The following is a 113,460-nucleotide window of genomic DNA, read 5'->3' on the forward strand; positions in this document are numbered from 1 at the left end:
AATTTGCCTGGCGGCAACAGCGCGGTGGTCCCACCTGACCCCATGCCGAACTCAGAAGTGAAACGCCGTAGCGCCGATGGTAGTGTGGGGCCTCCCCATGCGAGAGTAGGGAACTGCCAGGCATCAAACCAGTAAAAAAGCCCCGGACGAGAGTCCGGGGCTTCTTTACGTCTGGCGATCGCCAAATCCACTTCACCCCTTGCAAAATCTCTCCCTAAAACTCCAGCTCTGTCACATTTTGTCATCCTGAACGGGCACGAATCCCCCCGTGCCGCCCTCAGATGCTTTACTCATTGCTTTAGCGATGTTCTTCGCAAGGAAATGAGGTAAAAGATGACCGACTTACAACAAAAATCGGCCCAGCCGGAAGCGGCAGCCGTCAGTAAAAAACGCATCTGGGCCATTGTCGGCGCGTCGTCCGGCAATCTGGTCGAATGGTTTGATTTCTACGTCTACTCGTTCTTTTCGCTCTATTTTGCCCATGTATTTTTCCCGGCCGGCGACACCACTACCCAACTGCTGCAAACGGCCGGCGTGTTTGCGGCGGGCTTCTTAATGCGTCCCATCGGTGGCTGGCTATTCGGCTACATCGCGGACCGTCACGGCCGAAAAAGTTCGATGCTGATCTCGGTATGCATGATGTGTTTTGGTTCGCTGGTTATCGCCTGTTTACCCGGCTATGGCGAAATCGGCATTGCGGCGCCGGTGATTTTGCTACTGGCACGCATGTTTCAGGGCTTATCGGTGGGCGGTGAATATGGTACCAGCGCTACCTACATGAGTGAGGTGGCACTGGAAGGGCGCAAAGGCTTCTACGCGTCGTTCCAGTACGTCACCCTGATTGGCGGTCAGCTGTTAGCCGTGCTGACGGTCGTGATACTGCAACAAATCCTCAGTGATGAAGCGCTGCGCAGCTGGGGCTGGCGTATCCCGTTCTTTCTTGGCGCGGTTCTGGCGGTGGTCGCTCTGTGGTTGCGTCGCTCACTGAATGAAACCTCCGAGAAAAAGCACCGGGAACATCGCGATGCCGGCAGCATCCTTGGCCTGCTGCGTAACCATTCGCGCGCCTTCCTGATGGTGCTTGGCTTTACCGCCGGCGGATCGCTGAGCTTCTATACCTTCACAACCTACATGCAGAAATATCTGGTGAACACGGCGGGTATGGATGCGCGTAGCGCCAGTGCGTTGATGACCGGCGCGCTGCTGGTATTCATGCTGATTCAGCCGATTGTGGGTGCGCTGTCAGATAAGATTGGCCGGCGGGCATCAATGATGATCTTCGGCGCTGGCGCGGCTATCTGTACCGTGCCGATTTTGATGTTACTGCAGAATGTGCAAAGTAGCGGGCTGGCGTTCGTGCTGGTGATGCTGGCGCTGATTATTACCAGTTTCTACACCGCGATCAGCGGCATCCTTAAAGCGGAAATGTTCCCGCCGGAAGTGCGGGCACTGGGCGTGGGACTTTCCTATGCGGTAGCTAACGCTATCTTTGGTGGTTCGGCCGAGTACGTGGCGCTGTTGCTGAAGAAGCACGGCATCGAAACCACCTTCTTCTGGTATGTCTCGGCAATGGGCGCGCTGGCATTTCTGGTATCGCTGATGCTGCACCGCAAAGGCAAGGGGATTGCGCTGTGATTACTGACTCAGGTTCCACAGGGCAATGCCGCTGGCCGCGCCGGCGACATCCCAGCTAAGATCCTTCCAGCTCCAGCCGCTCCCGGCAGGGCGGCTGTCCCAGGCTTCTTTGGCTACGCCGAAGCTTAGCGAAAAGAGCAGGCCGAAGCGCAGATTTTGCCCGCGGCTCTGATGTTGATGCTGAGAGATCTCACTGCCGGCGGCAGCCAGAGCGGCAGAGGAGAAAAAGTGTTGTGCCTTATCCTGGCCGGTCCAGCTGTCCTGCGCCACATGCGCACATCCGCTACACAGTAATACCGCACAGAGGATGAGTGCACGCATCGGCTACAGCAGACGGCTAATAAGGCGATCGATACGGATGCGACGCAGACGGCGAATCAGCTTACGCACCTTAGCCGGATAATCAGATATGCTCTCCAGCTCGCGGAAATGTTTCACCACCGTGGTGTGCTGACGGATCAACGCCAGTTCCTTATCGCGCTGCTCTGCCAGCTGGTTGAGCGGATCGTGAATCAGCACCGCATTTTCCAGGTCGAGTCGCCAGGCGCGCGGATTGAGGTTATTACCGGTGATCATCATCCACTCGTCATCAACCCAGATGCCTTTCAGGTGATAGCTGTTGTCGCCATCTTTCCACAAACGCACCGTCAGCTGGCCGTTGTTGACGTAATACTGCAACCGGCTGAGGAAGCGACGCAGGTTGATTTCATACAGATAGGGCAGCGCACCGATAATCTTGAACGGCTCGTGTGGCGGAATGTAGAAATCGTTGGCGGTTTTATCGCCGACGATGATCTCGACCTCTTTGCCCTGACGCAGCAGCTGGATCAGATTTCGCACCAGAATGGCCGGCAGGTTAAAGTAAGGCGTGCACAGCGTGAGCTTACGCTCGGCGCAGGGCATTAAATGGAAGATGGTTTTGTTCAGCAGGCTACGTTTACCCAGCCCGACCAGCGGCGTGACGGCCAGTGATTCGTTGCCGGCATCACCGGTAAACTGATAATTGAAGCTGCGCAGCTCCTGGCGAAACTGGCGGGTTTCATTCTTGATTTCCGGGCTGGAGGGACGTTCGGCCTGGTCGAGACGGTTAACGGCCTCAGAATGTTTGAGATTCTCACCAATCCACTGAAACATGGTGTCCGCCAGCTGCGGATTTCGGATCAGCTGATAACGGTCATAACGGTATTTGTCATGCTGATGCAGATAAACATCGTTCAGGCTGGCACCGCTGTAGAGCAGGGTATCGTCAATGATAAAGCCTTTCAGATGCAGCACACCCAGCGCTTCCCGGGTGTTCACCGGAATGCCGTACACCGGAATCGCGATATCGGGATGCTGCGCCGCCATTTCGCAATACCAGTCGGCGTTCGTCAGGCCGCGCGCGGCACCAATACGGCCGCGCTGCGCACGATGCCAGTCCACCAGAATGCTGACATCCAGTTCCGGGCGCGCCTGACGCGCTGCATACAGCGCCTGCATGATGCTGCGCCCGCCGTCATCATTTTCCAGATACAGCGCGGCGATGCAGATGCGTTTTTCTGCCGTAGCAATTTTCGTCAGCAGGGTTTCACGAAACTCGGCGGGCGAGTAAAGCGTGGTCACATCCGACACGGACTGTGACAGTTTAGGCAGCTGTGCGAGGTGTTGTTGGTGTTTATTGCGTTTGAATTTAGACAACATCACAGTGCACTTCTTCTCTGTTCATTGTATGGCCTTTTGCCATCAAATCATGATCCTAACGATAAATAATAACATCAACCGGCCGGTTAAGGAGGATTTTTACCTTTCTCTACAGCCAGGTCACCGGTGTCAGCCAGCGGTAAAATCAGGCTGACAATGCCATCATCCAGTTGAATATTCACACGAAAATTGAGTTTTCGCGCCAGGGTAATCATGCCGGTATTGTGCGGCATGGTGATACCGTTCAGTTGTTGCAGGCCGTGATCGCGCGTATAGCGGATCATCTTTTCCAGCAGCCGTCTGCCCATGCCCAGACCCTTGAGGTCGGAACGCACCAATACCGAAAATTCTGCATCAATATTGTCAGCATCGGAGATGGCGCGCGTCACGCCGATGATCTCATCAGCACCGTTATGCTGGCGTACTGCGACAATCGCCATCTCCCGGTCATAATCGATCTGCGTCATGTTCGCCAAATCGTCGTGGGTAAACTCATTGATCTCACTGAAGTAGCGATAGTAAAGGTCTTCTTTGGTGACCTGGGCGATGAAGGCACGTAGCTGCGGTTCATCCTCCGGCAGAATCGGGCGAAACAGGCAGCGCTGGCCATCTTTAAGCTGCACCTGCTCTTCCAGATGGTGCGGATAGGGACGAATCGCCAGCCGCGCCTCACTGTCGCCATGAAACGGAGCCAGCTGCAGCGTCACGTCCAGCAAGGTAAAGGTATTGGCGGATGCCAGCAGCGGATGAATATCCAGCCGCTGAATCTCCGGACAGTCGACCACCAGGTTTGATACCTGCACCAGCAGCTGACTCAGACCGGTGATGTCCAGCGGTCGCAGTGCGCTGCGGCTGCGCACTTTGCCGCTCTTCAGTGCCTGAATCACCAGATAGCGCGCCAGCGTCATATTCAGCGGCGGCAACGCCACGGCGGCCTGCTTGTCCGGTTGCCACTCCACACCGCCTTCGCCCAGCATGATGATCGGGCCAAACAGCGGGTCATGCTCAACCACCACCCGCAACTCCTGTGCACCGGCGCGGTTCGCCATACTTTGCACCAGCAGGCCGTCAATGCGCGCCTGCGGATGCGTTTCACGCACGCGATCGAAGATGGCGTCTGCTGCCTGTTCAACTTCTGCCGCGCTGCGCAGATAGAGCATCACGCCCTGTACATCCGACTTATGCGCAATATCCGGCGAGCGCAGCTTGAGCGCCACCGGATAACCAATCTGGTCGGCAATCTTAGCGGCAGACTGGCTGTCGCTGGCGATCCAGGTTGGCAGCGTCGCCAGCCCGTAAGCCTGCAGTATGGGCTGCACCTCGTGCGTATCCAGCGTGGTAATGCCGCTATCCAGTGCCTGTTGCAGCAGCTGATGTGCCTCGGCGCTGTTTTGCGTCAGGCCCAGCGGCAGCGCTGGCGTTTCGCGTAACTGTTTCTGGTTACGCCGGTACTCAACCTGATGCATGAATGCCGTCACCGTGCCTTCTGGCGTGCGCCAGGTCGGAATGCCGGCCTGGGTGAATGCGCGGCGGGCTTCCTGCGAAGAGTGTTCGCCGCACCAGTTGGTCAGCAGCGTCACCTGCTTACCCCGCGGATGCGCGGCCACCGCCGCAATAATCTGCGTGGCGGTTTCACTGGCCGGAGAGACGGCGCTGGGTGAATGAATAATCATCAGCGCATCCAGTTCATGGCTGTCGAGCAGCTGTGTTACGCAGGCCACGTACAGCGCGGGGGTTGCATGATCTTTCAAATCCAGCGGATTACCGCGCCCGATGCCCTCCGGCAGCAGGGCCGCCAGCGCCTGCAGCGTGGGCTCATCCAGCGTCGCCAGCTTGCCGTTACGCGCATAGAGTTCATCCAGCGCCAGGGCTGCCGGAGCGGCGCCGTTGCTGATAATCATCAGGCGCTCACCGCGCAGCGGGCGCATGTGGCTGAGCGACTCCACGGCGGAAAACAGCTCATGCGTGTCCTGCACGCGCAGCAGACCGGCGCGCTGAATGGCGGCATCCCAGGCAGCATCCAGTCCGCTGGCGGTGCCGATCATCGCCTGAGCCTGGTGGCTGCGACCGCTTTTGATCACCAGAATCGGTTTATTACGCGCTGCGCTACGCGAGGCAGAAACGAAGCGCCGGGCATCGCTCAGGTGTTCCAGGTAGAGCAAAATGGCGCTGGTTTTGCCATCGCGTGCAAGAAAATCCAGCAGGTCGTCGACGTCAATATCCAGGCTGTCGCCTAAGGCGATAAACCACGAAAAGCCCAGGTTGCGCTGTTGCGCCCAGTCGAGAATGGTGTTGGACACCGCCGCCGATTGCGAAATAAAGGCGATGCGTCCTTTCGCAATCGGTACCGGTGAGAAGCTGGCATTCAGCCCCTGCCAGGGGGCTAACAGGCCCAGACTGTTGGGGCCCAGCAGGCGCATCTGCCACTGGCTGGCACAGGCTTTCAGCGCCTCCAGCTGGCTGGCCGGCGCGGAGAGAATGATGCAGGCTTTACAGCCTTTTTCTCCCAGCTGCTGTAACAGTTCCAGATTGCGTCTGGCGTGGGTGCAGATAATCGCCAGATCGGGGGCGAAGGGCAGGCTGGCCACATCCGGCCAGGCCAGCACGCCGCTGACCGCCTTGTATTTGGGCGTGACCGGCAACACCGGACCGCCAAAGCCGCCCGCCAGCAGGTTGCGCATCATCAGATAGCCAGCGCGGCCCGGTTTTATCGACGCACCCAGCACCGCAATTGATTTCGGTCGTAACAGCGCTTCCAGTCCACGTTGGCTCATCATTCGCTCCTGCTCTCGGGATTGGCATGATTGTAAACGCTTTTACGCCGGTTGCCGATTTGTCGATGTCAGGCTGCGAGCCAGCTTCAGAAATTATCTGCTTGCGCGTGTATTGGATGGTGGGGTTTACCGGCCAGATAGGCCTGACGAAAGCGTTCAAAGTGCTGCTGCAACGCCTGCGCCGCCGAGGCGTCACCTGCCTGTTCCAGCAGCGCGGCGGCCACTTCGGCGGTACAGTGCTGGCCAGGCGCGTGGGCTTCGCGCAGCGTGTAGCGCGACGGCGTCGCCACATTCAGTGACATCACCGGAAAGCTATCCAGCCACGGACTTTTGCGGAACATTTTGCGCGCTTCGGTCCAGGTACCGTCGAGCATAATAAACAGCGGGGGCTTGCCGCCGGTGGGTGGCGTGGTCAGCACCTGGCGATCGGCATCGGCGTAGGCACCGGGAAACACCACCATCGGCTGATAATCCGCCGTCTGCACTGCCGCCAGCAGCGCGGCGTCGGGCTCGGTGCGCGACCAGCCAAAGGCCTGGGTTTCCGGCAGAATGTCGGCAATCAGCCGGCCGGTATTACTGGGTTTCATTGGTTCAGTATCAAACATCACCAGGCAAAACCGGCTGCGCGCCTGTTGCGGCTGCAGGGTCGCGCACAGACAGTTTTTATGCGGCAGCAGGCAGCGCTGACAGCGCAGCACGCGGTTGCCTCGGGCAAGAAACGGGCGCGTGGCACGCGCTAAACGCTGCGCACGCAGGCGCAGGACGGCATTATCAGACATAGCATCGCGGACAGGGAAAAACGCCAGTGTAATAGAAGGGCAAAAACAAGGCCAGCGCGTGGCTGGCCCTGGGGGATTAGAGTGATTCGTCGAGCCATTCGTTGAATGGCGCTTTCGGCATCGCACCGTTCAGCATGTCCACCATCTCACCGTTTTTGAACAGCATAATGGTTGGGATGCTGCGGATGCGAAAACGCGTGCTGAGCGCAGGTTCCGCCTCAGTGTTCACTTTCACGAAGCGCACTTTGCCGCGCCGCTCGTCAGCGACGTCTTTAAACACCGGCGCGAAGTTCACGCACGGGCCGCACCATGGCGCCCAGAAGTCGACCACGACCGGCAGATCGTCCTGCAGGTATTTATCCAGCGTGGCCGCCGTGGCATTCACCACTTCACCGCTAAACAGCGCATCGCCGCAGCGACCGCATTTGGCTCCGTCGGCCAGACGTTCCTCGGGAACGCGGTTAGTTGCCTGACAGGAGGCACATACAGTATTCATCGTCACCTCAAACCGGACCTGTAAATCTTAGGATTGGTGAACATTATGAAAAGGTTGAATGCTATGCTCAATCTGGATTAAGCAATAGGTTCAATAGTTGATAGCTAAGCGCCGACACATCAGGTAATCTTCGCGCTCTCAATGCTGGAGGAACAGATGAACGACGAATTTAAAGGCAAAAGCGGCAAGGTAAAAGTGATGTACGTACGTGATGAGGAGGGCGGTCAGAAGCCAAATCCCCGTACCGGCAAAGGCGGCCGTCCTGCTGCGCGCCAGGAAGAGAATCGTCGCTCTGGTCCTCGCAGCACCCGTAATAATGAAGAGAGCGGTCGTCCGCGCACCGCCCGTGGCGATGATGCCGGGCGTTCGCGTGGTCCACGTGATGATGCTGGCCGTTCGCGCGGTCCGCGTGACGATAGCGCGCGCGGTCGTCGCAGCGATCGGGACGATCGCGGCTTCAGTGATTCACCGTGGCGCACCGTGTCACGTCCGCCTGTCGCCGCTGAAGCGGATGCGGGTGACGAAGCGGCCAGCAGCAAGCCGGTTATCGACCCGGAACTGATTCGCCGTCAGCGTCAGGAAGAGACGCGCGTATACGGCGAAAACGCCTGCCAGGCGCTGTTCCAGAGCCGTCCCGAAAGCATCGTCCGTGCCTGGTTCGTGCAAAGCGTCACGCCGCGCTTCCGCGAAACCCTGCGCTGGCTGGCAGCAAACCGCAAAGCCTATCACGTCGTGGACGACGCCGAGCTGGCGAAAGCGTCCGGGACTGAACACCACGGCGGCGTGTGCTTCATTATTAAGAAGCGCATGGGCATGCCGGTGGCGGAATGGCTGCAGCAGGCGCAGAGCAAAGACTGCGTACTGGCGCTGGAAGATGTCAGCAATCCGCACAACCTTGGCGGTATCATGCGCAGCTGCGCGCACTTTGGCGTCAAAGGTTTGCTGGTCAATGATGCCTCGCTGCTGGAGTCGGGTGCCGCAGTCCGCACGGCTGAAGGCGGTGCAGAGCACGTTCAGGCGATCAGCGGCGAAAGCTTTGCTGCGGGTCTGGAAGCATTCCGCAAAGCCGGTTACACCATCGTGACCACATCCAGCCACGCCGGTAAGCCACTGGCGCAGGCGGCGCTGCCAGCCAAAATGGTACTGGTGCTGGGTCAGGAGCGTGAAGGTCTGTCAGACAGCGCATTCCAGCAGGGCGATATCAGCCTGTCGATTGGCGGTACCGGCAACGTTGAAAGCCTCAACGTCTCGGTCGCGACCGGTATCCTGCTCGCCGAATGGTGGCGTCAGAACGCATAAATAAAAAAACGGGCCGCTGTGGCCCGTTTTTGTTTCTGTCACTCAGTGCGCGCCACCGCCGCCACCGCCTGCGCCAAACGGCGGACGGGCAAACCACACCAGAACCAGCAGGACCAAAAACACCCCCGCCGATGCCCAGAAGATCTCGTTAGCCGAGATAATCAGGCCCTGATTAGTAATTTGCTGTGCGATATAAGCCGACGCCTGCTGCTGCGTCATGCCCATGCTTTGCAGCTGGTCATACATTTGCTGCGAATTCGGATTGAATGGATTAACCGATTCCGACAGGTAGCTGTGGTGCATCGATTCGCGGTCTGTCCACATGGTGGTGGTGATTGACGTTCCGATTGAACCCGCCAGCGTACGCACAAAGTTCGACAGGCTGGAGGCCGCCGCCATACGCTCTGGCGGCAAGCCGGACAGCGTAATGGTGGTCAGCGGCATAAAGAAGCAGGCCACCGCGAACCCCTGGATAAACTGCGGCCACGCGGAGGCACCGAAATCCATCCCCGGCTCAAACGTATACGCACGCCAGTAGAAGCACACCGCGTACATGATAAAACTAAAGGTTACCAGCCGCCGCATATCGAGCTTATGGGCGAAGCGGCCAATGATCGGCGACAGAATCACCGGAATGATCCCCACCGGCGCCGATGCCAGCCCTGCCCAGGTGGCGGTATAGCCGTATACCTCCTGGAGCAACTGCGGCAGCAGGACGATCGAGCCGAAGTACAGCATGTAAGCCAGACTGATCGACAGACAGCCGATGGTGAAATTTCGCTTCTTAAACAGCGACAAATCGACAATCGGGTGATCGTCGGTCAGCTCCCACACCAGCAGCACGGCCAGCGACACCACCGCGACCACCGTCAGCACGATGATTTCGGTTGAGCCAAACCAGTCGAGTTCTTTACCGCGGTCAAGCATCACCTGCAGAGAACCAATCCCCACCACCAGCAGCACCAGACCGACCATATCGATCGGACGGATCTCAGTTTTGGTTTCGCGCCCGCGCAGGGTTTGCAGCGTGAGCATCACTACCACCACGCCAATCGGCACGTTGATGAAGAAGATCCAGCCCCAGTGATAGTTATCGCTGATCCAGCCGCCGAGAATCGGACCGCAGATCGGCGCAACAATCACCGTCATCGCCCACAGCGACAGCGCCACGCTGCGCTTGGCCGGCGGGTAGTTGTTCAGCAGCAAACTTTGCGACAGCGGAATCAGCGGACCGGCCACCACGCCCTGAATCACGCGGAAGAAGATCAGCATTTCCAGGCTTTCGGACATGCCGCACGCCCATGAGGCCAGCGCGAACAGGATGGTCGACCAGGTGAACAGCTTCACTTCACCAACGCGCTTTGCCAGCCAGCCGGTGATCGGGATCGAGATGGCATTCGCCACCCCGAACGAGGTGATCACCCAGGTGCCCTGCGAGTTGGACGCCCCGAGGTTACCGGCGATGGTCGGGATCGCCACGTTAGCGATGGTGGAGTCGAGTACCTGCATGAACGTCGCCAGCGACAGGGCGATGGTCATCAGAACTAACGGCGCACCTTCAAGCGGCTTTTGTGCCATAACAGCCTCCCGCGAGGTTATTGCGCGTTGGCACGGACAATGTCAGCGATCAGCTGGTTAACCGGCGCAAGGTCGATTGCCAGCGCGTTACTTTCATACGCGGCCTGGGTGCGGGCATTGCTGGCCAGCGCGGCGCCATCTTTGTTCTGGGTATCTACTTTCACCAGCGTGGACAGGCCGATACGCAGCGGATGTTGCGCCACTTGCTGCGGATCGAGTTCGATACGCACCGGCAGGCGCTGTACCACTTTGATCCAGTTACCGGTGGCGTTCTGCGCAGGCAGCAGCGAGAAGGCGCTACCGGTGCCCATATCCAGACCAACCACTTTGCCGTGATACTCCACATCATCGCCGTAGATATCACTGATGACTGTGGCGGGCTGACCGATGCGCACGCCTGCCAGCTGCGTCTCTTTAAAGTTGGCGTCAACCCACAGGTTGGTGGCCGGCACCACCGCCAGCAGCGGTGTGCTGGTGGAGATCTGTGAACCGACCTGCACGCTGCGACGCGAGACATAGCCGTCCATCGGACTGCGGATGTCGGTGCGCTGCAGCGCCAGCCAGGCATCGCGCAGCTCAGCGGCGCTCTGTTTTACCGCCGGCTGGTTTTCGAGGTCGGTATTCAGGATCATCGCCTGGTTCGCGTTGTACTGCTGAATTGCCACGTCCAGCTGGGCTTTCGCCGTGGCCACGGCATCACGCGCGTGCTGCAGCTCTTCGCGACCAATCAGATTGGCGGCACCGAGCGGCTCGCGACGTTTCAGGTCGGATTCGGCCTGATCCAGCGCGGTCTGTTGCAGCTTGATGGTAGCCTGATACTGTTTGCCGTTGATCATCAGCTGGTGCGTCTGGCGCACGCTGGTGGCCAGCGCGGTCTGCGCTTTCTCGAATGCCTGCTGCGCATCGGTTTTATCCAGCGACACCAGAATGTCGCCTTTTTTCACCCGATCCGTATCCTCGAACCACACTTTATTCACGCTGCCGGAAACCTGGGCCATCACCTGCACCTGGTTGCCTGCCACGTAGGCGTCATCGGTTTCCTGGAAGTGGCGCAGCACCAGATACCAGTAAGCCAGATAACCCACACCAATCACGATAAACACGATAGCCAGCAGGATCAGCGCACCTTTGCGCTTCTTCTTTTTGTTCGCGGGCTGTTGCGGGCTTTGAGCTTCCGCTGTCGCACTCATGTCGTTCTCCACGTTTGCCATTTAGTCGGGATGTGTTGATCCATCAACACGGTCGCCCGAGTCGAAAAAGCCAGCGTTTGCAACGCTGGCCGGATAAAAGGGGATTAAAATAGCGATTTCGGTGGGTGATTGTGTCGCAGTTCTTGCTATTAACGCGACAGGGAAGCGATAACCTGATCTTCGTCCATTTTATCGAGACGGTTAAGCAACTTACGCGTGATGGCTTCCAGCTGCTCCTGCTCGGTATCAGTCAGCGAGGACCACAGATACTGCAGGCTCTGATGCTGTGGTGGCAGCAGCTGACGTAAGAATTCGTTACCTTTTTCCGTCAGGTGCAGGTGCAGGCAACGGCGATCGTTGTCGCTCTCACGACGCTCGATCCAGCCGCGCTTTTCCAGTTCATCAGCGATGCGCGTCGCGTTGGTGCGGGAAGAACCCAGCGCCGAGCTCAGCTCAGAAGGCTGAATGCTCTGGTTTTCCTGCGCGTCCAGCGTAATCAGCGCCATGAATAAAGTTTCGTTAATTCCCTGCGCCTTCAACATTTTGTTGCGATTATCCAGCAGCTTACCCTGCATGTGCATGCACAGACGGGTCAGGATGATCTCCTGCAGCGGAAAATCTTTGTGGCGATTAGCACGGATGTTTAGCATCTGCTCAATGGGAGTAAACGAGCTTTCCATTAAAAACCTCTTAGTTGCAACAAATATAATAATGAGGGTGACAGATTAAGCGTAGTCATATTTTCCGCCTGTGATTGTTTGCACCGTCACACTGTCAGCACCTGGCGTTCCAGGTCGGTCCATAACCCTGGGCTCTGCGCCCTGACCAGCCGCTTTGCAGACAAAGCCGCCATCGTCATCAATTCGCTAAGCGAAACCTTCAGTGGATTGAATAATTTCGCGAGTAAAAATAACTTAGGTGAATAACTGTGTGGCTAACCATAACAAAGCCAATCATTAATGAACAGTATCGCTCACCACTTTGCATTGATCTTTACGTTTTCTAAACACTTTTCCCGGCCGGCTTTGCTGGAGTAAATCAATGGGTTAATCGACAAGGCACCGGTTAGTCCGGGTAACGCGCCAGCACCAGCGGCGTGATGAATTCCGTTCGTTGTCTGACGTATAACCGGCATGTGGCAGGGTGAATGCCACCGATAACGCAGACTCATCCTGGCGCGACGGACCCGATGCGGGCGGCGGAAAGGAGACATAGCTGGTGGGAAAAGCGGGTAAATAATCATATGTGGGTAATAATAACCCAAAAAATTATTTCAATGTTGTGTTAATTAACAGGACGTACCAGTGCGCTATAGCGCACGCTTCGCTTACTGACGGGGCGGAAGGGCGGAAAATGGCGGCACCACGTGGCTGATACGGGGTGCCGCACGGGCTTATTTCGCCGCCGCCATGGCGTCGCTGACCCATTTATCAAATTCCGCCTGATGAGCTTTGATCCAGCCGTCAACGTGGCTGTTGATGTCCGCTTCTGAGGCGTGACCGGCATGCATCGCGGCGTTCTCGGCATTGATGTCGCCAATCGGCAGCTTCATTTCAGCAAACAGTTTTGCCGCCGCCGGATTCTTCTCCGTCCATGCTTTGTTGGCCACGATATGCATGGTGTTCACCGGGAAGCCATAGTTAGCGCCGTTGGCCAGTCTGGTATCCACTTTGCTCTGCGCGCCTGGCAGTGAGGAGAACGGCACCTGCAGCCACACCACATCTTTACCCGGCTTCAGCACGTCGCTGACCCAATATGGCGTCCAGGTGTAATAGAGAATCGGTTTACCCTGTTTGAAGCGCGTAATGGTGTCGGCAATCATCGCCGAGTAGTTACCCTGGTTGTGTACCACGGTATCGCTCAGTTTGTAGGCTTCAATCTGATGGTTAATCACCGCCTCACAGCCCCAGCCAGGCGTACAGCCTGTCAGGTCTGCTTTGCCATCGCCATTGGTATCAAACAGTCTGGCCAGCTTCGGATCTTTCAGCTGCTCGATGTTGGTGATGTGATACTGATCGGCGGTTTTCTTGTCGATCAGATAACCCTGGGCGGCACCGCTGACGTAGGTGCCCTGGCGATAAAATTTATTATCACCGCCGGCGGCTTTATACATGTCGTCATGCAGCGGTTGCCAGTTGGTAGCGATAAACGTGGCATCACCGCCGGCAATGGTGGTGTAAGCCACGTTGTAATCCACTTCACTCGGCTTCTCAACGGTGTAGCCCAGCTTCTCCAGCGCGCGGCTCACCAGCAGCGTCTGGAAGGTCTCTTCGGAAATGGTACTCTGAGCCGGTTTAACGGTAATGCCTTTGCCCGGAAGGTCGGCGGCGGACACGTGCGTCGCGGCAACCGTGGTCAGGACGGCGGCGAATAGAGCTGTCTTGCGCATAGTCATTCCTTATTTTACGTGTGACGTCGGAGACGGGCGACCGCAGCGGGCCGCCCAAAGAAATCAGGCTTTTTTACTGAATGGACGCAGCAACAAACCCAGCGGCCCGCTGCTGTACCAGTGGCGGCTGCCACGGCTGCGGCTGTCGCGACCTACCGACTGCGTCAGGCGGTCGAGAATGATGGCGAGGATCACGATACCGACGCCGCCCACGCTGGCAAGGCCCATATCGAGGCGACCAATACCGCGCAGCACCATCTGGCCCAGACCGCCAACGGCAATCATCGAGGCGATGACCACCATCGATAGCGCCAGCATCAGCGTCTGATTGACACCGGCCATAATGGTCGGCATCGCCAGCGGCAACTGGACCTTGAACAGCATCTGGCGCGGGCTGGCACCGAAAGATTCACTGGCTTCGATCAGGTCAGCCGGCACCTGCTTGATGCCGAGTATGGTGAGACGCACCACCGGCGGCAGGGCAAAGATAATCGTCACCACCACGCCCGGCACGTTGCCGATACCAAACAGCATGACGATGGGCACCAGATAGACGAACGCTGGCGTGGTTTGCATCGCATCCAGCAGGGGCCGCACGATGCGCGCCGCGCGCTCACTGCGCGCCAGCCAGATGCCAAGCGGCAGGCCAATCAGTACGCAGAACAGCAGGGCGGTGAGCACCAGCGCCAGCGTCACCATCGCCTGGGACCAGGCGCCGATCATGCCAATCAGCACCAGCGATATCAGCGTGGCGAGGCCCATCGCCGGGCTGGCAATCTGCCAGGCAATCAGCGCAAACACCACGATCGCCACTGGCGCAGGCAGACCCATCAGCAGTTGCTGGAAGGCGCTGAGGATATAATCCACCGGCACGCGAATGCCCTGAAACAGCGGGCGAAAGTGGGTAACTACCCAGTCGATGCCTTCGGTGACCCAGCGATCCAGCGGAATCAGCGTGGTGTGGAACGGATCCAGCAGGCTGAAGTGCTCCGGCGCCGCGGCCGGTGCGCTGCTCAGCCAGTCGCTGCTGCTGGCGGCGCTGCTGACGGCATCGTGTCCACCACTGCTGGCGGCATCCGATGTACTGCCGGCGGCGTTGCCCCAGGCATCGGCGGCGCTGGTGCTACTGTCAGCCGGTGTGCTGCTACCTGTCGCGGACCACGGATCGCTGCTGGCTGCGGCGGCGTTGCTGGTGGCGGGTGGTGCGCTGGTCTGGCTGGCGCTTTCCCATGGATTGGCGTTTTGTGCACTCATGGCTGGGCTCCTTCACGATCTAAAGCGCGTAACAGCGTGCTTTTGGAAATGATACCGACGTACTGCTGATCTTCGCCGATCACCGGCACCGCACAGGGTGCCTGCGCGACGTGAGAGAGCAAATCGTTGAGCGAGGTATCGGCAGGAACCGCCAGCGGTGCGTCGAGCAGGGCGTTATCCAGCCCTTCACCGGCGGCGAGTGCCGCTTTCAGCGAGTCAGTGGAGACGACGCCGATGAATTTCTGTTTCTCCAGCACATAGCCATATTCGCGGTCTTCATCCTGCAGCAGTTTGATTGCCGAACGCGGACCGAAACCGGCGGCCTTACGAATCAGCGCGCCGGCGCTGCGGCGGGCGATATCTTTGGCGCTAAAGACGTGACTGATATCCACGCCGCGGAAGAAGGTGCGCACATAATCGTTGGCCGGATTATTGAGGATTTCATCCGGCGTGCCGACCTGCACCACTTCGCCGCCCTGCATGATGGCGATGCGGTCGCCAATACGCATGGCTTCATCCAGATCGTGGGAAATAAACACGATGGTGCGCTGATGTTTCGCCTGCAGTTTTACCAGTTCATCCTGCATTTCCGTGCGAATTAATGGATCAAGTGCGGAAAAGGCTTCGTCCATTAGCAATATATCCGGATTAATCGCCAGTGCGCGGGCTAATCCAACACGCTGACGCATTCCGCCGGAGAGTTCATCGGGCCAGGCGTGAGCATAATTTTCCAGTCCGACCTGACGCAGCGCGTCGAGCGCTTTTTCCTGCCGCTCCTGCAGCGCCACGCCAGCTAATTCCATGCCGAACGCGGTATTATTTAGCACCGTCATGTGTGGCATCAGTGCGAATGACTGGAATACCATGCTGATTTTATTTCTGCGCACATCACGCAATTCTGCGTCGGATATTTTGGCAATATCGACGCCATCAATAATCACCTGGCCGCGTGTCGGCTCGATCAGACGATTGAGAAGGCGAACCATAGTGGACTTGCCGGAGCCGGACAGCCCCATAATGACAAAGATCTCGCCTTCTTCAATGGCCAGACTGGCATTTTTGACGCCGAGTGAGAGGCCGGTTTTCGCCAGAATACTCTCTTTACTCTCGCCTTTTTCAATCAGCTTAAATGCTTTTTCGGGATGATCGCCAAATACCTTATATAAATTCTTTACTTCGAGTTTAATTGCCATGCAGTAATGAAATTCCTGGTTAAATGTCTGACTATTTCTTGTTGTACCCTGCGTAAATTTAAGCGCCTATACCGTAGCATAGTGAGATTATCTGACAACCCTTAACGGAAATATCTGGTGTGACACGTATGGCGCGACAGTGGCTAATTCCAGTGCCTGCAAGGGATGAGACGGGATAAATTTTTTCTGAATTTTTTGTGAAATTAAACCGGTTTCGGCCAGAATTATTGCCGGAAGGCGGATAAATCACGCTTAGTCAGGCGAAATATTCCGGCGATGAATGGCGCTAAATAGGTAAAATAATCACGCGCGGAATTAACCTTATTTCAGGGGAACGGTGGGAATGCAGGAGAGGAAAATGAATGAGCTGAACGTGGTGGAATCGGCATGAAATTAACCTGGTCGGCATGAATGCCGACCCTGTGGATGTATCATCAACCTAACCGCTGGGGCGGGTTCCGGTCGGCATAAATGCCGACCCTACTGATGCATCAACATAACTGCCGTAGGGCATGATTAACCCAACCGTAGGGTGCGCATTGATGCGCACCGCTTACAGTGCAAATGCGCACCCTTTACCGCGCACCGCACGCGACTAAAAATTCCAGTCCTCGTCTTCGGTTTCAACCGCTTTGCCCATCACATAGGATGAACCGGAACCCGAAAAGAAATCGTGGTTTTCATCGGCGTTGGGCGACAGCGCCGACAGAATCGCCGGATTCACCGCCGTCAGCTCAGCCGGGAACAGCGCTTCGTAACCCAGGTTCATCAGCGCCTTGTTGGCATTGTAATGCAGGAAGGTTTTCACCTCTTCGGCCCAGCCCACGTCGGCATACAGCGCTTCGGTGTACACCACCTCGTTTTCATACAGCGCCAGCAGTAAATCGATGGCGAACTGTTGCAGCTCAGCGCGGCGCGCGTCGTCAACGGTTTCCAGCGCTTTCTGGTACTTATAGCCGATGTAATAACCGTGTACCGCTTCATCACGGATAATCAGCCGAATCAGATCGGCGGTATTGGTCAGCTTGCCGCGGCTTGACCAGTACATCGGCAGCCAGAAGCCGGAGTAAAACAGGAACGACTCCAGAAAGACGCTGGCGATTTTCTTCTTCAGCGGATCGCTGGCGCGGTAGTGATCCAGCACGATTTTCGCCTTGTTCTGCAGGGCGGCATTCTCCTCACTCCAGCGGTAGGCGGCATCCACGTCGGCGGTGTTACACAGCGTGGAGAAGATCGAACTGTAAGAGCGCGCGTGAACCGCTTCCATAAAGCTGATGTTCGACAGCACCGCCTCTTCGTGCGGCGTCAGCGCATCTTCCATCAGTCCCGGTGCGCCAATGACGTTCTGAATGGTGTCGAGCAGCGTCAGACCGGTAAACACCCGAATCGTCAGCTGCTGCTGCTGCGGGTCGAGCGACTGCCATGCCGGCAGATCGTTGGACAGCGGCACCTTCTCCGGCAGCCAGAAGTTGCTGGTAAGACGGTTCCACACTTCGAGATCTTTCTCGTCCTGAATGCGGTTCCAGTTAATCGCCTGAATCTGTTTAAGTTGCATAGTCATCATCACAGTGCACAGGAAACGCAGCCCTGTACCTCCGTGCCTTGTAGCGCCATCTGACGCAGTCGAATGTAATAGAGGGTTTTGATGCCTTTCTTCCAGGCGTAGATCTGCGCTTTGTTGATATCGCGCGTCGTGACGTCATCGCGGAAAAACAGCGTCAGCGACAGGCCCTGGTCGACGTGCCGGGTGGCTTCGGCGTAAGTATCAATAATCGCTTCGGGACCAATCTGGTAGGCATCCTGATACAGCTCAAGGTTGTCATTGGTCATAAACGGAGCCGGGTAATACACGCGGCCGGTTTTGCCCTCTTTACGGATCTCAATGCGCGACACAATCGGGTGGATGCTCGACGTGGCGTGGTTGATGTAAGAGATGGAACCGGTCGGCGGAATCGCCTGCAGGTTCTGGTTATACAAACCGTGCTGCATTACCGACGCACGCAGCGCCTGCCAGTCCGCCTGGTCGGGCAGGGCGATGCCGGCATCGGCAAAAATCTGCGCCACCCGGGCAGTGCGCGGCTGCCAGCTGTGTTGGGTATATTTGTCGAAATAGGCACCGCTGGCGTACTGCGACTGCGCAAAGCCGTCAAAACTCGTGCCGCGCTCCTGCGCCAGCAGGTTGGAGGTGCGCAGGGCGTGATACGTCACGCAGTAGAAATAGAGGTTGGTGAAATCCAGCGCCTCTGGCGAACCGTAAGCCATGCCTTCACGCGCCAGGTAGCCGTGCAGGTTCATCTGCCCGAGACCGATAGCGTGCGAACGGCGATTGCCTTCCGCCACCGACGGCACGGAGGTGATGTCACTCATCTCGGAAACCGCCGTCAGCGCGCGCACCGCCACTTCCACGGTTTGCGCCAGATTACGCGAATCCATGGCGTGGGCGATATTCAGGGAGCCGAGGTTACAGGAGATATCTTTGCCGACGCGGCGATAGCTCAGGTCGTCGTGATACTCGCTGGCGCTGTTAACCTGCAGGATCTCCGAACACAGGTTACTCATGTTGATCCGACCGGCAATCGGGTTGCTGCGGTTCACGCTGTCCTCATACATGATGTAGGGATAGCCGGACTCAAACTGAATTTCCGCCAGCGTCTGGAAGAAGTCGCGCGGCTTGATGAAGGTTTTACGGATACGATCGTCGGCCAGCATCGCCTCGTAGTGCTCGCTGATGCTGATATCAGCAAACGCCTTGCCATAAATACGCTCAACGTCGTAAGGCGAAAACAGCGCCATATCGCGGTTCTCTTTGGCCAGCTGGAAGGTGATATCCGGAATCACCACGCCGAGCGACAGCGTTTTGATGCGGATCTTCTCGTCAGCGTTTTCACGTTTGGTATCGAGGAAGCGCAGGATATCCGGATGGTGCGCATTCAGCCACACCGCGCCCGCGCCCTGACGCGCACCAAGCTGATTGGCGTAGGAGAATGCATCTTCCAGCATCTTCATCACCGGAATTACGCCGGACGACTGATTTTCAATGCGCTTGATCGGCGCGCCGGATTCACGCAGGTTGGAGAGCAGAAACGCCACGCCGCCACCGCGCTTCGATAACTGCAGCGCCGAATTCACCGCGCGGCCAATCGACTCCATATTGTCTTCAATGCGCAGCAGGAAGCAGGAGACCAGCTCGCCGCGCTGCTGTTTACCGCAGTTGAGGAAGGTCGGCGTAGCCGGCTGGAAGCGACCGCTCAGCATCTCGGCCAGCAGTTCCCGCGCCAGCGTTTCATTGCCGCGCGCCAGCGTCAGCGCCACCATGCAGGCGCGCTGCTCAAAGGTTTCCAGATAGCGTTTGCCGTCGAAGGTTTTTAGCGTGTAGCTGGTATAAAACTTCCACGCACCGAGGAAGGTGTGAAAACGGAAGCCCCAGGCGTCAGCCTCTTCGTGCAGCTGGCACAGGAAGGCGAAATCGTACTGGTTCAGCACCCCGGCTTCATAATAGCCTTCGGCCACCAGATAGCGCAGACGCTCGCCGTGCGAGTCGAATGGCACGCTGTTGGGCTGGACGTGCTGCAGGAAGAACTGGCGTGTGGCTTCATGATCTTTGCTGAACTGGATGCGGCCATCGGCGTCATACAGGTTCAGCATCGCGTTGAGCGCGTGGTAGTCCAGCTGTGTGCTGTTCAGGGTGTCTGTCGTTGCCAAAATTGGGTCACTCCCGCTTTAACATGGGCAATATCGTCGGCGGTTCCCATCAGCTCAAAGCGGTAGAGATAGGGAACCTGACATTTCTGCGCAATGATGTCGCCGGCCAGGCAGAAGCCCGCGCCAAAGTTGCGATTGCCCGCAGCGATCACACCGCGAATACCGCGCCGGTTGGCGTCATCATTAAGGAACTGAATCACCTGTTTCGGCACTGCGCCACGCGCGCTGCCGCCGCCGTAGCTCGGCACCACTAAAATATAGGGCTGGTCGATGTGCAGGCGCTGCGTGGCGTCGAGCGGAATACGCCGCGCAGGCAGGCCGAGACGGGTGATAAACCGGTGCGTGTTTTCCGACTGGCTGGAAAAATAGACCAGTGGAAACATCGCTTTATCCCCCGACGGCAGCGAGCTGGCGCAGGCCGGCGATTTTGTCGGGACGGAAGCCGCTCCAGTGGTCGTTGTGCGTCATCACCACGGGCACCTGGCGATAGCCAAGCGATTTGAGCTGATCGATGGCTTCCGGCTGGCTATCGAGGTTAATCAGCTGATAGTCGATGCCACTGCGATCCATGGCATTTTTGGTGGCGTCACACTGGACACACTGGCTCTTAGTGTAAATAATAATGCGCATGATTCGTATTTCCCTCTGGTTGTGGTCAGGTTGCGAGATACGAAGCAAAAACCCTTTTGCTGCGAACGTCGTCCCTGCTGACATCTGGTAGTGAGTTGATGTGTTGAATACTAGATGTAGTGGTATTGGTGGTCAAGCCCACCAGATATAGGGTTTTGTGATTTAAGCAGTCGGATTAGGGCGAATGCCAGCGATGGTGCGCCCTGGCGCAGGGAAAAAATTTTTGTAAAGGGTTTTGCGGCAATTTTAACCAGCCTGACAGCAACCGCATCGGCACGCTAATGCGGAGTGACGCGCAAAAAAAAGCCCCGCATGCGCGAGGCTCCTGATGATTTTTAGCGATTTAGCGGCGTGACATCAGCAGTGCGCCCAGCACCAGACCGACGGCGGCACCGACGCCCACGCCGTACCACGGTTTGTCATGCACGTAAGCATCCACCTGATAACCCGCATCGCGCGCGGCCTGAGTCACGCGGTTGCCACTGCCGTTGAGTTTAGCGCGCGTCTGTTTCAGCAGGGCCTGCGCCTGGCTGCGTGCGCTATCCACTTCATCTTTGGCTTCGCTGCCATAAGATTTCAGTAAGGCTTCCAGCGAATCGGCCAGTTCGTTTACATCCTGATTGATATCAATGTCATCGTTTTTGCTGGTTCGATTAAACATTTTTCGCTCCCTTTGACTTAAAACGTAATACTAAGTGTAGACGAAACGTGACTAAACGCAGCCGTGTGCCAGGCTTTAGGGAAATTCCGAATGTCCTGTGCTGTCGTGCTGATGTAAGGTTGCGGGGCTGTGAGAAGAGAGGAGCAAGCATGTATTTACGTCCGGATGAGGTAGCGCGCGTACTGGAAAAAGCAGGATTCGAAATGGACGTCCTGACACCCAAAACTTATGGTTATCGCCGTGGCGAAAACTATGTCTATGTGAATCGCGAAGCCCGCATGGGGCGCACAGCGTTGATCATTCATCCCACCCTGAAAGAAAAAAGTCAGCACTTCGCTGAACCCGCATCAGAGATGAAAACCTGCGACCACTACACGCAGTTCCCTCTCTACCTGATGGGGGATTCGCAGGAGCACTACGGTATTCCCCACGGTTTTAGCTCGCGCATGGCGCTGGAGCGTTATCTGCAGGGCGTCTTCGGCGCCTGACTGGTGTGCCCCGTCGCGGCGGGGCCGCACACGCTTTCCCAATCCTTACCCTTTCCCACGTTGCAAATTGCCGCGCGGATGCGTATAACTCTGTGTCCATATAGAAGTTTAGACGTCCATATGGATATAAACAATGCAAACTGAACCGACGCCTTCGCAGGCAAACTTCAAGCGCAGCATGAAGGTGCGGCATCTGGTGATGCTGTCGCTCGGCGGCGTGATTGGCACCGGGCTGTTTTTCAACACCGGCTACATCATCTCCACCACCGGCGCAGCGGGCACGCTGCTGGCCTATCTGATTGGTGCGCTGGTGGTATGGCTGGTGATGGTGTGTCTTGGCGAGCTGGCGGTAGCGATGCCGGAAACCGGCGCGTTTCACGTCTACGCCGCGCGCTACCTCAGTCCGGCGACCGGTTACACCGTGGCCTGGCTCTACTGGCTCACCTGGACGGTGGCGCTCGGCTCCAGCCTGACCGCCGCCGGTTTCTGCATGCAGTACTGGTTCCCGACGGTGCCGGTGTGGCTGTGGTGCCTGGTGTTCTGTGTCGCCATTTATCTGCTGAATAGTGTCTCGACGCGCTTCTTTGCCGAAGGAGAGTTCTGGTTCTCCATCATTAAAGTGATCACCATCATTGCCTTTATCGTGCTGGGCGCGGCGGCGATGCTGGGGTTCATCCCGATGAAAGACGGCAGCGCGGCGCCGGGATTACATAACCTGACCGCTTCCGGCTGGCTGCCGCACGGTACGCTGCCGATTCTGATGACCATGGTGGCGGTGAATTTTGCCTTCTCCGGGACCGAGCTGATCGGCATTGCGGCGGGTGAAACCGAGCAGCCGCAGAAAGCGCTGCCGCTGGCGATTCGCACCACCGTGGCGCGCCTGATCATCTTCTTTATCGGCACGGTGTTTGTGCTGGCCGCGCTGATCCCGATGGATCAGGCGGGCATCGTTAAAAGTCCGTTTGTACTGGTGTTCGAAAAGATCGGCATCCCGTACGCGGCGGATATTTTCAACTTCGTGATCCTCACCGCGATCCTGTCAGCGGCGAATTCCGGACTGTACGCCTCGGGACGGATGCTGTGGTCGCTGGCCAATGAAAACACGCTGCCGCGCTGCTTTGCCCGGGTCAACCGGCGCGGCATTCCGCAGCTGGCCATCACCGTCAGTATGCTCGGCGGCCTGCTGGCGCTGTTTTCCAGCGTGATCGCCCCGGATACGGTGTTTGTGGCACTGTCAGCGATTTCCGGCTTTGCCGTGGTGGCGGTGTGGCTGAGCATTTGCGCCTCACACTACATGTTCCGTCGGCGCTATCTGCAGGCGGGCAATGCGCCGCAGCAGCTGGCGTACCGCGCGCCGTTCTATCCGCTGGTGCCGATCCTCGGATTTACCCTGTGTCTGCTGGCGTGCATCGGGCTGGCCTTTGACCCGTCACAGCGCATCGCGCTATGGTGCGGCATTCCTTTTGTACTGTTCTGCTACGCTGCTTATTATCTGACGCAAAAACGCCAACACGCTTTCAACGCTAAGGAGACCGATGATGTCGCGTAACCCCATCGCTGCGGCCCTGACTCACACTGATACCCTGATTCTGGATGGCGCGCTGGCGACAGAGCTGGAAGCGCGCGGCTGCAATCTGGCCGATACGCTGTGGTCGGCCAAAGTGCTGATGGAAAATCCCGAGCTGATTTATCAGGTGCACTATGACTACTTCGCCGCCGGCGCTAACGTGGCGATCACCGCCAGCTATCAGGCAACGCCGCTGGGCTTTGCCGCCCGCGGACTGGATAGCGGCCAGGCCAGCGCGCTGATCCGCCAGAGCGTGGCGCTGGCCCAGCGGGCGCGCGACGATTATCGTGCCGCCACAGGCAGCCAGGCACCGCTGCTGGTGGCCGGATCGGTCGGTCCTTACGGCGCTTATCTGGCCAACGGCGCGGAATATCGTGGCGACTACGCCTTGCCGGCTGCTGAAATGAAAGATTTCCACCGTCCGCGCGTGGCGGCGCTGCTGGAGGCGGGCGTGGATTTGCTGGCGTGTGAAACGCTGCCGTCGTTTGGTGAAATTCAGGCGCTGATTAGCCTGCTGGCGGAGTTTCCGCACAGCAGCGCGTGGTTCTCCTTCACGCTGCGCGATGCGCAACACCTGAGTGACGGTACGCCGCTGAGTAAGGTGGCGGAAGTCATCAATGCCGCGCCGCAGGTTGTCGCTGTCGGCCTCAACTGCGTGGCGCTGGAGAGCGTGACGCCGGCGCTGCAAACGCTACAGGCGCTGACGGACAAGCCGCTGCTGGTCTATCCTAACTCCGGCGAGCAGTATGATGCGGTCAGCAAAAGCTGGCACTCGGCGCCGTCTGGCTGCACGCTGCACGATAAGTTCCCCGAGTGGCAACAGGCGGGCGCACGGCTGATTGGCGGCTGCTGCCGCACCACGCCGCAGGATATCGCGGCGATTGCCGCCTGTTGTCAACCGTAATAAAGCGCAGAAAAGCGCCACTGATAGCGCGATTGAGGCGGGTGAAAAGGCAGAGATGGCAGTTTAGACTGTCCTTTCTGATTCTGAAGCGGACCTGCTATGAACCTGCGACATCTTCTTCCCGCCTGTGCGCTGCTGCTGAGCGGCTGTGCCACCATTGTTGGCACCGAAACGCAACCGGTAAAAATTGACTCTGTGCCGCAGGGCGCGCGTTTCACCGTGCAGGATGAAACCGGCCGCGCGGTGGCGCAGGGCTATACGCCGCAGACGGTGGATCTGGCGAAATCCAATGGCACCTATTTCGGTAAGAAACATTATCAGGTGATGCTGGAGAGTCCGGGCTATGTGCCGCTGACGCTGCCCATCGAGGCCAGTGCCAACCTGTGGTACGTGCTGGGCAATATTCCGCTGCTCGGTTTCCCCGGCTGGCTGGTGGTCGATCCGTTTTATGGCGGCATGTATGACCTGAAGCCAGCGCACCCGCAGCCGCATCTCAACGTGGTCGGCGCGCGCGGCGGTTAATTTGCACGGATGCGTAGCGGCGCGATTTATCGCGCTTAGTTAAATACGCGCAATAAATTGCGCCGCTACGGTTCGTGCCGATGGTTATTATTGCGCGGTAGGTTTCACCATCGCATTACCGGATTTATGCTGTGCCAGGTACTGCTGCTGGAAAATGCACATGCGGATGGTGTTGCGGTACTCGCCGTTGATGAAAAACTCGTGCTTCAGCACGCCTTCCACCTCGAAACCGAGCTTGGTGTAGATATGAATCGCCTTCTCGTTCTCCTGATCGACAATCAGATACAGCTTGTAGAGATTGAGCACCGAAAAGCCGTAATCCATCGCCAGCTTTGCCGCTCTGCTGGCTAAGCCCTTGCCCTGATGCGCCGGGTCGATGATGATCTGAAACTCCGCCCGGCGATGCACGTGGTTGATCTCCACCAGCTCGACCAGCCCGGCTTTTTGCCCGTCGTGTTCCACCACAAAGCGCCGCTCGGTCTGATCGTGGATGTGCTTATCATACAGGTCAGAAAGCTCCACAAACGCTTCGTACGGCTCTTCAAACCAGTAGCGCATTACGCTGGCATTGTTATCCAGCTGATGGACAAAGTGCAGATCTTCCCGCTCCAGCGGACGTAATTTTACCGTCATACGGTGTTCCTTTAGATGACTGAATGGCTGTTGGGCAGCGGCGCAATCTACCTTCGGGATAAACCGCGCCGCGTTGCGCTCATGCCATGCTAACCAACAATCCGGCCCTGCGCCATGCGCGCGGCGCGATCGCACATATGATCGATCACGTCAGGATCGTGGCTGACCAGCACCATCGTCAGGCCATCATTCTGTTTCAGATCGTTAAGCAGATTCAGGATCTCGGCCTGCACCGACATATCCAGCGCCGACGTCGGCTCATCCAGCAGCAGGATCTTAGGCTCCAGCAGCAGGGCGCGCACGATGGCCACGCGCTGACGCTGTCCGCCGGACAGCTGATGCGGATAGCGATCCGCCAGCGCCGGATCCAGCCCGACATGGCGGAAGCCCGCGTTGATGCGATCGTCGATGTTATCGCGTCGCAGCAGCTTAAGCGGTTCCGCCAGCGTGCGGCGCAGCCGGTGGCGCGGATGCAGCGAAGCGTAGGGATCCTGAAACACCATCTGCACATCGCGCCGCAGCTGGCCGGTAAAGGGTTTGCCCGGCTGCACGGCGGTATTCGCCAGCGTCATCTGGCCGCGCCAGTGCGGATTCAGTCCGGCCATCACCCACAGCAGCGACGATTTACCGCAGCCGGAAGGCCCCACCAGACCGAAACACTCGCCGGCCGCCACCTGCAGGTTCACATCGTGCACCACGGTGCGCAGTTCATAACCCTGTTTGTGCGAGACGCTCAGGTTGGCTAATTCAATCATGCATCTTCTCCAGCGCCGCGCGATCCAGCACCGGCAGGCGTTCGCCATGCGTCGCTTTACCCGGACGGCAGGCCCACAGCGTGCGGGTATAAGGATGGCTGGCGTCCGACAGCTGCGCCGCCGGCAGGGTGTCCAGCAGGCGGCCTTTATACATCACCATCACCCGCTGACAGTGCTCGGAGACCTGTTGCAGATCGTGACTGATCAGTAGCAGGCCCATGTTGCGCTGCTCCACCAGGCGACGAATCAGCGCCAGCACCTGATCGCGCATGGCGTGATCGAGCGCCGAGGTTGGCTCATCGGCAATCAGCAGATCGGGATCGGTAATCAGCGCGATCGCCAGCATCACGCGCTGGCCCATGCCGCCGGAGAGCTGATGCGGATAGCGCTTCATCAGCTGGCGCGGCTCGGGCAGGCCCACCGCGTCCAGCATCTCGCACACTTTCTCTTTGCGCTCGGCACGGCTCAGCTTGCGGTGCAGCACCAGCGGCTCTTCAACCTGCCAGCCAATGGTGCGCGTCGGGTTGAGCGCGTATTTCGGATCCTGCATGACCATCGCCACTTTGCCGCCGCGCAGGCCAATCCAGTCGCGCTCGCGCAGGTGCAGGGCGTCTGCGCCCGCCACCTGCAGCCGGTCAGCCTGCAGCTGCAGCGCGGGCGACAGCAGGCCCATCAGCGCACGCGCGGTCAGGGATTTGCCCGAGCCGGATTCACCGACCAGCGCCACGCGTTCGCGGCCAAGGGTAAAGCTGATGTTATCCACCAGCAGCGCGTCGTGGCTGCGAATCGTCAGCCCCTGCGCATCAATTAACAGATCATTTGGCATGGCGGGTATCCAGTCGGTCACGCAGGCCGTCGCCTGTCAGGTTAAACGCCAGGCTGGCGAACAGAATGGCTGCGCCGGGCGCTGCCGCCACCCACCATTGGTCGAAAATCACTTTACTGCCTTCTGCCACCATTGAGCCCCATTCGGCGGTTGGCGGCTGTACGCCCATGCCAAGGAAGCCCAGCCCGGCGGCAGAAAGAATAATCCCGCCGAGGCTCAGCGCGGCACGCACCACGGCGGTCGGCAGGCAGAGCGGCAGAATGTGGCCAAACATCAGGCGCAGGCCGGTAATACCCTGCATGCGCGCGGCGGCGAGGTAATCGCTGCGGCGCAATGCCAGGGTTTCCGCGCGTGCCTGCCGGGCAAACGGCGGCCAGCTGGTGAGCGCCAGCGCCAGCGCGCCGTTCATCAGGCCCGGACCCAGCATCGCCACCAGCGCCAGCGCAATCACCAGGTTGGGCAGCGACAGGAAAATATCGGTGATGCGCATCAGCACGCGTTCGGTCCAGCCGCCGACGTAGCCGGCGGTGATGCCGACTAACAGGCCAACCGGGATAGTCAGCACCAGAATCAGCGACACCAGCAGCAGCGTCGGACGTGCGCCGTAAATCACGCGCGACAATAAATCGCGGCCGAAGCCGTCGGTGCCGAACCAGTGCAGCGCCGACGGCGCCAGCAGACGCTGTTCAATCACCTGCGCGTTAGGATCAAACGGCGCCAGCAGCGGTGCCAGCAGCGCCATGGCCACCAGCACGATCACCAGCGTCAGGCCGATGGTCAGCGAAGTGATACGCGCCCGGCGCCGGCGCGGACGCACGGTTTCCAGTTCATGAAGTTGTTGAGTCATCGGGTTCTCGGATCGGTTAACCAGGTGAGGGCGTCGGCCACGGCATTGAGCAGGATAAAGCAGCTGCCAATCAGCAACGTAGCGCCGAGAATCGCCGGAACATCCGCGGAAAACAGCGCGTTGGTCATATAGCGACCGACGCCCGGCCAGGCGAATACGGTTTCCGTCAGCACGGACCCTTCCAGCAGCGTGGCGTAGGAGAGGGCGATAACGGTGATTAGCGTGCCCAGCACGTTGGGGAAAATATGACGCAGCAGAATGCGCGCCCGGCCAGCGCCTTTCGCGCGCGCCAGCACCACATACTCTTTGCTGCTCTCTTCCAGCAGCGCCGCGCGCAGCAGGCGCGTAATGCCTGCCATCGCCAGCAGGCCGAGAATCACCACCGGCAGCCACAGATGCGCAATTGCGTTGCGAAACATTTCCGCATCGCCGGAGAGCCAGCTATCAATCAGTACAAAGCCGGTCTTCGGTTCAAGGGTATAAATCCAGATATCATCCAGCTGGCCCGGACCGGCGGACCAGTGCAGCACGGCGTAGAACAGCAGCAGGCCCAGCAGGCCGAGCCAGAACACCGGCACCGAGTAGCCCAGCAGCGAGATAAAGCGCGCCACGTTATCAATGACGCTGCCCGGTTTCCACGCTGCCAGCAGCGCGAGCGTCACGCCGAACACCGCAGCGAAAATCATCGAACAGGTCGCCAGCTCAAGCGTGGCGGGGAAGGTGCGCATCAGGTCGGCGCTGACCGGCTGATTGGTGAGATGCGACAGGCCGAGATTGCCCTGCGCCAGCTGGCTGATATAGCGCCAGAACTGCACCAGCACCGGCTGATCCAGCCCAAGATCGTGACGCACCTGAGCATAGGTGGCTTCGCTGGCGTGATCGCCGGCGATTTGCTGCACCGGGTCGACTGGCGACAGGTGCGACAGCATGAAAGTAAACGCTAACAAACCCACCAGCGTCACCAGCAGCGACAGCAGGCTGGTGACGAGGCGGCTGAAGCGCTGCCAGAGTGGCCGGGCGAACCCGGCCGATGACGCTGACGCTGCCATTACTTCGAAACCTGCGCGTAATACACCATGTCCGGGTTGATCCCCTGCACATAGCCCTGCAGATTGTCGCGCAGCGCAATCAGGTTACGCGCCTGCAGGCCAATCACGTACGGCGAGTTCTTCAGCACTTCGCGCTGCATCGCCTGATAAAGCGCAACGCGCTTATTGCTGTCGGCTTCGGCCGTCGCCGCCAGCGTCTGTTTGCTCAGCTCCGGGATGTGCCAGTCTGAACGGTAAGCAATGGTTTTGCTGCCATCTTCCGGGTTGTATGCGAAGGAGGCGGCGTTGGTGTTCGGGTCGAAGTAATCCGCGCCCCAGGCGTTGAGCGTAGCTTCATACTGATGCGCCTTCACGCGGGTGGAGACTTCAGAGCTTAAGCCCGGCTGCACTTCCACCTTCACGCCGCCTTTGGCGAAGCTGCCCTGCAGCGCCTGCGCGATATCAAGGTACGGAGGCTGATTGCTGGTAGAGAGCTTAAAGCTGACGTTGGTCAGGCCGGCCTTTTGCAGAATCGCTTTGGCTTTCTCCGGATCGTAGCTGTAAGGCGTGTCGTTCAGCGCACCGAGGAAACCCTTCGGCAGGAAGGTCTGGTGCACTTCAAACTGGCCTTTCAGCAGGTCATTGGCGATACCTTTGTAGTCGAAGAGGTAACGTGCCGCTTCCCACAGCGCCGGGTTCTTCAGTACCGGATTGGCACCGACGTTGAACTGAATGTAGTAGAGCGACGCCATCGGAATCGCTTCGGTCTTCACGCCGGCTTTGCCCTTCAGCGCAGCGATCTGGTCAGCACCGAGGTTACGCGCGATATCGACATCGCCCTGTTCCAGCAGCAGACGGCGCGCTGCCGGCTCCGGCACGTTTTTGATCAGAATGTTTTTCAGCTTCGGTGCACCGGCCGGTGAGGTCGGGTTGGCGCTGAGCAGTATCGCTTCATGCAGCACCACTTTACGAATCTGGAACGGGCCGCTGCCGGCCGAGTGGGTGCCGAGCCACGCATGGCCGAAATCACCGTTTTTGGCGTTGGCCTGCGCGGTTTTTTCATCAACGATCGAGGAGACCGGCGCGGACAGCAGGCTCAGCACATAGGCCGGGCTGACGTTGGCGCTCCAGCTAATCTGCACGTGGTCTTCATCGACCTTTTTCAGGAAGCTGTCAACGTTGTCTTTGTTCCAGCCGAGCTGGGTCAGAATAAAGGACGGATCGAGGTTGAGTTTCACCACGCGGCCCAGCGAGAAGATGACATCTTCCGGGCGCAGCGGGTTACCGCTGGCGAATTTCGCGTCTTTGCGCAGCGCAAACGTCAGGCTGCGGTTATCGCTGCCCGGCTGCCATGACGTGGCCAGCGTTGGCTTAAGATCGGTCGGATTGGCCGGATCGGACTGCACCAGGCGCTGATAAATGTTAGTGAACGCTTGCACCGTGGTCAGTTCAAAGCCCTGGGCCGGATCAAAGCTGTCCGCATCATCCGTAGACTGCGCAATCACCAGCGTATCTTTCGGCGTGGCGGCCTGCGCGGAGAAGGCGGCTACCAGCGACAGCGCCAGCAGTGAGGGAATAATTTTTTTCATGTTGTTTCCTTGCCTTAAAAAAGTAACGCGAGTTTACGAGAGCGCTACAGTGAAGAATAGTCAATTTATGGCTATGCATATGCCGTAAGGTTCTAAGCGGTGCGCTTCAGTTATAAGCAAGAGGGCGTAACGCGATCGGATTAACCTGATGCACCTTATATCCGCACGCATTATCAACCAAATCGCAACGAAAATTAAATCAACCTGAACCCCAGAATAATTAACTTTACTTCGCTTTTCGCCCTCCTATAATAGCCGCAACTTCACACAGGAGAATTCAGTTGGACAGTCACCCTTATCGATGGCAATACAAGGCAAGCTGACGCGCGAATTCTTTTGTCGCTGCTTGCCAACATGGCGGGCAGCAATCCTCACCTGTTTCTGATGATTGTTCCCTGATAATGACACCATAGCGGGCTGATGCCCGTGGGAATAGCATCATGCACATGATTTTAAACGCACTTTTTCCTCCGCCTCGATGCGCGCGCTGATCTTCAGCGTGCTGAGCTTCCCTGCGCGTTAAGCCGCTTCAGGCTGCTGCTGCGCGCAGTGTTATCCAGGATTATGTTATTTCACTCGTTATTCAGCGAGCGACTTTCTTCGCCCATTATTTCCGGGAGGTAATATGGAAATTCCCGACAGGTTAATTTTAATTTAATCCGGTCACGCCGTGACAATTAATCTTTTCGACTTGTGCGCCTGGCGCGCAGGGATCGTTATTGCCGTAAAAAAATAAACGAGGAGTGTCATCATGACTGACATGAAACTCAACCAGGAAAAAAAAGCCTGGAACACCGTGCGTCCGGCACGTCAGAAAACCGCACGCTATCTGATTGAAGACGAAGCCGCTTTTACCGCCGACGAAACGCTGCTGCGCCTGCGCAGCGATGCGCTGGGGCTGGTCGAGCGCGAAGCGGAAGCGCGGCTGCAGATTTATGGTCGCAATCAGGTGGAGCATGATAAAGCGCCACCGGCGCTGGTGCAGCTGATTCAGGCTTTCAATAATCCGTTCATCTATGTGCTGCTGGCGCTGGCGCTGGTGAGCTTTTTCACCGACTACTGGATGCCGCTGCGCCATGGCGAGGAGACCGATCTGACCGGTGTCATCATCATTGTGACGATGGTAACGCTCAGCGGTTTGCTGCGCTTCTGGCAGGAGTTCCGCACCAACAAAGCGGCACAGGCGCTGAAATCGATGGTGCGCACCACCGCCACCGTGCTGCGCCGGGAATCGGTACAGCAGGCGCCGCAGAAACAGGAAGTGGACATCACCAGCCTGGTGCCCGGCGACATCATCTATCTCTCGGCGGGCGATCTGGTGCCAGCCGATGTGCGGCTGCTCGACTCACGCGATCTGTTTATCAGCCAGGCGATTCTGACCGGCGAATCGCTGCCGGTGGAGAAATATGATGTCACCGGCCACGTGGCCAGCAAGCAGGCCAGCGCCAGCGACAAAGATGCGTCGCTGCTGGAACTGGGCAGCGTATGTCTGATGGGCACTAACGTCTCCAGCGGCAGCGCCAAAGCGGTGGTGGTGGCGACCGGCGGGGAAACTTACTTCGGCAGCCTGGCGAAATCGATTGTTGGTAACCGCACACAAACCGCTTTCGATCGCGGCGTGAACAGCGTCAGCTGGCTGCTGATTCGCTTCATGCTGGTGATGGTGCCGGTGGTGCTGCTGATTAACGGCCTGACCAAAGGCGACTGGCTGGATGCTTCGCTGTTCGCGCTGGCGGTGGCGGTGGGACTGACGCCGGAAATGCTGCCGATGATTGTCAGCTCGAATCTGGCCAAAGGGGCGATTGCCATGTCGCGCCGAAAAGTGATCGTCAAACGCCTGAACGCGATCCAGAACCTCGGCGCCATGGACATTTTGTGTACCGACAAAACCGGCACGCTGACGCAGGACAACATTATCCTCGAGCACCATCTCGATTGTGCCGGGGTAGAGAACTCGCGCGTCCTGATGCTGAGCTGGCTCAACAGCCATTACCAGAGCGGCACGCCTAACCTGATGGACCGCGCCATCCTGCGTTACGGCAAAGGACGCATCAGCGCGGACATGAGCGACTACTACAGCAAAGTGGATGAGCTGCCGTTTGATTTTGTGCGTCGTCGCGTTTCAGTGGTGGTGCGTGACCGCCGCCTCAACCAGCAGATGCTGATCTGTAAGGGCGCGGTCGAGGAGATGCTGAGCATTGCCAGCGCCGAACGCGAAGGCAAACTGATTCAGCCGCTCAATGAAACCCGTCGTGCGGAGCTGCTGGCGCTGGCGCATCAGTACAATCAACAGGGCTTCCGCGTGCTGCTGGTGGCCAGCCGCGCGCTGGCGGAGCCGGGTCTGCAACAGGCGCTGAGCGTCGCGGATGAGCAGGGGCTGACCATCGAAGGGCTGCTGACCTTCCTCGATCCGCCGAAGGAGAGTGCGGCGAAGGCGATTACCGCGCTGAACGAGAACGGCGTAACGGTCAAAGTGCTGACCGGCGATAATCCGGTAGTGACGGCGCGCATCTGTCAGCAGGTGGGCATCGAATGTGGCGAGATCCTCACCGGCGAGGCGATTGCGGCGATGAGCGATGAGCAGCTGGCGCAGGCCGCGGCGCGCAGCTCGGTGTTTGCCAAACTGACGCCGCTGCAGAAGTCACGCATTCTGCGTGCGCTGCAGCAGCAGGGCCACACGGTGGGTTTTCTCGGTGACGGCATCAATGATGCGCCGGCGCTGCGTGACGCCGATGTGGGGATCTCGGTCGACAGCGCGGCGGACATCGCCAAAGAGTCTTCTGACATCATCCTGCTGGAAAAGGATTTAATGGTGCTGGAAGAGGGCGTGATGAAGGGGCGCGAGACGTTTGGCAACATCATCAAGTACCTGAACATGACCGCCAGTTCCAACTTCGGCAATGTGTTCTCGGTGCTGGTGGCGAGCGCGTTCATTCCGTTCCTGCCGATGCTGGCGATTCACCTGCTGATTCAGAACCTGATGTACGATCTGTCACAGCTGGCGCTGCCGTGGGACAAAATGGATCGCGAGTTCCTGCGCAAACCACGCAAATGGGACGCGCGCAACATCAAGCGCTTTATGCTGTGGATTGGGCCAACGTCGTCAATTTTTGACATCACCACTTTTGCGCTGATGTGGTACGTGTTCGCGGCGAATACCCCAGCGATGCAGTCACTGTTCCAGTCCGGCTGGTTTGTGGAAGGGCTGCTGTCGCAGACGCTGGTGGTGCACATGCTGCGCACGCGCAAGATTCCGTTTATCCAGAGCCGCGCGGCGCTGCCGGTGCTGCTGACCACCGCCTGCGTAATGATTGCCGGCATTCTGCTGCCGTTCTCGCCGCTCGGCGCGATGGTCGGCCTGGTGCCGCTGCCATGGAGCTATTTCCCCTGGCTGCTGGCCACGCTGCTCGGTTACTGCCTGGTAGCGCAGGGCATGAAAACGCTGTACATCAAGCGCTTTGGCCAGTGGTTCTGAGTGCAGGAGGCGCGATGAAGCAACGCAACCTGGATAAAACGGTGTGCCACCTGCTGATAATTATGGTGGTCATCGTCGTGCTAACGTTAGTGTTCCGGTAAGGACAACAGGGCAGGGTATCCTGCCCTTTTTCGTGGCACACCAACCAGCGAGAGACAGATGAGCCAACAACAGCGAGCATTGATTATTGGGGCGTCAAAAGGCATTGGCCTGGCCGTGGTGCAGCAACTACTGCAGGCGGGCTGGCAGGTGACCGCCACCTACCGTTCCACGGCGGTTTCGTTTCAGCATCCGCAGCTGCAGTGGCTGGCGCTGGATATCACCGATGGCGCGCAGCGTGACGCGCTGGTCCGGCAGCTCGGCGACGCACCCTTTGATTGCATCCTGATTAACGCCGGGATTCTCGGTCCGCACGCATCGCAGCTGCGCGACGTGGACGATGCGCAGCTCAGCGAGCTGTTCTTTACCAATGCGGTGGCGCCGGTGCGCCTGGCGGAGAGCCTGCTGCCGCTGCTGCGCGACAAACAGAGCGTGCTGGGCCTGACCACGTCGCGTCTCGCCAGCCTCAACGAGAACCGTGACGCGGCGATGCCGTTCTACTCAGCCAGCAAAGCGGCGCTGAATATGCTGAGCCGCGCGCTGGCGACGCAGATGCACCAGCAGGGCTGCACCTTGCTGTCACTGCATCCGGGCTGGGTAAAAACGGATATGGGCGGTGAGGGCGCGGATATCACCGTCACCGAGAGTGCGCAGGGCATGGTCACGCAACTGCAGCAGTTTAGCGGGCGTGGCGGCCATCATTACGTGGATTACCGCGGCCAGCTGCTGAACTGGTAATGCTTAGCCTGCTGGTTAGCACCAGCAGGTTTTTTTCTTACTCATCCGGCGAATAGTACTGCACGCCGATTTCGATACGTTCGCGACCGCTTGCTACGCGGTGGCGGTTGGTATCGCGCAGCGAATAGATGCAGCCGCAATACTCCTGCTGATAGAAGCGCTCGCGCTTGCTGATCTCAATCATGCGCGACGAACCGCCACCTTTACGCCAGTTAAACTCCCAGTACAGCATATCCGGATAGCGTGCCGCCGCGCGTACGCCGCAGTCGTTGATTTGCTGCATATTCTTCCAGCGCGAAATGCCAAGTGAACTGGTGATCACCGGAAAGCCGTGTTCATGCGCGTACAGCGCGGTGCGCTCGAAGCGCATGTCGAAACACATAGTGCAGCGCACGCCGCGCTCCGGCTCCCACTCCATGCCACGCGCGCGCTCGAACCAGTTGTCTTTGTCGTAATCGGCATCAACAAAAGGCACGCCAAACTGCTCGGCAAAGCGGATGTTCTCCTCTTTGCGCAGCTCGTACTCTTTCAGCGGATGGATGTTAGGGTTGTAGAAGAAGATGGTGTAATCGATGCCGGAAGCCAGCATCGCTTCCATCACTTCTCCCGAGCAGGGAGCGCAGCAGGAGTGCAGCAGCACTTTATTATGGCCATTCGGCAAGGGCAGCGGCTGGCGTTGAAATGTATCGGACATAAAGTTAATTAATGGTTAAGGGCGATGCGGCAAGTGTAGGGGCAAAGGCCGGCCGATGCAAAGCGTCGGTGGCGATTGAGGGTGGGGGCCTGTGGTACTGCGTGGTACCCGCTCGCCGGGGATGCTTAGCGGCGCGATTGATCGTGTAATACATTGCGCCGCTTGCAGGGTCAATGACCCACCTTCGCGCATCACTGCGCAGTCATGCGCGAGGTCAGGTCTCGTCGTGAATGGTGGTCGACGTACCGTTTTGCTGCACCGAGCGGATGCCGTTTTCCGCCGCCTGTTTAGAGCTGTACATCTCGCTGGTGGCGATGGTTTCGCCGTTGCTGGCTTTAAGCACAAACCAGTATTTCTGCGACAATGCCGTATCACTTTTTCTCAGTACGTAATATCCCATGTGCTTTCTCCTTGTGCCGACACCCGATGGCCGGTTCGCTTACTATTCGCGCAGCCTGCTTATTAATCAATCACTGATTAGGAATTTGCCCGAATCCAGGAGCGGGATCGCAGCGTTTTGTATCAATCCGGTTGCTGGCAGGCACAAAAAAGGCCGCATGGCGGCCTTTTGGGGTAATGAGCTCGTGTTTATTACGCGGGTAAAGCCGTGATGTTCATGAATCGGGTAAATGCTTTACTGCGGGAGACACCTTTCGGATCGCTGAAAAATGGCAGCTGGAATTTCGGTGAATCTTCCAGTGTCAGGCCCCAGATATAATCACCGATAAAACGAAACTGAAGTGAATGGTCACTGATATGCAATTGCTCAAATGTGCCGGAGTTACACTCATTGCCAATAGTGACAATTTCCTGAATGCCCAGAGAGGAATCAATCAGCACAATAGTCAGTGATTCCTCGTAGAGCACGTCATCCGTGACAAACAGCACATAGCGGTTATCAGTAACTCTGACTGCTGCCTCAAGGATTTTTCCGGGGATGATTATGCCGGTAGAACTACCACTGAGTAATACCTCTGATTTCGCCTGTTCGCGGTCCGTTGCGTGTTGCACCTCAACCAAGGATACATCATTAACTATTTGCATCAGCGCCAAATCCATCCCATTTGCCATGCCGCGAGAGCAGCTCCTGCGAATGAAATTTAACTAAGTTCGCTGCGGATTAATATGCTTATGATGTAAAAACGCCTGATGCAGTGCACCAGGCGTTTTCGACTCAAATGAATGCAGAGCAATCGCTGTCTACATCAGAAGAAATTACTCAGAGACTTTCTTCTTCAGATCGCTGGCACCTTCTTTGGTTTTGTTCCAGCCTTTCTGCGCGCCTTCTTTGGTGGCGTCCCAACCTTTTTCAGTACCTTCTTTGGTGCTGTTCCAGGCTTTCTGTGAGTTTTCACTCGCTTTGCTGGTCAGGCTATCGCTTTTGCCTTCGGCAGCATGTTTGGCTTTGAGCTGCTGCTCTTCACCCTGATGCTGCGCCTGATGCAGTTTCTCTTTCGCCGTATTGGCGCCCGCTTTGGCGTCAGCTACGGTTTCATCGGTTGCGTGTGTGGCGGCAAACGCCGTAGAAGTCAGAAGAATGGCGGATAACGCAATAATCGTCTTTTTCATAATATATTCCCTCATTAAGCATCATAAGTGTTATGAGCGTAGTTAAGAGTGGCACAGAGCGCAACGCAGGGCATTAGGAATAAACTGTAAGTGAATCGTACCGTTTCTGTGGGCGTTTCTGGCATAAGTGCGCAGCCGTGTGCCGTAGGGGCCAGCCATGCGCAATGCTGGCGCAGCGCAGAGGATAAAGAAACGATGTGTGCTAAATGCAATAGTCGGCTAGAGAAAAGGCGGGGCAGCAGCGCAAGCCTAAAAGTCGTGCGATTTTTTGTGCAGGTACTGGAAGTAAGACGTAAAAGACAGCTCGAATCTCGCCATAGCCGATCAGGCATGACTTTGATTGAGATTACCGAAGCCCTGAGCAGTAGGTTGATTGACTCAAAAGCTTCAAATAATGCAGACAAGATCATTATAATGTCTATCTGAGTCAGGCCAGGGAGGTAAGAATTATGGATGAAAAAACCAACAAGAAGTTGAAGAAGATTCAATCAAAAATTCGGGGTAATGATTTTAACAGGGCTGAGTTACTTAGTTTCAGAGCCGGTTATAAAGAGATAAATTCGGTTTTTACAAAGAAAATTACCTCGGATATTAACCTGCGTTCAGTCATCGCGATCTTGTCAAATGATGTGTCTTCAGTTGTCGTTATTTATCTTTATATTCTGATTCTTTTTACGGCGGCTTTTTGTTTTGTCGGTGAAACAGAAGGTGCAGGATTATTTTTTGGCATGATAGGTATTTCTGCTGTAGTGCATTTCATTTACACGGCCAGGAAAAATAAATTAGGACTCTTCACCCAAGTGAAGCTGGTTAATCTCTATATTAGAAGTATTTTTTAAAAATCCTTCTTGTAACCCCCTCTTCGGAAACGACAGACTCGAACAATTTATTGCCTGTTTGAGACGTCGTTAACCGTGAATGTTGACACAGCATTGTGCGAAAAATCAACTGCGCCACGCAGGCTCACCGGACAGAACTGAACGCTCGAGTGCGCGGGTTTCCCGAATATTCCGGGCTGGCGGTGAACCAAACAGCCGTGAGTATTCACGAGTAAACTGCGTCACACTCTCATATCCCACCGCATTAGCGGCAATACCGATCGCTGTCCCCTCCGTCAGCATCAGTCTCCGCGCTTCAAGCAGGCGCAGCTGTTTCTGGAATTGCAGCGGGGTGAGCGTGGTGACATGGCGGAAATGCGTATGAAATACCGAGAGGCTCATACCGGCGGCGTCAGCGAGGGTTTTCATGCGCAGCGGTTGCGCATAATTGGCCCGAATGATCGCGACTGCCCGTGCAATCCGCCGGGCATGGCTGTCAGTGCTGCCGAGGGCGCGCAGCGCGCTGCCGTGTCGTCCTGACAATAGCCAGTAATGTAACTCCCGCACCAACTGGCTGCCCAGCACGGCGAGCGCGCGCGGTCTGCTGAGCATGTTCAGCAGGCGCAAAGCGGCTTCTGCCACATCTTCTTCGATCTGATCAATGCTGACGGGCAAATCCGTGGCAGCCTCCAGCCCGACCATGTTTGCCATCAGTTCACTAATCACCGCCGCATCCAGTTCCACGACCAGAGAATAATAAGGGGTGTCGGCACTGGCGCTGATAACCTGACTCACGGTTGGCACGTCCATGGTGATCAGCAAGGATTCCCCCGCGCCGAAATCAAAACGATCGCTGCCCATGGTCACGCGTTTACTGCCTTGCAGCACCATTGCGATCAACGGTTTAGTGATCGCGAATTGCAACGCGGTAGGCGCGGTCTCGCGCAGAATGAACACCCCATCAACTGGCGTTGCGGCAACCCCCGCTCCGTTGTGGTGTTCATCAGCGTAATGTCGTGCCGCCTGCAGCAAAGCCGCCATCCTCCCGGCAGAGTTGAATTCATCGTCCCGTGCAGTGCGTTCCTCATACGAGTGATCACGCTTTTTCATATTATCAGGCAATAAAATAAAAATTTACGGTGCAGTTATTCTAGTAAATACGGCATCAAATAAAAATATAAAAATAATCAGGCAATAATTAAAAATTATTGGGCAACCTCGTAAGTCTGTCGATTGTTAGAATCACTCTCCCACTATTGAGGAGATATTTCATGACAACCCTTTCTCTTGTTACTGGCGCCAGCCGGGGTCTTGGCCGTAATACCGCACTGAGCATTGCCCGCCATGGTGGTGATGTCATCGTGACTTATCGTACGGGTAAAGAAGCGGCGGATGCCGTGGTGAATGAAATCCAGGCGCTTGGCCGTAAGGCAGTTGCGCTGCAACTGGACACTAGCAACGTATCGTCTTTCCCTGGTTTCGTCGCCGCCGTGCGCAATATCCTGAAAGATGACTGGGGACGCGAAACGTTCGACCATCTGATCAACAACGCCGGGCAAGGGGAAATGGCCGACTTTAGCGCAACCACGGAAGAGCAGTTCGACGCGTTATTTAACGTACACGTCAAAGGAGTGTTTTTTCTGACGCAGTCGCTGCTGCCGCTGCTGGTCGATGGCGGACGCATCGTCAACTTCTCTTCGGGGCTGACCCGCGTGTCGTTCCCGGGTTTCTCGGCCTACTCGGCTGCCAAGGGCGCCGTTGAAATACTCTCCGTGTATATGGCGAAAGAACTGGGCAGCCGCGGCATCACCGTGAATACCGTGGCCCCGGGAGCGATTGAGACCGACTTCCTGGGTGGCGCGGTGCGTGACATCCCCGATTACAACCAGGCGTTTGCTGGCATGACCGCGCTGGGTCGCGTGGGGCTGCCTGATGACATCGGTCCGATGATTGCCAGCCTGCTGGGACCGGACAACCGCTGGGTCACCGGTCAGCGTATTGAAGTCTCCGGTGGGCAGTCAATTTAGTTGCCCGATGATGGATTCCGCCCGGTGCGGAATCCATCCTGTTCCCCTGATGCAATGAGATATATTTGATGCCTAAAATGATCATTCATGCGCCAGCAGGTACCTTTAATGCGGCTGAGCGTCAACAGGTTGCCAGAGATCTGACGCAGTTAGGACTTGATTGCGAGGCGCTGCCAGACTCCCCGCTGGTTCGTAGTACGGTCTGGACCTACTTTGCCGAATACTCTTCTGACGCCGTCTTTATGGGAGATGAACCCGCATGGTTGCCGGTTGTGTCCCTTCAGATATATGTCATCAAAGGTGGTCTGGATGAGGAGGCAAAGAAAAAGCTGATCGAGGGAGCAACCGCAATTCTGGATCGGCGTCCGTCAGGGACTTCAGTCGCGCCTGTCTATGTGGTGATACAGGAAATCGAAGAAACAAACTGGGGGATTTTTGGTCAGCAGGCCGATCTGGCAGCGCTTCGCGCCAGCGATGAAAACGCTCCGTCGATTTGAAGGAAATGTTTTTGATAGGGGGGCGAGAAAACTATCAGGGAATGGTGTGAAGATTACAGTGTTGCGGCTATTGAGTATGTCTGATGTTACTTACGCATGCTGAAGGAAAGATGTACTTCAATATCAGATGTGATTACCTCAGCTAAGCTGGCTGAGTTGACATTCGGCAGAGCATAAGAAGGTAAGGAATAGAATGAACAGGAATGGTAATTGCCCGGCCCTGGGTTTAAGATTTGACTCGTATAAAGCGAAAGGAGAAGGTAATGGATACCACCGAACAGCTAAATGGAACGTACTTTTATGGTGGACTAACAAATCTCAGTGCGGGGGAATTATTCTTCTGGATTATGGTAGACGTAACCGCAGAACATTTCACTGGCGCGAAGGATGTTCTGGCGGCAGCAGCAATTTATAGCGGTCAGAACACTATCACCGTCAGAGGCAAGCTGGGTAGTGCTACGCCTGGCACAAGTTGTGCCTCAAAGTATTCAAGGAAACTGCTTAGGGATATTCGGCTCCCTTTCCGCTTACCTACCTGGATTCAAAATCCCGCAAATCCTTTTGAAGTTAAAAGAATAATGACATCAAAGCTTTCGACGTTTGTAGGGCGTGCTATTCCTGTGGTTGGCTGGGTGATCCTGGCGGGCGATGTGGCGCAAATAGGTTATCATTCTATGGTACGTTACAATCGCATTGTTACAGAGGAAGATAAGATATGGTAAGGCAGGATATTGAGCAGGCAGTTTATTCACTTCTGGCCGAGTACAATGGTAGAAGCCTTCTTACCTTTCGACGTTATCCTTTAAAGCATTCTACTGATTTGAATAAAGATTTTCGTATGGATCCTCTTGATGCCTATGAGCTACTTGAAAGGTATTCTGAAAGGTTTGGCATTGATCCCAAATCAATTAATTTTCAGCGATACTTTCCAGATGATTTCAGCGAAGCGCATAAGCCACTTACTGTTCAGCTCCTGATCGATTCTGCTGAAGCCGGAAGCTGGCTGGATGATTGAGGCATCTTTAGGAGATTCGTTGATATGAGCCTTGGATTGAAAATGTAGAATTGCCAACTGACTTAGCGGTGGGTTGAGGATTCGATCGAAAAGAGCTGAGCAGGCCAAGCTGAACTGATTGCGGTGAGTCGATGCGCAACTTGCGAATCGCTTCCATATGTGAAGCGCTGGCGGAGTCTGAACAAAACTCGCAAGTTCATGTATTGAGATGTTTTTATCTAATTCAAGTTTGTTCCTTGTACCTAAACGTGTACCAATTATTAGATCTCACATCCCGGAGCGGCACGGCAAGGATAACGAATTCCCCGCGCTAGATCCAAAATAAAATAATTTTAGAGAAAAGTGTTAACACTGTTCACTTCAGAATTTTATCTATTAAATTCATAGTGTTAGGTTGTGAATGGTTTGAGGCGGGATCTACACTAGTATGCAATAAAAGTGATCTCTCAAGTGAGGATACTAAATATGGCCTTAACCGGCTCAAAGCATGAATTTATATACTAAAAATGTTGGCAGCTATTTTTCAGGCCATTATCATATAGCGTGGTCTTTATGGTGTTATTCATTCGGTTTTTAAGTAGCATGCTCATGCTCATGCTCATGCTCATGCTCATGCTCATGCTCATGCTTGTTTGGTTTGGCAATTTATCATGAATTAATATCGTACATTTATATTTTCTCCTAAATATTCCTGTATATTAACCTCAAACGATTACTAATGATGCGAGACTGACCAATGCTAAACATACATATGGCCCCCAAATTAGCCATCTTTTAAGAGTGAGGATTTTTTTTAAATCTACTATGCTGGTCTCAGTGATATTGATTTTAATTCCTTCATCTGGTAGGTGTAAGTCAGAACCTACTAATAATGTATTTAAACTGTTTTCTATTTCATGAGAAAAATAGATCATTTTGTATTCAATTACTCTTATGCCGCATTCAAAAATAAAAATTGGAAATAAGATAAGAAAGCTAATTACAATGACGCTGTGGCTGTTGTTTGTGTATGCATAGCTCAATAATGCACCCCAGATAGTAATTCCCCACATTCTAACTTTCCATGCAGTTTCAGCATTGTTCTTAGCAATTGATTGGGTTAACTCCCAAGCCTTTAAAAGAATATCCTTCTCTATATTCATTATATAGCCCATCTTTTTGTAATGGTTGAAAGTAAATTTAGTAGTGCTGTTTTTTTGTCTATGTTCGTATGATCTAATGCCATTAATTCAATAATGAATGGGATCATATGGTAGACGACGAAGTTGATGATGTCATCATTGTCATCCGTGTATGTTTTGTTACTTAAAGGGTATGGGGCAGAGAGGCTTAACTGAAGTGTTTCAATAAGAGATGTGTAATCTGCTGGGACAGGGTTTTTAGATGTGTTTATAATTCTTAGAGTTGTCTTTAAATTTCTGAATTGCGTTTTAAAAATGTGACTATGTGTTTGCTCAACTAAAGTTTCAAAAATGAATTTAATTTTTTTTCTTAATTTGCTTATGTCGCTTGATGGTGAGTTATCGAATTCGTAAAAAGTTTCTGATAAGTTTGTGTACATCGAATCGTTAATTATCATATTAGTTCCTTATAAATTTAAAAGACTCTTTAATTAAGTTTTTTGCTGCCGCTGAGTTGGGTGATAATTTTAATTTAATATTGATTTCTCTAACGCTGTAATCATAGAAATCTTGAAGGAGGATAAGATTGTTGGATACGCCAATGTTATTTGCTTTTAATTTTATACATTCTCTCTTGTTGAACTCATAAATTCCTTCTTCGGCCAAGCTGAATATGCAGAAATTTTTCAACAGAGGATATAGGTTTACTAAAGCAGATAAATAATATCCATTCAAAAATTCGAGATCTCTATAAATAAGTGCTTCATTTTTAATTTTATTAATCTCATCTGCGAATGATTTTTTTACTTTGAAGGAAGAAGTAAGTTCGTCCCATTTTGATTCGCAACCATCAATAAGTTTTCCTTGCTCAAAAATATGATAAAGGAATAGGCTGCCTTGGCTGTAAAAATTATTAAATGTTGCTGTATCATACGATATAAAATTAATTGGCAGTTCAGGAATATCAAGGTCTTTTATTTTGTAAATGGCCTTGCCTTCCGGGTAGTTGTAAAGCAGAACGTCAATATCACTATTTTTATTGAAGTCACCCCTCGAAACTGAACCGAATAAAATAGCGAATGACTCTTTTTCAGTACTAAACATAGCAACTCTCAATAGTCAAAACTTGCTATAAGATTATTGTCGTTAACGATTTTTCGACGCATCGAAAACAACGGTGTCAGAACCAAAAAATACAATGTGTTGCGTCTTCCAGCTCATTGCATTTTCATACTCTATTTTTTTCAACTAGAAATCAATAGTTGCTTAATGATTAAAGAACCGGCTCATGCCGGTTCATATATTGCGGGAGTTAATGGCTACATGTGGGGAGCCAGTCGGCCTCGCTGTCCTCATGCAGAGTGAGATTGGTCTGGACACCATTATTTGTCCTGCGCTTCAGCAGTATGCGCTCATACTCCTTTAGCGTCTGCGGCACTGCCTGGCCGAAAGCGGTCAGGCTCAGCGGATGTTGATGGCCACGTGACTCCATAAACGACAGGTAGGCGTGGTAGAGATAGCGCTTCGGATTCAGCGGGCGGATATTGGCGTTACCGGAGCCGGACGTGCCGGACGAGTTCTGGACGGCGTGCCATGGCTGAGCTGCATGAGGTTGACGCCTGGCTGGATTCGCTACTGGCGCAGCTTGAACCGTCGGCCAGAAAAAGAATGTTGCGCGAGGTCGCGCGCGACATGCGCCGCATTCAGCAACAGAACATGACTGGGCAGCGCAGCCCGGACGGCACGGCATGGGAACCGCGCCGGATGACGGCCAGGACCAAACAGGGCCGGGTAAAGCGCAAAATGTTCACGAAGCTGAAAACCGCGAAGAACTTGAAAGCGCAGGCTGACGCAAATCAGGCCGAAGTTGCGTTTACCGGGCGCGTGCAGCGACTGGCCCGTGTGCATCACTACGGACTGCGGGATCGAGTGAGCCGGGGCGGCAAAGAGGTGAAATACGCCGCACGCCCCCTGCTGGGTGTGAACAGCGAAGTGGAAACCACGATGCAGGAGGCATTGCTGCGCTGGCTGAGCAGTTGATTTCATTTAAAAGATTTAAAATTGAAAACTCTCAAATTTGTTGTAAGGAGGAGCTAACATGATTAACAGTAGCATCTTTGGCTCGAATGTTTTTTAAAATGATGTTTAAATGAGCAGTTATGCTATCGATTTCTAGTCCGCCGCTTAAGGCATAGCATGTTAGCGCAAAATTTTTCACGTTAATAAATGTGAGCAACATTCCCATTTTTCCGGCAGCTTCAACTGCGAATTCTTCGCTACTATCAACAAACATAGATTTAAGGCCTTTAATGAAAATTACATTGTTTACGCCTGAGTTTCTGGCCTTATGAACTGCATGGTTTACGTCACTAAAACCAAAATCTTTATCTTTGACCTCAATGGATATAATGGGATTTCCTTCCTTATAGATATCGATATCTAATATTTCTTTAGATGAAGTGCCTGCTTGGTTGACAGGGTGTGTAATAACTTGCCATTGATTTTTTTCAGCAAGGATACTTAAAGCGAGTGATGCTGTAATTGCGCATGTTTCACCATCAATCCCTTTAGAAAGAATTTTGTTAATGAAGCTTGTAAAATCAAAGGATTGACCAGTGAGAGGGGTGATTACTCGATTATTTCTCTGCAATGTAAAGTACATCGCATCTACTAGCATCTTGTAAGCTAATTTCTTATTTGATGCTATACAGAGGAGGTTAAATAATTTTTGTTGTATTTCTTTATCGTAACCCTTCCTTGCTGGGTTAGCAATAGAATGAGTTGTATAGCGGGCAGGCTTATTCAGGAATGGCTCGTTTGATGCACCTAATCGACCTTGAAGATATTTCTCTTCAACGCGACCGACTATGACTGAATGACAGAGGCTACGTGCATCGTAAGCTCCGTCTATCTCAGCGTTAGCTTGTAAAGCTAAAGGGTTTGCTAGCTCATTAGTTGCCTTTGCTAAAAAACCTGTAACTAAGATATACCGGTAGGTTAAATGAGTGCCTAAAATGACGTCTTCGATTAAATCTGCCTGCGGAGTCTGAGTTGTAGTAATGCTTTTTGCTTCTTCAATAGCTTCCAATATAATTTTATAAGCTTCGTCATGATTTATTGAGACTCTCATAAATACTGTTCCATAGTTTGTTTGCCGGGGTTTTCGAATGTTTGGAAATAACTTCTAAATATTCAAAAAGCTCAAGGGCATCCAGCCTCCTTTCATGGTTTTCAATTTTTGAAATATCAGATTGTGAAAGTCCTAATTCTTTCGCCAATATACTTTGAGATAAATTTGTGTCTTTGCGCAACTTAACGAGAAGCTGTACTAGGCACCTGTACCGATGATCATGTATAGTGGATAATCGTCTCGTCATCTGGGTAGACTGGATTTGAGCTTAAGGAGCGGTTGATAGTCACCTCGCATGAGGGATATTCCAAAATCGAATGTTTAAGGTGTAGGTAAAATGGGTGATTTTTCTTCAATAAGTTTGTTCACTGGTGCTGGAGGTATGGATGTCGGTTTCTCATCAGCTGGTTTCAAAGCTGTTTGGGCAAATGATATCGATAAAGATGCATGTACTACGTACGAACTAAATCATCAAAGCCCAATCGATTGTGGGAGTATTGATAGTTTCTTCGACAAAATACAAGACATTGGCAGTGTAGACTGCGTTTTCGGTGGTCCTCCGTGTCAAGGATTTTCTGTCGCTGGTAAAATGGATGCTAATGACCCTCGAAGCCAACTCATCTGGTCATTTTTGCATGCGGTGGAACTAACACATCCGAAATGTTTTGTAATGGAGAATGTGAAGGCTCTTGCTACACTTTCAAAATTTGAAGCTGTACGCAAAAGATTGTTTATCGCTGCACATAATTTAGGTTATTCAACAAAACTGATTATTCTAAATTCTAAAAATTTTGGAGTGCCTCAAAATAGAGAACGCATGTTCCTGATTGGCTTCAAAGATGAAGAGTATTCTAAAAGGATTGAAGCTGCTATAAGTAGATATATTACCTTATCACCAAATGTCGGTGAGGTTATAAGACCACTAGGTAGGGCAGGTACTATTGGCAATAATAGGATTTGTAATGCGCGTATTACAAATGCATCTAAGCCGGTACTGAGAAAATCTCCCTATGCAGGAATGTTGTTCAACGGGCAAGGCAGACCAATCAATCCCGATGGTTATGCATCTACAATTGCAGCGTCAATGGGAGGCAATAGAACGCCTATCATTGATGAAAGCCACTTGTATGGACATGAAAATAGTTATATTGAAGAGTATCACGCTTACCTAATGGCAGGAGGCGTTCCTAAAGCTATGATGGACGTACCGACACGCCTTCGTCGGCTTACCATTGATGAAGCTATCTTGATACAGACTTTCCCTGCTGATTATAAATTTTTTGGAAAACAGTCTTCTGTATGGCGTCAGATTGGCAATGCTGTCCCATGCAAGTTAGCCGAGGCGGTAGCCAGAGGCGTTAAGGATGTTTTAATCGGGGCAAAAAATCACGATAAAGAAATACAGACAGAATTTGTTTTTAATTAATTGAAAATAATTACGGGCCTGTTTTATCTATGTTAAGCAGGTCTCGTGTTTAAAAAGTCAGTACTTGTCTCTAATAATATTTTGAGTTTCCAAAAGTAATCCTGCCCAAATAGGCGTTTTTAGCTCTTCTTTGTATGAAAGATCATACAAGGTGAATTCCTTCCTTTACGTGTTCAAACAGGCCATTTTATTGTTATGAACGCACAACTGACCGAAATTATGCGCCTTATCACCAACCTGATCCGCACCGGGACCGTCTCGGCAGTGGATAAAGATAAATGGCTGTGCCGGGTGAAAACGGGCGATCTTGAAACCAACTGGATCAACTGGCTGACCCTGCGCGCCGGTAATACACGTACGTGGTGGAAGCCGTCTGTGGGGGAGCAGGTTGTACTGCTGAGCCTCGGCGGCAATCTGGAAACCGCGTTTGCGCTGCCGGCCATCTATTCAGAGGCTTTCCCGCCACCTGACTATTCCGAGGATGGCACAACCACCGTGTTTAAGGACGGCGGCTGGTTTCAGTATGAGCCGGAAACCGGCCAGCTGCTGATCAGGAACATCAAAAGCGTGCTGATCGAGGCGTCGGACAAAATCGAGCTGAATACCGCTCACTTTGTTGTGAACGCTGACCAGACGCGGCTTAACAGCCCGACCGTAATCACCGGTGATACTGCGATTCATGGCGGCACGGAGCTTAATGGCGGCGCGAAGATTAGCGGCGACGTTACGCAGAGCGGGGGACAAATGAGTTCAAACGGCGTGGTAGTTGACGACCATGACCACGGCGGCGTCCAGCGCGGCGGCGGCAGAACGGACGGTCCGAAATGACAATGTATCTCGGCATGAACCGCGACACCGGCGAGGCGATCATGGACATTGACCACATCCGCCAGAGCGTGCGCGACATTCTGGTGACGCCGGAGGGCAGCAGGATAGCGCGGCGCGAATACGGCTCGCTGCTGTCGGTGCTGACTGACCGCCCGCAGAATGACGCCACGCGCCTGCAGGTAATGGCGGCGGTCTACACCGCGCTGAGCCGGTGGGAGCCGCGCATCAGACTGAGCACCATAAACATTACCAGCGCCTACGATGGCTCGATGGTGGTTGAGATGGCTGGCCAGCGCGACGACGGATCGCCGCTCGCTTTATCTGTACCGACAGGGGGCAACAGTGGCAGTAATTGACCTTTCACAGCTGCCGGCGCCGGAGATTATTGAGGTGCCGGACTTTGAGACGCTGCTGGCTGAGCGAAAAGCGGCGCTGATCGCGCTTTATCCGGCAGAGCAGCAGGCGGCCGTGCGCCGCGTTCTGGCGCTGGAGTCCGATCCGATGGTGAAAATGCTGCAGGAAAGCGTGTACCGCGAAATCCTGCTGCGCCAGCGCATCAACGAGGCGGCGCAGGCGGTTATGGTGGCCTATGCGCTGGGCAGCGATCTGGACCAGCTGGCCGCCCTGAATAATGTGGAACGCCTGACCGTGACGCCGGCCAACCCTGACGCGGTGCCGCCGGTTGATGCAGTGATGGAAGCTGACGACGCCCTGCGCGTGCGCGTGCCGGAGGCGTTTGAGGGTTTATCCGTGGCCGGGCCGACGGGCGCCTATGAGTTTCACGCGAAAAGCGCCGACGGGCGGGTGCTGGACGTGTCCGCAACCAGCCCGGCGCCGGCAGAGGTGTTGGATCACCGTGCTGAGCCGAGAGGATACCGGCTACGCTGACCGCGTGCTGCGCTGGTTTACCGGCTACGTTGAGCGATCGCAGCCTGCTGAAACCGGGTATCAGCGGCTTTTTGTGCGGGAGCTGTCCGGGGTGTTTGACCGCAGCTGGCCGTGCTCTTTTCAACATCCGACGCTGCGCCAGATTGCCGCCTGGCTGGAAGAAAACAGTGGGCTTGCCTTCAGCTTGCCGGCAGAGGATTACAGCGATAAGCCGATCCCGCACTTTACGCACAGCGGCACCGGGTTCCAGCTGCTGGGTAACCTCGGGCGCGCGTTCGGCATCAGTGATTACGTCTGGTATCAGCTGCCCGATGGCGGCATGTATGCCGGCGGCGCTGAAAAGTCGCTGTTTGCGGGCAGGCCGGTCGATATCCCGCCGGAATTCAGTCTGGGCGCTGCCGGCGGCAACTCAATGACGATCCCGGTGATTCAGTCAATGCGACCGGGCGTCGAGCTGAACGGCCAGCGCGTGACGAAAGTCCAGCTGGCCGGCGACACCATGACAATCACCTGGACGCCGCGAAATCGCACTACCGGCCAGCCATTGCAGAAAACACCGCTGCAGCGCCAGATTGAAAGCCAGTATCCGGAAATGGCCAGCGGCCTGCACCAGCCAAAGATGGCGCGGGTAGTTGCATCCAGTGAAGCGGTCAGCAGCGGTAACTTTGCCGACCCGTTCAGGCCGCGTTACGCCGTAGATGTGCAGCTGCTGGATGCGGACGGTAAGCCGGACGGCAGCACGCCGGTTTATCCGGCGGTGCCGCTGCCGGTAACGATTCGGGGATGTTTCAGTTTCCGCCAGAGGGAACGCTGGTTGAAGTCGGTTTTACCGGCGGCCGGCCGGACAAGCCGTTTGTGCGTCAGACCATGCCGGCAGGGACCAGCCTGCCGGACGTGAAGCCCGGCGAGCAGCTGCAACAGCAGCGGGAGGAAGTGTCACAGCGCGTCACGCAGGCCGGCGACTGGGAGCGTAAAACCGATCAGGCTATCCGGGAAACCTCAATGGCGCGCGAGGTCAAAGCCGACAGCGAAACCCGCAAGCTGGTCAGCCGCACAACGACCATCAAAGCGACGGATAAGACGACGGTGCTCGGTACGGCTTCGCTGATGGCCGGTGCCGTTCAGCAGGTCACGACCGGCAGTTACAGCATGGCCTCGCAGGGCGATCAGCTGATTACAGTGGGCGGTAGTGCAGAGACCGATATCACCGGCACCGCGGCGATCACCGTCGGTCAGGCGCTGACAGAAAAGATTGGCCAGTTGCGCCAGAGCATAGCTGGAACGCGTCAGGAGATTATCGCGCCGGTGGTGTGGATTGGGTCGGCACAAATCAACGTAGCCCAGCTGATGCTCGATACCGTGGCGCTTGTTGAGCAGCTTGCTAATCAACTGGCCAGCCATACGCACCCGGACACCGGACAGCCGACAAACAGCGCCGCCATTGCCCAGAGCGGACAGCAGGCCGCCGCGCTTAATACCAAATATTCCCCTGTTATCGGCCAGTAAGCCGCCATCCCGAACCCGCTACCGCAGCGGGTTTTTTATTGCCCTTCACCAGACCGCACAGAACGCACGCAGCGCCACGCTCAGGCGCAGCCATTGCACGGCCATACCGCAAAGAGATCGTAAGCACAGCGTGGCGCTGGCTGCGCCACAGCCCCGGCAAAATAAATGCTTCGCAGACAAAATCGGCGCTACAACGCACCCGCCTGCGGGTTTTGCATCAGGAAAATTTTTCAGTTTTATTTTTCTACAAACCGCCGCGCCGGGCCGCGCTGCTGCTGGCTTCCTGCCGGATTTTGCTAACTGAAATCGTTGAAAAGATTTTCAGTACTTTTCAGTTTCCAGGATCATTTTTAGATCATCTTGCCTCTTTATGTTGTTGATTTAATTGTTTTTATTTTGTTTATGCTACCAGTTAGATCATATGTGCTTAATTTGCTATAATGTAGTTAAACCATAACATATTGATGAGCATGCTTTTTTTTGTATGGCTTGGTAAAGAAAACTGAAAAAGTTGAAACTCGCTTGTGGTTTGAAAAGTGTATGTGTATAAAGTACGTCCATGGTTGAAACCTGTAGATGAGCTTACTCAAGGGGAATTGCATATGAAAAAAATCTATCGCGAAGAAGACTGGGGCGTTTTTAGCGTCAAATAATGTAACTCTCATTTATCAAAGATTCTTAGAGGCGGGCTTATGCCCGCCTCTTTTGTTTATGGATTAAGCAATATGAATCAAAGCTTTACTCATAAGTTATGTGAAGTTCTTGCAAAGCTCTGGACAGACAATCCCACTTTTTATAGCACGTTGATAGCAGCCATGATTGCTGCTGCGATCGCAATTATAAGTATAAGAAAACAAAGACAAACCTCTAAGGAAAAAAACTCTTTAGATTTTGAATCGTCATATAAACGCAGCGACAAAGTTGAAGATGCCTGGCAAACCCTACTGAATGTTCTAAAGGTCAGAAAAGTAGTTCCGCTTTACATGTGGGGAAGAGACGAAGTGAGGCAGTCGAAAGAGGCTAGAGCTTTAATGACTGTTTTCAATGAATGGGAACGATGTGCAAATGCGATTAGAAATGGCTTGTACGATGAACTCTTTCTTTATAAGGTTTTTGGCTCAACCGTAATATTTTTGGCAAAAGAGTTCGAACCATACTTGGCTGAAAGGCGTAGCATCAATATAAAATTTTACGGGAACTTTTGTTGGCTCGCTGAAAAATGGATTGTAAGGAGAGCTAGAGAGCAGGGAGAAGGGCCTTTTTTGCTTCCTTATAATATTGCATACACACCTACGCTTGCAGTACCGGATAATATAAAATCTGGCATTAGAAACAGAGCTAATCATGTCAGATGTGAAGTTAAAATAAAATAAGGCCGAATGGCCTTATTTCCGTTTAGAAAACTGTTTTAATTATTTTTTCTACGCCATTTATCAGATCATTGACTTCTTCTTTCTTTGGTTCACGTTCTTTACCATGATCACAAAGATTACGAATGTCGCCTAGAAGCTGGATGTGGCGCCATGTTGGTGTATCAATAATTTCATTATCTTTTAATAGCTGGTTTAATTCCGATATGCTTGGATGGGATTTTTTAGATTTTAAACTATGCAGTGCACAAACATGAGATAAGTGTTTTTCAAGTATGACGCCTGTTACAGCGCCAGCTGCACGAACAAAGCCTTTCTTATTAAGTTCACGAGATGTGTCAATTTCAGAATCAAATACATCTGCTTGGACGATGTCCTTGATATCAAACAGCGAACTCTTAAAGCGCTCGCGTGCTGAAGAAAGAATCTTATATTGCAGCTCCATCTTACCAATAGCATCTTGTGGGCTACGTATGACCTGCCCTCTGCCATTAGTGGTTTGTAGGCCGAGAAGATAGTCGGTAATTGAATAATTCATAAAGGTGACTTCTTTTCTTCTGGGGTCGCCTTTATATAAATATTCGAATTCTGATAAGCGTTCTTTTATTATTTGTGAAATTACACGATAAGCTTTGGTGTACCAGGCTTGGTAGTGATTGTTAAAGTTAACGAGTTTGAATCCATCAACTTTGAGTTTTTGAATTGTCTCATCATCGATGCTATCACAATCATTTAACATAGATATATAAAGTTGGTACCCCATCTTATCAAGTTCAAGCATTTCATTCTTCAATTGCTCAAATTGTGTAGCCATTGCGCTTCCTTACCAGAGAATAAACTAGATAACTGCAAAAGGCGAAAGAAGGGGGCCTAACTTACGTTAGGCCGTATTTGTTACGCTAATCTCGGCGTAAATATGAAATAAGAGCGGCGCTAACTGGAATCACAAGTAAAGGGTGTAACCCTGTGCTAGCGAGAGCCAAAATAAGGCCACTTAAAGCACAAATACGCTTCGACAGCAGATCTGAGCCCTTTTGGAAAGTATTCATCGAAAACTCCTAGAGGTTGCCTTTGTGGTGCACTCAGACCCGTAGCACTTACTCATTTTGCAGATGAAGGGCTGCTACGACCCACTGTATGCTAACTAGAGCCAGCATTCTTAATGACGATATGCAATATAGACGGTGTCGCCATTTTGCCGCCATTTTGATAGAAAAAAGGTTACGCTTTAACGTAACCTTTTGTTTTATTTGGTGGAGCTGGCGGGAGTTGAACCCGCGTCCGAAATTCCTACATCCTCGGTACTACATGCTTAGTCTGGTCTTTACATTCGCTTGCCAGCTGCGGACAGACACGCCACTAACAAACTAGCCTGATTAGTTTTAACGCTTCAACCCCAGGCAGGGCATCCACGCGATCTCTTTTAGGTTTGACCTCTCTTGATCCCCGTCCTAAGAGCGGAGGCTAGGGAGAGAGGGCTCTAAGCAGGTTATTAAGCTGCTAAAGCGTAGTTTTCGTCGTTTGCGACTATTTTTTTGCGGTTTTTTAGCGAGGCCTACCGCACCTCGGCATGCACCTTGGGTTTCGCGAATCCCGTCGAATCCAGAATCAGCCCCAAGACTTCTTACTCTAGCAAAAAATTATAAAAGATTCCAGTGGTTAACGGCTGGCATTCTTCATAATTCGTGCTTTGTCCATCTTCCACTCGCGATCTTTAATGTCCGCGCGCTTGTCGTGTTCTTTCTTACCGCGTGCCACACCAATCTTTAGTTTGGCCCAGGCGTTTTTCCAGTACAGCGACAGCGCGACCACGGTGTAACCTTCGCGGTTAACGCGGCCGTACAGGGAATCCAGTTCGCGCTGGTTCAACAGCAGCTTGCGGTTGCGCGTGGGGTCGCACACCACGTGGCTTGATGCCACTGCCAGCGGCTGAAAAGTGGAACCGAACAGATAGGCTTCGCCATCGCGCAGCAAAATATAGCTGTCGCTGATGTTGGCTTTACCGGCGCGCAGTGATTTGACTTCCCATCCTTGCAACGCCATGCCGGCCTCGAACTCTTCTTCAATGAAGTATTCATGGCGAGCGCGTTTGTTGAGGGCAATAGTGGCTGAACCGGGTTTGTGAGCTTTTTTCTTTGTCATAGTGCGGCGTAGTCTACATCACTCAGTCTGTGGGCGCATCCCCTGTCCTGCGGGGCGGTAAAAAACACACTATTTTAGCACAGCTGGCAAAGGCGTGAATTTTTGTTTAGTAGCTTAAAATGGTATAATTCAACGGTTTTGTGACCAACAGGAACCATTATGGCCCAGATTAGCCGTTCAGCGCTGGTCCCGTATAGCGCTGAGCAGATGTACCGGCTCGTGAATGATGTGGATGCTTATCCTGAATTTCTTCCGGGCTGTACCGGCAGCCGCGTGCTGGATAACAGCGGTAACCAGATGACCGCCGCGGTGGATGTATCTAAAGCCGGCATCAGTAAAACCTTTACCACGCGTAACACCCTGACCGATAACCAGAGCATTCATATGCAGCTGGTCGATGGGCCGTTCCGCAAGCTGACCGGTGGCTGGAAATTTATCTCGCTCGGCGACGATGCCTGCAAGGTTGAGCTTAGCCTCGACTTTGAATTCACTAACATGCTGGTCGAGATGGCGTTTGGCCGCATCTTCAAAGAGCTGGCCAACAGCATGGTGCAGGCGTTTACCCAGCGTGCCAAAGAGGTTTACCGTGGCTGACATCAGCGTTGAAGTGGTGTACGCGCTACCGGATAAACAGTATCTGCGTGAGGTTAGCCTGGAAGAGGGCGCCACGGTTGAGCAGGCGATTCAGGCATCCGGACTGCTGACGCTGCGCAAAGATATCGATCTGAGCAGCAACAAGGTCGGCATTTTCAGCCGTCCGGTCAAGCTGAGCGATACGTTGCAGGATGGCGATCGGGTAGAGATTTATCGCCCGCTGATTGCCGATCCAAAAGAGATGCGCCGGCAGCGGGCAGAGCGCGCGGCAACGAAAAAGTAAATTAAAGGCATTAAAAAAGGCGCTCAGGCGCCTTTTTTGTTGCGGCTCACTCAGTCTTCAGTGCCGGTGAGGCGCGGTTTATTGTCGATGTTGGTCAGCGTACCGTTGCTGTCGAAGGTCAGCGTCAGCGTCTGCTGCTTCACGCTCTCATGGCCTGGCTCCTGACGGAACACGTAATACCAGACGTTGCTGCCAAACGGGTCGTGCATCATCGGCGTACCGAGCGTGTAGGCAACCTGCTGCTGCGTCATGCCGGTGTGAATCTTCGAAACGTCGTTGGCGACCAGGTAATTCCCCTGATTGATATCCGGACGATACACAACGCGCTCAAGGGTGGAACATCCGGCGGTCATCATCAACATTACCACTGCCGCGGCAGTCAGCGTTTTACAGCGCATCTATACATTCCTTTTCTGGGGCCAAACGCCTTTCATCAGGCAGTTTTGTTGCCATCAAATTCTGAACTCTGCATACGGCAGGCTTTATTATGGCGATATGACTGCCGATGATAATAAACCTTTGAGCTATTGGAAACCTCTACAGAGCAAGCATATGACCACCAGGCCGCAAAAAAGTGCGGTGTCAGGCTGCTAAAAGTTCTTTTGCGTTCGCCAGCGTGTTGCGTGTGACTTCGCTGCCGCCGAGCAGGCGCGCCAGTTCCTGCAGACGCGCACGCTTATCCAGCGGCTGCATGTGGGTTTCGGTCATCGCACCGTCGGTTTCTTTGCTGACGAAGAAGTGCTGATGACCACAGCCCGCCACCTGCGGCAGGTGAGTTACGCACATTACCTGAGTCGATTCGCCCAACTGGCGCAGCATCTGGCCAACAACAGCGGCCGTCGGACCGCTGATACCGACGTCAACCTCATCGAAAATCATCGCCGGAGTTTCCATTTTTTGTGCGGTGATCACCTGAATCGCCAGCGCAATACGTGACAGTTCCCCCCCTGAGGCCACTTTACCCAGCGGCTGCAGCGGCTGGCCCGGGTTAGTGGTGACACGGAAATCAATACGGCTGGCACCTTCGGCCGTCAGCTGATCGGCATTGAATTCCAGCATGATGGCAAACTCACCGTGCGGCATGGCGAGCGTGCGCATGCTTTGCGTAATCAGCTGGCTCAGCTCCTGCGCCGAGGCAACGCGTTGCTGATGCAGGGCTTCAGCACAGGCCAGCGCGGCCTGATGATGAGCGACGACATCGCTCTGCAGGCTTTCCTGATCGCTCTCCTGCTGCGACAGCTGTTCCGCTTCATCCAGCAGCTGCTGATACAGCACCGGCAGCGCTTCCGGTGAAACATGGTGCTTGCGCGCCAGCGCAATCTGCCGCGACAGACGCTGCTCCAGCTCGTACAGGCGATTAGGATCGAGGTCGAGCCGTTCACAGTAGTGGCGCAGCTCATCGCTGGCTTCACTTAACTGAATCGCGGCTTCTTCCAGCAGGTTAAATACGCCGCTAACTTTATCGTCCAGCGAGACCAGCTCACTCAGCATATTACGCGCGCTGTAGAGCAGGCTTTGCAGGTTGGTGTCATCGCTGTCGGCAAGAATTTGCAGCGCCTGCTGGCTGGTAGACAGCAGCTGACCGCTGTTCGCCAGGCGCTTGTACTCTTCATCAATCTGCTCAAACTCGCCCGGCTGCGGCGCAAACTCGTTGAGTTCTTTCAGCTGATACTGCAGCAGTTCGCGGCGGGCTTCACGCTCCTGCGACAGCTGCTGATGCTGTGCCAGCGCGCGGCAGCTGTGGTGCCAGCGCTGATAGTGCTGACGCATCTCCGCCAGCCGATCGTCGTGCGCGGCGTAGGCATCCAGCAGGTGTTTCTGGTGATCGGTTTTAAGCAGCAGCTGATGCGCATGCTGACCGTGGATTTGAATCAGTAACTGACCGAGTTCGCGCAGCTGCGACAGCGGTACGGACGTGCCGTTGATAAAGCCACGTGAGCGGCCATCGGCACTGATCACGCGGCGCAACAGACATTCGTTGCCGTCGTCGAGCTGGTTCTCCGCCAGCCAGCGCTGGGCTGAGGGTGACGCTTTCAGCTGGAAGCGCGCGCAGATATCTGCGCGGCTGGCCCCCTGACGCACCATTTCTGCTTCAGCACGGCCGCCAAGGCACAGGCCCAGCGCATCAATCGCGATGGATTTTCCTGCGCCGGTTTCGCCGGTGATCGCTGTCATGCCACGATGAAAGTCGATCTCCAGTTCACGAACGATTGCAAAATTACTGATGGTCAGTTGTGCCAGCATACAATCACCTGTATGTAAAAACAGATATGGTTTTTCATACAGTATAAACTGGTTTTTTATCCAGTAAAGTAGCCGGCAGGCCTTTTCAGAATAATTTTTTTGACCATCCGAGTTTTGAGCTTAAGGTATTAAAATAATTATAATTTTTTGGATGAATTAAATTGAGGTGATTGGCGCTGCGGCGAATCAGCACATCTTCCCCTTCCTGAATCGGCAGGGCGATCTGGCTGTCACAGCTGATCTCAAGGTCGCTGCGCAGCGAGGAAAAACGCAGGCGAATGGTGCTGCTACTGTTGATCACTAGCGGACGCGCCGACAGCGTGTGCGGGAACATCGGCACCAGCGCAATCGCATCAAGTGACGGCGTTAATATCGGCCCGCCCGCCGACAGCGAATAGGCGGTTGAACCGGTTGGCGTGGAGATAATCAGCCCATCCGAGCGCTGGGAAAAGGCGAACACTTCGTCGATATAGACTTCAAATTCAATCATGTGCGCCACTTTGCCCGGATGCAGCACCACTTCATTGATGGCGCTGCCGATGCGCGGCGAACACTCTTCTTTGCATACCTGCGCTTCCAGCAAAAAGCGGCTTTCCACGAAATAATCGCCCTGCAGCACGTCATCCAGCTGCTGCTGCGCGTTATCCGGATCGAGATCCGTGAGGAAGCCGAGATTGCCGCGGTTGATGCCAATCACTTTGATGTCGTAACGAGCCAGCACGCGCGCGGCGCCCAGCATGTTGCCATCGCCGCCGACCACCACCGCCAGATCGGCATACTGGCCGATGTCCGCCAGGCTGCCGGTACGCACATCCTGCAGGTTCAGCTCGCGGGCGATTTGCTGTTCCACGATCACGTCATAGCCTTTGTCAGTCAGCCAGCGCCAGAGCATTTCATGGGTGGTTAACGCAGTGGGATGGCGCGGATGGCCGACGATCCCAATGCAGTTAAAGTGTTTGTTCATTTAGCGGGTGTTCCTCATAAGCCAAAACGGCCAGGCAATGTGATGGGTTCACTTGAAACCGTCAAACTGATCCCCATAATAAGCCAACCAGCGAGATGAATGTGCAAAACGCGGAGAAATTCATGAGTAGTAAAGAACAGAACACCCCAAACGAGCAAGTCTCAGACGAAATTCAACAGGAACAACAGCAGCCGGAAGCGGAGACAGCAACTGAGGTGGATCCGCGTGATGAGCGTATCGCCCAGCTGGAAGCGGAATTAGCGCAGGCGCAGGGTGGCGTGCGTGACGCCCAGCTGCGCGCGCAGGCTGAGATTGAAAACATCCGTCGCCGCGCCGAAATGGACGTGGAAAAAGCGCACAAGTTTGCGCTGGAAAAGTTTGCCAACGAACTGCTGCCGGTGATTGATAGCCTGGAGCGCGCGCTGGAAGTGGCGGATAAAGAGAATACCGAGCTGGCTTCGATGATTGAAGGCATCGAGCTGACGCTGAAATCACTGCTGGGTGCGGTGCGCAAGTTCGGCGTGGAAGTGGTGGGCGAAACTAATGTGCCGTTCAACCCGGACGTGCATCAGGCGATGTCGATGATGGAGTCTGAAGAAGTGGCGCCAAACCACGTGCTGATGGTGATGCAGCGCGGTTACACCCTCAACGGTCGCCTGCTGCGTCCGGCAATGGTTGCGGTATCAAAAGCTAAAGGCTAAGCCGCTCCCGTGCAACAACGGCCGCTGATGCGGCCGTTTGTGTTTTCAGGGCAGCACCGGCGTCCAGTCAATGGGCGTCTGGCCGGCCTGGCTCAGCAGCGCATTGGTTTTGGAAAAATGCTGACAGCCAAAAAAGCCGCGATGCGCCGAAAGCGGTGAAGGATGCGGTGCTTTCAATACGTGATGACGCTGCGCATCAATGATGCTGCCTTTCTTCTGCGCGTGCGATCCCCACAGCAGGAAAATCACCCCTTCGCGATGGGTGTTGATGGCGCTAATCACGTTATCGGTGAAGGTTTCCCAGCCGAAACGTGCGTGCGAATGCGCTTTGCCGGCTTCCACGGTTAACACTGTATTCAGCAGCAGCACACCCTGTTTCGCCCAGCTTTCAAGAAAGCCGTGCTGCGGACGCTGAAAGCCAGGAATGTCCTGTTCCAGCTCTTTGTACATATTCAGCAGCGACGGCGGAATGGCCACGCCCGGCAATACCGAAAACGCCAGGCCATGCGCCTGATTCGGGCCGTGGTACGGATCCTGCCCGAGAATCACCACTTTAATATCGCCCAGTTCGGTGAGACGGAACGCGTTGAACACGTCCTTTTGCGGCGGATAGACCGTCACGCCCGCCGCACGCTCTTCGGCTACCGCTTTCAGCGTTTCCACGAAGTAAGGTTTTTCTTTCTCTTCAGCAAGCACATCGTGCCAGGTCAGCTTCTCAGCCATCATTGACTCCCTGCAAATTGATGTCTTTAGCTTAGCGTGTCCGGCGGGGCAGCAGAAGGGTAAAAATAAGTTGAACAATTACAGAAAAAGTTAATGATAAAAATTATTATAAATCAATTTATTAGAGTGGGGGCAAAAATTCTGGCCGGACGAAATTGATACAGGTCAAAACGAGCCGGTCAGCACGGTGATATACCAGAGCGTCACATAACCCGAAGAACCGCGCTGTGCTCCTGCCGCAGCGCTAAGCCCTGGAGGCCTCTATGATTACCGGTATTCAAATTACTCAGGCACAAAATCCGCAGCTGCTGAATTCGTTCTGGCTGCTGGACAATGAGAAAGCCGAAGCCCGCTGCCTGTGCGCAAAAGGCGATTTCACGGAAGATCAGGTTGTTGCCGTCAGCGACCTTGGCGAGATTGCTTACCGTGAAATTCCACTGGAGCAGAAACCGCAGGTGCGCGTTGAAGGCGGTCAGCACCTCAACGTTAACGTGCTGCGCCGTGAAACGCTGGAAGATGCGGTAAAGCATCCGGAAAAATATCCGCAGCTGACCATTCGCGTGTCGGGCTATGCGGTGCGCTTTAACGCGCTAACGCCAGAACAGCAGCGTGACGTTATCACCCGTACCTTTACTGAAAGCCTGTAATTGATCGGCTGACGAAAACGCACACAGCAATACAAGCCGCGCCGGTGCTTACTGGCGCGGCTTTTTTTTATTTCCTGAAGAGAGAAGAGGGCAGGTTGAGAGATTTTACGCCGCGAAAGTGCTTTTTCAGCAGGCCAGAAAGCAAAAAATCGCCTCAGGGAGGCGATTTAATTGCCGCGATGCTGTTTTATTCCGCACCGCTCTCCGGTGTGCTGCTGCCGCTTGGTTTGCGGCGTTTACCGATATTTTTAGTATCGCGGTGACGTTTCTTCACGCGCGGTTTCTCTTCTTCTTTCGCTTTCTTCTCTTTGCGCTTCTCAAGCGCCTTTTTCGACGGTTTACCGGTGACTTTAGCACTCGGTGCACGCGTTTCCGGACGCAGCTCATCGATTACGCGCGATTTCAGCGGCTCGTTGACGTAGCGGCTGATTTTACCCAGCAGCGGATGATCATGTGCCTCTACCAGCGAGATCGCGGTACCTTTGCGTCCGGCGCGGCCGGTACGGCCAATGCGGTGCAGATAGACATCGGCGGTGCGCGGTAAGTCATAGTTGATGACGTGGGTGACGTTATCAATGTCGATACCGCGCGCGGCGACATCGGTCGCGACCAGCACGTTAACGCGCCCGTCATTCAGGCGTTTGATCGCTTCGTTACGGTTAGCCTGCACCATTTCGCCTTCGAGGTAGCTGCTGCGCAGGCCGGCTTCGTGCATCCAGGTCACCAGCTCATGCAGGCGCTCACGTTTGCGCACGAACACGATGGCGCGCTTCACTTCCGGCTGCTTCAGCAGATGCACCAGCAGTTTGGTTTTGTGCTCAAGGTTGTCGGCGCGGTAATACCACTGCTGAATCTTTTTGCGCTCGCTTTTGCTCGGATCGGCTTCAATCGCTACCGGATCGTTCAGCAGGCGCTCGGCGAAATCTTTGATGTTGTCGCCTTCCAGCGTGGCCGAGAACAGCAGCGTCTGTTTGCGCCAGCGCGTTTCACCGGCAATGGTCTCGATATCCTGCGCAAAACCCATGTCCAGCATGCGGTCGGCTTCGTCCAGAATCAGCGTTTCTACCGCGCGGCAGTCAAAGTTCTCTTCTTTGATGTACTGCAGCAGACGGCCGGTGGTCGCGACCACAATGTCCTGATTTTCACTGAACACTTCCGCGTGATTCATATAGGCCACGCCGCCGGTGATGGTGGCGATATCGAGATGGGTATGTTTGGCCAGCTCGCGCGCCTGGTCGGCAACCTGCATCGCCAGTTCACGCGTCGGCGTGAGGATCAGAATGCGCGGCGGCCCTGATTTTTTACGCGGGAAATCGAGCAGGTGCTGTAAAGCGGGCAGCAGGTAGGCTGCGGTTTTCCCCGTTCCGGTTGGTGCCGAACCCAGAACGTCACGGCCTTCCAGCGCGGCAGGAATGGCCTCAGCCTGAATGGCAGTCGGGCGCGTGAAGCCTTTATCCTGCAGGGCTTCCAGCAGGCTTTCGTCGAGTTCGAGTTCGGAGAATGTGGTTACGGTCATGGTCTACCTCAGTTTGGGGCGCTGATTATAGACAGTTCAGCCACAATCTTCATCTGTTTGTGTTGCACAGGTGAAGGTGAATTCACTTCGCGACCACGTTACACTTCCGGCAGGAGCAAATTCAATGGTCGTTAAGCATGTCTCAGCCGCAACCGCCAGCGCGGGCGATGTTAAGAAAAGATGGGTTCACGTTTAAGCAATTTTTTGTCGCGCACGATCGCTGTGCCATGAAGGTCGGCACCGATGGGGTGCTGCTCGGTGCCTGGGCACCGGTGGCAGGCGTACGGCGCATACTGGATATCGGCTGCGGCAGCGGTCTGATTGCGCTGATGCTGGCGCAGCGCACGCCGGATGACGTCAGTCTCGATGCCGTCGAACTGGAGCGCAGCGCCGCCGCGCAGGCGCAGGAGAACGTCGCCGCGTCGCCGTGGGCGCATCGCATCGCGGTGCATGCGCAGGATATCGTCAGCTGGAGTGAGCAGGCAGAAAAACGCTACTCGCTGATTGTCAGCAATCCGCCGTTTTTCACCCCGGGTATGGCCTCAGCCAGCGTCGAACGCGATACCGCGCGCAGCACGGCAACGCTTGATCATCCCACCCTGCTGCGCTGTGCGGCACAGCTGATTGAAGAAGAGGGGCTGTTTTGCGTGGTGCTGCCCGCGGATGTCGGCGAAAACCTGATTGCACTGGCGCGCGCCGAAGGCTGGCATCTGCGTTATCGCTATGATGTAGCACCTTACGCGCAGCGACCGCCGAACCGGCTGGTGCTGGGCTTTTCGCCTGCCGCAGGCGAACTCGTGCAGGAGCGTCTCGCCATTCGTGATGAAGATAAAAGCTACTCGGCGGACTGGCTGAGCCTGGTAACCGATTTCTATCTGTTCCGCTAGGCTACCGGCTGCAGCACCGTTGGCTGTGCCTCGGGCAGCATATGCGGATAGTCGCGGGTGAAGTGCAGCCCGCGGCTCTCTTTGCGCGCCAGCGCACAGCGCACCATCAGCTCTGCCACCTGTACCAGATTGCGCAGCTCCAGCAGATTGTTGGAGAGGCGAAAATGCGCATAGTATTCATCTATCTCCTGCTGTAGCAGCGTAATGCGGCGCAGGGCGCGCTCCAGCCGCTTGGTGGTACGCACGATGCCCATGTAATCCCACATCAACAGCCGCAGCTCGTGCCAGTTGTGCTGAATCACCACCCGTTCATCGGCATCGTCGACGCGGCTTTCATCCCACGCCGGCAGGTGATCGACGGCGTGCATCTGCGGCAGACGGCGCACAATATCTTCGGCCGCCGACCAGCCATACACCAGACACTCCAGCAGCGAATTCGATGCCATGCGGTTAGCGCCGTGCAGACCGGTATAGCTGACCTCACCAATCGCATACAGCCCGTCGACATCGGTGCGACCATGCTGATCCACCATCACGCCGCCGCAGGTGTAATGCGCGGCGGGCACAATCGGAATCGGCTGCTGTGTCAGATCGAGGCCAAACGTCAGCAGCTTGTCATAAATCATCGGAAAGTGGGCACGCACAAAGCTGGCCGGCTGATGGCTGATGTCGAGATACATGCAGTCGACGCCCAGGCGCTTCATTTCGTGATCGATCGCGCGCGCCACGATATCGCGCGGTGCCAGTTCGGCACGCGCATCGAAATCCGGCATAAAGCGCGAACCGTCCGGGTGCAATAGCCAGGCACCTTCGCCGCGCAGCGCTTCGGTCAGCAAAAAGTTTTGCGCCTGCGGATGAAACAGGCAGGTAGGGTGAAACTGATTGAACTCCAGATTAGCCACCCGGCAGCCGGCGCGCCACGCCATCGCGATGCCGTCGCCGGAAGCGACATCCGGATTAGTGGTGTACTGATATACCTTCGCCGCACCGCCGGTGGCCAGCACCACGCTGCGGGCGCGGCAGGTTTCAACCTGTTCGCGATTGCGATTCCAGATCCACGCGCCCACCACGCGCCGCGTTCCGGGCAGGCCAATTTTATCGGAGAGGATTAAATCCACCGCGTTGGCACGCTCAATAACGCGAATATTGGGATGGCTGAGCGCCTGGCTGACCAGCGTGGTTTCGACCGCGCGCCCGGTGGCGTCGGCGCTGTGTAAAATACGGCGATGGCTGTGACCGCCTTCGCGCGTCAGGTGATAGCGCGCATTGCCGTTATCCTGTGGCTCGCGATCAAACGCCACGCCGTTATCGATCAGCCACTGTACGCACGGGCGCGCATTGCTGGCGATAAAATTCACCGTCTCGCGATCGCACAGGCCTGCACCGGCAATCAGCGTATCTTCGACGTGTGATTCAATGCTGTCGTTTTCATCAAACACCGCCGCAATCCCGCCCTGTGCATACAGCGTGGAGCCTTCGCTAATCTGCGCTTTACTCAGCACCGTTACCTGATAATGCGGTGCCAGCCGCAGCGCCAGAGATAAACCGGCCGCGCCGCTGCCGACAATCAGTACATCACAGCTATGATCGGGAATAGGGTTCATGATGTTTAATTTACTAAACAAAAGGTCCCCCGAGCATAAGCCCGGTCGCCGCTGGTGTGAAGTATTTTGAACAAAAAACGCGGGATAATTCGACGCAATAATCAGATTGTAATGCGATTTCAGTAAGTTATGTCTGAAAATAAGCGATTAGTGTTTTTTATACCAAACACGCTGAAAATTCAGGGAATAAAGGTGAAAAATGCGGCGTCATAGGGTACTCTGCCAGCGATTATCGGTGCCGCCAACGACACCACCAGTGCGGTAAGTCGCTACACTGAAAGACCATCAACAACAACGATGTCAGGGCACCGGTACAGAAAATATCAGGTCGTGGTGAACTTCAGGCCAGAACGGGACTCTAAGCGCATGCTTGCTCACAATAAATGAGATGTGCTGGCAGTTCACTTACGCATAAAAGAGATTTGGGGAGACATTACCTCGGATGAGCGAGCAGTTAACGGATCAGGTTCTCGTTGAGCGGGTTCAGAAAGGAGATCAAAAGTCATTTAATTTACTGGTGATCCGATACCAGCATAAAGTGGCGAGCCTGGTTTCACGTTATGTCCCGTCAGGCGATGTGCCTGATGTGGTTCAGGAATCTTTCATTAAAGCGTATCGCGCACTGGAGTCGTTCCGGGGTGATAGCGCCTTTTACACGTGGCTGTACCGCATTGCGGTCAACACCGCGAAGAATTATCTGGTGGCTCAGGGGCGCCGGCCGCCGTCCAGCGATGTGGACGCGATTGACGCGGAAAATTTCGAAAGTGCGGGTGCGCTAAAAGAAATTTCGAACCCTGAGAACTTAATGTTGTCAGACGAACTGAAACAAATTGTTTTTCGGACGATTGAGGCGTTGCCTGAAGATCTGCGTATGGCCATCACCCTGCGGGAACTGGATGGTCTGAGTTACGAAGAGATCGCCGCCATCATGGATTGTCCGGTAGGTACCGTACGTTCACGTATCTTCCGGGCCCGGGAAGCCATTGATAATAAAGTTCAACCGCTTATCCAACGTCAGTGATAACGGCTACTGGAAGGGTACCAAAACATGCAGAAAGAAAAACTTTCCGCTTTAATGGATGGTGAAACTTTAGATAACGAGCTGCTGGCGTCGTTATCGAAGGATGCAGATCTACAAAAAAGCTGGGAGAGCTACCATCTGATCCGCGACACCCTGCGGGGCGATGTGGGCGAAGTGCTGCATTTTGATATCTCCGCACGCGTTGCTGCCGCCATCGAAAATGAGCCGGTGCGCAAAGTGACTTCGTTGATCCCGGAAGCACAGCCGGAGCCGTCGCGCTGGCAGAAAATGCCGTTCTGGCGTCGCGGTGGCGGCTGGGTTGCTCAGGTCACGCAGATTGGTGTGGCGGCCTGTGTGTCGCTGGCGGTGATCGTCGGTGTGCAGCACTACAACAGCTCACCAGCGGGTAGTGCGACGGAAACCTCGGATGCACCAGCCTTTAATACCTTACCGATGATGGGTAAAGCGTCACCGGTCAGCCTGGGCGTGCCGTCTGATGCTTTTGACACCAACAGCTCAAATCAGCAGGTGCAGGAGCAGCGTCGACGCGTGAATGCCATGCTGCAGGATTACGAACTGCAACGCCGTCTGCATGCCGATCAGGTGCAGTTTGAAAGCAATGCGCCGCAACAGGCGCAGGCTAACGTTCCCGGAACTCAGTCGTTAGGAACTCAACAGCAGTAATGAAGCAGCTTTGGTGTGCCGTTAGCCTGCTGGCAGGCAGCCTGCTTTGGTCATCTACCGCCCCGGCGCAGACATCTGCGTCCGGGGCGTTGTTACAGCAGATGGAGCAGGCCAGCCAGAACCTCAACTACGAATTCGCCTATATCAATGTCTCACGTCTGGGCATTGAATCCCTGCGTTACCGCCATGCGGTCATCGACAATCGCGTGTTCGCCCAGCTGTTACAGATGGATGGACCGCGCCGTGAAGTGATCCAGCGCGGCAACGACATCAGCTATTTCGAACCGGGTCTCGATCCGTTCTCGCTGCCGGGCAACCACATTATTGATGCGCTACCGGCGCTGATGTTCGCTGACTTCTCGCGCCTCGGCGATGCCTACGATTTTATTCCGGTAGGGCGTTCCCGCATGGCCGATCAGATGTGCGAAGTGGTGCGCATCGTGTCGCGTGACGGCACGCGTTACAGCTACGTGGTGTGGCTGGACGTCGATACCAAATTGCCGCTGCGGATTGATTTGCTGGATCGCGACGGTGAGACGCTGGAGCAGTTCCGCGTCATCAGTTTTGCCGTTGATGAAGGTGTGCGCAATCTGATGCAGGGGCTGGAAAAAGCCAATCTGCCGCCGTCGCTGTCGTTACCGGCGGGCGACAAAGTGCAGCTCAGCTGGCAGCCAGGCTGGTTACCGGCCGGCATGAAGCTGATTTCGCAAAGCCGGCGTGATATTCCGGCGATGAACAAAACCGTAGAATCCCGTCTGTACAGCGATGGCTTGTTCAGCTTCGCTATTAACATCACGCCTGCCGATAAAAGCAGTTCGCCACAGTCATTGCGCACTGGGCGTCGTACGGTGCAGACCGAAGTGCGCGATAATCGTGAAATTACCGTGGTGGGCGAATTGCCGCCGACCACTGCCAAACGTATCGCGGACAGCATAGATTCAGGTGCCACAAAATGATGAGAGAATGGGCCACCGTGGTGGCATGGAAAGAGGGCGTCGCTACTCTGCATTCGGAAGCGAAAACCTCCTGCAACAGTTGTTCAGCGCGCAAAGGCTGCGGCAGCCATGCGCTCAACCAGCTGGGACCGAAAAACGCCCATGTGATGACCATCGCCAGTCCGGAGCCGCTTCAGCCGGGCCAGCGCATTGAACTGGGCATTCGTGAAAGCAGCCTGCTCGGTTCTGCGCTGCTGGTGTATATGACACCGCTGTTTGGTCTGTTCCTGGTCGCGGGCCTGTTCCAGATGCTGTTCCACAGCGACCTGGCGGCGGCCTGCGGTGCGCTGCTGGGTGGCGTTGGCGGCTTTATTGTTGCCAAAGGGGTTTCCAGCCGGTTTGGCGATCGTGAAGCGTTCCAGCCGGTGATTCTCAGCGTTGCGCTCCCGCCTGATGCGCTACGGGTGGAAAACCACAGTTGATCCCCGTTCAGGCCGCGTATTGCGCGGCCTTTTCATTTCGTCTTAATCGCTGAATTCTGTTGCGATTCCCCGCAGTTCCATTCTTTAACGCGCGGCGTTAACAGTGTAATATGCGTCGTCATTAATGAGGCTGACAGGGTTCCGGGTAAAGCTCACTTGCCTGAATGTGTCTGTGCTCACGTTTTCAACTGATTTTCTACGTGAAGATATTCATATAAATGAAGCACATACGAAATTTCTCCATTATCGCTCACATTGACCACGGCAAATCAACGCTCTCTGACCGTTTGATTCAGATTTGCGGTGGCCTGAGCGATCGTGAGATGGCGGCGCAGGTTCTGGATTCGATGGATCTGGAGCGCGAGCGCGGCATCACCATTAAAGCGCAGAGCGTTACGCTCGATTATCACGCGCCAAACGGTGAAACTTACCAGCTCAATTTTATCGACACCCCAGGCCATGTTGACTTCTCTTATGAAGTTTCCCGCTCGCTGGCGGCCTGTGAAGGGGCATTGCTGGTGGTTGATGCAGGTCAGGGCGTTGAAGCGCAGACCCTGGCGAACTGCTACACCGCCATGGAAATGGATCTGGAAGTGGTACCGGTACTGAACAAGATCGACCTGCCTGCGGCCGACCCGGAGCGCGTGGCGGAAGAGATTGAAGATATCGTCGGCATTGACGCCGCGGATGCGGTGCGTTGCTCGGCGAAAACCGGCGTCGGCGTACCGGATGTGCTGGAGCGTCTGGTGCGGGATATTCCGCCGCCGGAAGGTGATGCGGAAGGCCCGCTGCAGGCGCTGATCATCGACTCCTGGTTTGATAACTACCTCGGTGTGGTGTCGCTGATCCGTATTAAAAACGGCACGCTGCGTAAAGGCGATAAAGTCAAGGTAATGAGTACCGGCCAGGTGTACAACGCTGACCGCCTCGGCATTTTCACGCCAAAACAAATTGACCGTACCGAGCTGAAGTGTGGCGAGGTAGGCTGGCTGGTGTGCGCCATCAAAGACATCCTCGGCGCGCCGGTGGGCGATACCCTGACGCTGCAGCGCAACCCTGCGGATAAAGCGCTGCCGGGCTTCAAAAAAGTGAAGCCGCAGGTGTATGCCGGTCTGTTCCCGGTAAGCTCTGACGACTACGAAGCTTTCCGTGATGCCTTAGGCAAGCTGAGCCTGAATGACGCCTCGCTGTTCTATGAGCCAGAGAGCTCCACCGCGCTGGGTTTTGGCTTCCGCTGTGGCTTCCTCGGCCTGCTGCACATGGAGATCATCCAGGAGCGTCTGGAGCGTGAATACGATCTCGACCTGATCACCACCGCGCCAACGGTTGTGTACGAAGTAGAAACCACTGACGGAGAAGTGGTGTACGTCGACAGCCCATCGAAGCTGCCGCCGCTGAATAATATTGCTGAACTGCGCGAACCGATCGCTGAGTGTCATATGCTGCTGCCGCAGGAGTTTCTGGGCAACGTCATTACGCTGTGTATCGAAAAACGCGGTGTGCAGACTAACATGGTTTACCACGGCAAACAGGTTGCGCTGACCTATGAGATTCCGATGGCGGAAGTGGTACTCGACTTCTTCGACCGTCTGAAATCAACGTCGCGCGGCTATGCGTCGCTGGACTATAACTTCAAACGTTTCCAGACCTCTGACATGGTGCGCGTCGACGTCCTGATTAACTCAGAACGCGTTGATGCGCTGGCGCTGATTACGCACCGTGATAACTCACAGTATCGTGGCCGCGAGCTGGTGGAGAAGATGAAAGATCTGATCCCGCGCCAGCAGTTCGATATTGCGATTCAGGCAGCAATCGGCAACCACATTATCGCTCGCTCAACAGTGAAACAGCTGCGTAAAAACGTCCTGGCGAAATGCTATGGCGGTGACGTCAGCCGTAAGAAAAAGCTGTTGCAGAAGCAGAAAGAAGGTAAGAAGCGAATGAAGCAGGTCGGCAACGTTGAGCTGCCGCAGGAAGCATTCCTTGCCATTCTGCATGTCGGTAAAGACAGCAAATAAGGAACTTTAATGGCTAACATGTTCGCCCTGATTCTGGTGATTGCCACTCTGTTAACCGGCATCATCTGGTGTATCGATCGCTTTAAGTGGGCCCCGGCGCGCCGGGCAAAGCAGGCGGCGGCACAGGCTCAGGCAGGTAATTCGCTCGACAGCAAAACGCTGGCCAAAGTGGCCGCGCAGCCGGGCTGGGTTGAAACCGCAGCGTCGGTGTTCCCGGTGCTGGCGGTGGTACTGATCGTGCGCTCGTTTATCTTCGAACCGTTTCAGATCCCTTCTGGCTCGATGATGCCGACGCTGCTGATTGGCGACTTCATCCTGGTGGAGAAATTTGCTTACGGCATCAAAGATCCGATCACGCAAACCACGCTGATCCCGACCGGCCATCCGCAGCGCGGAGATGTCGCGGTGTTCAAATACCCGAAAGATCCGAGCGTGGATTACATCAAGCGCGTGATCGGTCTGCCGGGTGACAAAGTGGTGTTTGATCCTTACAGCAAAACCCTGACCATCAACCCAGGCTGCGGCACGGGCAAGTGTGACACGGCGCTGCCGGTGACCTATACCAACATTGAGCCGAGCGATTTCATCCAGACCTTCAGCGGCTTTGATGGTAACGAAACCGGCAACGGTTTCTACCAGGTGCCGCAGGGCGAAACGCTGCGGGGCGGCCTGCGTCTTGGCACGCGCAAAGAGACACTGGGCAACGTCACGCACGATATCCTGCTGGTGAATGAAGCGCAGAGCCAGGCGAGCATGTATTATCAGCAGCCGGGTCAGCCGCAGGCCACGTGGATTGTGCCGCAGGGGCAATACTTCATGATGGGCGATAACCGTGATAACAGCGCCGACAGCCGCTACTGGGGCTTTGTGCCCGAGAAGAATCTGGTCGGCAAAGCGGTTGCTATCTGGATGAGCTTTGAGAAACAGGAAGGACAGTGGCCGACCGGCGTGCGACTGAGTCGCATTGGCGGTATTCACTGATTTAAAAACGGTTGGCTTCCTGCGAGTCAGGGAGCCACTGCACACCAAACAGAACGTGCTGGACCTTCAGCCCTGTTTGGTATGCAGAGTCACAGACGCACAGAACAACTGGAATCGCATGAACCCCATCCTCATTAACAAGCTGCAGCGCAAACTGGGCTACACTTTTACTCATCCGGAATTACTGCAGCAGGCTCTGACTCACCGCAGCGCCAGCAGTAAACATAACGAGCGTCTTGAATTTCTTGGCGATTCTATCCTCAGCTATGTGATTGCCAACGCGCTGTATCACCGCTTCCCGCGCGTGGACGAAGGCGACATGAGCCGCATGCGTGCCACGCTGGTACGCGGCAACACGCTGGCCGAAATGGCGCGCGAGTTTGAGCTGGGCGAATGTCTGCGTCTGGGGCCGGGCGAGCTGAAAAGCGGCGGGTTCCGCCGGGAATCCATCCTTGCGGATACCGTAGAAGCGCTGATCGGCGGCATCTTCCTCGACAGCAACATTCAGACGGTCGAGAAGCTGATTCTCGACTGGTACCAGAATCGCCTTGAGCAGATCAGCCCGGGCGATAAGCAAAAAGATCCGAAAACGCGCCTGCAGGAGTATCTGCAGGGCCGTCATCTGCCGCTGCCGTCTTATCTGGTGGTACAGGTGCGTGGCGAAGCGCACGATCAGGAATTCACCATTCACTGTCAGGTGAGTGGGATGGCTGAACCGGTGGTGGGCGTGGGCTCGAGCCGCCGTAAAGCAGAGCAGGCCGCCGCCGAACAGGCGTTAATCAAGCTCGGCCTCGAATAAATTGTCATTTCGCAGCCTCAGCAGTGAGGCTGCCCAATCAGGACCCGAATGAGCGAACTCGAAACATACAGCGGCTTTATCGCGATTGTCGGCCGGCCTAACGTCGGCAAATCCACCTTACTGAACCAGCTGCTGGGGCAGAAGGTGTCGATCACCTCGCGCAAGCCGCAAACCACGCGCCACCGCATCATGGGTATTCATACCGAAGGCGCTTATCAGGCGATCTACGTGGATACACCCGGCCTGCACATGGAAGAGAAGCGGGCGATCAACCGCCTGATGAACCGTGCTGCCAGCAGCTCCATCGGTGACGTTGAGCTGGTAATTTTTGTGGTGGAAGGCACGCGCTGGACGCCTGACGATGAGATGGTGCTGAACAAGCTGCGTGACGGCAAAGTGCCGGTGGTGCTGGCGGTAAACAAAGTCGACAACATCCAGGATAAAAGCATCCTGCTGCCGCACCTGCAGTTCCTCAGCCAGCAGATGAACTTCCTCGAGATCGTGCCTATCTCCGCCGAAACCGGTAAAAACGTGGATGCGATTGCGGAGATCGCCCGCAAGCGCCTGCCGCTGTCGGATCACCACTTCCCGGAAGACTACATCACCGATCGCTCGCAGCGTTTCATGGCCTCAGAAATCATCCGTGAAAAACTGATGCGCTTCCTCGGTGCCGAGTTACCGTATTCGGTAACCGTGGAGATCGAGCAGTTTGTCTCTAACGAGCGCGGCGGCTATGACATCAACGGTTTAATTCTGGTCGAGCGCGAAGGGCAGAAGAAGATGGTGATTGGCAACAAAGGTGCCAAAATCAAAACCATCGGTATCGAAGCGCGTAAAGACATGGAAGAGATGTTCGAGGCGAAAGTCCATCTCGAGCTGTGGGTTAAAGTGAAATCGGGCTGGGCGGACGACGAACGTGCGCTGCGCAGCCTGGGTTATACAGACGACTAATTGATGGAAGGCTGGCAACGCGCCTTTGTGCTGCATAGTCGCCCTTACAGCGAAACCAGCCTGCTGCTCGATCTGTTCAGCGAAAGTCAGGGACGCGTCCGCGTCCTTGCCAAGGGCGCACGCTCGCGCCGTTCCCAGCTTAAAGGCGCACTGCAACCCTTTACACCGCTACTGGTGCGCTGGGGCGGCCGTGGCGAAGTCAAAACCCTGCGTAACGCCGAAGCGGTGTCGCTGGCGCTGCCGCTCAGCGGCATCACGCTCTACTGTGGCCTGTATGTTAACGAGCTGCTGTCGCGGGTGCTGGAGCAGGAAATTCCCTTCTCCGAACTGTTCTTCGATTATCTCTCATGTATCCAGACGCTGGCGGCGGCCAACGGTTCGCCCGAGCCAGCGCTGCGCCGTTTTGAGCTGGCGCTGCTGGGCCACCTGGGCTACGGCGTCGACTTTCTGCACTGCGCCGGCAGCGGCGAGGCGGTCGACGACGGTATGACCTACAGCTATCGCGAAGAGAAAGGCTTTATCGCCAGTCTGGTGGTCAATCAGCGCAGTTTCACCGGCCGCCAGCTGCGCGCGCTGTGGGAGCGCGAATTTCCTGATGCCGACACGCTGCGTGCCGCTAAACGCTTCACGCGCATGGCGTTGAAACCTTATCTGGGCGGTAAGCCGCTGAAGAGTCAGGAGCTGTTCCGTCAGTTTGTGCCGAAAAAACGACCGAACGTGGCAAACGACGAGCGCGGGTGATGCACCTGACAGGCTCCGCGCGTTACACTGCAAACATACTGAACACATTTAAGGATTGTCATGGCTGAGTTGCTGTTAGGGGTCAACATCGATCACATCGCCACCGTACGTAACGCGCGTGGCACAAACTATCCCGATCCGGTACAGGCTGCGTTTGTCGCGGAGCAGGCGGGCGCAGACGGCATTACCGTGCACCTGCGTGAAGATCGCCGTCACATCACCGACCGCGACGTGCGGATTCTGCGCGACACCATTCATACCCGCATGAATCTTGAGATGGCGGTCACCGACGAAATGGTGGGCATCGCCTGCGACATCAAACCGCATTTTGTCTGCCTGGTGCCGGAAAAGCGCCAGGAAGTGACCACGGAAGGCGGCCTTGATGTGGCCGGTCAGCAGGATAAAGTCAACGCGGCAGTCAAACAGCTGAGCGAGGCGGGCATTCTGGTGTCGCTGTTTATCGATGCCGATCAGCACCAGATTGAAGCGGCGGTCGCCAGCGGTGCGCCTTACATTGAAATCCATACTGGCGCCTATGCTGAAGCAGCGGAAGGGCTGGCACGCGATGCCGAACTGGCGCGTATCGCCAGCGCTGCGACCTTTGCCGCCAGCCGCGGCCTGAAGGTGAATGCTGGCCACGGTCTGACGTATCACAACGTCCAGCCGATTGCTGCGCTGCCGGAAATGCATGAGCTGAACATTGGTCACGCGATTATCGGTCGTGCGCTGTTCAGCGGTCTCGCAGCGGCGGTTAGCGACATGAAAGCGCTGATGCGGGAAGCGCGCCGCTAATGGCCATTCTGGGGCTGGGCAGCGATATTGTCGAGATCGAGCGTATCGCCGGCGTAATTGAACGCTCCGGCGATCGTCTGGCGCGCCGCGTGCTGAGCGAAGCTGAGTGGCAGCAGTATCAGGCGCATCAGCAGCCGGTGCGCTTCCTCGCCAAACGTTTTGCGGTGAAAGAGGCGGCGGCAAAAGCCTTCGGCACCGGCATTCGCGGTGGTTTAGCGTTCAATCAGTTTGAAGTGTACAACGATGCGCTGGGGAAGCCTGGCCTGCGCTTCTTTGAACAGGCCAAAGTGATTGCCAGCCAGCTGGGCGTGCAGCATGTGCACGTCACGCTGGCCGACGAGCGCCACTACGCCTGCGCCACGGTGATTATCGAAGATTAAGCGTGCAGCAGCACAAATTTCTCCCACAGCGCGTCGCGACTTTCCACGTGCTGTGGGTCTGAAAGAATAGTGTTATCAATCGGGCAGACGCTCTGACAGGTCGGCTCATCATAATGACCCACGCACTCAGTGCAGCGGTCAGCGTCGATCTGATAGATCGATTCACCCATGCTAATCGCCTGGTTTGGGCACTCAGGCTCGCACATGTCGCAGTTAATGCAGCGCTCAGTAATTATCAGTGCCATGGCATAAGCTCATCAGTTGCTTGTTTTCATTGCATTTTTCATTGTTAGCTCCGCTCTCCGGCGCAAAACGCCTGCTGAAATAGCGCTTTGCAGTGTGATTTTTCAATCGATGCAGGCGTAAACCAGCGGGGCGATCCCCTGAGCGGCACGCATATTATCACGCCGGGTGGCGTTCAAAAAATGACTTAGCGTAGTATAAAGCCGCCAGCAGAAGGTAGCGACTTGGCTGCTGCTAACCGATGTGATGATGTCGCGCCATAGCCAGAAAACCACGCCACGGTGAGCAGGGCCGTTGGCGTGGTTAGCGACATAATAGCGGGGCTGTCTTTATTTTCCCGGTGCCAGCACGTGGGTAGCATCCAGTGTCATACAGTCACCTGGACATTGATCGCTGCCGTAGATTACGGGCGCCTTTGGCAACGAAAACTTCATCGCGTGCTCTTTTTTAATCGCGTCGGCCATACCGGCAAAGGACCATGGCATACCCAGCGAAAGCGAACCAAACTCATCGTATTTTTTGGATTTTGCGATAGTCGGTAAGTTGTCGCTATCGATACGATAATAAAGCTGGCCAGAGTATTCTGCAGGCACGCTCTCTGTGATTGCGCTGCTTAACAACTGATACTCGCGCTGCTGAGGCGTAGAAAAGCCCTTCTGAATATTCAGCATGCATGAGAGCACCGCAATGACGAGGCAAACGATACTGGCAGAAGTAGTTATCTTCAGCTTATTAAAGATCACGAATAAGCCAGCAATGAAGGCTGAGGTGGTGATTAAGGACAGGGCGATAACCGTGCGATAGGCTGCCCAGTCTTCACTAACCAAAAGATTAGGAATGCCCGCCGCGAGCAGGAAAAACAGGAACAGAAAAGCTTTACGCGGTTTGAAATCGGGTGCTTTAACGACGCCGACAGTTATGACTGAACAGGAAATAATTATGCTCACTACAGAGCGCCCGGTATCAAAGTTGCACAGCGCATTTCGCAGCGGTTCAGCGATAAACCAGCTGATTTTTTTCAGCGGCGCTAAGGTAATGTTGGTCCTTGCCAGAACTTCATTAAACAGCACGAGCGGCAGGACTTTCGCCAGCACCAGCGCCATCAGCATACCGAACCCCAGCATCAACATCAGCTTTATGACTGCGCTGCGCTGATAGTTATCTTTTATCATGCCCAGATCGAGCCATGCAAAAAATAAAAAGCTCATGGCTGCAGGTTGGTAAATCGCAAAGGAAAGCGTCAGGCAAATAGCTGACAGGAGCACGCGGATCAGGCCTTTGTTGGCGGCCAGCGTCGAATAACTGATACCCGCCAGCAGCACTGATAGCACATAAGGAAAGCAGACTGTCCAGCCAACAAAAACCTGAAATGAAGGCAGCAGACAAATCAGCGACGCAAAGGCCAGACGCTGCACCGCACTGTCGAAAATATTGCGGCGTTCCAGAAAGCGGATGAGATATCCACCAAGTAAAATCAGGCTTAATAATGAGAGTGCACGGAGCCAGGTCAGATCCTGCACGTCATCAATCAGAAAAGCGAAGAAATAGCGTATAGCACCATAGAAAGGTCGGCCCGATAAGATATCCCATTTGAAAATACTGAATGCATCGGTAGTGGATGCGTATAAATAGAACCAGTCGTCGGAAAATCCGTATGTTGATAAATAAACCGGGCTGTAGCCGATCAGTAAAGCGACAGCCAGTATGAGATACAGCATGAATGGGTTACGATCTAAAACTGTTTTTTTCATTTCCTGCTCTTAATAACGTAGCGTGGTCTTTGTTTGGACTCAATGTAGATTCGGCCAATATATTCGCCCAGAACACCGATGCCGATAAGTTGCACTCCACCCAAAAAAAGAATGGAAACCAGCAACGAAGGGTAACCCGCCACCGGATTGCCCCAGAGCAGTTTATCGATGATCATCCAGAATCCATAAAGAAAGGAGAGTAAAGCGACGCTACCGCCGATGTAACTCCAGATGCGTAAGGGGAAGGTTGAAAAACTGGTTAATCCTTCTAACGCCAGATTCCACAATTTCCAGCCATTAAATTTCGACACCCCTGTGACGCGTTCAGCCCGATCATATTCCACAATCGCTGTTTTACCGCCAACCCAGGATAAAATGCCCTTCATGAACAGATTCCTTTCCGGCAGGCTTTTTATATGTTCTACCGTCTCGCGCGATAGCAGACGAAAATCGCCAACGTTTTCCTCTATTTTCGGCGAGCTGATTTGGTTGTGAAAGTGATAAAACCACTCGGCTGTTTTACGTTTTACATGCCCATCGGCACTGCGATCTTTCCGTTTAGCCAGAACCACATCGGCACCCGCTTGCCAGCGTTCAACCAGTTGATGGATAACGGCGATGGGATCCTGCAGATCAACATCAATCGGGATAACCGCGTCGCCGGTGGCATGCTCCAGTCCGGCAAACAACGCGGGCTCTTTGCCGAAATTGCGGGTGAATGACAGCGCAATGACCAGCGGATCCGAGATGGCCAGGGCATTGATGATGTTTTCGCTGCCATCGCTACTGCCATCATTGATAAAAACAATTTCCACCTGATAGCCGGCTAATTCATGACGAACCGCCTGATAAAAGAGCGGAATGGTTTCCTCTTCATTGAAGACGGGCACGACGAGAGACAATTTCATTTTACTTCCCTGAAAACGATGTAATTAGAGTAGATGAAGCCGCAACCCAGGCTAATAAAGGAAAAGAGTATCAGGGTAACCACCGGGGAAAGCGTGCAGGCGTCGGCCATCCAGCCAACCAGCGCCGCCATGCCTCCCATAAAGCTGACATAAAGCAGGTAACGCAAGGGCGTGGCTGCAGAAGAGAAGGTCCAGCGGGCATTAGCAAAAAAGGAAAACGTCACCGCAACGCAGAATGCACCAAAGTTTGCCATAGCCTGACCTGACTCGAACAGCTTGAGAATAAGCGCAAACACCGTCCAGTGAATCGCGGTGTTGATAACGCCAATTCCTGCATAACGGGAAATAAGTTTCAGCATGACGAGAGAGATGAGTAAATTTGCCCTGATCATATACATCGGAAATTATCCTGCAAGCCCGATGCTGAAAATGCGTTTAATCGGGCCGAAAAGGATAGCGACAGGCAACAAAATCATTGCCCCGCCCGATGATCAATTTCGGGCTAAGGCAGGGGGGAATATCCTGATCATGGGGCAATCAGACCAGCTTTTTCACCAGCTCCTCGCTGTGACGAATATGGCTGGAGGCGCGTTCCGGATCGTTCTGCACCAGCGCCATAAACAGCAGATCGGTCAGCGCCAGCTGGGCGCTGGTGGAGGAGATGGCCGCACTGCGCGTGCTCTGCTCCTCGGCGACGGTATACAGGCAGACCGTGGCGCACTGCTGCAGCGAATTCGGGGTAAAGCCGGTGAACGCCAGCACATCGGCGCCAATCGCCGCCGCTTCCTGCGCCGCGAGGTTGATCTCGCGACGTTCGCCGGTGTAGGAGATTGCCAGCAGCACATCGCCGGGTGCCATCGCCTGAACGCTGGCCAGCAGCGCGTGCATGTCCTGCTCGGCGACGGCGTTGATGCCAATCTTCATCAGCTTCCACGAAAAATCTTTCGCCACCAGCCCGGAAGCGCCAATGCCGACCAGCAGAATGCGGTTGGCGTTTTTCAGCAGCTGCAGCGTTTCCGTGAGTTTCTCTTCGCTGTTGATATCCAGCGTGGCGCGAATCGCCGAAATTTTTTCCGTCAGCAGCTTTTCGCCGACAACTTTAAGCGGATCGTCACTCAGAATGTGGTTGTGCACGGTGATGGCATCGCGGTCGGCCAGCGACTCACTCAGCGCCAGCTTCAGCGCCGGAAAGCCTTTGTAACCCAGTTTCTGGGCGAACTTCACCACGCTCGACTGGCTTACGCCTGACTCTTCCGCCAGTTTTTGTGAACTCAGATGCCGTGCCCGATCAGGCTGCGACAGCAAAAAATCCGCCAGCCGACGCTCGTTCAGCGCCAGGCGTGGGTAGAGCTGGCGAATTCGCAGCAATGAACTCATGTCCGATCCTTAATCCATAGTCCCGCACACAGCTTAGCCGCTCGCGGAAGGAAATGTCTGGCCAGGAATGTCAGATGACATCGCGCCGACGCAGAGAATAAACTATTCAAATGGCATTGTAGCCACTGGAATTAAAAATGACAGCTTTCGCCCCGGCGCGCGATGCTGGCTACACTGTAGAGCAGGTATCGCCGCGTTTAGAAAAAGGAGTCGGGTTTGACAAAGGGTTCGCATCGCCGCGTAGTATTTTTTGACCTGGACGGCACGCTGCATCAGCAGGACATGTTTGGCACATTTATGCGTTATCTGCTGCGCCGCCAGCCGCTCAATCTGGTGCTGGTGGTGCCGCTGCTGCCGGTCATCGGCATGGGTATGCTGATAAAGGGCCGCGCTGCGCGCTGGCCGATGAGCCTGCTGCTGTGGGCTATCACCTTTGGCCATCGTGAGGCCACGCTGCGCAAGCGTGAGGCCGAATTTGCCCGCTGGTTTCGCGAGCGCGTTACCGCGTTTCCGGTGGTGCAGCAGCGGCTGACTGACTACCTCAGCAGTGAAGACGCCGATGTCTGGCTGATTACCGGCTCGCCGCAGTCGCTGGTGGAGCAGGTCTATTTTGATTCCGCGTTTCTGCCGCGCGTGAAGCTGATCGCCAGCCAGATGAAACCGGGCCGTGGCGGCCGGGTATTAGCCATGCGCTGTCTTGGCCATGAAAAAGTGGCGCAGCTCGAGGAAAAAATCGGTACGCCGCTGCAGCTATACAGCGGCTACAGCGACAGCAAGCAGGATAACCCGCTGCTGTTTTTCTGCCAGCACCGCTGGCGCGTGACGCCGCGCGGTGAACTGCAACAGCTGGAGTGAATCGCAGCTGGATTCCGTCTATAATGCGCCGCCTTGTTAATCCGCAGGAGTTGCCCGTTGAACCCACAAACTGATGAATACTGGATGCGCCACGCGCTTGAACTGGCGCGGCGTGCGTGGGAGCAGGGCGAAGTGCCGGTCGGTGCGGTGCTGGTGCAGGGTGACAGAGTGATTGGCGAGGGCTGGAACCGGCCGATTAGCCAGTGCGATCCCACCGCGCATGCCGAGATTATGGCGCTGCGTCAGGGCGGAAAAGTGATTGATAATTACCGGCTGCTCGACACCACCTTATACGTGACGCTGGAGCCGTGCGTGATGTGTGCAGGTGCCATGGTGCACAGCCGGATTACCCGTCTGGTCTATGGCGCGAAGGATGAGAAAACCGGTGCCGCCGGTTCGCTGCTGGATGTGATCGGCCATCCGGGCATGAATCATCAGATCGAGATTGCGCATGGCGTGCTGGCCGAGGAGTGCGCCACGCTGCTGAGCGACTTCTTCCGTATGCGCCGCGAACAGAAACGTGCGCAGCGGCAGGCGCTGCGCGCCGATTAGTTCATCGCAATCTTTGGTTCGACGGCCGGATAACCGGCACCGAGTTCCGCTTCCAGCGCCGACTGCTGCGCCAGCCGTTTCTCCTGCTCCTGCAGATAGCCTACCAGGCTGATCTGATACTTACGGATGTTCTCAACGTAGTTATAAGCTTCGTGGCCGCGCGCATAGCCGTATGTGGTCTGCGCGTAATAGCGCTTCTGGCTCAGCATCGGCAGGCGCAGCTTAACGTCGGCCCAGCTGTCCGGATTGCCACCCTGTTTGAGGGTCAGCCGGCGTGCATCCAGCATATGTGCGTAGCCCATGTTATAGGCCGCCAGCGCAAACCAGATGCGTTCATCTTCCGGAATGGTCTCCGGCACTTTTTCCATCATGCGCCGCAGGTATTCGCTGCCGCCGCGAATGCTCTGTTCCGGATCGAGACGATCGTTCACGTCGAGGCTGTCAGCGGTATTGCGCGTCAGCATCATCATGCCGCGCACGCCGGTGGGCGAGGTCGCCTGCGGATTCCAGTGCGACTCTTGGTAGGAAATCGCCGCCAGCAGGCGCCAGTCGATACTGGACGCGTACTTCTCAAACAGCGGCTTGATATCCGGCAGCGTGTTATCAATTGCGCGCAGGAAGGTGCGGGTATCGACATAATCAAAGGTGCCGACGTGGCCGAGATACTTCTCTTCCAGCCGCGCCATGGTGCCTTCTTCCCCCATCTGACTGTAGAAGTCGAGCATGGCGGCGTTCAGGCTATCGTCATCGTTACGTGGCAGATACCAGGTCACCGGCTCTTCATCGGTAATATCAAACGCCACTGCCAGCTGTGGATGGATACGCTGCAGCAGGCCGATGGTCACCGAATCCCCCACGGTATAGTCGAGCTTGCCGTCGGCGACCGCTTCCAGCAGCGCTTTCTGGCCCATATCGGTGGAAATGGCCCAGTCGAGATCGGGATAGCTGTCCGCTTTGGCGGAACGTAACGTTGACAGATAGGCCGAACCGGACTGCACAATCAGCCGGCCTTTCAGATCACCAAGGTTTTTGGGCCGCGGTTTGTCGATGCGATACACCAGCTGCTGCGACACGGAATAGTAGCTCGGGCCACTCTGATAACGGCTGAGGCGCTCGCTGTTGTAGATCAGCCCGGCGGCCAGCAGGTCGGCTTTGCCGTCGTCGAGATCGTCAAACAGGTCGCCGAGGTTGGGCCGCACCGTGACTTCCAGCTTCACGCCAAGATAATCGGCGAAGCGCTTCGCCAGCTCGTAGTCCATACCGGCTGGTGCATTATTGATGGTGTAGTAAGTCAGCGGCGAGTTGACGGTACTGATGCGCAACACTCCCCGCGATTTGATCTGTGATAACGCGTCTTTTCCGCCCCCGTACCAGGGGATGGACGGCCACAGCGCCAGCGCAAGCAGCACGGTGATCAGACCGATAAACAGATAATTTAATTTCAGGCGTTTCAAATAGTTGTCTCGTAATGGCTCACAGGCCTCTGTCTTTTAAAGGCAGTATTTATGTTGTTTTGCACTCCCAGAGCGAGGGGCATTTTGCGCAACAAAGCGCAACAGGGCAACTTATATAGCAAGATTTGCGCAAAATTCAGGCAAATCCTGAGGCTCAGTTTTTCTGCGCAAACGGTTTCGTAACCCGTGCCATTTCTCTATAATACCGCCCGTTTTCCCTGTTGCGCCCCATGAAGCGTCGCCCGGCGCTTCGAAGACGAGAGATCTTTAATGATGGAAATTCTGCGTGGTTCGCCCGCTCTGTCGGCATTTCGTGTAAACAAACTGCTGACCCGCTTTCAGGACGCTCATCTGCCGGTGAGTGATATTTACGCCGAGTACGTCCATTTCGCCGATGTCAGCGCACCGCTCAGCGCGGAACAGCAAGCCCGCCTGCAGCGTCTGCTGAAATACGGTCCTTCTCTCGCCGAACATGCGCCACAAGGGCGTCTGTTGCTGGTGACGCCGCGTCCCGGCACCATTTCTCCCTGGTCATCGAAAGCCACCGATATCGCCCACAACTGCGACCTGCCACAGGTATTGCGCCTGGAGCGCGGTCTGGCCTTCTATGTACAGGCACCGCAGCTGACTGACGCGCAGTGGCAGCAGCTGGCCAGCCTGCTGCACGACCGCATGATGGAAACCGTGTTCACGGAGCTCAGCGCGGCAGAACAGCTGTTCGCGCATCATGAGCCGCAGCCGCTGAAAAGCGTAGACGTGCTGGGCGGAGGGCGCGAGGCGCTGGAACAGGCTAACCGCACGCTCGGCCTGGCGCTGGCCGATGACGAAATTGATTACCTCCTCGATGCCTTCACCAGACTGGGCCGCAATCCGAACGACATCGAGCTCTATATGTTCGCTCAGGCGAACTCCGAGCACTGTCGTCACAAGATTTTTAACGCCGACTGGATTATCGACGGCGAAAAACAGCCGAAGTCGCTGTTTAAAATGATTAAAAACACCTTTGAGCAGCATCCGGAACACGTCCTGTCGGCGTATAAAGACAATGCCGCGGTGATGGAAGGCTCCGAGGTCGGGCGTTTCTATGCGGATGCGCAGCAGGGCGAATACGAGTTCCATCAGGAAGCCGCGCATATCCTGATGAAGGTGGAAACCCACAACCACCCGACGGCCATTTCGCCATGGCCGGGCGCCGCCACCGGTTCCGGCGGGGAAATCCGTGACGAAGGCGCCACCGGACGCGGCGCGAAGCCGAAAGCGGGTCTGGTCGGCTTCTCGGTTTCCAACCTGCGTATTCCCGGCTTTGAACAGCCGTGGGAAGAGGATTTCGGCAAGCCGGATCGCATTGTTACCGCGCTGGATATCATGACCGAAGGCCCGTTAGGCGGCGCCGCGTTTAACAACGAATTTGGTCGCCCGGCGCTGAACGGCTATTTCCGTACTTATGAAGAGCAGGTCAACAGCCATAACGGCGTTGAGCTGCGCGGCTATCACAAGCCGATCATGCTGGCCGGCGGCATTGGTAACATCCGCGCCGATCACGTGCAGAAGGGTGAAATCGTGGTTGGCGCGAAGCTGATCGTGCTGGGCGGTCCGGCGATGAATATCGGCCTTGGCGGCGGTGCGGCGTCCTCGATGGCGTCCGGCCAGTCGGATGCCGATCTTGACTTCGCCTCTGTGCAGCGTGACAACCCGGAGATGGAGCGTCGCTGTCAGGAAGTGATTGACCGCTGCTGGCAGCTGGGCGAAGCCAACCCGATTCTGTTTATTCACGACGTTGGTGCCGGTGGCCTGTCTAACGCCATGCCGGAGCTGGTGAGCGACGGTGGCCGCGGCGGCAACTTCAACCTGCGCGACATCCTCAGCGATGAACCAGGCATGAGCCCGCTGGAAGTGTGGTGTAACGAGTCGCAGGAGCGTTATGTGCTGGCGGTTGCGCCGGATAAACTGGCGCTGTTCGACGAGCTGTGCCAGCGCGAACGTGCGCCGTATGCGGTGATTGGTGAAGCGACCGAAGAGCAGCACCTGAACCTTGCCGACAGCCACTTCGATAACAAACCGATCGACATGCCGCTCGACGTGCTGCTGGGTAAAACGCCAAAAATGACGCGCGACGTGGCCAGCCAGCAGGCTAAAGGTGACGCGCTGGTGCGGGACGGCATTACCATTGCCGATGCGGTAAACCGTGTGCTGCACCTGCCAACCGTGGCGGAGAAAACCTTCCTGGTGACCATCGGTGACCGCAGCGTAACCGGCATGGTGGCGCGCGATCAGATGGTCGGGCCGTGGCAGATCCCGGTGGCGAACTGCGCCGTGACCACCGCCAGCCTTGACAGCTACCACGGCGAAGCGTTTGCCATGGGCGAACGTGCGCCGGTAGCGCTGCTGGATTTCGCCGCGTCCGGCCGCCTGGCGGTGGGCGAAGCGCTGACCAACCTGGCCGCGACCGCGATCGGTTCGCTGAAGCGCGTGAAGCTGTCGGCAAACTGGATGGCTGCAGCCGGTCACCCGGGCGAAGACGCTGGCCTGTACGCCGCGGTAAAAGCGGTGGGCGAAGAGCTGTGCCCGGCGCTGGGAATCACCATTCCGGTGGGTAAAGACTCCATGTCGATGAAAACCCGCTGGCAGCAGGGCACTGAACAGCGCGAAATGACCTCGCCGCTGTCGCTGGTCATTACGGCTTTTGCACGCGTTGAAGATGTGCGTCGCACCGTGACGCCACAGCTGCAGCCGGAAGGCGACAACCTGCTGCTGCTGGTGGATCTCGGCAACGGTGCTAACACCCTCGGCGCCACAGCGCTGTCACAGGTGTATCGTCAGCTGGGCGACAAACCGGCCGACGTGCGCGATGCCGCGCAGCTGGCTGGCTTCTTCAATGCAATTCAGACGCTGGTCAGCGAGCAGAAACTGCTGGCTTACCACGACCGCTCGGATGGCGGTCTGCTGGTCACGCTGGCTGAAATGGCCTTCACCGGCCACTGCGGTGTTGAGGCGGATATCGCCGCGCTGGGCAGCGATGCGCTGGCAGCAATGTTTACGGAAGAGCTGGGCGCCGTACTGCAGATTAACGCTGCCGACCGCGCGGCCGTGGAAAAAGTGTTTGCCGATCACGGTCTGAGCAGCAATGTTCACGTCATCGGTAAAGCGTTGCCGGGTGACCGTTTTGTTATCCGCTCCGGCGACAGCGCGGTATACAGCGAAAGCCGTACCACCCTGCGTACCTGGTGGGCTGAAACCACCTGGCAGATGCAGCGCCTGCGCGATAACCCGGCCTGTGCCGATCAGGAACATGAAGCGAAGAAAGACGATAACGATCCTGGCCTGAACGTGCAGCTGACCTTCCGTCCGGAAGAGGATGTGGCGGCACCGATGATCGCCACCGGCGCGCGTCCGCGCGTTGCCGTGCTGCGCGAGCAGGGCGTAAACTCGCACGTTGAGATGGCCGCTGCCTTCCACCGCGCAGGCTTTACCGCGGTTGACGTGCACATGAGCGATCTGCTGGCGGGCCGTCGTGGTCTGGAGGAATTCCACGCACTGGTCGCCTGTGGCGGCTTCTCCTACGGCGACGTGCTGGGTGCGGGCGAAGGCTGGGCGAAATCGATTCTGTTCAACAGCCGCGTGCGTGACGAGTTTGAAAACTTCTTCCATCGTCCGCAGACGCTGGCGCTGGGCGTGTGTAACGGCTGCCAGATGATGTCGAATCTGCGTGAACTGATTCCGGGCAGCGAGCTGTGGCCGCGCTTTGTGCGTAACCAGTCCGAGCGCTTTGAAGCACGCTTCAGCCTGGTGGAAGTGGCCGCCAGCCCGTCACTGCTGCTGGACGGCATGGTCGGTTCTCGCATGCCGATTGCCGTCTCGCACGGTGAAGGTTTTGTTGAAGTACGTGACGGTGCGCATCTGGCTGAGCTGGAAGCGAAAGGGCTGGTGGCGCTGCGCTTCGTCGATAACTTCGGTAAAGTCACCGAGACCTATCCGGCGAACCCGAACGGCTCACCAAACGGCATCACCGCCGTGACCAACGAAAGCGGTCGCGTCACTATCATGATGCCGCATCCGGAGCGCGTATTCCGCACCGTCAGCAATTCGTGGCACCCGGCGGAGTGGGGCGAAGACAGCCCGTGGATGCGGATTTTCCGCAACGCGCGCAAGCAGCTGGGTTAAACCTGAATCCTGTCTCTTACCGGTGCCCATTCACGAGCACCGTGCAAAGGCCGCTCAACGCGGCCTTTTTTATTTTTTGTCGCGTGGGCACTGCTCTCGATCCGCTGTGATTCGCTGACATCTGTGGCATGTCGGAAAATGACGACAATCCCATAACTGAACTGTCGCTAAAAGGTGACATTTAAATCGTTGTTTTTTATGGGAGCGAAGTTAGCGCGTTAAAGCCGTTGCTAATCGGCGACACTTTTTCCAGACCAGCCGGTCCGAAAGCGTCGTTAATTCCCTCTCTGAGCTGGCAGTATGCTGATTAACAAGGCTATTTATTTTCTGGCACGATAGTTGCTATACTCATTACGTTGCTCATTCTCCTGTCTATGATTGCCCCGCACTGCGGTTGAGCTCATAAAATATCGAATGACGCACCAAACGGAGCCTGCCGTCCACCCAACCGATAATCGCTTGCTTTGCAACGTTATCAAGCACCGGACGCAACGTTGAGTTAGGCTCCACCTATTTTGCAGGCGATGCTGCGGCGTCGCTCTCACGGCAGGCCAAAAGGCCTGCCGTTTTCGTTTTCAGCCTTTCTTACCTTGCCGGACTTCGCTAGCATGCCTGCAACTCACCTCAAAGGAAGCGCGGTTGTGAAGAGATGGCGTCTGTTTCCCCGATCCCTGCGGCAACTGGTTTTAATGGCCTTTCTGCTGGTGCTGCTGCCGCTGCTGGTGCTGGCATGGCAGGCATGGGAAAGCCTTTCAGCATTGAGTAATCAGGCGGCGGACACCAACCGCAACACCTTCACCGACGTGCGTCGCAGCGAGGCGATGGCGCGTACGGCGCTGGAGCTGGAGCGTAGCTATCGCCAGTATTGCGTGCTGGGCGATGCCAGTCTGGCACGCCTGTATCAAACGCAGTGGAGCCGCTACGGCCAGATGCTCAGCAGCCATGCCGCCAGCCTGCCCGATTTGCCAACGTTCAAAATATTGCAGAGCGCGCTGCCGCAGCTGGAAAAGCTGCAGTGTGATAACGGCAATCTGCTGGCACCGGCGGCGAGCGCGCTGGAGGCGTTCTCCGCCGCCAACACCCGCATGGTGCAGGCCACGCGTGAAGTGGTGTTTTCACGCGGCCTGCAGCTGCAGCGCGAAATTGCCGATCGCGGCCAGTTTTTTGGCTGGCAGGCGCTGATACTGTTTTTAATCAGTCTGGTGCTGGTACTGCTGTTCACCGGCATGATTATCGGCCCGGTTAAGCGCGTCGAACGCATGATCAACCGGCTGGGCGAGGGCAAAACGCTGGGCAATAGCGTCAGTTTTCGCGGGCCACGCGAAATTCGCTCGCTGGGACAGCGCATTGTCTGGCTCAGCGAACGTCTTAGCTGGCTGGAGGCACAGCGGCATGAGTTTCTGCGCCACCTGTCGCACGAACTCAAAACGCCGCTGGCCAGCCTGCGCGAAGGCACCGAACTGCTGGCCGACCAGGTTGCCGGCCCGCTCAATGCGGAGCAGCAGGAAGTTGTCGCCATTCTCGACACCAGCAGCCGTCATCTGCAGCGGCTGATTGAACAGCTGCTCGACTACAATCGCCGGCTGGCGGAGAGTCCAATGCGGCTGGAACCGGTGGCTATCGACGCTATCATTGATAGCGTCGTCAGGGTGCACTCACTGCCCGCCAGCGCGCGCCAGATGCATACGCATATCGATCTGCAGGCCCGCTATTGTCTGGCGGAACCGACGCTGTTGCAGCGGGTGATTGATAACCTCTACTCGAACGCCGTGAACTACGGTAGCGAATCCGGTAACATCTGGCTGCAGAGCCAGCAGAAGGGCAACCAGGTGTGGATTGAGGTGGCGAACACCGGCACGCCGATTCCGGCTGAAGAGCAGGCGATGATCTTTGAGCCCTTTTATCAGGGGAGCCAGCAGCGCAAAGGGCCGGTGAAAGGCAGCGGGCTGGGATTAAGCATCGCCAAAGATTGCCTGCGCAGGATGCAGGGTGATTTACAGTTGGTCACGCGCACGGACGCGGACGTCTGTTTTCGTATCATTTTGACTACCAGCGCCGGGAATGCCTGATTAATGAAACTCACATCCAGCCGATTTCTCGTCGGCGCACTGATCGTCATCGGCCTGAGCGCCTGTCAGGCGCCACCGCAGAGCAGTACGCCGCGCGGTGCGGTGAACCTGCCGGAGCCGGACGTGCGCCTGGCGGATTATCTGGCCACCGATTGCCAGAATGTCTGGCAGATTGAAGCACCGGCGGCCATGAGCAATCCACTTTACTGGCAGCGCGCTATCGACTGCGGTGAGCGGCTGTCGGCGGCCGAAGCGCGGGCGGAAGCGCGGCGCTGGCCGGTACAGAACTGGGCGCGCGCCTTTAAGCAGGGCATCCTGCTGGCGAACGGCAACGTGACGCCGGTGGAGCGCCGTCAGTACGTTGATACGCTCGACAGCTACAGCGCGGATTATCCGGCGGCGGTGCGTCCGCTGCTGCATCTGTGGCGCAGTAACCAGGCCGCGCAGCTGGAGCTGAGCGAGGCGCGCGGCCGCTACGCCGCGCTGCAGCAAAGCAATGACGCCGAACTGGATCGCCTGCGTCAGCAGCAAACGCAACTGCGGCAAACGCTGGACGATACCCAGCGTAAACTGCAGCGACTGACTGACATCGAGCGTCAGCTGTCATCGCGCAAAGCGCCGGACAGCGGCGACAGCACACACGGTGCCAGCGATGCCCAAAGCGAGGAGCAGTAACCATGAAACAGGCCGCACGCTTACTGCTGGTGGATGACGATCCGGGCTTACTCAAGCTGCTCGGTATGCGTCTCAGCAGTGAAGGCTATCAGGTAGCGACCGCGGCCAGCGGGCCGGAAGCCCTGCGTCATCTGCAGAAAGAGAAAGTCGATTTGGTGATCAGCGATCTGCGCATGGATGAAATGGATGGCCTGGCGCTGTTTGCTGAAATCCAGAAGCGCCATACCGGACTGCCGGTCATCATCCTGACCGCGCACGGCTCGATTCCGGACGCGGTAGCCGCCACACAGCAGGGCGTGTTCAGCTTTCTGACCAAACCGGTCGATCGCGATGCGCTATACAAAGCGATTGACGAAGCACTAGCGCAGCGCGTGCCGGTCAGCGATGACGGCTGGCGCGAAGCGATCGTCACGCGTAATCCGCTGATGCTGCGGCTGCTGGAGCAGGCGCACATGGTGGCGCAATCTGACGTCAGTATATTGATCAACGGCCAGAGCGGCACCGGCAAAGAGGTACTGGCGCAGGCGATTCATGCTGCCAGTCCGCGCGCCGGCAAACCTTTCATTGCCATCAATTGCGGCGCGCTGCCGGAACAGCTGCTGGAGTCTGAGCTGTTTGGCCACGCCAAAGGCGCCTTCACCGGGGCCGTAAGTGCGCGCGAAGGGCTGTTTCAGGCGGCGGAAGGCGGCACGCTGTTTCTCGATGAGATTGGCGACATGCCGCAGGCGCTGCAGGTAAAACTTCTCCGTGTGCTGCAGGAGCGCAAAGTGCGCCCGCTGGGCAGCAACCGCGATCTCGACATCAACGTGCGCATCATCTCTGCCACGCACCGCGATCTGCCGAAGGCGATGGAGAAGAAAAGCTTCCGCGAAGATCTCTACTATCGTCTCAACGTGGTAAATCTCAGGATCCCGGCGCTGCATGAACGCGCCGAAGACATCCCGCTGCTGGCCAACCATCTGCTGCGCCAGTCGGCCGATCGCCACAAACCGTTTGTGCGCAGCTTCTCGGTCGATGCGATGAAACGGCTGGTGAGTGCCAGCTGGCCGGGAAATGTGCGCCAGCTGGTCAACGTGATTGAGCAGTGCGTGGCGCTTACTACGTCGCCGGTAATTGGTGACGCGCTGGTAGAGCAGGCGCTGGCTGGCGAGAACACGGCGCTACCGACCTTTGTCGAAGCGCGCAACCAGTTTGAGCTTAACTATCTGCGCAAACTGCTGCAGATGACCAAAGGTAATGTGACGCATGCGGCGCGTCTGGCTGGACGCAACCGTACCGAGTTTTATAAGCTGCTGTCGCGCCACGAACTGGACGCCAGCGAATTTAAAGAGTAGCTTGCTGCGGCAGCGTCAGGAACACTTATACTCATAGTTACCCGTCCATCATGGAGGGAGCGAAAAAAGGATCTGTGATGAAAAAGATCGATGCAATTATCAAACCATTCAAACTCGATGATGTGCGTGAAGCCTTAGCGGAAGTGGGCATCACCGGGATGACGGTCAGCGAAGTGAAAGGCTTCGGACGTCAGAAAGGCCACACCGAGCTGTATCGCGGTGCCGAATACATGGTCGATTTTCTGCCAAAAGTGAAAATCGAGATGGTGGTGGGCGATGATATCGTCGATACCTGCGTAGAAACCATCATGAAAACCGCGCAGACCGGTAAAATCGGCGACGGCAAAATCTTTGTCTTTGACGTGGCGCGCGTCGTGCGTATTCGTACCGGCGAGGAAGACGAAGAGGCCATCTGAGCCCTTCGCTCCTCACCAGACACAAAGCCTGCCGCGTGCAGGCTTTTTCATTTACAGCACTTTGTGCGGACCGAACACTTCGTAGTGAATGCGGTCGGCGCTGATGCCGGCATCCGTCAGCTGGCGCGCAACAAACTGCATGAATGCCAGCGGGCCGCAAATCCAGAACTCACCCTCTGGCTGGGTCAGTGCGGTTGAGACGGTGGCTAAATCCATCAGACCCTGCGCGTCGTAACGTCCCGCGTCGTCAGCTTGCGGCTGGCGATACCAGACGTGGCGGCTAAAGCGCGGCAGTTGCGCGCCCAGCGCTGCGACCTCATCAGCAAACGCGTGCTGCGCGCCGTTTTCGGCGGCGTGCAGCCAGCATACCGCGGCCGAATGCTGCTGCTCCGCCAGGCTGGCCAGCATGGCTAACAGCGGCGTTTGCCCGACGCCGGCTGAGATCAGCGTCACCGGCGTCTGCGCCGCTGCCTGCAGGAAGAAATCCCCGGCCGGCGCGGCGCACTGCACGATATCGCCAACCTTCGCATGCTGATGCAGCCAGCCGGAGACGCTGCCCTGCGCTTCGTGCTTCACTGCAATGCGATAGGCTTTGCCATCCGGCAGATGCGTCAGCGAATACTGGCGGTGCTGAATGTAGTCGCTGTCCGCCGGGCGCAGACTGAGGGTCAGATACTGGCCGGGCAGGAAGTCCGCCACCGGCTCTCCATCATTCGGCACCAGCTCAATGCTTTTGATCACCGAGCTCTGCGCGGTAATCGCACGGATACGAAAATCGCGCGCGCCGCGCCAGCCGCCGACCTTTTCTTCCGACGCACGGTAAATCGCTGCTTCACGCTGGATAAACACCTCAGCCAGCACGCCATAGGCTTTGCCCCACGCCGCCAGTACTTCATCGCCTGGATTGAGCAGCTCTTTAATCGTCGCCAGCAGGTTTTCCCCGACAATCGCGTACTGCGCCGGCTGAATATTCAGGCTGGCATGCTTCTGCGCAATTTTCTCCACCGCCGGCAGCAGCACCGCAAGATTTTCCAGGTTGCTGCCGTACGCGCAGATAGCGTTAAACAGCGCTTCACGCTGATTGCCGCTGCGCTGGTTGTTCATATTAAACACGTTCTTCAGCTCGGGATGCTGCGTCAGCATCCGCTGATAAAAGTGACCGGTCAGCTGCGGGCCGAGTTGAGCAATCGCGGGCAGGGTAGATTTCACGGTGGCGATGGTTTGCGCGTCAAGCATGGGCTGATCCTCAGAGTAATTTTAAACATGTATTTTAAATGCATGTTATGCCTGTTGCCGCGCACTGTAAATCCCCCGTTTTGTCTGGGGTGACGAGTGGCAATCTGCTGGCGGGCGCGCAAAGCTGAAAAATTTTCCCGCTGCTGATGAACAAATATCCGGTTTTCTTCCCCGGCTAAAAAGCGTAAAAATCCCGTGCCAGCGCCTTGCCAATCGTTTGCGTAAAAAGAGGGGATTGGCGCTACCGTCCCCTGGCAAAACCGTTTACACTGTTGGCCTTCGCCCCTTAGCCGGGGCTTAAACTGCCGTTAAAAAGTTGCTGAGTCAGGAGATGCGGATGTTAAAGCGTGATATGAACATTGCCGATTATGATGCCGAGTTGTGGCAGGCTATGGAGCAGGAGAAGGTGCGTCAGGAAGAGCACATTGAACTGATTGCTTCGGAAAACTACACCAGCCCACGCGTTATGCAGGCGCAAGGTTCACAGCTCACCAACAAATATGCCGAAGGCTATCCGGGCAAACGCTACTACGGCGGATGTGAATATGTGGATATCGTTGAGCAGCTGGCGATCGATCGCGCCAAAGCGCTGTTCGGCGCGGATTACGCTAACGTGCAGCCGCACTCCGGCTCCCAGGCTAACTTCGCGGTGTACACCGCGCTGCTGCAGCCGGGCGACACCATTCTGGGCATGAACCTGGCACACGGTGGTCACCTGACCCACGGTTCGCCGGTCAACCTGTCCGGTAAGCTGTACAACGTTATCCCTTACGGCATCGATGAAACCGGCAAAATCAATTACGAAGAGCTGGCCGAACTGGCGCAGACCCACAAGCCAAAAATGATCGTGGGCGGCTTCTCTGCTTACTCTGGCGTGTGCGACTGGGCAAAAATGCGTGAAATCGCCGACAGCATCGGCGCCTGGCTGTTTGTTGATATGGCCCACGTTGCCGGTCTGATCGCTGCTGATGTGTACCCGAACCCGGTACCACACGCGCACATCGTGACCTCGACCACGCACAAAACGCTGGCCGGTCCGCGTGGTGGCCTGATCCTGGCGAAAAACGGCGACGAAGAGCTGTACAAGAAACTGAACTCCGCGGTGTTCCCGGGTGGTCAGGGCGGCCCGCTGATGCACGTTATCGCCGGTAAAGCCGTCGCGTTCAAAGAAGCGATGGAGCCGGAGTTCAAGGCTTATCAGCAGCAGGTCGCGAAGAATGCCAAAGCGATGGTGGAAGTGCTGCTGGAGCGTGGTTACAACATCGTCTCAGGCGGTACTTACAACCACCTGTTCCTGATCGATCTGGTGAGCAAAGGGCTGACCGGTAAAGAGGCGGATGCCGCTCTGGGCCGCGCCAACATCACCGTGAACAAAAACAGCGTACCTAACGATCCGAAGAGCCCGTTTGTGACCTCCGGTGTGCGTATCGGTACGCCAGCAGTGACCCGTCGCGGCTTCAAAGAAGCGGAAGTGCGCGAACTGGCGGGCTGGATCGCTGACGTTCTCGACAATATCAACGACGAAGCCACTATCGAGCGCACCAAACAGAAAGTGCTGGATATCTGTGCCCGTCTGCCGGTTTATGCCTGATAAGCGCTAAACCCGCAGTGTGAAGAAGGATGGCGCAAGCCATCCTTTTTTTATTCCCTTTCGCAGGCGGCTTTGAGAAAGTAACGGCCATTCCGCGCACGGCGGAGCGTCAACAGGAGGAAACATGACCATCGGATCGGCCAGGTGGCTGGGACTGAGCTACTTCACCTACTTTTTCTGCTATGGCATCTATCTGCCGTTCTGGAGCGTGTGGCTGAAGGGCAACGGGCTGGATGCGGAAAAAATTGGCCTGCTGCTCGGCTGTGGCATGGTGGCGCGCTTTGCCGGCAGCCTGTTGATTGCTTCGCAGGTGAAAAATCCAGCGCAGCTGATTGTTGCGCTGCGCCTGCTGGCGCTGGCGACCTGTCTGTTCGCGCTCGGCTTCTGGCTCGGCAGTCAGTGGCTGTGGCTGCTGCTGGTGATGATTGGTTTTAACCTGTTCTTCTCGCCGCTGGTGCCGCTGAGTGATGCGCTGGCGGCCACCTGGACACAGCAAATCGGGCTGGCCTATGGTCCGGTACGGCTGTGGGGCTCGCTGGCGTTTGTTATCAGCTCGGCGCTTACCGGTATGCTGGTCAGCGCCTGGTCATCGCAGGTGATTCTGCTGCTGCTGAGCGCAGGCGCGCTGGCGATGCTGTCCGGCATGCTGCTGCCGCCACAAACCCGACCGCAGGGTGAGCTACGCCAGGGCGCGAGCGGGGGCTGGGCGGCGTGGCGCGACCTGCTGCGCGAGAACAGCGTCTGGCGTTTCATGCTGTGCGTAACGCTAATGCAGGGCGCGCACGCTGCTTATTACAGCTTCAGCGCCATCTGGTGGCAGGAAGCGGGCTACTCCGCGTCGGTCGTGGGCTACCTGTGGTCGCTGGGCGTGGTGGCCGAAATCGTGATTTTTGCCCTGAGTAACCGGCTGTTTCGCCGCTGGAGCGCGCGCGATCTGCTACTGCTGTCCGGCGTGTGCGCGCTGGTGCGCTGGACGCTGCTGGGTGCCAGCACTGCGCTACCGCTGTTGATTGTGGCGCAGATTCTGCACTGCGGCAGCTTTACCGTCTGCCATCTGGCGGCGATGCGCTTTATTGCCGCGCGTAAAGGCGCAGAGGTGATTCGTCTGCAGTCGCTCTATTCGGCGCTGGCAATGGGCGGCGGCATCGCGGTGATGACGATGGTGTGCGGCGTGCTGTTTACCCACCTGCACGGCCAGCTGTTCTGGGTCATGGCGCTGGTGGCGCTGCCGGCGCTGTTCCTGCGGCCACGCGCGGCTTAAGACTCCAGCAGCTGACGAATGCGCTGCTGCTGGTGATCGCTCAGCGGCAGCTCAGCGTGGATCAGCGGCGGCGAGTAGAGCGGCAGGGCGGTGGCGTAGGGCGTCACCACCAGCGCCACATCGCGCGGTGCGCCCTCACGCTGAAAGTGCAGCATATCCTGATAGGTAATATTGATTGGCAGCAGCATCATTTCCCGCAGCTGCTGCTCCAGCAGCTGTTCCAGCGCCGCGTCAGCGCCGGTCAGTAACAGCACCTGTTTCTCCTGTAGCGCGCTCTCCTGCATCAGCCAGCCTCCAAACTGCACCGCCACCAGGCTCACTTCTTCCGCGCTAAAATGCGTGCCGAAATCGCTGCTGAAGTGCTGCAGCGCGCGCGCCGTGGTACGCAGCAGGCGCGGATAGAGACGCGCCACGTCCAGCGCCACGCTGTTATCAATGCCGATGGCAAAGTGGCTGCGATCCAGCGCCTGCGCCAGGTGAGTATAGAGCTGCAGCTTCAGCTGCTGCTGATTTTTGATGCGCGTCTGCGCCAGTTGCTCAAAGCGGGCGATCAGGGCTTCCACCGCGGCCATCAGCTTGTGTGCCTGACTATCTGCCAGCTGGCTGCCGTCTGGCGCGTGAATCAGGCTGAACAGCAGCGTCCAGAAATCGGTTTCGCTGACGTCCGGTGCCAGATGGCAACGTTTCTGCCAGTGATGGATCACGTCATCCGCTGCGCTACGTTCAATCTTCGCCGCCAGCCAGGCGCGCTGGTGCTCGCTGAACAGCGCCGTCTGACGCTGACACAGCGCATATTTCATGAAGATTTGCAGAAACAGCCGGTCGCGCGGCGTGAAATCGCGCGCCAGCCGCAGGCTGCAGTGCTGGATCAGCGCCTGCAGATTGGTTTCATCCCACAGCGCTTTCTCAATTTTCAGCACCTTCAGCCGCTGGCGCAGTGCCGGCGCAAAATGCGTGCAGACGAAATCCTGCGACAGGCGCAGCGCGCGGCGCAGCCAGTGCAGCAGGCACAGACGCCGGTCCAGTTCCGTGCCATGAATGCGAAAGCTGCCATCCACCATCTGGTGTAATTCCAGCTGGTGAAAGCGCTGTATCTCATCTCCGACATCCGCGATATCCTGTCGGGCGACAACAGGGTCCACGCCATTTAACTGGCAGAGCTTTTCAAGCGTTAACGCGGGAGCAGGCAGAAACAGCAGCAACAGCAGATGGCAACGACGCTGGGCGCGGCTGAAGAGGGGAGCAGTAGAATGCGCTGAACTCATCAATCGTGTTATCCGCAGGTCATTTTTCAGCTAAGAATAGCCAACTCCACGCGCTGGCCCTGGCCTTTGTCATGACTTTTGTTCAGAGCTTCAGGGCGGGTCACAGTTTTTTCTGGCCCGGTATCCTTCTGACTTTAAAATTTGTTACTTTATAACATATGAAAATTGCGCTCGTTAGCTTTACGCTGTTGTTCAGCGGCGCCGTGTGGGCGCATCCACACAGCTTTATTGATATGCAGACCGAACTGATCGGTAAGGACGATCATCTCAGCGCGATGAAGATGGTATGGACCATGGACGAGATCACCTCCGCCGATCTGCTGTACGATGCCGGCAACGCCAAACCCGGCGAGGTGGTGTGGAAAAAGCTGGCGGCACAGGTGATGGCCAATGTGCTGGGCCAGCACTATTTTACCGAAGTGTGGCAGGATAAAAATCGGGTGAAATTTCTCAACCTGCCGCAGGAGTATCAGCTGTCGCGCAAGGGCAACAAAGCAGTGCTGGAGTTCATTGTGCCGTTCGGTGAACCGCAGTCGTTAAGCGCCAGGCAGTACCGCATCCAGACCTTCGATCCCAGTTACTTTGTTGATATGTATTATGACAATCCGCAAGCCATCACCATGGATGAGACCGTGAAAGCCCATTGCCAGTTTGACTTACACACGCCCAAACCGAATGACTCGCTAAAACAGTACGCGTTGTCGCTGGATAAAGCTGACGCACCGCCCGAGGATATGGATCTCGGCCAGCAGTTTGCCCAGACGGTAACTCTGACATGTCGTTGATTTCACAGCCTGGCGCTTCCCGTCGCTGGTGGCCACTGTGGCTGCTGGCTGCGCTGCTGATTAGCGCGGGCGCGTTGCTGTGGCTGCACTGGCCGCAGATTCTGCTGCAAAGCGTACTGTGGCAGAAGGTTCTGCACCGTGAGATGACGCAGCTCCTGCAACAGGTGGCGCAGCAGCCGCAGCAGGCCGGTGTCACGCTGATGCTGTTTAGCCTGGCCTATGGCGTGCTGCATGCGCTGGGGCCGGGCCACGGCAAAGTGGTGATCAGCACCTTTCTCGCCACCCATCCGGCGCAGCTGAAAACCAGCATGAAGCTGACGCTGCTGGCGGCGCTGTTGCAGGGCACGGTGGCGATTGCTCTGGTGACGCTGATGCTGGTGGTGCTGCAAACCTCCTCGCGCCAGCTGCATCTCACCAGTTACTGGCTGGAGAAAGGCAGCTATTTGCTGGTGATGGCGCTCGGCGTCTGGGTGGGCTGGCGCGCGCTGCAGGGGTTACGCCGCGCGTTCCGTCCGGCGACCGGGCTCCAGATTCGCGCGGTACGGCCGCATCATCAGCACCATGCTGACTGCGGCTGCGGTCATGCCCACCTGCCGAGCGCGCAACAGCTGGCCGGTGCGGTGAGCGGCAAAACCCAGGCGCTGGTGGTGCTGTCGATGGGGCTGCGGCCCTGTTCCGGTGCCATCATGATGCTGTTGTTTGCCAAAGTGATTGGCGTGTATGGCTGGGGCGTGGCCTCGGCGCTGACCATGGCGCTGGGCACCGCGCTCACCGTGTCGCTGCTGGGTTTGCTGGTGCAGCGCTCGCGCGTGCTGGCGGTGCGCCTCGGCAGGGTCAGCAGCAGAGGGGCAGCGGAATGGTTGTTGCCGGCCGTGATGCTGGCTGGCAGCCTGCTGTTGCTGCTGGCCGGCTTTATTTTATGGCACAGTGCTACGCCCGGCTTCGGTGGCGGTCTGCGTCCTTTTTAATTAATACGCTTTAAAAAATAAGCGCAGCATGTTCACTGAATATGCTGCGTTTTTTTCTGCCCGTTACGCATAGTTAAATTTCTGTTGCCTGGCGATCTGGTGAAAAGAGTTTTCTCTGTCTACGCTAGATAATATCAAAAAGACAGGGTGTGCTCTTATATGCGTTACTCTTTATCGTCAATGTTTGCGAGGAAATAAATATGCCTGAAACCTGGACTAATAATGGCAGCACGGAAACGGTAGTGGAAACGCATGGCGGTGTTCCGTTAAAACGCATTTCCTGGAGTGCCGTATTTGCAGGGGTGATTGCGGCCTTAATCATTCATATTCTGCTGGGGCTGCTGGGGACAGCGATCGGGGCCACGACTATCGATCCGCAGCAGGAACAAAATCCGCTGGAGCACCTTGGCACTGGTGCGCTGATCTGGACCGGCGTCAGCATGCTGATTGCGCTGGCGGTCGGTAGCTACGTTGCCGGGCGGCTGGCACAGCGCGAAGGTGCGCTGCACGGGCTGCTGATGTTTGGCGTCAGCACATTGATTACGCTGTGGCTGGCGATCTCACTTGCCAGCGGTATTATCGGTGGCGCCTTTAATATTTTAGGCTCCGGTTTTAACGCCCTGGGTAACGGTATTTCTGCGGTAGCACCTTCGGTAACCAATATGGCGAAAGAGAAGCTGCAGGAAAATAATATCAACCTTGATGATCTGCAAAATGAATTGCAGACCACGCTGCGCCAGACGGGCAAACCGGAATTGCAGCCGGAAAATTTACAGCAGGATGTAAATAGCGAAGCGAATAATGCGCAAAACCAGGCGAAACAGACGGCACAGAATCCACAGAATGCCGACAATGATATTGCCAATTGGATCCGTGGTGTACTGAGTCGTCATGCCGATACGCTGCAAGCTGCAGACCGTGATGCGCTGAAAAACATTATTAAAGCGCGGACCGGAAAAAGCGATCAGGAAGCGGAACAGATCGTCAATCAGACTGAGCAGAGCTATCAACAGGCGATGCAGAAATATCAGCAGCTGAAGCAGGAAGCGGAGCAGAAAGCGCGTGAAGCCGCAGAGAAAGCCGCGGCGGCAACGGCGAAAGCCAGCTGGTTTGCCTTCTTCATGATGCTGATCGAGGCGGTGCTGGCGGCGGTCCTCGGCGGTGTCGGTCGGCGTACCCAGCCGCGCACCGTGTTAACCCACGAGCGTCGGTAATAAAAAAGGCGGCTGATTCAGCCGCTTTTTTTTGCTTAGCGCTTCAGCGCTTCGCTCAGTTCTTCGCGCATGCTGGCCAGCATCGCCTTCACCACACGCGGGTTACCGGCCACCAGGTTGCCAGACAGCATATAGCCGTGGTTACCGGTGAAATCGGTCACCAGACCGCCCGCTTCACGCACCAGCAGTTCACCGGCAGCGAAATCCCATGGCTTCAGGCCAATCTCAAAGAAACCGTCAACGCGACCTGCGGCCACATAGGCCAAATCCAGCGCAGCAGAGCCGGTACGGCGGAAATCAGCGCACTGGGTAAACAGTTTTGCCACGATGTTGATGAACGGCGTGGCGTGCTGCTTCAGCTTGAACGGGAAGCCGGTAGCCAGAATGGTGCCGTCGAGGTCACGCGCCGTGCTGCCGCGCAGGCGATAGCCGTTAAGCTGCGCACCCTGACCGCGTACCGCGGTGAACAGTTCGTTACGCATTGGATCGTAAACCACCGCCACTTCGGTGCGGCCTTTGATGCGCACGGCGATTGAAACAGCAAAGTGGGGCAGACGTTTGATGAAGTTGGTGGTGCCATCCAGGGGATCGATTACCCATTGAACATCCTGATCGTCGCCCGCCAGCTCACCGCTTTCTTCGGTGATGATGGTGTGTTGCGGGTAGGATTTGCGAATCACTTCGACAATCAGACGTTCTGCGTCGCGGTCAACATTGGTAACGAAGTCGTTGCTGCCTTTCTGGCTGGCTTCGACGGCGTCCGGGGTTTCATAATTCTTGGCAATTAAATTTCCGGCCTTGCGCGCTGCGCGCACGGCGATGTTGAGCATCGGATGCATCGGTATCTCTCACTGGATGTTAAAGAACGGGGTGAAAACGGCGCGGAGTATATCAGGGTGTTCAGCAAATGTCCTGCTTTTATGTTAGGATGCGCGCCATCATTTCCTTATCGCTATCTATTATGCTGCAAAATATCCGAATCGTACTGGTAGAAACCTCGCACACCGGCAACATGGGTTCCGTTGCCCGCGCCATGAAAACCATGGGCTTAAGCAACCTGTATCTGGTCAATCCGCTGGTGAAACCGGACTCGCAGGCTATTTCACTGGCTGCCGGTGCCAGCGATGTGATCGGTGAGGCGAAGATCGTCGATACGCTGGATGAGGCGATTGCCGGCTGTAGCCTGGTGGTGGGCACCAGCGCACGCTCGCGCTCGCTGCCGTGGCCGATGCTCGACTCGCGTGAATGCGGCATCAAAAGCGTGGAAGAGGGCCAGCAGGCGCCGGTGGCGCTGGTGTTTGGTCGCGAGCGCGTGGGCCTGACCAACGAAGAGCTGCAGAAGTGCCACTATCATGTCGCCATTCAGGCCAACCCGGAGTACAGCTCGCTCAACCTGGCGATGGCGGTGCAGATTATTGCCTATGAAGTGCGCATGGCGTGGCTGGACGCGCAGGAGAAAGCCAGTCCGCAGCCGCAGTATGAAGCCTCACCGTATCCGCTGGTGGACGATCTGGAGCGCTTCTATCAGCACATCGAGCAGATGATGCTGAACAGCGGTTTTATCCGCCAGGGCACACCGAGCCAGGTGATGAGCAAACTGCGTCGCCTCTATACCCGTGCGCGTCCGGAGCGCGACGAACTCAACATTCTGCGCGGCATGCTGTCGTCGTTTGAAAAACCCAAAAACGACAAGGGTAATAGTTGAGTAAAACACCAGGTTAAATAGTTGAGCGAAATACTCGGTTAAATAGTTGACCAAAATACTCGGGAATGTCAGACTGGCCTCCATTCTTCAGATAACCCGCCGACTCGCTGGCGGACGCTTACGAGGTTGTATGCTATGAGACTGACATCCAAAGGACGTTATGCCGTAACCGCTATGCTGGACGTTGCCCTGCACTCGCACGAGGGCCCGGTACCGCTGGCCGATATTTCAGAGCGTCAGGGCATTTCGCTCTCCTATCTGGAGCAGTTATTCTCGCGTCTGCGTAAGCACGGGCTGGTGGCCAGCGTGCGGGGTCCGGGTGGCGGTTATCTGTTAGGCAAAGACGCCGGCGCGATTGCGGTCGGCGCGGTGATTACCGCGGTGGACGAATCCGTTGACGCCACCAAATGCCAGGGTAAAGAGGGTTGCCAGGGCGGCGAGCGCTGCCTGACCCACGTTCTGTGGCGCGACCTGAGCGAGCGCATCAGCGATTTCCTCAACAACATCACGCTGGCGGAACTGGTGAATAACCAGGAGATCCTCGACGTGGCCGATCGCCAGAACAGCGTTGATAACCGTCGCTTCCAGCAGCATCGCGTGCAGGAAACCATCAACGTCAATCTGCGCGCCTGATCCTCTCCCGTTCAGCCTCTGCTGTTAACCCAGGAGAGGCTGAATCGTGCTATAAAGACGTATGATTTTTTATACGGAGTTTTAGCGCAATGAAATTACCGATCTACCTGGATTACGCAGCGACAACGCCTGCGGATCCGCGTGTCGCCAGCAAAATGATGCAGTTCCTCACTTTGGATGGCACCTTCGGTAACCCCGCTTCCCGTTCCCACCGTTTTGGCTGGCAGGCTGAAGAGGCCGTTGACGTGGCGCGCAACCAGGTTGCCGAACTGATCAACGCCGATCCACGCGAAATCGTGTTTACCTCCGGTGCCACCGAAGCCGATAACCTGGCGCTCAAGGGCGCAGCGCAGCAGCATCGGGCGCGCGGTAAACACATCATCACCAGTCAGACCGAACACAAAGCGGTGCTCGACAGCTGTGCCCAGCTGGCGCGTGAAGGCTTTGACGTCACCTTTCTGCAGCCCGGCGCGGACGGCATCGTCACGCCTGCGATGCTGGAGGCGGCACTGCGCGACGACACCGTGCTGGTGTCGCTGATGCACGTCAATAATGAAACCGGCGTGATTCAGGACATCGCCGCGCTGGGTGCGCTGTGTCACGCGCGCGACATCCTGTTCCACGTGGACGCCACGCAAAGCGTGGGCAAACTGCCGCTCGATGTCAGCGCGCTGCCGGTGGATTTGATGTCGTTCTCAGCGCACAAGCTGTACGGGCCGAAAGGCATCGGCGCGCTGTGGGTGCGGCGTAAACCAAAACTGCAGATCGACGCGCAGATGCATGGCGGCGGTCACGAGCGCGGCATGCGTTCGGGGACCTTGCCGGTGCACCAGATTGTCGGCATGGGCGAAGCCTATCGCATCGCGCGCGAAGAGATGGCGGACGAGAGTGCGCGCCTGGCTACGCTGCGCCATCGTCTGTGGCAGGGCATCAGCACGCTAAGCGACGTACAGCTCAACGGTTCACTCCAACAGGGCGCGCCGAATATCCTCAATATCAGTTTTGCCCACGTCGATGGCGAATCGCTGATCATGGCGCTGAAAGATCTGGCGCTGTCGTCGGGATCCGCCTGTACCTCTGCCAGCCTTGAACCTTCCTACGTTCTGCGCGCCATGGGCGTGGATCAGCAGCTGGCTTACAGCTCGCTGCGCTTTTCGCTGGGTCGCTTTACCACGCAGGAAGAGATCGATTATGCCATCGGGGTGGTACATAAGGCGGTAACGCGCTTACGGGCGCTGACGCCGGCCACTTCCCGCTAAATTTTCGCCCTGCGCCGGTCAGTGTGCAGGGATAACAAACGCAAACGGAGCCACGCGATGACAACACAACCCATGACGATTACGCTCAGCTCCCAGGCCGCAGATGCGCGCTGGGGCGAGAAAGCCTTGCTGAGCAGCAATGAAAGTGGCATGACCGTTCACCTGACCGGTGCCGATGCGCTGATGAGCATTCAACGTGCCGGACGCAAGCTGGACGGTCAGGGCATTCGCCACGTCGCGCTGAGCGGCGAAGGCTGGGATCTGGAGAAATGCTGGGCGTTCTGGCAGGGTTTCCGCAGCCCGAAAGGCCAGCGTCAGGTCGAATGGCCGACGCTGAGTGAGGCCGATCAGGCCGAATTCGATCGGCGCCTGAAGATCGTTGACTGGGTGCGCGACACCATCAACCTGCCTGCGGAAGATTTGAGTCCGGAGCAGCTGGCGCACAGTGCCATCGATCTGATCAGCGAAGTAGGCGGTGATGCGGTGAGCTATCGCATCATCAAAGGTGAGGATCTGCGTGAGCAGGGCTATGCCGGAATTCATACCGTAGGCCGCGGCTCGACGCGCCCGCCAGTGCTGCTGACGCTGGACTTCAACCCCGGCGGCGACGACAGCACACCGGTGTACGCCTGCCTGGTGGGCAAAGGCATCACCTTTGATACCGGCGGCTACAGCCTGAAGCAGAGCGCGTTCATGGATTCGATGAAATCCGATATGGGCGGCGCGGCAACGGTAACCGGTGCGCTGGCGCTGGCGATTGCGCGCGGCCTGGATAAGCGCGTGAAGCTGTTCCTGTGCTGCGCCGATAACATGGTAAGCGGCAACGCGTTCCGCCTCGGCGACATCATCCGCTATCGCAACGGGAAATCGGTGGAAGTGATGAACACCGACGCCGAAGGGCGTCTGGTGCTAGCCGATGGACTGATCGACGCCAGCGAACAGCGTCCGCAGCTGCTGATTGATGCGGCCACGCTGACCGGTGCCGCGAAAACCGCGCTGGGCAACGATTACCATGCGCTGTTTACCTTTGACGACGTGCTGGCGGAGTCGCTGCTGGGCAGCGCCACCAGCGAGAACGAAGCCTTCTGGCGTCTGCCGCTGGCCGAGTTCCACCGCAACCATCTGCCGTCCAATTTTGCCGACCTGAATAACATCGCCAGCGCAGCCCACGCGGCGGGCGCCAGCAGCGCGGCGGCGTTCCTCTCATGGTTCGTCAGCAACTATCAGCAGGGCTGGCTGCACATTGACTGCTCCGCGACCTATCGCAAAAGCGCGGTCGATCAGTGGTCCGCCGGTGCGACAGGCCTTGGCGTGCGTACCATTGCCAATCTGTTACTGAAATAATCCCGACAACGGCAGGCTGCAACCTGCCGTCTTTTTTGGAAGCCTATCCCTTATGAGTAACCGTCTTGAAGAGGTGCTGAAGCTGGCGGCCACCGAGCCTGCGCACCGTCCGGAATTTTTTCAGCTGTTGCTGGAGGCCGATGTCTGGGTGCCGGGCGAAAGTCCCGCAGAGCAGTTTGATGCCACCTCGCCGGTAGAATTACAGCACTGGGAGAAAGAGGGCGGCGGCAGCGTGATCCCTTTCTTTACCTCAGAAGCAGCGATGAGCGAAGCCATTCAGGGTGAGCAGTCGTATCTGCGTTTACCGACGCGCACGCTGTTTGAAATGACGCTGGGCGAAACGCTGTTCCTCAATCCAAAACTGCCGGCCGGCAAAGAGTTTTCACCCGGCGAGATCGCGCATCTGCTGGGCGAAGAGGGCAGTGCGCTGAGCCAGCAAACGGTGCTGGAGGGCGGTCATGCATTGCTGCTGTCCGAAGTGGCCGAGCCGCCGGCGCAGATGATCGATTCGCTGACCCAGCTGTTTGCGAAATACAAACAGGTGCGTCGCGCCTACGTTGCCAGCATTCGTGAGCGTGCCGATGAACAGGCGAATCTGTTGATTGGGATTGAAGCCGACAGCGATATTGATGCGATTATTCAGGCGGCCGGCAGCGTGGCGACCGATACGCTGCCCGATGACGCGCCAATTGATATCTGTGAAGTGGTCAGTAATGAGCAGGGTGTCAGCCATTTCTTCACCGCGCACATTACGCCGTTTTATGAGCGCCGCTGGGGCAGTTTCCTGCGCGATTTCAAAGGCAGCCAGCGGATTATCTAGTGCCGGTGCGCATCAGTGCGCCGGTAAATCGCACCGATTTCAACCAGGTGCGCATAAATGCGCACCCTACACGTAGGGTCGCCGTTTACGGCGACCGGATAAATGTGTGTAACATCCGACAACGCGCACCTTACGGCGACCGGATAAATGTGCACAACATCCGACAACGCGCACCTTACGGCGACCGGATACACTTATTTCTCAATCGGTAAATCGTCGCGGCTGCCCCATTCTCCCCACGAACCGTCGTACAGCGTCACATCACGCACGCCAAGCGCGGTCAGCGCCAGAATCACCACCACCGCCGTCACACCGGAGCCGCAGCTGGCGACAATCGGCTGATCCAGCTTAATCCCTGCCTTTGCAAACAGATCGCGCAGCTCGGCGGCCGGTTTCAGCTCACCGTTGGCCACCAGATCGTTCCACGGCATATTCAGACTGTGCGGGATATGGCCGCGCAGCAGGCCGGGGCGCGGCTCATCCACTTCGGCATTGAAACGATTGGCCGCGCGCGCATCGACAATCTGCGCGCCGCCCTCGTGGCTGATCAGCAGGACATCGGTCAGGCGCTTTACCTGGCTGCTGTCGTATTGCGCGTCAAACTCGCCTTCAGGCAGATTCACCGGACCGGTAGCCAGGCTGAAGCCAGCGGCTTTCCAGCCCTGCAGGCCGCCCGCCAGAATCGACACCTGTTCACAGCCAAAGGCACGCAGCATCCACCAGGCGCGCGGCGCGGAGAACAGATTGCCTTCGTCGTACACCACCAGATGTTTATCCTGGCTGATGCCCAGCTCGCGCATCGCCACGGCAAAGGTCTCTGCGCGCGGCATCATATGCGGATACGGGCTGGTGTGATCGGACAGCGCTTCGATGTTGAAAAAAGGCGCATCCGGCAGATGCCCGGCCAGATACTCCGCCGTGATATCGCGCACCGCTTCCTGACCTGGCGGCAGCATGCGGGCATCCAGCACCTGCAAACGCGCTTCGTGGTAATGTTCATTCAACCAATCAGCGGACACAAACATGGCTGTCATAGCAACCTCTTCTCCATCAGCGGCAAAGACTCAGTGTCCGGGAATGTGAAGGCTATCTCAAGGGTAACATTGCTAAAGTTGGCGGCTTGATGTGAAATTGCGCAGCACAACACGTTTAACCTTTTGGGGCTGGTGAGGGAATTACCATGGCAAGATGTGTGAAACGACTGCTGTTCAGCGTGCTGATCGGCGGCGCATTACTGGGCGGCGCGCAGCCGTCGCTGCAGGCGGCTGATACGCCTGCGCCGCAGGCCGCGACACGCGCTCTCGCGGTGATCGACCTGTCCGAACTGCAGTTGGACGGCGCGGCGGCGCTGGTACTGACCTTTAACCGCGCGCTCGACGGTCAGCAGGATTTCAATCGCTGGATCAGCCTCACCGACGACAGCAGCGGCAAGGTCGACGGGGGCTGGGAGCTGGCGCAGAACGGCAAAGTGCTGCGCTTCCGCCATCCACAGCCGGCGCGCAAGCTCACCGTTACCGTCAATGCCGGCCTGAAGGCCGCCGATGGCACTGCCTTAGCCAGCCCCTTTAGCCAGACGCTCACCACGCGCGACATCCAGCCGATGGTCGGTTTCGCCAGCCGTGGCTCGCTGCTGCCGCTGCGCCTGGCGCAGGGACTGCCGGTGCTGGCGCTCAACGTTAACCAAATCGATGTTGATTTCTTCCGGGTGAAAAATGCCACGCTGGCGGATTTTCTCGCCCAGTGGAATTACGGCAACAATATGTCGTACTGGGAATCGCGCGATCTGCTGAAAAACGCCGATCTGGTCTATAGCGGCCGCTTCGATCTCAACCCGGCACGCAATACGCGGGAAAAAATGCAGCTGCCGCTCGGCGACGTCGCGGCGCTGAAGCAGCCGGGTGTCTACCTGGCGGTGATGAAACAGGCCGGCACTTACAATTACACGCAACCGGCTACGCTGTTCACCCTGAGCGACATTGGGCTGTCGCTGCACCGTTTTCCCACCCAGCTGGAACTGTTTACACAAAGCCTCGCCAGTGGCGATCCGCTGGCGGATGTCAGCGTGCAGCTACTGGATGAAAAAGGCCAACAGATGGCGACTGGCAGCAGCGACAGCGAGGGTCACCTGCGTTTAGCAGCTAACGCTAAAGGCAAGCTGCTGCTGGCGACCAGTAAAGGCCAGACTTCGCTCATCGACCTCAATCGCCCGGCGCTGGATCTGGCCGAATTCCCGATTGATGGCCCGCAAGGCTACGACAAACAGTTCTTCATTTTTGGCCCGCGCGATCTCTATCGCCCCGGCGAAACGGTCATCGTTAATGCGCTGCTGCGCGATGCCGATGGCAAACCACTGCCGCCGCAGCCGGTGAAAGCTGAAGTGGTGCAGCCGAATGGTGAAGTGGCACAAACCTTCGTCTGGCAACCAGAGCACGGCGTTTATCAACAACGTTTTGCCTTACCGGCCTCGGCGATGACCGGTAAATGGACGCTGCGTATTAACAGCGGCGACAACCAGCCGCGCAGCTGGCCGTTCAATGTAGAAGATTTCCTGCCAGAACGGATGGCGCTGTCACTTAAAAGCAACACTCAGCCCCTGTCGCCAGATGCCGACGTCACCTTTGCTGTCGAAGGTCGCTATTTGTATGGCGCGCCAGCGGCAGGCAACGAACTACAGGGCCAGCTGTTCCTGCGTCCGGCGCGTGAAGCGGTCGCTGCGTTGCCAGGTTATCAGTTTGGCGACATCACTGAGGAACTGAAACGTAGCCTTGATGATGTGGATGAAAAGCTGGACGACAGCGGCAGGCTGCAGCTCAGGGTCGAAAGCAGCTGGACGGAGAGCCACTCTCCGCTCAACCTGATTTTGCAGGCCAGCCTGCTGGAGACCGGCGGTCGTCCGGTAACGCGCCGCGCCACGCAAGCGATCTGGCCTGCGCCAGCGCTGCCGGGCATTCGTCCGTTGTTTAACAGCGAGTCGGTGTACGACTATCGCACCGATCGTTATAACGATGAGCCAACCGTGCCGGAAAACAGCCTCGCCGAATTTGACGTGGTGTACGCCAATGCGCAGGGCGACAAGCTGGCGGCGCAGGATCTCGAGGTGCGTTTGATCCACGAACGTCGCGACTACTTCTGGAGCTTCTCCGACAGCGAAGGCTGGCAGTCACGTTACGATGAAAAAGATCTGCAGGAAGAGCAGCAGCGCATCAGCATTGCGGCGGGCGGCAGCCAGAAAGTCAGCTTCCCGGTAGAGTGGGGCACCTATCGTCTTGAAGTGCATGCCGGTGACAACATCGTCAGCAGCGTGCGTTTCCAGGCTGGTTACTGGTGGCAGGACAACACCAACGGCACCGGCGCGCTGCGTCCGGATCAGGTCAAACTGAAGATCGACAAAGCCGCCTATCAACCCGGCGACACCGCGCGTGTCACGGTGGAATCCCCGGCGGCCGGCAAAGGCTATCTGCTGGTGGAGTCGAGCAGCGGCACCTTGTGGTGGCAACCGCTGGATGTGCCGGCGGGCGGCGCAACCATTGATGTGCCAGTCAGTGCGGAGTGGAAACGCCACGATCTGTATCTCAGCGCGATTGTGGTGCGCGACGGCGACAAAGCGAACGGCACCACGCCAAAACGTGCGGTCGGCTTGTTGCATCTGCCGATGGCAACCGCCGCGCGCCGCCTGACGCTGGCGCTTGAGGCACCGGACAGGATTCGGCCGGAACAAACCGTGCAAGTCAAGGTTAAAGCCCGCCGCGAGGGCGGTGTGCTGCCGCAGCAGGTGCAGGTATTGTTGTCGGCGGTGGACAGCGGCGTGCTGAGCATTACCGACTATGCCACCCCCGATCCGTGGAACGGCTTCTTTGGCCGCAAGCGCTACAACGCCGATCAGTATGATGTGTTCGGGCAGTTGATTGAGGGCGGCGGCAAACTGGCGGCGCTGCGTTTTGGCGGTGACGGGGATGATGCCGATGCACTGTCGCGCGGCGGTAAAAAGCCGGTCACCGAGGCGCAGATTGTGGCGCAGCAGCTGCAGCCGGTGACGCTGGATGCCAGCGGCGAGGGCACGCTGGAACTGCCGATACCGGCCTTCAACGGCGAGCTGCGGCTGATGGCGCAGGTGTGGAGCGAAGACAGTTTCGGCGCGGCGGATCGTAAAATGGTGGTCGCCGCACCGCTGGTAAGCGAACTGGCGACGCCGCGCTTTCTTGCCAGCGGCGATCAATCAACACTGGCGCTGGATTTGACCAACCTCACCGATCAACCTCAAACGTTGAACGTCGCGGTCAACGCAAGTGGCTTGATTGCACTCAACGGCCAAATCCCGGCCAGGGTGCAGCTGGCGAAGGGGGCGCGAACCACGCTGGCGATTCCGGTTAAAGCGCAGGACGGTTTTGGTGAGGGCGACGTGCAGGTGACCGTTTCGGGGCTGAGCCTGCCGAACGAGACGCTGGCACCGAGCGTGCGCCGCTGGAAGATTGGCGTGCGTCCGGCTTATCCGGCGCAAACCCTGAGTTTCGATAACGTAATGAACAGCGGGCAGCGCTGGCAGGTGATGGCAAGCGCTTTTAACGGCCTGCAGGCTGGCACGCTGAGTGGCCAGCTGTCGCTGAGTTCTCAGCCGCCGCTGAATATCGCCAGCTACATCAGCCAGCTTTACGCTTATCCCTATGGCTGTCTGGAGCAGACCGCCAGCGGTATCTGGCCTTCACTCTTCACTAATCACGCCCAGCTCAGCGCGATGGGCATCAAAACCAGCAGCGATGAGGCGCGCCGCGCGGCAATTGACACCGGCATTGCGCGCCTCGCCGGCATGCAGCGCGGTAACGGCAGCTTTGGCCTGTGGAGCAAAGAGAGCAGCGAGGAGTTCTGGCTCACCGCTTACGTCACTGACTTCCTGCTGCGCGCCAGCGAAGCGGGCTACAGCGTGCCGGAGGGCGTGATTAATCGCGCCGACCAGCGCCTGCTGCGTTATTTGCAGGATCCGGCGCAAATCGAAACCAGCTGGAGCAGCGATGCCGATGCGCTGCGTTTTAGCGTGCAGGCCTATGCGGGGCTGGTACTGGCGCGTCAGCAGCAGGCGCCGCTCGGCGCGCTGCGGGCGCTGTATGACCAACGCGCCCAGGCGAAGTCCGGACTGGCGCTGGTGCAGCTTGGCGTGGCGTTGCAGCAGATGGGCGATACGCAGCGCGCGCAGCTGGCGCTGATGCAGGGCATCGCGCTGCAACGCCAGCCTGACATGTGGCTGGGCGATTACGGCAGTCCGCTGCGTGACCGCGCGCTGACCCTGACGCTGCTGACGGAAAATCAGCTGCTGCCGGCGCAGCAGGGGCCATTGCTGATTGAACTGGCGCAAACGCTGCACGGGCAGCGCTGGTTCTCCACCCAGGAGAACAATGCGCTGTTCCTCGCCGCGCGGACGCTGCAGCAGCATCCGGGTGAGACCTGGCAGGCCACGCTGCAGGACCAGCCGCTGCGCAGCGATCGGCCGCTGAGTCTCGGGCTGAGCGCGCAGCAGTTGCAGCAGGGCCTGACGGTGACCAGCGACACGCCGTCGCCGCTGTACGGCACGCTCAATGTGGTCGGCTATCCGCGCACCGCGCCGTCACCGGTCAGCAACGTGCTCAGCATCAGTCGCGAATACTTCACGCTGGACGGCAAACCGGCCGATCTCAATAACCTTAAGAGCGGTGAGCTGCTGGTGGTGCGGCTGAAGGTGGGTGCCAGTCAGCGCGTCAGCGATGCGCTGGTGGTGGATCTGCTGCCGGCCGGACTGGAGCTGGAAAATCAAAACCTGAGCGACAGCAGCGCCAGCCTGGGCGACAGTGCCGATGCGCTGAAAGAGAGCATGATGGACATGCAGCAGGCCAACATCAAACATCTTGAGTTCCGCGACGACCGCTTTGTCGCCGCGCTGGCGCTGGATGGCTACACGCCCGGCACGCTGCTGTATCTGGCGCGCGCGGTGACGCCGGGCAGTTATCGTCTGCCGCCACCGCAGGTGGAGTCGATGTATGTGCCCGCGTGGCGCGCCATCGGCACCACGCCGGAAAAACTTCATGTGCGTTAAGCGCCCGTGACGCAGCGCCACCCACGCCTGTGCGGGCTGGCGCTGCTGTTACTGCTGCTGGTGGGCGCAGTATGGCTGCTGGACCGGCTCGATCCGCTGCCGCTGCGCCAGTTACAGCCGGCGCGGGTGGTGGTAGCGGAAGATGGCACGCCGCTGTGGCGCTTTGCCGATCGACAGGGCGTGTGGCGCTATCCGGTGACGCTGGACGAGGTGTCACCGGCCTATATCGAGGCGCTGCTGACCTACGAAGACCGCTGGTTCTGGCACCATCCCGGCATTAACCCGCTGGCGATAGTGCGCGCCGTCGGGCAAAACCTGCTGCAGCACGGCATTGTCTCCGGCGGCAGCACGCTGACCATGCAGGTGGCGCGGCTGATTGATCCGCAGCCGCGTACCCTGCGTGGCAAAGTGGTGCAGGCGTGGCGCGCGCTGCAGCTGGAGTGGCATCTGTCGAAGCGCGAGATCCTGACGCTGTATCTCAACCGCGCGCCATTTGGTGGCACGGTTGAGGGCGTCGGCGCCGCCAGCTGGATGTGGCTGGGCAAACCGGCGTCGCAGCTTACCCGCGGCGAGGCGGCGCTGCTGGCGGTGCTGCCGCAGGCACCCAGCCGTTTGCGCCCGGACCGCTGGCCGCAGCGTGCTGAGGCTGCCCGCAATAAAGTGCTGGATCGCCTGGCGCAGTATCAGGTGTGGCCGGCGCAGACTGTCGCCGAAATCAAACAGGAGCCGGTATGGCTGCCGCCGCGCCAGCTGCCGCAGCTGGCACCGCTGCTGGCGCGCCGGCTGCTGTCGCTGTCACCCGACAGCAAAATTACCTCCACGCTGGATGTGTCGCTGCAGCGCGAACTGGAGAACCTCGCTGCGTCGCTGCAAACGCGGCTGCCGCCGCGCACCTCGCTGGCACTGCTGGTTGTCGACCACAGCACCATGAAGGTGCGCGGCTACGTCGGCTCGGTGTCTTTCAATGACGACAGCCGCTTTGGCCATGTGGATATGATTGCCAGCGTGCGTTCGCCGGGGTCGCTGCTCAAGCCGTTTGTCTACGGCATGGCGCTGGATGATGGCCTGATTCATGGCGAATCGCTGCTGCAGGATGTGCCACGCCGCTTTGGCGACTATCGTCCCGGCAATTTCGACAGTGGCTTTCACGGCCCGGTCAGCGCCAGCGAAGCGCTGCAGCGTTCGCTCAATCTGCCGGCGGTGCAGCTGCTGGAGGCGCTTGGACCGAAAAACGTCGCCGCGCGGCTGCGCAACGTCGGCCTGAATCTGCGCTTTCCGGCGGGCGGTGAACCGAATCTGTCGCTGGTGCTGGGCGGCACCGGCGCGCGGCTGGACGACATTGTCGCCGCCTACAGCGCCTTTGCCCGCCACGGTAATGCTGCGCAGCTGCGCTGGCTGCCGCAGCAGCCGCTGCTGCAGCGTCCGTTACTGTCGCCCGGCGCGGCGTGGATTGTACGCCGCATCCTCGCCGGTGAGGCGCAGCCTGCCGCCAGCGGGGCGGTCGCCGATATCGTGCCGCTGGCGTGGAAAACCGGCACCAGCTACGGCTATCGCGACGCCTGGAGCGTCGGTATCACGCCGCGCTATCTGATTGGCGTCTGGGTGGGCAGGCCGGATGCCACGCCGGTTGCCGGCCAGTTCGGTTACGCGTCGGCGGTGCCGGTGATGCAGCAGGTTAATCACCTGCTGGCGGGACACCTGCCGGCGCGCGGCGTACCCGGCGATGCGCGCCCGGCGACGGTCAGCGCCGTCAGTATCTGCTGGCCCGGCGGCCAGCCGTTGCCCGCCGGCGACGAGAACTGCCGGCAGCGGCGTTACAGCTGGGTGCTGAATCAGACCGTGCCGCCAACGCTGCTGGCGCCGGGTCAGGAAGGCGTCAATGGCTTACGCCAGCGCTTCTGGCAAAACAGCAAAGGGCTGCGCGTGGCGGCGGATTGTCCGGATGCGCAAAGCCGGGAACGCGTGATGTGGCCGCTGCCGCTTGAGCCGTGGCTGCCACCGGGCGAACGGCGGGCGCAGCGCCTGCCGCCAGTGGATGCGACCTGCCCGCCGCTGAATCAGGGGGACAGCGCGCCGCTGCTGGTGACCGGCGTGATCAATGACCAGCGCGTGCAGCCGCTGCCCGGTAAGGCCGTCTTGCTGCTGCCGGTGGCGGTGCAGGGCGGGCAGGGTACGCAGCGCTGGTGGTTTTTAAACGGGCAGCCGGTGGAGCTGGCGGCGGGAAAAAGCAGCGCCTCGCTGGTGCTGCGCGAGCCCGGTCGTTATCAGCTGGTGGTGATGGATGAGGCCGGGCAGCTGGCTTCGGTGTCTTTCACGCGCGGCTAAACGCAGCGCTATGGCATATTTTTTGCGTGTTTGCCCCGACAGAAATCAATTATTTTCAATAATTCCTCTCTTCACTCATAGGCAAGGCGCGCCGATCTCCCTATAATCGGCGCGTTTTCTTACCGGGAGCGGGTTCCCGGTTTCTTCAGGATGCTAATCAGAGGTAATCATGGCAATCGAACGCACTTTCTCCATCATCAAACCAAACGCCGTCGCTAAGAACGTGATTGGTGCTATCTACAACCGTTTCGAAAGCGCTGGCTTCAAAATCGTTGGTGCGAAAATGCTGCACCTGACCAAAGAGCAGGCTGAAGGCTTCTACGCGGAGCACAAAGGCCGTCCGTTCTTTGATGGTCTGGTTGAGTTCATGACTTCTGGCCCGGTTGTGGTATCTGTTCTGGAAGGCGAAAACGCTATCCAGCGTCACCGCGATCTGATGGGTGCAACTAACCCGGACAACGCGCTGGCCGGTACGCTGCGTGCTGACTACGCAGACAGCTTCACCGAAAACGCCACCCACGGTTCTGACTCTGCAGAATCTGCGGCACGCGAAATCGCTTACTTCTTCGCAGAAGACGAAGTCTGCCCACGTACCCGCTAAGTGCGCGGTAGCGGATGCGGACAGGCGTCTTTACACCTTGTAACCGGTGGCTAAGACGTTCCCCTGGCATCACGCAGCAGATGTAGTACAATTATGCGCCCTTGTTGAGCCTAGCTCAGCGAGGGCGCTGTTTTTTTCCTATTCTTAACCAGAGCCGTAACGTGTAACAACGAGGCCAGAGAACATTATGTCCGAACAGATTGTGACGCCGTCGTCCGCTTCCCCCGTGGTTGTTTCCCCGAAAAACGAAAAAATTAACCTGCTGGATCTTAACCGTCAGCAGATGCGCGAATTCTTTGTTGAGATGGGCGAAAAACCGTTCCGTGCCGATCAGGTCATGAAGTGGATGTACCACTACTGCTGCGATGATTTCGAGCAGATGACAGACATCAATAAAGTGCTGCGTGGCAAGCTGATGCAGCGCGCTGAAATTCGTGCGCCGGAAGTGGCGGAAGAGATGCGCTCCAGCGATGGCACCATCAAGTGGGCGATTCGTGTCGGCGATCAGCTGGTGGAAACCGTGTATATCCCGGAAGCCGACCGCGCCACGCTGTGCGTCTCCTCGCAGGTAGGCTGTGCGCTGGAGTGTAAATTCTGTTCGACCGCGCAGCAGGGCTTTAACCGTAACCTGCGCGTGTCTGAAATCATCGGTCAGGTATGGCGCGCGGCAAAAATTATCGGTGCCGCTAAAGTGACCGGCCAGCGTCCGATCACCAACGTGGTCATGATGGGCATGGGCGAGCCGCTGCTTAACCTCACCAACGTGGTGCCGGCGATGGAGATCATGCTGGATGACTTCGGTTTCGGCCTCTCCAAACGTCGCGTGACGCTGTCGACCTCGGGCGTAGTGCCGGCGCTGGACAAGCTCGGCGATATGATCGACGTGGC

Annotated in this window: 106 protein-coding genes, 1 rRNA gene, 1 other RNA gene and 2 pseudogenes (1 of these 110 only partly in view); 59 read left to right on the forward strand and 51 right to left on the reverse strand. The window is 56.5% G+C overall.

Features of this window, described 5'->3' with window-relative positions; genetic code table 11:
• Nucleotides 1–6 precede the first annotated feature (6 nt).
• Together rrf and C1Y42_RS17700 are read left to right on the forward strand one after the other, a co-directional pair.
• Nucleotides 7–122: ribosomal RNA gene (gene rrf / locus C1Y42_RS17695) — 5S ribosomal RNA — on the forward strand.
• Between the two features lie 211 nt (nt 123–333).
• Complete coding sequence (locus C1Y42_RS17700; RefSeq protein ID WP_104094042.1) at nt 334–1,635, forward strand: MFS family transporter; 1,302 nt, start codon at nt 334–336, stop codon at nt 1,633–1,635.
• Here the strand turns inward: C1Y42_RS17700 and C1Y42_RS17705 are convergent, their stop codons facing one another.
• The 5 genes from C1Y42_RS17705 to trxC form a co-directional block, all read right to left on the reverse strand.
• Nucleotides 1,636–1,956, reverse strand: a complete 321-nt coding sequence (locus tag C1Y42_RS17705) for a YfiM family lipoprotein (protein ID WP_059009994.1) — start codon at nt 1,954–1,956, stop codon at nt 1,636–1,638.
• Between the two features lie 3 nt (nt 1,957–1,959).
• Nucleotides 1,960–3,318 (reverse strand): CDP-diacylglycerol--serine O-phosphatidyltransferase, encoded by a 1,359-nt coding sequence (pssA, locus tag C1Y42_RS17710; protein ID WP_176428114.1) that lies wholly within the window; start codon nt 3,316–3,318, stop codon nt 1,960–1,962.
• Between the two features lie 83 nt (nt 3,319–3,401).
• Nucleotides 3,402–6,089 (reverse strand): bifunctional acetate--CoA ligase family protein/GNAT family N-acetyltransferase, encoded by a 2,688-nt coding sequence (locus tag C1Y42_RS17715; protein WP_104094043.1) that lies wholly within the window; start codon nt 6,087–6,089, stop codon nt 3,402–3,404.
• Between the two features lie 86 nt (nt 6,090–6,175).
• The gene (locus C1Y42_RS17720) at nt 6,176–6,868 is read right to left on the reverse strand and encodes a tRNA-uridine aminocarboxypropyltransferase (protein WP_104094044.1); all 693 of its coding nucleotides are present in this window, start codon (nt 6,866–6,868) and stop codon (nt 6,176–6,178) included.
• Between the two features lie 76 nt (nt 6,869–6,944).
• Entirely contained in the window at nt 6,945–7,364 is a 420-nt protein-coding gene (trxC, locus tag C1Y42_RS17725; protein ID WP_021313847.1) for a thioredoxin TrxC, read from the reverse strand.
• Between the two features lie 156 nt (nt 7,365–7,520).
• Between trxC and C1Y42_RS17730 the strand changes: the two genes are divergently transcribed.
• A complete protein-coding gene (locus C1Y42_RS17730) occupies nt 7,521–8,663 on the forward strand; it encodes a tRNA/rRNA methyltransferase (protein ID WP_104094129.1) in 1,143 nt (380 codons plus the stop codon).
• Nucleotides 8,664–8,705: 42 nt separating this feature from the next.
• On the opposite strand, the gene emrB is transcribed toward C1Y42_RS17730, so the two are convergent.
• The 11 genes from emrB to C1Y42_RS17785 all read right to left on the reverse strand — a co-directional run bounded on the left by emrB (nt 8,706) and on the right by C1Y42_RS17785 (nt 21,260).
• Complete coding sequence (gene emrB / locus C1Y42_RS17735) at nt 8,706–10,241, reverse strand: multidrug efflux MFS transporter permease subunit EmrB (RefSeq protein ID WP_021506464.1); 1,536 nt, start codon at nt 10,239–10,241, stop codon at nt 8,706–8,708.
• 17 nt (nt 10,242–10,258) lie between these two features.
• The gene (gene emrA / locus C1Y42_RS17740; RefSeq protein ID WP_104094045.1) at nt 10,259–11,431 is read right to left on the reverse strand and encodes a multidrug efflux MFS transporter periplasmic adaptor subunit EmrA; all 1,173 of its coding nucleotides are present in this window, start codon (nt 11,429–11,431) and stop codon (nt 10,259–10,261) included.
• A 149-nt stretch (nt 11,432–11,580) separates the two neighbouring features.
• Entirely contained in the window at nt 11,581–12,111 is a 531-nt protein-coding gene (mprA, locus tag C1Y42_RS17745; protein WP_021506466.1) for a transcriptional repressor MprA, read from the reverse strand.
• Between the two features lie 713 nt (nt 12,112–12,824).
• Nucleotides 12,825–13,820: a glycine betaine/L-proline ABC transporter substrate-binding protein ProX gene (gene proX, locus C1Y42_RS17750; RefSeq protein WP_104094046.1), complete on the reverse strand. Its 996-nt coding sequence runs from the start codon at nt 13,818–13,820 to the stop codon at nt 12,825–12,827.
• Nucleotides 13,821–13,883: 63 nt separating this feature from the next.
• Complete coding sequence (proW, locus tag C1Y42_RS17755) at nt 13,884–15,074, reverse strand: glycine betaine/L-proline ABC transporter permease ProW (protein ID WP_104094047.1); 1,191 nt, start codon at nt 15,072–15,074, stop codon at nt 13,884–13,886.
• Nucleotides 15,071–16,267 (reverse strand): glycine betaine/L-proline ABC transporter ATP-binding protein ProV, encoded by a 1,197-nt coding sequence (gene proV, locus C1Y42_RS17760; RefSeq protein WP_021506469.1) that lies wholly within the window; start codon nt 16,265–16,267, stop codon nt 15,071–15,073. The genes proW and proV overlap by 4 nt, the downstream gene beginning before the upstream one ends.
• Nucleotides 16,268–16,862: 595 nt before the next feature.
• Nucleotides 16,863–17,822 (reverse strand): class 1b ribonucleoside-diphosphate reductase subunit beta, encoded by a 960-nt coding sequence (gene nrdF, locus C1Y42_RS17765; protein ID WP_031279347.1) that lies wholly within the window; start codon nt 17,820–17,822, stop codon nt 16,863–16,865.
• A gap of 8 nt (nt 17,823–17,830) precedes the next feature.
• Nucleotides 17,831–19,969, reverse strand: a complete 2,139-nt coding sequence (gene nrdE / locus C1Y42_RS17770; protein ID WP_021506471.1) for a class 1b ribonucleoside-diphosphate reductase subunit alpha — start codon at nt 19,967–19,969, stop codon at nt 17,831–17,833.
• A complete protein-coding gene (nrdI, locus tag C1Y42_RS17775; RefSeq protein WP_021506472.1) occupies nt 19,948–20,352 on the reverse strand; it encodes a class Ib ribonucleoside-diphosphate reductase assembly flavoprotein NrdI in 405 nt (134 codons plus the stop codon). The genes nrdE and nrdI overlap by 22 nt, the downstream gene beginning before the upstream one ends.
• 4 nt (nt 20,353–20,356) lie before the next feature.
• On the reverse strand, nt 20,357–20,599 hold the full coding sequence (gene nrdH / locus C1Y42_RS17780; RefSeq protein WP_021506473.1) for a glutaredoxin-like protein NrdH: 243 nt from the start codon (nt 20,597–20,599) through the stop codon (nt 20,357–20,359).
• Between the two features lie 343 nt (nt 20,600–20,942).
• Nucleotides 20,943–21,260: a DUF883 family protein gene (locus tag C1Y42_RS17785; protein WP_021506474.1), complete on the reverse strand. Its 318-nt coding sequence runs from the start codon at nt 21,258–21,260 to the stop codon at nt 20,943–20,945.
• Nucleotides 21,261–21,409: 149 nt separating this feature from the next.
• Between C1Y42_RS17785 and C1Y42_RS17790 the strand changes: the two genes are divergently transcribed.
• From C1Y42_RS17790 to C1Y42_RS17805, 4 genes are all read left to right on the forward strand, one after another.
• Nucleotides 21,410–21,748, forward strand: a complete 339-nt coding sequence (locus C1Y42_RS17790; protein WP_021506475.1) for a DUF2002 family protein — start codon at nt 21,410–21,412, stop codon at nt 21,746–21,748.
• Nucleotides 21,749–21,881: 133 nt separating this feature from the next.
• On the forward strand, nt 21,882–23,297 hold the full coding sequence (mmuP, locus tag C1Y42_RS17795; protein ID WP_058776476.1) for an S-methylmethionine permease: 1,416 nt from the start codon (nt 21,882–21,884) through the stop codon (nt 23,295–23,297).
• Entirely contained in the window at nt 23,287–24,219 is a 933-nt protein-coding gene (mmuM, locus tag C1Y42_RS17800; protein ID WP_104094048.1) for a homocysteine S-methyltransferase, read from the forward strand. The genes mmuP and mmuM overlap by 11 nt, the downstream gene beginning before the upstream one ends.
• Nucleotides 24,220–24,318: 99 nt before the next feature.
• Nucleotides 24,319–24,741, forward strand: a complete 423-nt coding sequence (locus tag C1Y42_RS17805) for a hypothetical protein (RefSeq protein ID WP_058758247.1) — start codon at nt 24,319–24,321, stop codon at nt 24,739–24,741.
• A gap of 87 nt (nt 24,742–24,828) precedes the next feature.
• Here the strand turns inward: C1Y42_RS17805 and speG are convergent, their stop codons facing one another.
• The 6 genes from speG to C1Y42_RS17835 form a co-directional block, all read right to left on the reverse strand.
• Nucleotides 24,829–25,374, reverse strand: coding sequence for a spermidine N1-acetyltransferase (gene speG / locus C1Y42_RS17810; RefSeq protein ID WP_021506478.1), 546 nt, complete (start codon nt 25,372–25,374; stop codon nt 24,829–24,831).
• Nucleotides 25,375–25,463: 89 nt separating this feature from the next.
• On the reverse strand, nt 25,464–26,129 hold the full coding sequence (locus C1Y42_RS17815; protein ID WP_021506479.1) for an ABC transporter ATP-binding protein: 666 nt from the start codon (nt 26,127–26,129) through the stop codon (nt 25,464–25,466).
• Complete coding sequence (locus C1Y42_RS17820) at nt 26,122–26,955, reverse strand: ABC transporter ATP-binding protein (protein ID WP_088515750.1); 834 nt, start codon at nt 26,953–26,955, stop codon at nt 26,122–26,124. The genes C1Y42_RS17815 and C1Y42_RS17820 overlap by 8 nt, the downstream gene beginning before the upstream one ends.
• Complete coding sequence (locus C1Y42_RS17825; RefSeq protein ID WP_031279350.1) at nt 26,945–27,802, reverse strand: ABC transporter permease; 858 nt, start codon at nt 27,800–27,802, stop codon at nt 26,945–26,947. The genes C1Y42_RS17820 and C1Y42_RS17825 overlap by 11 nt, the downstream gene beginning before the upstream one ends.
• Nucleotides 27,799–28,851, reverse strand: a complete 1,053-nt coding sequence (locus C1Y42_RS17830; RefSeq protein WP_104094049.1) for an ABC transporter permease — start codon at nt 28,849–28,851, stop codon at nt 27,799–27,801. Before C1Y42_RS17830 ends, C1Y42_RS17825 begins: the two co-directional genes overlap by 4 nt.
• Nucleotides 28,851–30,419: an ABC transporter substrate-binding protein gene (locus C1Y42_RS17835; protein ID WP_058776471.1), complete on the reverse strand. Its 1,569-nt coding sequence runs from the start codon at nt 30,417–30,419 to the stop codon at nt 28,851–28,853. Before C1Y42_RS17835 ends, C1Y42_RS17830 begins: the two co-directional genes overlap by 1 nt.
• Nucleotides 30,420–31,170: 751 nt before the next feature.
• On the opposite strand from C1Y42_RS17835, the gene mgtA reads away from it, so the two are divergent.
• The gene (gene mgtA, locus C1Y42_RS17840; RefSeq protein ID WP_104094050.1) at nt 31,171–33,894 is read left to right on the forward strand and encodes a magnesium-translocating P-type ATPase; all 2,724 of its coding nucleotides are present in this window, start codon (nt 31,171–31,173) and stop codon (nt 33,892–33,894) included.
• A 159-nt stretch (nt 33,895–34,053) separates the two neighbouring features.
• The gene (locus C1Y42_RS17845; RefSeq protein ID WP_059009968.1) at nt 34,054–34,731 is read left to right on the forward strand and encodes an SDR family oxidoreductase; all 678 of its coding nucleotides are present in this window, start codon (nt 34,054–34,056) and stop codon (nt 34,729–34,731) included.
• A gap of 37 nt (nt 34,732–34,768) precedes the next feature.
• On the opposite strand, the gene C1Y42_RS17850 is transcribed toward C1Y42_RS17845, so the two are convergent.
• The 4 genes from C1Y42_RS17850 to C1Y42_RS17865 form a co-directional block, all read right to left on the reverse strand.
• Complete coding sequence (locus C1Y42_RS17850; RefSeq protein ID WP_031279356.1) at nt 34,769–35,425, reverse strand: epoxyqueuosine reductase QueH; 657 nt, start codon at nt 35,423–35,425, stop codon at nt 34,769–34,771.
• A 214-nt stretch (nt 35,426–35,639) separates the two neighbouring features.
• Nucleotides 35,640–35,825: a YegP family protein gene (locus C1Y42_RS17855; RefSeq protein ID WP_104094051.1), complete on the reverse strand. Its 186-nt coding sequence runs from the start codon at nt 35,823–35,825 to the stop codon at nt 35,640–35,642.
• 191 nt (nt 35,826–36,016) lie between these two features.
• Complete coding sequence (locus C1Y42_RS17860) at nt 36,017–36,496, reverse strand: hypothetical protein (RefSeq protein WP_233210734.1); 480 nt, start codon at nt 36,494–36,496, stop codon at nt 36,017–36,019.
• 144 nt (nt 36,497–36,640) lie between these two features.
• Nucleotides 36,641–36,994, reverse strand: coding sequence for a hypothetical protein (locus C1Y42_RS17865; RefSeq protein ID WP_021506488.1), 354 nt, complete (start codon nt 36,992–36,994; stop codon nt 36,641–36,643).
• A 449-nt stretch (nt 36,995–37,443) separates the two neighbouring features.
• On the opposite strand from C1Y42_RS17865, the gene C1Y42_RS17870 reads away from it, so the two are divergent.
• A complete protein-coding gene (locus C1Y42_RS17870; RefSeq protein ID WP_104094052.1) occupies nt 37,444–37,833 on the forward strand; it encodes a hypothetical protein in 390 nt (129 codons plus the stop codon).
• A 105-nt stretch (nt 37,834–37,938) separates the two neighbouring features.
• Here C1Y42_RS17870 and C1Y42_RS17875 read toward each other — a convergent pair whose 3' ends face one another.
• The gene (locus C1Y42_RS17875; RefSeq protein WP_104094053.1) at nt 37,939–38,853 is read right to left on the reverse strand and encodes an AraC family transcriptional regulator; all 915 of its coding nucleotides are present in this window, start codon (nt 38,851–38,853) and stop codon (nt 37,939–37,941) included.
• Nucleotides 38,854–39,083: 230 nt separating this feature from the next.
• On the opposite strand from C1Y42_RS17875, the gene C1Y42_RS17880 reads away from it, so the two are divergent.
• The 4 genes from C1Y42_RS17880 (at nt 39,084) to C1Y42_RS17895 (ending at nt 41,351) form a co-directional block, all read left to right on the forward strand.
• Nucleotides 39,084–39,839 carry an SDR family NAD(P)-dependent oxidoreductase gene (locus C1Y42_RS17880; protein ID WP_104094054.1) on the forward strand — a complete coding sequence of 252 codons (756 nt, stop codon included), beginning with the start codon at nt 39,084–39,086 and terminating at the stop codon, nt 39,837–39,839.
• Between the two features lie 68 nt (nt 39,840–39,907).
• Entirely contained in the window at nt 39,908–40,336 is a 429-nt protein-coding gene (locus C1Y42_RS17885) for a tautomerase family protein (RefSeq protein ID WP_104094055.1), read from the forward strand.
• Between the two features lie 263 nt (nt 40,337–40,599).
• Nucleotides 40,600–41,058: an STM2901 family protein gene (locus C1Y42_RS17890; RefSeq protein ID WP_104094056.1), complete on the forward strand. Its 459-nt coding sequence runs from the start codon at nt 40,600–40,602 to the stop codon at nt 41,056–41,058.
• On the forward strand, nt 41,052–41,351 hold the full coding sequence (locus C1Y42_RS17895) for a DUF1493 family protein (RefSeq protein WP_104094057.1): 300 nt from the start codon (nt 41,052–41,054) through the stop codon (nt 41,349–41,351). The genes C1Y42_RS17890 and C1Y42_RS17895 overlap by 7 nt, the downstream gene beginning before the upstream one ends.
• A gap of 704 nt (nt 41,352–42,055) precedes the next feature.
• Here C1Y42_RS17895 and C1Y42_RS17900 read toward each other — a convergent pair.
• The 3 genes and pseudogenes from C1Y42_RS17900 to C1Y42_RS17915 all read right to left on the reverse strand — a co-directional run.
• A complete protein-coding gene (locus C1Y42_RS17900) occupies nt 42,056–42,493 on the reverse strand; it encodes a hypothetical protein (RefSeq protein WP_104094058.1) in 438 nt (145 codons plus the stop codon).
• 438 nt (nt 42,494–42,931) lie between these two features.
• Nucleotides 42,932–43,576, reverse strand: coding sequence for a nucleotidyltransferase domain-containing protein (locus C1Y42_RS17910; protein ID WP_104094060.1), 645 nt, complete (start codon nt 43,574–43,576; stop codon nt 42,932–42,934).
• A gap of 208 nt (nt 43,577–43,784) precedes the next feature.
• Nucleotides 43,785–44,027 (reverse strand): annotated as a pseudogene (locus C1Y42_RS17915) (winged helix-turn-helix domain-containing protein); the annotation flags it as partial.
• 38 nt (nt 44,028–44,065) lie between these two features.
• Between C1Y42_RS17915 and C1Y42_RS17920 the strand changes: the two are divergent.
• Nucleotides 44,066–44,512: a phage virion morphogenesis protein gene (locus C1Y42_RS17920; RefSeq protein WP_104094061.1), complete on the forward strand. Its 447-nt coding sequence runs from the start codon at nt 44,066–44,068 to the stop codon at nt 44,510–44,512.
• Between the two features lie 31 nt (nt 44,513–44,543).
• Here the strand turns inward: C1Y42_RS17920 and C1Y42_RS17925 are convergent, their stop codons facing one another.
• Together C1Y42_RS17925 and C1Y42_RS24085 are read right to left on the reverse strand one after the other, a co-directional pair.
• On the reverse strand, nt 44,544–45,602 hold the full coding sequence (locus C1Y42_RS17925) for a restriction endonuclease, SacI family (protein WP_104094062.1): 1,059 nt from the start codon (nt 45,600–45,602) through the stop codon (nt 44,544–44,546).
• Entirely contained in the window at nt 45,580–45,849 is a 270-nt protein-coding gene (locus C1Y42_RS24085; protein ID WP_104094063.1) for a helix-turn-helix domain-containing protein, read from the reverse strand. The genes C1Y42_RS17925 and C1Y42_RS24085 overlap by 23 nt, the downstream gene beginning before the upstream one ends.
• 90 nt (nt 45,850–45,939) lie before the next feature.
• On the opposite strand from C1Y42_RS24085, the gene C1Y42_RS17935 reads away from it, so the two are divergent.
• From C1Y42_RS17935 to C1Y42_RS17965, 7 genes and pseudogenes are all read left to right on the forward strand, one after another.
• Nucleotides 45,940–47,028, forward strand: a complete 1,089-nt coding sequence (locus C1Y42_RS17935; RefSeq protein WP_104094064.1) for a DNA cytosine methyltransferase — start codon at nt 45,940–45,942, stop codon at nt 47,026–47,028.
• 195 nt (nt 47,029–47,223) lie between these two features.
• The gene (locus tag C1Y42_RS17940) at nt 47,224–47,856 is read left to right on the forward strand and encodes a phage baseplate assembly protein V (protein ID WP_104094065.1); all 633 of its coding nucleotides are present in this window, start codon (nt 47,224–47,226) and stop codon (nt 47,854–47,856) included.
• Nucleotides 47,853–48,212, forward strand: coding sequence for a GPW/gp25 family protein (locus tag C1Y42_RS17945; protein WP_104094066.1), 360 nt, complete (start codon nt 47,853–47,855; stop codon nt 48,210–48,212). Before C1Y42_RS17940 ends, C1Y42_RS17945 begins: the two co-directional genes overlap by 4 nt.
• A pseudogene (locus C1Y42_RS17950) lies at nt 48,199–48,754 on the forward strand (baseplate J/gp47 family protein); the annotation flags it as partial. The gene C1Y42_RS17945 and the pseudogene C1Y42_RS17950, both read left to right, overlap by 14 nt.
• Before the next feature lie 845 nt (nt 48,755–49,599).
• Nucleotides 49,600–50,250 carry a phage tail sheath family protein gene (locus C1Y42_RS24090; RefSeq protein ID WP_370445714.1) on the forward strand — a complete coding sequence of 217 codons (651 nt, stop codon included), beginning with the start codon at nt 49,600–49,602 and terminating at the stop codon, nt 50,248–50,250.
• Between the two features lie 38 nt (nt 50,251–50,288).
• On the forward strand, nt 50,289–50,630 hold the full coding sequence (locus C1Y42_RS17960) for a hypothetical protein (protein ID WP_233210735.1): 342 nt from the start codon (nt 50,289–50,291) through the stop codon (nt 50,628–50,630).
• A 312-nt stretch (nt 50,631–50,942) separates the two neighbouring features.
• Entirely contained in the window at nt 50,943–51,623 is a 681-nt protein-coding gene (locus tag C1Y42_RS17965; protein WP_104094067.1) for a DUF4760 domain-containing protein, read from the forward strand.
• A gap of 22 nt (nt 51,624–51,645) precedes the next feature.
• Here the strand turns inward: C1Y42_RS17965 and C1Y42_RS17970 are convergent, their stop codons facing one another.
• The 3 genes from C1Y42_RS17970 to smpB form a co-directional block, all read right to left on the reverse strand.
• A complete protein-coding gene (locus C1Y42_RS17970; protein WP_104094068.1) occupies nt 51,646–52,434 on the reverse strand; it encodes a hypothetical protein in 789 nt (262 codons plus the stop codon).
• Nucleotides 52,435–52,871: 437 nt separating this feature from the next.
• Nucleotides 52,872–53,236: a transfer-messenger RNA gene (ssrA, locus tag C1Y42_RS17975) on the reverse strand.
• A 43-nt stretch (nt 53,237–53,279) separates the two neighbouring features.
• Entirely contained in the window at nt 53,280–53,762 is a 483-nt protein-coding gene (smpB, locus tag C1Y42_RS17980) for an SsrA-binding protein SmpB (protein ID WP_021506506.1), read from the reverse strand.
• A 159-nt stretch (nt 53,763–53,921) separates the two neighbouring features.
• Between smpB and C1Y42_RS17985 the strand changes: the two genes are divergently transcribed.
• Entirely contained in the window at nt 53,922–54,356 is a 435-nt protein-coding gene (locus C1Y42_RS17985; protein ID WP_021506507.1) for a type II toxin-antitoxin system RatA family toxin, read from the forward strand.
• Nucleotides 54,349–54,639 carry an RnfH family protein gene (locus tag C1Y42_RS17990; protein ID WP_021506508.1) on the forward strand — a complete coding sequence of 97 codons (291 nt, stop codon included), beginning with the start codon at nt 54,349–54,351 and terminating at the stop codon, nt 54,637–54,639. Before C1Y42_RS17985 ends, C1Y42_RS17990 begins: the two co-directional genes overlap by 8 nt.
• 50 nt (nt 54,640–54,689) lie before the next feature.
• Here C1Y42_RS17990 and bamE read toward each other — a convergent pair whose 3' ends face one another.
• The 3 genes from bamE to nadK all read right to left on the reverse strand — a co-directional run bounded on the left by bamE (nt 54,690) and on the right by nadK (nt 57,847).
• Nucleotides 54,690–55,037 (reverse strand): outer membrane protein assembly factor BamE, encoded by a 348-nt coding sequence (gene bamE, locus C1Y42_RS17995; protein ID WP_021506509.1) that lies wholly within the window; start codon nt 55,035–55,037, stop codon nt 54,690–54,692.
• A gap of 184 nt (nt 55,038–55,221) precedes the next feature.
• Complete coding sequence (gene recN, locus C1Y42_RS18000) at nt 55,222–56,883, reverse strand: DNA repair protein RecN (protein WP_058770870.1); 1,662 nt, start codon at nt 56,881–56,883, stop codon at nt 55,222–55,224.
• Nucleotides 56,884–56,968: 85 nt separating this feature from the next.
• The gene (gene nadK, locus C1Y42_RS18005; protein ID WP_058758272.1) at nt 56,969–57,847 is read right to left on the reverse strand and encodes an NAD(+) kinase; all 879 of its coding nucleotides are present in this window, start codon (nt 57,845–57,847) and stop codon (nt 56,969–56,971) included.
• A gap of 122 nt (nt 57,848–57,969) precedes the next feature.
• Between nadK and grpE the strand changes: the two genes are divergently transcribed.
• A complete protein-coding gene (gene grpE / locus C1Y42_RS18015; protein ID WP_031279366.1) occupies nt 57,970–58,548 on the forward strand; it encodes a nucleotide exchange factor GrpE in 579 nt (192 codons plus the stop codon).
• 45 nt (nt 58,549–58,593) lie between these two features.
• Here grpE and ung read toward each other — a convergent pair whose 3' ends face one another.
• Complete coding sequence (ung, locus tag C1Y42_RS18020; RefSeq protein ID WP_104094069.1) at nt 58,594–59,271, reverse strand: uracil-DNA glycosylase; 678 nt, start codon at nt 59,269–59,271, stop codon at nt 58,594–58,596.
• 263 nt (nt 59,272–59,534) lie between these two features.
• On the opposite strand from ung, the gene grcA reads away from it, so the two are divergent.
• Complete coding sequence (gene grcA / locus C1Y42_RS18025; protein WP_021506514.1) at nt 59,535–59,918, forward strand: autonomous glycyl radical cofactor GrcA; 384 nt, start codon at nt 59,535–59,537, stop codon at nt 59,916–59,918.
• Nucleotides 59,919–60,105: 187 nt separating this feature from the next.
• Here the strand turns inward: grcA and srmB are convergent, their stop codons facing one another.
• Nucleotides 60,106–61,434, reverse strand: coding sequence for an ATP-dependent RNA helicase SrmB (srmB, locus tag C1Y42_RS18030; protein WP_021506515.1), 1,329 nt, complete (start codon nt 61,432–61,434; stop codon nt 60,106–60,108).
• 137 nt (nt 61,435–61,571) lie between these two features.
• Between srmB and C1Y42_RS18035 the strand changes: the two genes are divergently transcribed.
• A complete protein-coding gene (locus C1Y42_RS18035; protein WP_104094070.1) occupies nt 61,572–62,321 on the forward strand; it encodes a tRNA1(Val) (adenine(37)-N6)-methyltransferase in 750 nt (249 codons plus the stop codon).
• On the opposite strand, the gene nadB is transcribed toward C1Y42_RS18035, so the two are convergent.
• Complete coding sequence (gene nadB / locus C1Y42_RS18040) at nt 62,318–63,925, reverse strand: L-aspartate oxidase (RefSeq protein ID WP_104094071.1); 1,608 nt, start codon at nt 63,923–63,925, stop codon at nt 62,318–62,320. The genes C1Y42_RS18035 and nadB overlap by 4 nt on opposite strands.
• Nucleotides 63,926–64,367: 442 nt before the next feature.
• Between nadB and rpoE the strand changes: the two genes are divergently transcribed.
• From rpoE to acpS, 11 genes are all read left to right on the forward strand, one after another.
• A complete protein-coding gene (rpoE, locus tag C1Y42_RS18045) occupies nt 64,368–64,946 on the forward strand; it encodes an RNA polymerase sigma factor RpoE (protein WP_010617748.1) in 579 nt (192 codons plus the stop codon).
• Between the two features lie 27 nt (nt 64,947–64,973).
• Complete coding sequence (gene rseA, locus C1Y42_RS18050) at nt 64,974–65,630, forward strand: anti-sigma-E factor RseA (protein ID WP_021506518.1); 657 nt, start codon at nt 64,974–64,976, stop codon at nt 65,628–65,630.
• Entirely contained in the window at nt 65,630–66,586 is a 957-nt protein-coding gene (gene rseB, locus C1Y42_RS18055; RefSeq protein ID WP_031279374.1) for a sigma-E factor regulatory protein RseB, read from the forward strand. Before rseA ends, rseB begins: the two co-directional genes overlap by 1 nt.
• Nucleotides 66,583–67,047 carry a SoxR-reducing system protein RseC gene (rseC, locus tag C1Y42_RS18060; protein WP_021506520.1) on the forward strand — a complete coding sequence of 155 codons (465 nt, stop codon included), beginning with the start codon at nt 66,583–66,585 and terminating at the stop codon, nt 67,045–67,047. Before rseB ends, rseC begins: the two co-directional genes overlap by 4 nt.
• A 218-nt stretch (nt 67,048–67,265) precedes the next feature.
• Entirely contained in the window at nt 67,266–69,065 is a 1,800-nt protein-coding gene (gene lepA / locus C1Y42_RS18065; protein ID WP_058758277.1) for a translation elongation factor 4, read from the forward strand.
• 9 nt (nt 69,066–69,074) lie between these two features.
• Complete coding sequence (lepB, locus tag C1Y42_RS18070) at nt 69,075–70,046, forward strand: signal peptidase I (protein WP_021506522.1); 972 nt, start codon at nt 69,075–69,077, stop codon at nt 70,044–70,046.
• Between the two features lie 118 nt (nt 70,047–70,164).
• Entirely contained in the window at nt 70,165–70,845 is a 681-nt protein-coding gene (gene rnc / locus C1Y42_RS18075) for a ribonuclease III (RefSeq protein WP_021506523.1), read from the forward strand.
• Nucleotides 70,846–70,893: 48 nt separating this feature from the next.
• Entirely contained in the window at nt 70,894–71,796 is a 903-nt protein-coding gene (gene era, locus C1Y42_RS18080) for a GTPase Era (RefSeq protein ID WP_058758278.1), read from the forward strand.
• A gap of 3 nt (nt 71,797–71,799) precedes the next feature.
• Nucleotides 71,800–72,537, forward strand: coding sequence for a DNA repair protein RecO (gene recO / locus C1Y42_RS18085; protein WP_021506525.1), 738 nt, complete (start codon nt 71,800–71,802; stop codon nt 72,535–72,537).
• Between the two features lie 60 nt (nt 72,538–72,597).
• A complete protein-coding gene (gene pdxJ, locus C1Y42_RS18090; RefSeq protein WP_104094072.1) occupies nt 72,598–73,329 on the forward strand; it encodes a pyridoxine 5'-phosphate synthase in 732 nt (243 codons plus the stop codon).
• Nucleotides 73,329–73,709, forward strand: a complete 381-nt coding sequence (acpS, locus tag C1Y42_RS18095; RefSeq protein ID WP_010617758.1) for a holo-ACP synthase — start codon at nt 73,329–73,331, stop codon at nt 73,707–73,709. Before pdxJ ends, acpS begins: the two co-directional genes overlap by 1 nt.
• Here the strand turns inward: acpS and C1Y42_RS18100 are convergent.
• From C1Y42_RS18100 to C1Y42_RS18120, 5 genes are all read right to left on the reverse strand, one after another.
• Nucleotides 73,706–73,954, reverse strand: coding sequence for a YfhL family 4Fe-4S dicluster ferredoxin (locus C1Y42_RS18100; RefSeq protein ID WP_010617759.1), 249 nt, complete (start codon nt 73,952–73,954; stop codon nt 73,706–73,708). The genes acpS and C1Y42_RS18100 overlap by 4 nt on opposite strands.
• Before the next feature lie 327 nt (nt 73,955–74,281).
• Nucleotides 74,282–75,703: a glucosyltransferase domain-containing protein gene (locus C1Y42_RS18105; RefSeq protein ID WP_233210736.1), complete on the reverse strand. Its 1,422-nt coding sequence runs from the start codon at nt 75,701–75,703 to the stop codon at nt 74,282–74,284.
• Complete coding sequence (locus C1Y42_RS18110; RefSeq protein WP_021506529.1) at nt 75,700–76,611, reverse strand: glycosyltransferase family 2 protein; 912 nt, start codon at nt 76,609–76,611, stop codon at nt 75,700–75,702. The genes C1Y42_RS18105 and C1Y42_RS18110 overlap by 4 nt, the downstream gene beginning before the upstream one ends.
• Complete coding sequence (locus C1Y42_RS18115; RefSeq protein WP_058781808.1) at nt 76,608–76,970, reverse strand: GtrA family protein; 363 nt, start codon at nt 76,968–76,970, stop codon at nt 76,608–76,610. The genes C1Y42_RS18110 and C1Y42_RS18115 overlap by 4 nt, the downstream gene beginning before the upstream one ends.
• A gap of 178 nt (nt 76,971–77,148) precedes the next feature.
• Nucleotides 77,149–77,988 (reverse strand): MurR/RpiR family transcriptional regulator, encoded by an 840-nt coding sequence (locus C1Y42_RS18120; protein WP_021506531.1) that lies wholly within the window; start codon nt 77,986–77,988, stop codon nt 77,149–77,151.
• 216 nt (nt 77,989–78,204) lie between these two features.
• Here C1Y42_RS18120 and yfhb point away from each other — a divergent pair, with 216 nt between their 5' ends.
• On the forward strand, nt 78,205–78,843 hold the full coding sequence (gene yfhb / locus C1Y42_RS18125) for a phosphatidylglycerophosphatase C (RefSeq protein ID WP_021506532.1): 639 nt from the start codon (nt 78,205–78,207) through the stop codon (nt 78,841–78,843).
• Between the two features lie 57 nt (nt 78,844–78,900).
• Nucleotides 78,901–79,395, forward strand: a complete 495-nt coding sequence (gene tadA, locus C1Y42_RS18130; protein WP_071813580.1) for a tRNA adenosine(34) deaminase TadA — start codon at nt 78,901–78,903, stop codon at nt 79,393–79,395.
• Here tadA and mltF read toward each other — a convergent pair.
• Nucleotides 79,392–80,849, reverse strand: coding sequence for a membrane-bound lytic murein transglycosylase MltF (gene mltF, locus C1Y42_RS18135; protein ID WP_021506534.1), 1,458 nt, complete (start codon nt 80,847–80,849; stop codon nt 79,392–79,394). The two genes, tadA and mltF, sit on opposite strands and share 4 nt — an antisense overlap.
• 270 nt (nt 80,850–81,119) lie before the next feature.
• On the opposite strand from mltF, the gene purL reads away from it, so the two are divergent.
• From purL to glnB, 5 genes are all read left to right on the forward strand, one after another.
• Nucleotides 81,120–85,010, forward strand: coding sequence for a phosphoribosylformylglycinamidine synthase (gene purL, locus C1Y42_RS18140; RefSeq protein WP_104094073.1), 3,891 nt, complete (start codon nt 81,120–81,122; stop codon nt 85,008–85,010).
• A 641-nt stretch (nt 85,011–85,651) separates the two neighbouring features.
• The gene (locus tag C1Y42_RS18145) at nt 85,652–87,079 is read left to right on the forward strand and encodes a HAMP domain-containing sensor histidine kinase (protein ID WP_058770860.1); all 1,428 of its coding nucleotides are present in this window, start codon (nt 85,652–85,654) and stop codon (nt 87,077–87,079) included.
• 3 nt (nt 87,080–87,082) lie between these two features.
• Nucleotides 87,083–87,754 (forward strand): two-component system QseEF-associated lipoprotein QseG, encoded by a 672-nt coding sequence (gene qseG / locus C1Y42_RS18150; RefSeq protein WP_104094074.1) that lies wholly within the window; start codon nt 87,083–87,085, stop codon nt 87,752–87,754.
• Between the two features lie 2 nt (nt 87,755–87,756).
• Entirely contained in the window at nt 87,757–89,088 is a 1,332-nt protein-coding gene (gene glrR, locus C1Y42_RS18155) for a two-component system response regulator GlrR (RefSeq protein ID WP_104094075.1), read from the forward strand.
• 77 nt (nt 89,089–89,165) lie between these two features.
• Nucleotides 89,166–89,504 carry a nitrogen regulatory protein P-II gene (glnB, locus tag C1Y42_RS18160; RefSeq protein ID WP_007886217.1) on the forward strand — a complete coding sequence of 113 codons (339 nt, stop codon included), beginning with the start codon at nt 89,166–89,168 and terminating at the stop codon, nt 89,502–89,504.
• Nucleotides 89,505–89,555: 51 nt separating this feature from the next.
• On the opposite strand, the gene hmpA is transcribed toward glnB, so the two are convergent.
• The gene (gene hmpA / locus C1Y42_RS18165; RefSeq protein WP_104094076.1) at nt 89,556–90,740 is read right to left on the reverse strand and encodes an NO-inducible flavohemoprotein; all 1,185 of its coding nucleotides are present in this window, start codon (nt 90,738–90,740) and stop codon (nt 89,556–89,558) included.
• Between the two features lie 337 nt (nt 90,741–91,077).
• Between hmpA and glyA the strand changes: the two genes are divergently transcribed.
• Both glyA and C1Y42_RS18175 read left to right on the forward strand, forming a co-directional pair.
• Entirely contained in the window at nt 91,078–92,331 is a 1,254-nt protein-coding gene (glyA, locus tag C1Y42_RS18170) for a serine hydroxymethyltransferase (RefSeq protein WP_021506540.1), read from the forward strand.
• 124 nt (nt 92,332–92,455) lie between these two features.
• The gene (locus C1Y42_RS18175; protein WP_088518109.1) at nt 92,456–93,592 is read left to right on the forward strand and encodes a 3-phenylpropionate MFS transporter; all 1,137 of its coding nucleotides are present in this window, start codon (nt 92,456–92,458) and stop codon (nt 93,590–93,592) included.
• On the opposite strand, the gene csiE is transcribed toward C1Y42_RS18175, so the two are convergent.
• Nucleotides 93,589–94,857, reverse strand: a complete 1,269-nt coding sequence (gene csiE / locus C1Y42_RS18180; protein WP_059009933.1) for a stationary phase inducible protein CsiE — start codon at nt 94,855–94,857, stop codon at nt 93,589–93,591. The two genes, C1Y42_RS18175 and csiE, sit on opposite strands and share 4 nt — an antisense overlap.
• A gap of 158 nt (nt 94,858–95,015) precedes the next feature.
• Here csiE and C1Y42_RS18185 point away from each other — a divergent pair, with 158 nt between their 5' ends.
• The 3 genes from C1Y42_RS18185 (at nt 95,016) to C1Y42_RS18195 (ending at nt 97,824) form a co-directional block, all read left to right on the forward strand.
• On the forward strand, nt 95,016–95,642 hold the full coding sequence (locus tag C1Y42_RS18185) for a DUF1007 family protein (protein WP_059009930.1): 627 nt from the start codon (nt 95,016–95,018) through the stop codon (nt 95,640–95,642).
• On the forward strand, nt 95,633–96,610 hold the full coding sequence (locus tag C1Y42_RS18190) for a nickel/cobalt transporter (RefSeq protein ID WP_104094077.1): 978 nt from the start codon (nt 95,633–95,635) through the stop codon (nt 96,608–96,610). Before C1Y42_RS18185 ends, C1Y42_RS18190 begins: the two co-directional genes overlap by 10 nt.
• 200 nt (nt 96,611–96,810) lie before the next feature.
• Nucleotides 96,811–97,824, forward strand: a complete 1,014-nt coding sequence (locus tag C1Y42_RS18195; protein WP_059009926.1) for a hypothetical protein — start codon at nt 96,811–96,813, stop codon at nt 97,822–97,824.
• 35 nt (nt 97,825–97,859) lie between these two features.
• Here C1Y42_RS18195 and suhB read toward each other — a convergent pair whose 3' ends face one another.
• On the reverse strand, nt 97,860–98,663 hold the full coding sequence (gene suhB / locus C1Y42_RS18200; protein ID WP_058758291.1) for an inositol-1-monophosphatase: 804 nt from the start codon (nt 98,661–98,663) through the stop codon (nt 97,860–97,862).
• 122 nt (nt 98,664–98,785) lie between these two features.
• Here suhB and trmJ point away from each other — a divergent pair, with 122 nt between their 5' ends.
• The 5 genes from trmJ to sseB all read left to right on the forward strand — a co-directional run bounded on the left by trmJ (nt 98,786) and on the right by sseB (nt 103,585).
• Nucleotides 98,786–99,529, forward strand: coding sequence for a tRNA (cytosine(32)/uridine(32)-2'-O)-methyltransferase TrmJ (gene trmJ, locus C1Y42_RS18205; protein ID WP_031279390.1), 744 nt, complete (start codon nt 98,786–98,788; stop codon nt 99,527–99,529).
• Nucleotides 99,530–99,664: 135 nt separating this feature from the next.
• The gene (gene iscR, locus C1Y42_RS18210; RefSeq protein WP_031279392.1) at nt 99,665–100,162 is read left to right on the forward strand and encodes a Fe-S cluster assembly transcriptional regulator IscR; all 498 of its coding nucleotides are present in this window, start codon (nt 99,665–99,667) and stop codon (nt 100,160–100,162) included.
• Nucleotides 100,163–100,251: 89 nt separating this feature from the next.
• Entirely contained in the window at nt 100,252–101,421 is a 1,170-nt protein-coding gene (locus C1Y42_RS18215; RefSeq protein WP_104094078.1) for an IscS subfamily cysteine desulfurase, read from the forward strand.
• 57 nt (nt 101,422–101,478) lie between these two features.
• Nucleotides 101,479–102,765: an aminopeptidase PepB gene (gene pepB / locus C1Y42_RS18220; protein WP_058758293.1), complete on the forward strand. Its 1,287-nt coding sequence runs from the start codon at nt 101,479–101,481 to the stop codon at nt 102,763–102,765.
• Between the two features lie 52 nt (nt 102,766–102,817).
• Entirely contained in the window at nt 102,818–103,585 is a 768-nt protein-coding gene (gene sseB / locus C1Y42_RS18225) for an enhanced serine sensitivity protein SseB (RefSeq protein ID WP_021506551.1), read from the forward strand.
• Between the two features lie 194 nt (nt 103,586–103,779).
• Here sseB and sseA read toward each other — a convergent pair whose 3' ends face one another.
• Nucleotides 103,780–104,619 (reverse strand): 3-mercaptopyruvate sulfurtransferase, encoded by an 840-nt coding sequence (gene sseA / locus C1Y42_RS18230; protein ID WP_104094079.1) that lies wholly within the window; start codon nt 104,617–104,619, stop codon nt 103,780–103,782.
• Nucleotides 104,620–104,765: 146 nt separating this feature from the next.
• Here sseA and C1Y42_RS18235 point away from each other — a divergent pair, with 146 nt between their 5' ends.
• The 4 genes from C1Y42_RS18235 to C1Y42_RS18250 all read left to right on the forward strand — a co-directional run.
• Nucleotides 104,766–109,646 carry an alpha-2-macroglobulin gene (locus C1Y42_RS18235; protein WP_104094080.1) on the forward strand — a complete coding sequence of 1,627 codons (4,881 nt, stop codon included), beginning with the start codon at nt 104,766–104,768 and terminating at the stop codon, nt 109,644–109,646.
• 6 nt (nt 109,647–109,652) lie between these two features.
• Nucleotides 109,653–111,971 (forward strand): peptidoglycan glycosyltransferase PbpC, encoded by a 2,319-nt coding sequence (gene pbpC, locus C1Y42_RS18240; RefSeq protein WP_058758296.1) that lies wholly within the window; start codon nt 109,653–109,655, stop codon nt 111,969–111,971.
• 169 nt (nt 111,972–112,140) lie between these two features.
• Nucleotides 112,141–112,572, forward strand: a complete 432-nt coding sequence (ndk, locus tag C1Y42_RS18245; RefSeq protein WP_104094081.1) for a nucleoside-diphosphate kinase — start codon at nt 112,141–112,143, stop codon at nt 112,570–112,572.
• Between the two features lie 187 nt (nt 112,573–112,759).
• Nucleotides 112,760–113,460 carry the 5' portion of a bifunctional tRNA (adenosine(37)-C2)-methyltransferase TrmG/ribosomal RNA large subunit methyltransferase RlmN gene (locus tag C1Y42_RS18250; protein WP_021506556.1) on the forward strand. It continues 469 nt past the right edge of the window, so 701 of the gene's 1,170 nt are visible here — the first part of the coding sequence; it begins with the start codon at nt 112,760–112,762; its stop codon lies off the right edge, out of view.

The sequence above is a fragment of the Pantoea sp. ICBG 985 genome (genome assembly GCF_002928365.1).
GTDB lineage: Bacteria > Pseudomonadota > Gammaproteobacteria > Enterobacterales > Enterobacteriaceae > Pantoea > Pantoea dispersa.

What these genes read in the sequence shown, in the direction of transcription:
- C1Y42_RS18185 (WP_059009930.1), top strand. Translation starts at nt 95,016, where the DNA reads ATGAAAATTGCGCTCGTTAGCTTTACGCTGTTGTTCAGCGGCGCCGTG.
- lepA (WP_058758277.1), top strand. Translation starts at nt 67,266, where the DNA reads ATGAAGCACATACGAAATTTCTCCATTATCGCTCACATTGACCACGGC.
- ung (WP_104094069.1), bottom strand. Translation starts at nt 59,271, where the DNA reads ATGGCTGAGAAGCTGACCTGGCACGATGTGCTTGCTGAAGAGAAAGAA.
- ndk (WP_104094081.1), top strand. Translation starts at nt 112,141, where the DNA reads ATGGCAATCGAACGCACTTTCTCCATCATCAAACCAAACGCCGTCGCT.
- C1Y42_RS18100 (WP_010617759.1), bottom strand. Translation starts at nt 73,954, where the DNA reads ATGGCACTGATAATTACTGAGCGCTGCATTAACTGCGACATGTGCGAG.
- lepB (WP_021506522.1), top strand. Translation starts at nt 69,075, where the DNA reads ATGGCTAACATGTTCGCCCTGATTCTGGTGATTGCCACTCTGTTAACC.
- emrA (WP_104094045.1), bottom strand. Translation starts at nt 11,431, where the DNA reads ATGAGTGCGACAGCGGAAGCTCAAAGCCCGCAACAGCCCGCGAACAAA.
- nadK (WP_058758272.1), bottom strand. Translation starts at nt 57,847, where the DNA reads ATGAACAAACACTTTAACTGCATTGGGATCGTCGGCCATCCGCGCCAT.
- C1Y42_RS17970 (WP_104094068.1), bottom strand. Translation starts at nt 52,434, where the DNA reads ATGGCTACACAATTTGAGCAATTGAAGAATGAAATGCTTGAACTTGAT.
- C1Y42_RS17885 (WP_104094055.1), top strand. Translation starts at nt 39,908, where the DNA reads ATGCCTAAAATGATCATTCATGCGCCAGCAGGTACCTTTAATGCGGCT.
- C1Y42_RS18120 (WP_021506531.1), bottom strand. Translation starts at nt 77,988, where the DNA reads ATGAGTTCATTGCTGCGAATTCGCCAGCTCTACCCACGCCTGGCGCTG.
- era (WP_058758278.1), top strand. Translation starts at nt 70,894, where the DNA reads ATGAGCGAACTCGAAACATACAGCGGCTTTATCGCGATTGTCGGCCGG.
- glyA (WP_021506540.1), top strand. Translation starts at nt 91,078, where the DNA reads ATGTTAAAGCGTGATATGAACATTGCCGATTATGATGCCGAGTTGTGG.
- C1Y42_RS17940 (WP_104094065.1), top strand. Translation starts at nt 47,224, where the DNA reads ATGAACGCACAACTGACCGAAATTATGCGCCTTATCACCAACCTGATC.
- grcA (WP_021506514.1), top strand. Translation starts at nt 59,535, where the DNA reads ATGATTACCGGTATTCAAATTACTCAGGCACAAAATCCGCAGCTGCTG.
- nrdH (WP_021506473.1), bottom strand. Translation starts at nt 20,599, where the DNA reads ATGCGCATTATTATTTACACTAAGAGCCAGTGTGTCCAGTGTGACGCC.
- pdxJ (WP_104094072.1), top strand. Translation starts at nt 72,598, where the DNA reads ATGGCTGAGTTGCTGTTAGGGGTCAACATCGATCACATCGCCACCGTA.
- C1Y42_RS17830 (WP_104094049.1), bottom strand. Translation starts at nt 28,851, where the DNA reads ATGGCAGCGTCAGCGTCATCGGCCGGGTTCGCCCGGCCACTCTGGCAG.
- C1Y42_RS18235 (WP_104094080.1), top strand. Translation starts at nt 104,766, where the DNA reads ATGGCAAGATGTGTGAAACGACTGCTGTTCAGCGTGCTGATCGGCGGC.
- recO (WP_021506525.1), top strand. Translation starts at nt 71,800, where the DNA reads ATGGAAGGCTGGCAACGCGCCTTTGTGCTGCATAGTCGCCCTTACAGC.
- C1Y42_RS17945 (WP_104094066.1), top strand. Translation starts at nt 47,853, where the DNA reads ATGACAATGTATCTCGGCATGAACCGCGACACCGGCGAGGCGATCATG.
- mprA (WP_021506466.1), bottom strand. Translation starts at nt 12,111, where the DNA reads ATGGAAAGCTCGTTTACTCCCATTGAGCAGATGCTAAACATCCGTGCT.
- rseB (WP_031279374.1), top strand. Translation starts at nt 65,630, where the DNA reads ATGAAGCAGCTTTGGTGTGCCGTTAGCCTGCTGGCAGGCAGCCTGCTT.
- bamE (WP_021506509.1), bottom strand. Translation starts at nt 55,037, where the DNA reads ATGCGCTGTAAAACGCTGACTGCCGCGGCAGTGGTAATGTTGATGATG.
- nrdF (WP_031279347.1), bottom strand. Translation starts at nt 17,822, where the DNA reads ATGCAACTTAAACAGATTCAGGCGATTAACTGGAACCGCATTCAGGAC.
- rpoE (WP_010617748.1), top strand. Translation starts at nt 64,368, where the DNA reads ATGAGCGAGCAGTTAACGGATCAGGTTCTCGTTGAGCGGGTTCAGAAA.
- rnc (WP_021506523.1), top strand. Translation starts at nt 70,165, where the DNA reads ATGAACCCCATCCTCATTAACAAGCTGCAGCGCAAACTGGGCTACACT.
- C1Y42_RS24085 (WP_104094063.1), bottom strand. Translation starts at nt 45,849, where the DNA reads ATGACGAGACGATTATCCACTATACATGATCATCGGTACAGGTGCCTA.
- qseG (WP_104094074.1), top strand. Translation starts at nt 87,083, where the DNA reads ATGAAACTCACATCCAGCCGATTTCTCGTCGGCGCACTGATCGTCATC.
- C1Y42_RS17850 (WP_031279356.1), bottom strand. Translation starts at nt 35,425, where the DNA reads ATGTCCGATACATTTCAACGCCAGCCGCTGCCCTTGCCGAATGGCCAT.
- C1Y42_RS18190 (WP_104094077.1), top strand. Translation starts at nt 95,633, where the DNA reads ATGTCGTTGATTTCACAGCCTGGCGCTTCCCGTCGCTGGTGGCCACTG.
- pepB (WP_058758293.1), top strand. Translation starts at nt 101,479, where the DNA reads ATGACAACACAACCCATGACGATTACGCTCAGCTCCCAGGCCGCAGAT.
- C1Y42_RS17815 (WP_021506479.1), bottom strand. Translation starts at nt 26,129, where the DNA reads ATGATTGAATTAGCCAACCTGAGCGTCTCGCACAAACAGGGTTATGAA.
- C1Y42_RS17880 (WP_104094054.1), top strand. Translation starts at nt 39,084, where the DNA reads ATGACAACCCTTTCTCTTGTTACTGGCGCCAGCCGGGGTCTTGGCCGT.
- iscR (WP_031279392.1), top strand. Translation starts at nt 99,665, where the DNA reads ATGAGACTGACATCCAAAGGACGTTATGCCGTAACCGCTATGCTGGAC.
- C1Y42_RS17985 (WP_021506507.1), top strand. Translation starts at nt 53,922, where the DNA reads ATGGCCCAGATTAGCCGTTCAGCGCTGGTCCCGTATAGCGCTGAGCAG.
- C1Y42_RS17720 (WP_104094044.1), bottom strand. Translation starts at nt 6,868, where the DNA reads ATGTCTGATAATGCCGTCCTGCGCCTGCGTGCGCAGCGTTTAGCGCGT.
- csiE (WP_059009933.1), bottom strand. Translation starts at nt 94,857, where the DNA reads ATGAGTTCAGCGCATTCTACTGCTCCCCTCTTCAGCCGCGCCCAGCGT.
- mmuM (WP_104094048.1), top strand. Translation starts at nt 23,287, where the DNA reads ATGTCGCGTAACCCCATCGCTGCGGCCCTGACTCACACTGATACCCTG.
- C1Y42_RS18115 (WP_058781808.1), bottom strand. Translation starts at nt 76,970, where the DNA reads ATGCTGAAACTTATTTCCCGTTATGCAGGAATTGGCGTTATCAACACC.
- C1Y42_RS17715 (WP_104094043.1), bottom strand. Translation starts at nt 6,089, where the DNA reads ATGAGCCAACGTGGACTGGAAGCGCTGTTACGACCGAAATCAATTGCG.
- srmB (WP_021506515.1), bottom strand. Translation starts at nt 61,434, where the DNA reads ATGACCGTAACCACATTCTCCGAACTCGAACTCGACGAAAGCCTGCTG.
- C1Y42_RS17920 (WP_104094061.1), top strand. Translation starts at nt 44,066, where the DNA reads ATGGCTGAGCTGCATGAGGTTGACGCCTGGCTGGATTCGCTACTGGCG.
- C1Y42_RS17900 (WP_104094058.1), bottom strand. Translation starts at nt 42,493, where the DNA reads ATGAATATAGAGAAGGATATTCTTTTAAAGGCTTGGGAGTTAACCCAA.
- C1Y42_RS17890 (WP_104094056.1), top strand. Translation starts at nt 40,600, where the DNA reads ATGGATACCACCGAACAGCTAAATGGAACGTACTTTTATGGTGGACTA.
- trmJ (WP_031279390.1), top strand. Translation starts at nt 98,786, where the DNA reads ATGCTGCAAAATATCCGAATCGTACTGGTAGAAACCTCGCACACCGGC.
- proV (WP_021506469.1), bottom strand. Translation starts at nt 16,267, where the DNA reads ATGGCAATTAAACTCGAAGTAAAGAATTTATATAAGGTATTTGGCGAT.
- C1Y42_RS17855 (WP_104094051.1), bottom strand. Translation starts at nt 35,825, where the DNA reads ATGGGATATTACGTACTGAGAAAAAGTGATACGGCATTGTCGCAGAAA.
- emrB (WP_021506464.1), bottom strand. Translation starts at nt 10,241, where the DNA reads ATGGCACAAAAGCCGCTTGAAGGTGCGCCGTTAGTTCTGATGACCATC.
- hmpA (WP_104094076.1), bottom strand. Translation starts at nt 90,740, where the DNA reads ATGCTTGACGCGCAAACCATCGCCACCGTGAAATCTACCCTGCCCGCG.
- C1Y42_RS17870 (WP_104094052.1), top strand. Translation starts at nt 37,444, where the DNA reads ATGGATGAAAAAACCAACAAGAAGTTGAAGAAGATTCAATCAAAAATT.
- C1Y42_RS17895 (WP_104094057.1), top strand. Translation starts at nt 41,052, where the DNA reads ATGGTAAGGCAGGATATTGAGCAGGCAGTTTATTCACTTCTGGCCGAG.
- C1Y42_RS17845 (WP_059009968.1), top strand. Translation starts at nt 34,054, where the DNA reads ATGAGCCAACAACAGCGAGCATTGATTATTGGGGCGTCAAAAGGCATT.
- nrdI (WP_021506472.1), bottom strand. Translation starts at nt 20,352, where the DNA reads ATGTTTCCACTGGTCTATTTTTCCAGCCAGTCGGAAAACACGCACCGG.
- C1Y42_RS18110 (WP_021506529.1), bottom strand. Translation starts at nt 76,611, where the DNA reads ATGAAATTGTCTCTCGTCGTGCCCGTCTTCAATGAAGAGGAAACCATT.
- C1Y42_RS17925 (WP_104094062.1), bottom strand. Translation starts at nt 45,602, where the DNA reads ATGAGAGTCTCAATAAATCATGACGAAGCTTATAAAATTATATTGGAA.
- C1Y42_RS17805 (WP_058758247.1), top strand. Translation starts at nt 24,319, where the DNA reads ATGAACCTGCGACATCTTCTTCCCGCCTGTGCGCTGCTGCTGAGCGGC.
- rseA (WP_021506518.1), top strand. Translation starts at nt 64,974, where the DNA reads ATGCAGAAAGAAAAACTTTCCGCTTTAATGGATGGTGAAACTTTAGAT.
- C1Y42_RS17790 (WP_021506475.1), top strand. Translation starts at nt 21,410, where the DNA reads ATGTATTTACGTCCGGATGAGGTAGCGCGCGTACTGGAAAAAGCAGGA.
- proW (WP_104094047.1), bottom strand. Translation starts at nt 15,074, where the DNA reads ATGAGTGCACAAAACGCCAATCCATGGGAAAGCGCCAGCCAGACCAGC.
- C1Y42_RS17935 (WP_104094064.1), top strand. Translation starts at nt 45,940, where the DNA reads ATGGGTGATTTTTCTTCAATAAGTTTGTTCACTGGTGCTGGAGGTATG.
- C1Y42_RS17825 (WP_031279350.1), bottom strand. Translation starts at nt 27,802, where the DNA reads ATGACTCAACAACTTCATGAACTGGAAACCGTGCGTCCGCGCCGGCGC.
- nadB (WP_104094071.1), bottom strand. Translation starts at nt 63,925, where the DNA reads ATGAACCCTATTCCCGATCATAGCTGTGATGTACTGATTGTCGGCAGC.
- C1Y42_RS17785 (WP_021506474.1), bottom strand. Translation starts at nt 21,260, where the DNA reads ATGTTTAATCGAACCAGCAAAAACGATGACATTGATATCAATCAGGAT.
- C1Y42_RS18215 (WP_104094078.1), top strand. Translation starts at nt 100,252, where the DNA reads ATGAAATTACCGATCTACCTGGATTACGCAGCGACAACGCCTGCGGAT.
- C1Y42_RS17865 (WP_021506488.1), bottom strand. Translation starts at nt 36,994, where the DNA reads ATGAAAAAGACGATTATTGCGTTATCCGCCATTCTTCTGACTTCTACG.
- speG (WP_021506478.1), bottom strand. Translation starts at nt 25,374, where the DNA reads ATGACGGTAAAATTACGTCCGCTGGAGCGGGAAGATCTGCACTTTGTC.
- smpB (WP_021506506.1), bottom strand. Translation starts at nt 53,762, where the DNA reads ATGACAAAGAAAAAAGCTCACAAACCCGGTTCAGCCACTATTGCCCTC.
- rseC (WP_021506520.1), top strand. Translation starts at nt 66,583, where the DNA reads ATGATGAGAGAATGGGCCACCGTGGTGGCATGGAAAGAGGGCGTCGCT.
- glrR (WP_104094075.1), top strand. Translation starts at nt 87,757, where the DNA reads ATGAAACAGGCCGCACGCTTACTGCTGGTGGATGACGATCCGGGCTTA.
- C1Y42_RS17835 (WP_058776471.1), bottom strand. Translation starts at nt 30,419, where the DNA reads ATGAAAAAAATTATTCCCTCACTGCTGGCGCTGTCGCTGGTAGCCGCC.
- sseB (WP_021506551.1), top strand. Translation starts at nt 102,818, where the DNA reads ATGAGTAACCGTCTTGAAGAGGTGCTGAAGCTGGCGGCCACCGAGCCT.
- acpS (WP_010617758.1), top strand. Translation starts at nt 73,329, where the DNA reads ATGGCCATTCTGGGGCTGGGCAGCGATATTGTCGAGATCGAGCGTATC.
- C1Y42_RS17700 (WP_104094042.1), top strand. Translation starts at nt 334, where the DNA reads ATGACCGACTTACAACAAAAATCGGCCCAGCCGGAAGCGGCAGCCGTC.
- C1Y42_RS17730 (WP_104094129.1), top strand. Translation starts at nt 7,521, where the DNA reads ATGAACGACGAATTTAAAGGCAAAAGCGGCAAGGTAAAAGTGATGTAC.
- C1Y42_RS18105 (WP_233210736.1), bottom strand. Translation starts at nt 75,703, where the DNA reads ATGAAAAAAACAGTTTTAGATCGTAACCCATTCATGCTGTATCTCATA.
- mmuP (WP_058776476.1), top strand. Translation starts at nt 21,882, where the DNA reads ATGCAAACTGAACCGACGCCTTCGCAGGCAAACTTCAAGCGCAGCATG.
- C1Y42_RS18175 (WP_088518109.1), top strand. Translation starts at nt 92,456, where the DNA reads ATGACCATCGGATCGGCCAGGTGGCTGGGACTGAGCTACTTCACCTAC.
- C1Y42_RS17860 (WP_233210734.1), bottom strand. Translation starts at nt 36,496, where the DNA reads ATGGCAAATGGGATGGATTTGGCGCTGATGCAAATAGTTAATGATGTA.
- C1Y42_RS18035 (WP_104094070.1), top strand. Translation starts at nt 61,572, where the DNA reads ATGTCTCAGCCGCAACCGCCAGCGCGGGCGATGTTAAGAAAAGATGGG.
- C1Y42_RS17910 (WP_104094060.1), bottom strand. Translation starts at nt 43,576, where the DNA reads ATGTTTAGTACTGAAAAAGAGTCATTCGCTATTTTATTCGGTTCAGTT.
- suhB (WP_058758291.1), bottom strand. Translation starts at nt 98,663, where the DNA reads ATGCATCCGATGCTCAACATCGCCGTGCGCGCAGCGCGCAAGGCCGGA.
- C1Y42_RS17820 (WP_088515750.1), bottom strand. Translation starts at nt 26,955, where the DNA reads ATGCCAAATGATCTGTTAATTGATGCGCAGGGGCTGACGATTCGCAGC.
- purL (WP_104094073.1), top strand. Translation starts at nt 81,120, where the DNA reads ATGATGGAAATTCTGCGTGGTTCGCCCGCTCTGTCGGCATTTCGTGTA.
- proX (WP_104094046.1), bottom strand. Translation starts at nt 13,820, where the DNA reads ATGCGCAAGACAGCTCTATTCGCCGCCGTCCTGACCACGGTTGCCGCG.
- recN (WP_058770870.1), bottom strand. Translation starts at nt 56,883, where the DNA reads ATGCTGGCACAACTGACCATCAGTAATTTTGCAATCGTTCGTGAACTG.
- C1Y42_RS17965 (WP_104094067.1), top strand. Translation starts at nt 50,943, where the DNA reads ATGCCCGCCTCTTTTGTTTATGGATTAAGCAATATGAATCAAAGCTTT.
- grpE (WP_031279366.1), top strand. Translation starts at nt 57,970, where the DNA reads ATGAGTAGTAAAGAACAGAACACCCCAAACGAGCAAGTCTCAGACGAA.
- C1Y42_RS17705 (WP_059009994.1), bottom strand. Translation starts at nt 1,956, where the DNA reads ATGCGTGCACTCATCCTCTGTGCGGTATTACTGTGTAGCGGATGTGCG.
- mgtA (WP_104094050.1), top strand. Translation starts at nt 31,171, where the DNA reads ATGACTGACATGAAACTCAACCAGGAAAAAAAAGCCTGGAACACCGTG.
- C1Y42_RS18195 (WP_059009926.1), top strand. Translation starts at nt 96,811, where the DNA reads ATGCCTGAAACCTGGACTAATAATGGCAGCACGGAAACGGTAGTGGAA.
- trxC (WP_021313847.1), bottom strand. Translation starts at nt 7,364, where the DNA reads ATGAATACTGTATGTGCCTCCTGTCAGGCAACTAACCGCGTTCCCGAG.
- glnB (WP_007886217.1), top strand. Translation starts at nt 89,166, where the DNA reads ATGAAAAAGATCGATGCAATTATCAAACCATTCAAACTCGATGATGTG.
- sseA (WP_104094079.1), bottom strand. Translation starts at nt 104,619, where the DNA reads ATGACAGCCATGTTTGTGTCCGCTGATTGGTTGAATGAACATTACCAC.
- C1Y42_RS17875 (WP_104094053.1), bottom strand. Translation starts at nt 38,853, where the DNA reads ATGGCGGCTTTGCTGCAGGCGGCACGACATTACGCTGATGAACACCAC.